This window comes from Paenibacillus sp. J31P13, from assembly GCF_056269295.1.
In genome coordinates this window covers 287477-402819 of record NZ_JBWDNR010000002.1, presented here as the reverse complement: position 1 = coordinate 402819, position 115343 = coordinate 287477, and the positions used below count along the sequence as shown (strand labels likewise).

The following is a 115343-nucleotide window of genomic DNA, read 5'->3' as shown; positions in this document are numbered from 1 at the left end:
AATAATGTCAGGAAGAAGGGATAAGCCATAACCATCCTCATAATAGGTTTGCAGCACTTCGTCGCTATACATATACGCTAAGAACTGCCAAGCTTCTTTTTTGTTTTTTGTCTGACTGCTAATCGAAAGCCAAGGACCTGTCTTCCAATAACCCGCTACTCCTTTAATCTCACCGCTAATCGTTGGCGGCAGCGCTGCGGCCCAGTTGATCTTCGCAGGGAACTGTTCTAAATATACATTCGTCTCAGCGGAAATAGAGAGGTACATGCCAATCTTTCCTTCGGCAAACTGAGCACGAAGCGGATCAATATCCATTGCCTCAACACCCGGCAGCATGCTGCCATCGTCCTTAATTTGTTTGAATGCTGTCATTATGTCTGCAAATCCAGAAAAATCATATTTGCCTGTTTTAAAATCGTATCCATAGCCACCAATACCGCTGAGTTCAGCGATCGAACGCGGAGCTTTCTCAAAAGAGTTATCTGCACCTTTAAAGTTAATTGCAAAGCCGTAAGCCCCGGTTTCTTTGCCAGCCTCAGTAAGTTTCTTAGCAACCTCTACCATTTCACTCAAAGTCTTAGGAGGGCTAGCAATGCCAGCTTTCTCAAATAAATCTACATTGTAAATGAGTCTGCTTGAATACCCGTAGTTTGGAAGAGAATAGATTTGTCCATCCATCATATTTGACTTGTCGATCAGCGCCCCAGCAAATTTAGCGTCCATTTCCGCATTCATGTAATCATTCAAAGGTTCCAGATACCCTTTTTTGACAAAAGGTATAAAGTTGTTTGGTGTTGTTCTAATAATGTCAGGTGCTTGTTTACTGGCGAATGCAATGTCCACAGACTGATTATAGTTTTCAGAAAGCCCTTTCAATTCTACTTCAATGTTATTTTTATTCGTTTCGTTAAACCTTTGAACAACCTCTTGAATATAGTTCAAATCATGCCGATCCTCTGTCCAATAGTTAAGCTTAACATTCGGTGCATCACTTGTTCCCTCGTTAGTTGCTGCACTGGAGGACTTTGGCGATGTCTCGTTTGTCCCCTTAGGTGAATTCGTCGTATTTCCTCCACCTGAAGAACATGCGCTCAAAGTCAGAGCAAGAATCATGCCTACAGTCAACATACTTATTTTGTTTATTTTATTAATCATGAATGCTTCAACCCCTTCGGCGTTTGAATAGCTGGTTATAAGAGTAATTATAATTAACATGCGCCAAAGACATAATGGGATAAACCTATTGAGAAGGGGGGGATTCCGATTATCTTTCTTTCTATTTTTGATAGAACTGCTAAAATTATGAAGGTGTCCAGTCGGTGTTTTTCTTGCATATTTCACTAAAGTATCGAGATGTATTCACAAACTTATTCAATTGAATAGCCCCCCTTACGAATGGAAACAGCCACTGAAAAAGTCCCGTTTATTGAGAACAATAGAACATTCAAAGAAAAACGAGCCTCTAGGATCGCTTCTAGGGCTCGTTTTGCGTTCAGGGAGACATATATGCATCCCTAAAATCATTGGATTTTATTAAATCAACAGTTTTTCAGTGCCCTCCTACGAATGTAGGAGGAGCTTAGTTTTAAATAAAAAACGTACCGGGATCCCTTTGCTTCACATTTATTCGATTAATTGTGCAACAGTGGAGAGATCGGAAATATCAATTTTTCCATCCGTATTTACATCCGCTGCCTTATAGTCAGCCCAGTCGGAACTTTTGTCTGTCTTACCGAATGCTACGGCAACTATGCCTAGGTCACCAATGGACACTTTACCATCGCCATTCAGGTCGCCTTTAATGTAACCAATGTTTATACTTTTGGAAGCGTCAGCAAGCGGTGTTTCAACACCTTTTCCATCAGCCAAAATAACATTAGTTAGCTTAACATCAGTAGTAGCTATCTGTGCATTCGATTTTGCTTTAAACTGGAAGCTTAATAGATCGCCATCCGAATTAATCACATTCCCTGCCCCCAGGCTCGCGAATATAATTCTTACTTTCCCTGGCGCCTTCACCTCTTTACTGATGACTTCCAGGCCTGTTTTCAAAGAAGTTACATCGACAAAGTCCAATTTAGCCGGATCTAAATTAAGAGTAAGCTCTTGCGCATACACATTTTGAGCTACTTTATTCAGACCAAAGTTCAAGTTAAAGGCTTTGTCAGCCGTTACAGATGATTCTCCGGTTAGCGTAGCACTAATGTCAGAAGTGTTTGCTGCATAAGATAATCCAAAACCAAATGTGTAGTCGTCACCAACTGCATTCGTATAAGTATAGTCGAACGTTTCGGCGTAGCCTGGTACGTCCGGTGCGTTTTTCTCTACTGCCTCTTGGCTAGCTGGGACGGTGATCGGCAGCTTACCTGTAGGGTTAAAGCGCCCGCGCAGTACGTCGAGCAGAGCTTCTCCCTTGACGCTGTAGGTTGCTACGACAGCTGCAGCACCGGGCTCAACCTCGTTGATAACCCAAGGATTGGTCATGTTGATTACGAGAGCAGTTGGAACAGCCGCCTCGATCTGTTTGACACGAGCAACGTCGATACCAGTGTTTGTGCCTAACCGGATCTCCACTGTGGAGAGGTCAGGGTATTCGTATGGTTTCGGACGTAACACCACGAGGGCTGCGTTTGCCTCCTCGAGCGTATTGACAATTTTCACCGACGGATCCTCTTTAGTGATGAGTTCCTTCATTAAAACAGTCTGAGCGGCACTGTTTGTACCGTTGAAAACCTCGACGTACAGCTTCGTAGTGGCGAGTTTTGCATCCGTCAGAGGCAGAAGTCCTTTATCGTTGCGCAGGAGCGTAACCGACTGGCGGTGAGCCTCGTCGGCCCGTGCCTGGTTTACAGATGAGTCTGCGATCGCCTGAGCCGCAGCCGGGTCAACGTATGGATTCTCGAACAGTCCAAGATCGAATATCTCCGTAAGAAGAAGCGTCAAATGAGGCGTGAGCTCCTCTTCATTGAGCACACCCGTGTTAACCGCTGAGATGAGTCCGCTCGGGTTGTTGCTGTCAGAGAATATGCTCGTCCCGGCGCGGACCGCCTTAGCGAACTTTTCCTCGATCGACAGGCTCTCCACACCATAAGCCATGCCGGCCAGCACGCCGCTATCACTGTTCACGTAACCTTTGAAGCCCATCGTGTTCCGCAATAGGTCGTTGATGATGCCCTTGTTGTAGGCACCTGCCACCTGTTCGAACTGCTCGGTTTCAGAGTACCAAAGCGCTTTCGGGAGTTGATCGGCACTCTCGTTGCTAGGAACGTTGTAGAAGGACATGATCGAGCTCGCCCCTGCGTCAATTGCTGCCTGGAAAGGCGGAAGTTGGTACTTGAGTAAGCTTCCAGGCGTCGGGTATAGCGTATACTTACCGTGCGGTAAGTGCGGGTCCAAACCTCTTACTACAGGCCCGTCACCAGGGAAATGCTTGATGGTATGGACAACAGACTCACTGTTGATTTTTTCCCCTTGGAAGCCTTTAACAACCTCAGTGGCTATCATCGAGTTTAGCTCTGTGCTCTCGCCGAAAGTTTCGCTGATACGGCGCCAACGCGGCTCAGTCGCGACCTCAACCTGGGTGCCATAGATCTTCCGGATACCGGACGCGCGCCACTCTTCGCGGGCGATCTCTGCGAAGTCGCGGATAAGGGCTTGGTCTTGTGTTGCCGCCATACCCAAGGGTCCTGGCCAAGAGGAGAACTGTCCAGAGGCCTCTTGGAAGCCGAACTGGAGAGATTCTGCAATGTTGTTCCGCGGGTTGGAGGTAAATACGATCGGGATACCCAGCGGTGTGGCCTCCGCGATCTCCTGATATGTGTTGTTCCGTGTAGCTATATCAAAGGCAGTAGGGTTGTCGCGTAGGATGAAGTAACGTAGGTTACGATTCTGGACGAAATCGTTGACGGTGGTAGCACTAGGATTAGAGGTGATATTCATGAGGCCTGCTTTCTCAGCCACGCTCATGCGCGAAATGAGGTCGGTCACGCGCTCCGCTGTAGATTTCTCCCAGTTTTCATAAATGTCCAGTTCACCGTTACCGTTTAAATCTTTGTATTTCTTGCCATCAATCGTGAGTATATTCTTCACATGATTAGAAATTACAGGCTGTGTTACGCCATCAGCCGCATTTGCGTTTGGTAAACCAAGCGAAGATAACAACATCGAGCCAAGTACAAGCAACGCAACTGGTTTAGATTTTTTCGAGATCGAATTCATATTTTTCCCCTCACTTTAATTATATTTTATACGGTTTGTCATTACATTTTAGGCTTTCATTGTTGAGATTTTCTTTACAAGTCCATTGTTAAGTACCCTCAAAACGAATAGTAAAAATAGTAACCTATTAATGACGCATACCAAAAATCTTGATAACCTTCGTTTACTTAAGGTGGATTTATCATTTTATTATTATCACCTCCTTTATTACTAGCAAAATTGTAAAATGGAATAATTTTTAAGCATTTGTATAACTCTTGGTACCTTACCAGCTGCTGATAAACGCAAATATAGTAAGTGAAAGTCCGAAAAAAATATGCTCTTCCGATACAATCTAATCTTTTTCGTTATAGAACTAGAGTCGAAAGATTAAAAGAAGTGATCTTATCCCTACTTATACAAATTTGTATATATGTTATACATCAGAACAGCTGCTTGAGCCCGATTCGTTGTTCCTTTTGGATCGATCATGTCGTGAGCCCCTTGAACAAGCCCCATTTTGACCATTACAGCAACGCTTCGAACAGCATAATCTGCTATTTTGGCATGATCCTTAAATTGGCTTAATTGTTCCTCATTCGAGTCGGTTGTCATATGTTTAACCACTCGCAGCGTGCGTTCTGTTAATACGATCATATCCTCCCTTGTAATTGGTTCGTGAGGCAGGAACATATTGTTACCTACACCTTCTGTAATGCCGAGGCCTCTAGCGATTTTCACAGCATCATGGTAATAATCACTTTCTTTCACATCCGCAAATTCGCTTCCAGCTCCCTTACTAACGTCAACCTCTAAAGTTCGTACTAACAAGACTAAAAAGTCGGCGCGTGTGACGGACTGACGAGGGGCAAACGCCTTGTCGGAGATACCGTTGATAATCCCTTTGGAGGCCAGGACCTCAATCTGGTTTTTTGCCCAATCCAAAGCAGCAATATCGCCAAATGTTTTTTGAACAAATGCTACTGCGTACTTGCTTAAATGTGTAGTCGAGAAAATGACTGCGCCCGTAGTGGCATCATACCTGCCGTTAGGAACGGGAACCACTTTCCCCTCTTCGTTTAAATACCATACAACGATGTGCTCAGAGTTCTTTAATTCCTCTGTGTTCGGTGTATAGGGCACGACTACCGTTACGGGGGCATCCGGGTTATTCCAAGATATTTTTTTGTCACCGCTATATAGGCTTATGTCTCTAACAGGTCGATCTCCAATTTGCTTCCCTACAGCTTGGTTTAGTTCACTGGTATCGAATTTTCCGATCCTCAACCGTATGCTATTAGAAGTTATTTCACCTACTTTAAACATTTTATTGGTTATTAAAATAGTCCCCAGCGGCGAAGTTACCTTTATTTGGACCAAACCTCCATTAGCTGCGAAAGCGGACGTCGGTAATTCCAATTCATATGCTGTTGCACCAAGTACTTCTTTAATGACAATCTCTATATTTTTTACTCCTTTTTCATTGGCTGCTATCTGCTCGAGTGCCTTATCCCAGGCTGTCTGGGTTACAATTGCAGTTGCCGTTTTCGTTGCAGAATTCATCTTCACATCCGGGTTTAGTATTCCAGGTGTTGACTGATCAATTGGAGGATTTACAACAGTTCCCGTACCTCCAGAACCTGAATCTCCTGAATTGCCGCTAGCAATCGACGCTCTCACCTTCGCATCTGGAAGATATATATGACCGGTCAACTGGCTATCCACCGTTTGAACAGATTTCAACTCAAGTGTAGTGCTTCCTTGTCGAATCGTTTTGAACGTAATAGTCGCTAGATTTAAGGAGCCGCTCTCACCCGCTACTTTGTGTAACTTAGTACTTGCAAATCGCAATTGATTACCTTCAATCATGGGTTTGATTGAGAATCCACTGGATATGCCGCCTTGAACTCCCTTATATTCCAGCATGGTTTGATCAAATTCGAGACTAAATTCATATCCATACACATCACGTAAATCATTACCGGTAACGGTAATCTGTAGCTCATTGCCTAACGCTACCTGGCTGTTAGTCACGTTTAAAGTAAAGGAAGGCGCGGCATCCGCATACGTAACCAGAGGAGGCACATATACGAAGCACATGAATAAAATTAAGCTGAGCAAATACGATTTTTGTCTCACGATGAAGGTTCCTCCCTTAATAGAGACAGGAGGAACGGCTTCGCGCTCCCCTGCTTCTCAATTACAAATTTAATTAGCCATTGTTGAAAGATCGAAAATATCAATTCTTAGTAGAACGCCGTCCGTATTTATCGCATAGCTTGCATTCCAATTAATATACCGGACTCTTGATTTCTCTTGGTTCTCATAAGTATCGAGAGTACCTTTGCCGTTTAAATCTCTGTATTTCTTTCCATCGATATTAATTTCACTTTTCTACTCTGTTTAAGTTTTCAATGTTCAAACACCCATATTTGTTCTTTATTAAGCGCATACATAAATATTAAAAATGACTTAATGATTCAGGTGGATATCTCAGCAATTCACCTCCATCTAATTGCTTAGTCATGTGGTGGCTATGTCTTACTACCCTGGTTGCAATGCTTTTTCTGTCTTGAGAAAACATGGTGCCATTCCGTTATCCAATACATTAGCCATCGCTATGTAAGAGATTAGGTTAATCATAATAGAGCTGTATCTGAAACATAACGGGACAAATCTATTGTGAAGGGAGACATTCCTATGCAATGTATTTAATAGAATTCACAGTGTTAATTTATTGGGGAATAGAAAAAAGAGCTCCCTGTGGAAGCTCATTTATAATATAATAATAGTCTCTCATTACGAATTTTTCTTTTCACTATCCCAAAACAACAAAAAGACTAAACCGTATCACTAGGGAATGGATTTGATTCCCACATTAATGTAAATGTAACCAAGACGCCTTATGTAGGGCCTTACTGATTATAAATCAGGCATTAATTCAAAAAAAGTTAAATACGACAAAATGAGAGTCTAAGCTAACGATGTTAAAAGTTGCTAATCGATAAAGTATCCGCTTAACAAAGCAAAAAAAACACCCCGAAGGGTGTTGATTTATTCTCCACATATGCTCGTGCTCTAGTTTCCTCTGATTCAACATATCATTGACCATCAAACTAAATTATTCATTTTTCAAAAGAAAATGCCGATTGTTTTCACAACATCGGCATTTTCTTATTCACTGGCTGTAATAACGTTGGTATAATCTCTGTTGAAACCCCAAGCATTTGAGATTGTAATTAATGACCATTAATTTCTTTCGTACCAATATCCTGGGATCCCTTTTTCCAAACGCAGAAGCGCTTCCAGATAAAAATAATCTCCCCAGATCATATAGCCGTCTAAACCATAATTTCCACTAACAGAATACGACCCATGATCAATCAAACCATCCACTTCTTCCCCTTTCGTTGAACACCATTCCACAAGCGCATTCATCGTTGTTTGAATTGCGCTAGACAGCTTCGCGCGAAACTCATCACTTGCTTCAAGGTGGTCAAGCAGTTCCATCATGCCACATACAGCTATCGCAGAGGCAGAGCTGTCACGGCTCGTTGTTTCCGTAACGGGAACATCAAAATCCCAATATACGATTCCGTCTTCCGGAATTCTATCTATAAAATAATTGGCCAGCCGTTTCGCCGTTTCCAAAAAATCGTTGTTGCCCGTGTATTTATACGAAAGGGCAAATCCATATATGCCCCAAGCCTGTCCACGAGTCCAAGTTGAGCCGTCGCGATATCCTTGCGCCGTTCCGCCTCTTATTGCATCTCCGTTACTTGGGTCAAAATAAAACGTATGGTAGGAGGAGTCATCTCCTCTGACCAGAAATCGCCTTGAAAGCTCTGCATGCTTTATGGCGATTTCTGCATAAAGCTGATTTCCCGTTACCTCCGACGCCCAGAAAAGCAGCGGTAAGTTCATCAGACAATCAATGATAATACGACCGCCGTTATTGGGATCGCCCTCTGGTCCCCAAGCCTGAATGAGTCCCGCATTCTCCCGCCACCTTCCTACAAGGTGATTTGCAGCCCGAAGCGTAAGTTCTTTGTGCTTCTCGTCCCTCTCGACAACCCATCCTGCAAAAGCGGACAAGCCGTATAGAAAGCCGATATCGTGGTGGTCTATGCAATGCTTCTCATGCAAACGCCCGTCAAAGCTCTCGATTTGCGATTTTGCTTGATGGCGAAAAAATTCATCCTTACTGAATTCATAACACAGCCAGGCCATGCCCGTATAAAAACCCTCAATCCAATCGTTATTATCCGACCAGTTATAATTCTTTTCATTCGTAATATGAGGAAATTTACTCCCATATTTATTCAAGTTATTCTTTGTTTTAAGGACCGCATCCTCAATAGCTTCTTGCCATTTCGTTGTTGTTTTTAATGTATTTGACATTTCGATTCATCCTCTCGCTTTTTCCAGATCCCTTTAATAAGCTAAAATCAAGATCTAATTTGCTAGCTCATCATCTATTCTGCTCTTTCTAAATTGGCCTGGGGTAACACCCTCATACTTCTTAAATACCCGCAATAGCGACTGACTATTAGCAAATCCACATTGCTCTGCTATCATATGAATGGCCTCTTCACTGTCTAGTAAAAACTGCTTCGCTCGCTCAACCCTGCGTTGATTAATAAAATCGATAAAGTTCTCGCCCGTCTGCTCCTTGAAAAAACGCGATAAATAAGTCGGATTAATATCGAACACGAGTCCAATGCTAGTTAAGCTAATATTTAGATCACTAATATTGTTCAAAACATGTTCAACAATACGACTTTTCAAATCGGTATTATGACTTTTTTTCTTTTGTTGCAAATAATCACATATTGTTTTCAAGAAAGTAAGAATCGCTTCCTCCATCTCGGCCATTGTCTCACAATGCGAAATATGTGTGACAAGCTCAGATTTGACGTCTGCGATTTCTCGCGTGCCAAGCTGATATTGCTCAACTGCTTTAAGCATCGTGCCGAGCAATTCAAACATAAGCAACTTACCCATCTGAAGTGATAATGTTCCCTCAGCAAAATTAGCAATGAGCACCTTTTGCAATGTTTCGGCAGCTTCTTCATACTCACCAGTACCGATATAATTAATAATTTGTCGTTCCAAATCTAGTGGATAGTAATATTCATTTTTCGGATGCTTAATTGATTCGAACGCTATAATTTGATTTGAGCCTAGTACCAGCTTGTATTCAAGCGATTCCGAAGCCTCTTCATAGCATTTAGCTATTGAGGACCACAGCGGATGAATAGAACTTACGCCAGCTGTGAAACGCACAAAAAATCTTTCCTCTATAAAGCTTTTAGCCTCGGCAACCATTTGAAGCAGTTGCTTTTTAACATCCTTCTTACTAATGTCAGTATTAATTAAACAAGCAATCATGCCATCAATTTCAGTAAAATAAACATCATGAGAGCTAGCTAGCAGCTCCTCCAATATATTCGTAATAATCAAATACACAAATTGATATTTCTTCTCCCGGTCCAAACCATGATTCGCCTGAAACAATGGTGAAAAATCTTCGATTTGTACAAGTAGCACCGCAAAATGATCTGTCTTAAACCGCAAATTATGTGCTTCAATCGCATGGAAAAGTGCAGAGGCAGTATCCACTCTACCCTTGAGCAGACGAGTAAGAAATTGATTGCGCAGCACGATTCGCTGCTCCTCTAACTGTTTATTGGCCTCATCCTGAATAGCCGCACTTTCTGTCATAAACGATTGCAATATCGCAAACTCATTCGGCATGGACTTCAGATTTATTTTCACTTTGGTTGAAACAAAATTCATCATATTCTGAATGGGCGCATAGTTTTTTCTAGTCATCCAAAAGGCGATAAAGCCGCCAAGCCCTAGACATAGCAATATGGATACATAGATTAAAGTCTTTAGCATTGATACTTTGGCCAAATATACCTGCTTAGGCATGACCGAAATATAAGTCCACTCGGTATCATCAGATTTCACATAGGAAATAGCCACATTATCACCTTGAATCGACTCAAGTAAGAAACCTCTTGATCCAACCATTCGATCCAGAGGCAACGCAGCTAATTTTGACTTCGTTCCTGTTTTCATTACAATATTGCCGTCGCGATCCAAAACATATACAATGCTATTGTTAGCTAGGCCAATTTGAGAAATAGCTGTAAAAAATCGTTCCTCATTAAGTATGACTGCTAACGTACCGGGAGACTTATTATACTCCTGTAGCGGCAAGGACTGCATATAGACTAAGGAATTTTGGTACTGCTCCTCAGCTTCATTCAATGCTAGAAAAGTACCATGATCCGCTTGCCTAATCCTCTCTAGCCATCGCTCATAGCTCACTCCAGAGTTTTTGTGCAACCGATCAAATAAATCATCTGCCGACAAATAAGTCCCGGTTGTAATAGCATGATCGTTCGCATTTAGATAAATATAGGTATCTGTAATATTACCATTAGCAAATGTAAACGATCTTAATGTAGATATAATATTTATATTAGCTAATCTAGCTTCTGCCGTATTAAAGGTATCTCGATTCAAATGGCTAATGATAGTCGGCTCAAATGAAAGCTGAGTACCCAGACGCCTAATATCGGTCACTTGATTATCAATAAATTGCTGTACCTGATTAAGCAGTACATCATTCGATTTACGCACTTCCTTGATCAACATGCTTTGTGATTGCAACAAAACGATCAAGGTAATTAGTATTGGAATACATAATACAAATAAGTATGAATATAACCAAAACTTAAAAACCTTTCGTTTCATAGTAATCCTCCATCACCTGAGCCTAGCTCGTTATATTAGCAAGCAGTTATTCTTTTACCGCGCCAATCATAACTCCCTTTGCAAAAAAACGTTGCAGGAATGGATAGACTAGAAGAATTGGAAGCGTTGCCACGATTATTGTAGCATACTTTATGCTTTCTCGGACACCCTCCTGATCGGACGTGGCACCTCCTAATTGCATCGAATTCGTGTCATTCAAGACAAGAATCTCGCGCAATATAAGTTGCAAAGGAAAAAGCTCACGATCGCGAATGAACAACATTGCATTAAACCATGAATTCCAGTGCGCCACACCATAATACAATATCATTACCGCAATAACCGGCATAGATAACGGCACTACTATACGGAATAGAATACCAAACTCACCCGATCCATCAATTTTTGCAGATTCAATTAAACTTTCTGGCAGCGCCTCAAAGGATGTACGCATAATAATCAGATTCCAAGTACTCACTGCTGCAGGAACAATAAGCGCGAGCAGACTATTCCCCATATGCAGCCAGTTATTAATTAATAGATAAGTAGGAATTAGACCGCCGCTAAAATACATCGTAAAAATAATTGCGAGCATAATTGGTTTGCGCAGCATAAACCTTCTGGATAAGCCGTAAGCACCCAATGCTGTAAAGAGCAGGTTAATAAAGGTTCCCGCGATCAGTATGATAAACGTATTCAAATACCCACTAAAAATATTAGGATTTTTCAAAACCCGTATATAAGCATCCCAGTTAAAGCCCAGCGGAGCCAAAAGCGGCCCCTGATGAGCAATCAATCGATTGGAGTCACTGACGGATGCCATAACCACATGATAAATCGGATATAAAGTAGCAACAACAAGCAATAGCATTAGAATGGTATTGAAAATTGTGAAAATCCGGTCCGCAGTAGATGTTTCTTTCATCGTATAAATCCTCCTCTACCAAAGCTTGCTCCCAGATACACGACGAGAGAACCAGTTGGCACTAATAAGTAATACTAGGTTAATAACCGCTTGGAACAAGCCAACCGCGGATGTAAAGCTATAATCCTGTCCTTCTGCAATACCTTTACGATATACAAAGGAAGAGATAATATCTGCAGTTTCATACGTATTCGCGTTATACAATAGGATAACTTTTTCGAAGCCGATATCCATTAAGCCACCGATGCGCAGAATGAGCAAAATCATTATAATCGGAATTAGGCTTGGTAACGTAATACTCCACATTTGCCTAAATTTACCTGATCCATCCACTTTAGCTGCCTCATACAATTCAGGATTAATTCCACTTATCGCCGCTAAGAAAATAATTGACGACCAGCCTAGCTCCTGCCATATCCCTGAGGCTACATAGATCGTTCGGAAATTTGCAGCATCCGATAATAATGTAGTTCGTTGGCCACCGAAAAACTCAATGATTGCACTAATAACGCCATCACGATTAGTGAAATCAAGAAGAATTCCACAAATAACGACCAATGAAATAAAATGCGGCAAATACGTTACCGTTTGAACGATATTCTTGAAAAACTTCATTCGAACTTCATTCAAAAATATCGCCAAAATGATTGGAGCAGGAAAACCGAATACTAGCGAATATATACTAAGCAATAAAGTGTTACGTAGTACACGCCAAAAATAAATACTATCAAAAAAGGTTTGAAAGTTTTTAAAACCTACCCATTCACTTCCCATAATTCCTTTGGGAATACTAAAATCTTTAAATGCAATGATCGAACCATACATTGGCAAATATTTAAAAATAAAATAATATAATATAACTGGTAATACCATCAAATAAATGGCTTTATTCTGCACTAAGTCTCTTTTTAGTTTTTTTAACATGGGACCTACTCTCACCTCCTGCGGTATCTATAAATAAGAAGAAACGTTTTATCTTAAGAAACTGGCGGAGGGATTCCCCTCCGCCCTTAACCATTAACGGTTTTGGAAACGATCAAAAGCTGCTTGTTGAATTTCTACTGCACGTTCGATTCCCATTTTCTTAAACTGCTCTGCTGCTTGATCATAGCTTTCAATCGTGGATGATCCCATGATTACTTTTGTAACAACTTCATCGCGGTAAGTGTTAACGTCAGCCATAATTTTACCGAATTCAGATGCTTCCTCAGGTGTCATTGCGATTGGAGGCAATAGGACAGATGCAGCATTGTTTGAGTATTGTGCGAATACTTTAACGGCATCCTTCTGTGCATCAAGTGTATAATACTGATCGTTGTAACGGTCATCGTCAGTTCCAGGGAATGGATAGTTGGCAATAAAGTATTTAGCCATTGCTGAACCTACTGCCAATTTGTCAGAGTTATTGAGAATAAGATCAGTGTATACTGGCTGACCATTCTCAAGTGTGTAGGTCTCGCCTTCGATACCGAAGTTTTTCAGCATCGCGCCTTCTTCGCTAATCAAATAATCAAGTGCTTTTATCGCTTCTACAGGGTTTTTAATTTTGCTTGAGAATAGTGCACCTACATTTGTATAATCCCATCTTGTATCTGTAAACTTAGGCTCATCACCCTTATTAAGAACTGGATATTGTACAGCCTTCAGCATAGCTTCAGGATTAGACTCTTGCATTGCCGGCAGCCATGACCCAATGTTTCCACCAATATAGGCATAAGCTGCTGCTGCTTTACCGGAAGTCATTTTAGCATCTTTCGCTTTACCATCGTTAGTAGCATAGTCCGGATCAATCAATCCTTCTTTATACCATTGCTGCATACGAGCTAAATAATCTTTATAGCCAGGCTGAATCGGTCCATATTGAACTTGATTGCCTTCCATATAGAACTCTTTTCCTACACCATAAGCACCCAAAAAGTCTGTGACGCCTAGTCCTTTTTCAGCTGTATAAGGAAATATTCCCTTTGCTTCTTTTATCGAACGAAGCACATGCTCCCACTCGTCAATCGTTTCAGGTACTTCCAAATTAAGCTCTTTTAACCAATCTTCACGAATGACTTGACCAGAAAATGTTCTATACTTACCATATTCTCCAACTTTAAAGTTAGGAAATACATAGATATCGCCATTATCTGCTTTAATTTGCTTTGCGATCAATGGATTTTCATCCAATACTTTTTTCAAGTTAGGTGCATGCTCATCTATTAGATCGTTAAGTCTCATAATAACGCCATCTTGATACAGCTTAGCTGGACCGCCCTGAAAGATGGACATCTCCGAAATAATAAGGTCTGGATAAGCGCCTGAAGCTATCATTACTCCAAATTGCTGCTGTATATCAGCTGCCGTACCTGTCGGATGCTCAAACTTAAATTTCACATTTGATTTCTTTTCCCATTCTTTAACCATCGCTACATCGCTTAAGCTTTGGACAACGGCTTGAGCATTTCCGTTAAGCGGAGTCCATACTGATAAATTAGTCGGTCCTGCTGCTGGCTCTTTGGAAGCATCCTTAGTGCTACTATTGTCAGTAGTTGTACCGCCTTGGTTACTTGAATTGTTTTTCGTCCCTCCGTTGCTGCAAGCAGCAACAAGACTACTAACTAGCAATACTACCATTAATACAGCAATTACCTTCTTTGAAAATAACATCTTCATACTGTATTCCCCCTCATTTTTATCGTTTATGATGCACGCAACCTTTGGCACATCCTAGTTTGAACAATAGTAGATTTGAATAAATCTGTATATTTCGAACTTTTGAAACCGTATACATTTTTACACAATTTACGATTAGCATTTCTTGACTTCATTCACTTATATTGATAATGAATGTCATAAAGCCTGATATTAAGCGAATGATAATCGAATTTCTGATAAACTTACATAATTTCTAATAGTGTTCCTGCAAAACTATTTCGAGCATTTTTTAAAGATAATATTTGTATTCTAATGCCTTCAAATAAAACAATGAAGCCTATTGTTGTAAATGAATTCAGATAGATAGAAGAGGAGAGTATTAGATTTGGCTGTAAAAAATACTCTGGATTATAAAGAAAATTATGAAAAAGAAATCGAGGCAATTGGATACATAAGACAAAGTAACGAGCGTGAAGACAAAGAGGATATTTCAGAATGAACACAAATGGCTAAGAATAAACACTTTTGTGATAAAAAAGTTTTTATTCTTATTCATAAATCATTTTCAAAATTAAATGTGGATATTTGTTCTACTGCTGAACTACTAGACTTTAATTCTCCAACAGGCAGAATGGTTGCAAATATCCTAGTAAATTTAAATGAATACTTTAGATATCAAGTAAAATAATCGATGAAGCAGATAACTCGCTTAGCATTATCCAACAATTACAGAACGAATCTAGAACATAGATCTTTCAATTCAGAATATATATTTGATAATTTCCACATTCACCAAAGATGAAGTGAACAAAATTTTAGTAAACTTATGAAATAAGACGAGATCCTTATCTACAAAAAAAAACCACCCCGAAGGGTGGCAGCGCTCATGTTGAGGGCTATAGTTTTGGATAGGAGTGGAGAGAAACCATACTGTACCTTTATTATATGTATACGCTTCCAATATGTCAATAACTATTTTGTAAACGCTTTATAACATGATTTGAAAAAAACGTACACCTTAAAGGTGTACGTCATATCCATTAGCGGAGAGAACTACGACTGCTTGATCCAAATATTCTTGACTGCGGAACGACAGTCTAAGAATTCCCGGAACATCTTCCCTGCTCTCAATAATGTGAATGTTGCTTAAGTTAATAAGACTTTCCCCAAGCTGACTTGTAATTTTACCAATAATGCCTGGGTGATCCGGTACATCTACATAACAATCATATGCAGAATGAATCATGCCTTTGCGTCTTTCAGGCATCTTGCTGCGGAATTGTCCTGCTTCTTGGAAAGCCTTCACGACGGAATCTCCATCTTCGTTCTCCAGCATGGTGGCGAATTTCTCCGTCTCCTTGCTCCAATCACGAAGCAGCTTAAGCAATACACTTCGATTATTAATCAAGATATCACGCCAAACAATGGGGTCACTTGAAGCGATTCTCGTAATGTCTCGGAAGCCTCCGGCAGCGAGTGACTCATAAAGATCATTTCCTTCATTGTAGCCTCTCACTTGGTTCACAAGAGACACAGCGATCATATGAGGAAGATGACTGATCGCGCCTACAATCTCATCATGCTCCTTCGCGTCAACTTGTACAATATTAGCTTTCGTGTGACTTAGGAGCTCCACTAAACGCGCTACCGCTTCCGGGGGCGTTTTCTCTTCTGTCGTGAGTACATAAAACGCATTCTCATATAAATGCGAGCTAGCCGCTTCGACACCAGAGCGTTCTGAACCAGCCATAGGATGACCGCCGATGAATACGGCATCACCAAAATCAAGTCCGCTTGCGCAAGCCATGATCGAAGCCTTCGTACTGCCTGCATCCGTAATAATACATCCTGGCTTAAGTTCAAAAGTACTTAACTGAATAATATATTCCTCTAAGTTGCCAACAGGAACGCAAACAAATATAAAATCCGCTTGCTCTGCCGCTTCTTTCATAGACGTCGTTGCAAAATCAACGACACCGCGTTGCATGTATTTCTCAACTTGAGAAGGACGATTGGAATGCCCGATTACCTTAATATTCGGCTTGCCCTTCAAACAAAGAGCAATAGATCCTCCAATCAATCCAACTCCAAAAATCGCTACTGTTGTCATAACTTTATCCTTGCACCGCCGCTTCCAGCAAAACTTGCTCTAAAGCAGCAATAAATTTTTCATTTTGCTCGCTTGTACCAATTGAAATTCGAACATAATTTGGATATTTTGTCCAACGCGCTCTTGAAATAATGCCGCGGCGAAGCAAGGCGTCAAATACTTCATGAGATGGACGCTTGGCATCAAACATAATAAAGTTTCCGTAAGCAGGGAAATAGCTTAAGCCCAAGCGATCAAATTGTTCGCTAAGATACGCAATTCCTTGCTTATTTTGATCTTTGCAGAAGTTAATAAAAGCTTTATCTGCCAACGCTTCTTTCGCTGCAGCTTGAGCAGCTCGGGATGTATTAAATGGCTCGCGAACCTGATTAATAAACCCAATAGTTTCAGCAGGTCCAACACCATACCCAATTCTTAGCGAAGCAAGACCATATATTTTGGAGAAAGTACGAAGTACCGTCAAGTTGCTATGTTCTTTCAGCAATTGGACGCCATCCGGAAATTCTGGATCATCAATAAATTCGCCATAAGCTTCATCCAATACGACAAGCACATGAGGCGGCACTTGTTTTAGGAAGGCTGACAATTCAATCTTGGTCACAATTGTGCCCGTTGGATTATTCGGGTTGCAGATCCAAATGATTTTTGTACGGCTGCTTACCTTAGACAGCATCGCTGACAAATCATGCTTGCCTTCGTTCAATGGAACCTCAATGATATGAGCATTCTCAATCTCAGCATTATGCTTGTACTGTGAGAAAGTCTCATCTCCCATAATCGTTTCGTCACCAGGTGCTAGAAATGCCCTGGCAATCATCAAAATAATATCACTTGATCCTGTTCCAAAAATAATTTGGTTGGTCTCAACACCAAGCTCCGCTGCCAATGCAGCCGTCAGCTCAACGCTTGCTCCGTCAGGATAAATATTTGTATTTCCCATTTCTTGAATAGCAGCAGCTTTCGCTTTCTCTGAACATCCATAAGGATTTTCATTAGAAGCAAGCTTAATGATTTCATTTAATCCGAGCTCCCGCTTTACATCTTCAACCGGCTTTCCAGGCTGATAGACGGGAAGGTGGATGATATTACTTTTAGGCTGCATGAGCCGTTCACCTCTTTTTATTTGAGTGGTGTTCTTTCTTCCATACCATTCATTGTCTCATATCTGTATGACGTTTTAAAGTGTTTTTCCAGTGACAGGGAGCTCCTAACAAGAATGAAGCTTTTATGTGATCCCATTTTAAAAAAAGACATGCTGAATCGCTAAATAAAGAAAGGAGGTGCATCTCTGCACCTCCTTTCTTCCATTTAACATCTAGCCTTTCAGCTGAGCAACAAAATCACCAATCTTCTTCAACCCCGCTTCGCGATTTCTCTCGTCATTCAGCAGCGGAATGGCATCCTCTATGGTACGAACAATAGCGCTTCCTACAATGACACCATCACATTGCTTCGCAAATCGAGCAACCTGCTCATGATTCGATATACCAAATCCTACACAGATAGGCAGATCAGTTGCATCGCGCACTGTTGCAAGAAACTCGTCAATGCCTGTATGGAAATCTGCTCTCACACCCGTAACCCCAAGTGAGGAAACGCAATAAACGAAGCCCTTTGCTTTACGTGAGATACGCTCAACACGCTCTTTGGAGGTTGGGGCAACAAGCGGAATGAGATGAACATTAGCCGCATCTGCAAGTGCTCTAACTTCTTCATCCTCTTCCATTGGCAAATCAGGAATAATAAGTCCACTTATGCCTTTGCTGTGGAGCAGATCGAAGAATGCTTCCAAACCAAACTGAAATACCGGATTAAAATAAGTAAATAAAATAAAAGGAAGTTTAACTCCTGAATCACGTGCGTCCTCAGCGACCTGAATACAATCTCTAATCGTAATTTGATTGTGGCGCAGCGCACGTTCCGATGCACGCTGGATGACAGGACCATCTGCGAGAGGATCGGAATAGGGAACGCCAAGCTCAATCATATCAGCGCCAGCCTTCTCAAGTGTTTGGATGATGGCAATTGAAGTTTTAAGATCTGGATCACCCATTGTCACGAAAGGAATTAGCGCTGTACGCCCTTCCGCTTTTAAGCTTGCAAAGGTTTTATCAATGAGATTCATGCTTTTCTACCCCCAAATAACCCATGATTGCTTCTACGTCCTTATCACCGCGTCCGGATAAGCTGACGACGATCACTTTATCTTTTCCTAGTGTTGGTGCAAGCTTCACCGTTTGTGCGATGGCATGCGCGGATTCTAGAGCAGGAATGATTCCTTCTGTTCGCGACAGCAACTGTAGAGCATCCAATGCTTCTGCATCCGTAATCGGCACATAATCCGCACGACCCGAATCTTTTAGGTAAGAATGCTCTGGACCGATACCTGGATAATCTAGTCCAGCTGAGATAGAATGTGCCGGTTGAACTTGACCATGCTCATCCTGCAGCACATAGCTCAGTGAGCCTTGAAAAATACCATGACGTCCCTTTGTCATCGTTGCTGCATGCTCAATCGTATCCACACCGCGGCCAGCTGCTTCAACACCTAGCAATTTTACGCTGTCATCATTAACGAACGGATAGAAAATCCCCATAGCGTTACTGCCGCCGCCTACAGCTGCTACAACATAATCAGGCAATCTGCCTTCTTCTTTCAAGATTTGCTCACGCGACTCATCACCGATAATGCGTTGGAAATCCCGAACAATCATTGGATAAGGATGTGGACCTGTTACTGAACCCAAAATGTAATACGTATCTTCTACGTTGCTCACCCAGTAACGTAGTGTTTCATTACATGCATCCTTAAGTGTTCTCGTACCTGATAGGACAGGCACAACTTCTGAGCCAAGCAATTGCATACGGAATACATTAAGCTGCTGGCGCTTCATATCCTCTTCGCCCATGAACACCTTGCATTCCAATCCTAGTAAAGCAGCAATTGTCGCAGAAGCAACACCATGCTGCCCCGCTCCTGTTTCTGCAATAATTTTCGTTTTACCCATCCGCTTAGCAAGTACGCCTTGCCCAATTGTGTTGTTAATTTTATGTGCGCCGGTGTGATTGAGGTCTTCACGCTTTAAGTAAATTTTCGCTCCGCCCAGCTGTTCGCTAAGACGCTCTGCGTAGTAAAGGGATGTTGGTCTACCCGAATATTTATGCAATAAATAACGAACCTCATCTTGAAAAGCCGCGTCTTTCGAATAATGTGCGTATGCTTCCTCTAGCTCGAGCAATGCATTCATCAATGTTTCAGGTACATATCTGCCGCCAAATTTACCAAAGCGTCCATTTTGATCGGGTACTTGTGTCATATCTCCATCACCTTTCCTACAAATAATCTTATTTTATCTATATCCTTGCGTCCATCGGTCTCTACGCCGCTTGAAACATCTATGCCGCCAGGTGAATACTGGCTTAGCAGCTCCTGTATATTACCCTCATGCAGCCCGCCTGCCACATAAAGAATGATATTTAACGCTTCGGCTGCTTGTTTATAGGCATGGATCGCTTCCCAGTTGAAGGTATGGCCGGTTCCGCCACCTGGCGCATCAATCAGTACCGCATCAACAGCATTCTTATAAGGATAAAGCTGTTCCATTGCGGTCTTACTATCATTTCCCTCGACATAATCTTTCACCGAGAAAACCTTCCATACTGCAACACGAAGCTCCTCACGTACCTTTTTGCAAAAGCCAGCTTCTTCATTGCCATGCATTTGCACGACATCAAGCGGTGCATCTTCTAAAATTGTACGGATATTATCGAAGGATTCGTTAACAAATACGCCTACCGTCTGAGGTCGTACGCCATCAGAAACTTTCAAGCGATGCACAGCGGCGATTAGTTCCTTTGCTGTCAATGCATCGACCTGCCGCTTGCTTGGCGCGAATACGAAGCCAATCTCATGAATCGGCAAACCTTCCATTGCTTCAATTGTTTGAACATCCTTCAATCCGCATATTTTGATACGCGGCGCTTTATTCATCGAACATTCACCGCGCCCATAAGCTCATTAACGGAGGCTTCCACATCATCATGCCGCATAAAGTGCTCGCCGATCAGAACACCATGCGCGCCAATTGACTCTAAATAGTCCATATCAGGCTTTCCAGCAATTCCGCTTTCACTAATGACCGTAACATCCTTAGGCATCATGCCAATCAAGTCCTCTGTAGTCTTAAGATTGGTAACGAAGGATTTCAAGTCGCGATTATTAATGCCAATCAGCTTTGCTTTATCCAGCTGAAGAACGCCTTCGAGTTCCTCTTGATTATGAACCTCAACGAGTACATCAAGACCAATCGATTTCGCCAAATCATGATATTCGCCTAGCTGTGCTGGTGTAAGAATCGCTGCAATTAATAATATCGCATCTGCACCTATTAAGCGTGCTTCATAGATTTGACGTGGATCAATCATAAAATCCTTACGCAGAAGCGGTAATTTCACTGTATCCCGCACGGTTTGCAGGTAAGCATTCGACCCTTGGAAATAATCGCGATCTGTCAGTACAGAAATACAATCAGCCCCTGCAGCTTCATAAGCAGCAGCAAGCGAAGCAGGATTAAAATCTTGGCGAATCAATCCCTTAGAGGGAGAAGCCTTCTTCACCTCAGCAATAAGACCCATATTTCGATTACGACCTGATACCGTTAATGCCCGCTCAAATCCACGACACGGGTCCATTTTAGCGATTTCCTTCTCGACCTCTTCAAGGTTAAAATGGAGGGATAACGCTTCAACCTCAATTTGCTTCGTTGCTACAATTTTATCCAGAAACATGTGCAAACTCTCCCGTCGTTTGAATAAGTCTCTCTAATTTCCGCTGTGCTTTGCCTGAATCAATTATTTCAGCCGCTATCGCCGCGCCCTCGCGAATCGATTCTGCTGCTCCGCCAACATAAATACATGCTCCTGCATTTGCCAATACAATATCTCGATAAGCACCACGCTGCTCTCCAGCGAAAATGGCTCGAATAAGCGCTGCATTCACTTCCGGTTCGCCGCCCATTACATCTTCAATCGGCCAACGAGTGAGTCCTAGCTCCTCTGGCGTCAAATCATACGTACGAACTTTTCCGTCTAGCAGCTCCGATATTTGAGTTGGAGCAGATATGCTAATCTCATCAAGACCATCATGACTGCTGACGACCATTGCACGCTTCAAACCAAGCTCCCCGAGCACCTCTGCGACTGTCGCCGTTTTGGATTTATCATACAAGCCAAGAAGCTGTCTATCAGCGCCTGCTGGGTTTGTAAGCGGTCCAAGCATGTTGAATATAGTTCGAATGCCAAGCTCTTTACGCGGTACTGATGCATGCCGCAAAGAAGGATGATAGAGCTGTGCAAACATGAAGCAAATGCCGATCTCGTTCAAGCACATAGCGGCTTGCTCAGGTGAAATGGTGATCTGTACGCCAAGTGCCTCAAGCACATCTGCACTTCCAGTCTTGCCAGACATAGCCCGATTGCCATGCTTGGCAACTCGAATGCCTCCAGCTGATGCAATAATAGAGGAAGCTGTTGAAATATTGAATTTATGGATACCAGAGCCTCCGGTACCGCAAGTATCCAGCAAGCCCTCCTGCTCGGTATGAACATGGCTGGAGTGAGAGCGCATCGCTTCCGCAAAGCCCGTAATCTCATCCTTCGTCTCGCCTTTCATACGCATTGCAGTAACAACGCCTGCGATTTGTACGCCTGTAGCTTCACCGTTCATAATAATGTTCATGATCGTGTTTGCTTGCTCTCTCGACAGATCCGACCCGCCAATAAGAAGGCTAAGCGCCTGCTGCATGGTGATTGCTGCTCCTGCTACTCCTGCATATGTCATTTTCCGAGCTCCTCTCCAGCCTTAGCGTAATAGTCCGAATTTATGGAATTATAGGCATAAGCTTGGTTTTGAGGCTTTGCGAAGATCGCTTCCGCGGTTCGTATTGCCATCAAGCTTCCTTTTGCCTTGTTCACCGTCTCCATATACTCGCTTTCAGGAACGGAATCCCATACAATACCTGCTCCGGCCTGTACATACGCTCTGCCGTTTTTGAAAATAATCGTACGAATCGTAATACATGTATCCATTGTGCCGCCGAATCCTAGATAACCGATTGCTCCTGCATAGGCTCCGCGCGCTTCGTTTTCCAGCTCCGCTATAATTTCCATCGCTCTTAGCTTTGGCGCTCCTGATACAGTTCCTGCTGGGAGGCATGAAATGAAAGCATCAAAGAAATCCTTGTCCTTATGGAGCTTTCCTGAAACGTTGGATACGATGTGCATCACATGCGAATAACGCTCAATTTCCATGAATGAATCACATTTCACCGAACCAAATTCGGAGACACGGCCAATATCATTGCGTCCAAGATCAACAAGCATAAGATGCTCAGCGCGTTCCTTCTCATCGGCCAGCAGCTCAAGCTCCAGCGCTTTATCCTCTTCCGGTGTTTTGCCGCGCGGCCTTGTACCTGCGATTGGTCTTGTTTCGACGTGATCGCCATCAACCTTCACAAGCGCTTCTGGTGAGGTTCCAACAATAACCTCTTCACCCATTTTCAAATAGTACATATAAGGTGATGGATTCATTGTCCGAAGAACACGATATACATGCAGCGGATCGATGTCCGTTTCAATACTAAAGCGTTGGGACAATACCACTTGGAAAATATCGCCGGCGCGAATGTATTCCTTCGCCTGCTCAATATTCGAGATGAATTGTTCCTTCGTTACGTTGGATTCAATATCTTTTAATTCAAGATCAACCTGCACCGAAGGGCCTGTTGTAACAGGAATTGTCACGGGCTGCTGAAGCCGCTCAATCGTTGCATCCAACTTAGCAACTGCTGCTTCGTACGATTTTGTGATTTCTGAGTCTGTTGCGGCATCAGGAATATGCACGTTTCCTACTATTTGAAGCTGCTGCTTAAAATGATCAAACACGATAACCTGATCACAAAACATAAACTGCATATCATTCATGTTCAGATCATCCACACGATGTGCCGGTAGATTCTCATAATATTGCAATAGATCATATCCAAAAAATCCGATTGCTCCGCCTGTAAACGGCGGCAGATTAGGTATAGACGGACTGCGGAAGGAGCGTAAATGAGCTTTCAAAAGCTCAAGCGGCTTATCATGCAGGGAATGCTTTTGTCCCTTGCGCTCAAGTATCATTTCGCCATTCTTTCCGTAAAGCATCATGAAGGGATCCGTACCGATAAATGAATAACGTGCCCATTTGACGCCGCCCTCTACACTTTCTAACAGAAAAGCATGATTTTCCTTTGCAAAATGTTGAAAAAGTCGAATTGGCGTTTCCGTGTCGGCCATCATATAACGAACAATTGGAATTAAGTTATACTGACCAGCCAAATGTTTAACTTGCTGCAGTTCATTTGTCATTCCGAATAACCTCCTTATGTATTTTTTATCTATATAGGTACAAAAAAAGCTCCTGCCTGAGCAGGAGCGTTGGTTTAGATGATGACGAAAGTGTGTAAGCGGAAAAAGACATAATCGCCTATACGGTGAAGCAGCACTTTTACCATCCCATGCGCATGTACGCAAAAAGATCGTTCAGCTCCTTCTATCAAAACCGCAATAGTCAATTACTCTGCTCTGCTTTGCTCAACTAGTCTCGACTCATCTCAACTCAGCTCAATAACCTGCTCTTCTACTCTCACTTACGCTATTCAATATACAACACCGAACGGACATACGTCAATATAAGCTCTGATTATTTTAGAAGCTGAGTTGCAATAAAGTTAAGATTTGGACAGATCAGGACGCAGTGTTTGTGCGCCATTCAAATAGACATGACGAATTTCAGCTTGCGTTTTGTCTGTATTGATATGAACCATAAGTCTGATGCAACGTTCAAGACTTCCCTTAACAGGCACCTCTAGTGCGCACATTAGCGGTACAAGTTCCCAACCTGCCATTTGGCGGATTGCACGTGCTGGAAAGCTCTCATCAAGATCTCCAGTAACGGTAATAAACACGCTGCAAATATCATCTGGAATGATTGCATTATCGACAACAATCTTATTTAACATTTCGATTGTAGCGTTCAAAATAGTCTGTTCCTCGTTCACATCAACGGTAATCGCACCGCGAACTCCTCTAACACTCATCTTCATTAACCCTCCAGCTTCAATTCCTCTACAATCTCACGTATCCATTGCACAGGAACATCAGATTTGATTTCAACCTTGCCTATTGCAGTGGGAACAACGAATACCATTGTTCCTTCACTAAATTTCTTATCATGCATCATGGCATTCATAATTGCATCAACGTCAAAGTGCGCGGGTAAACGAGTCGGAAGACCGGTCTTCTCAAATACACGCTTCGTTACCGTGTACACCTCTTCAGGCGCTCCATAACGCACCCCAAGCTTAGCCGAACCAATCATGCCGATTGATATAGCTTCACCGTGCAGAAGCTCATTATAGCCTGCTACCGCTTCTAAGGCATGACCAATCGTATGACCCAGATTCAATATAGCCCGCAGACCGTTTTCTCGCTCATCCTGTGATACAACAGTTGCCTTTACGCTGCTGCCTTTGAATAACGCATAACCCAATGCTTCAGGATCGAGCGCAAGCAAGCGTTCCGCATTCTCCTCGCACCAATCCACAAAGCTTTCATCCCAAATAAGTCCATGTTTGATTACTTCAGACAAGCCAGCCTTGACTTCTCTTATAGGCAAAGTTTGTAGCGTATTCAAATCATACAATACGAGCTCCGGCTGATGAAAGGCTCCGATAATATTTTTGGCAAGCGGATGGTTGACTGCTACTTTGCCGCCAACACTGCTGTCATGCGCCAAAATCGTTGTCGGAACTTGAACGAATTTGATTCCTCTCATATATGAGGCTGCGACATAGCCGGCAAGATCACCAACTACTCCTCCGCCTAAAGCAACGATGGTAGACTTGCGATCAAGTCCTGCCTCTAATGCTTTCGTCACGAGATGCTCCAGCATGCTGAGTGACTTCGATTTCTCACCTGAGGGAACAACGACGCTAACCGTTTGAAAGCCTCCTTTTGCAAGCTCAGCTTCGAGCACCTGCAAATGTGACTCCGATAAATTAGTGTCTGTAATAATCATAAGCGGTGATTTAGTACTAATTCCGTTCTTTATGAAATAGGCAGAAGCCTCTTGCAAGAGACCTTCACCGAAATAAATGGGATAAGAGCGGTCACCTAGATCGACTGTGAGCTCACGCATACTTAGTACCGTCCCAACTGATCAAGATAATTGTTCAAGTTAGCACGGATTTCTTCAATGGAGTCTCCTCCAAACTTCTCAAGAAACGCCTTGGCAACTTCCCAAGCGACAACATGCTCCATAACTACACTTGCAGCCGGTACTGCGCAGCTGTCAGAGCGTTCTACTTGAGCAGTAAACGGTTCCTTCGTATCAATATCCACGCTGCGCAAAGGCTTATACAGCGTTGGGATAGGCTTCATAACACCGCGAACAACAATCTGCTCACCATTGGTCATACCGCCCTCGAAGCCGCCAAGACGATTGGTTGCACGATGATAGCCACGCTCTGCTTCATACATGATTTCATCATGCACCTGCGAGCCGCGAAGCTTAGCAGCTTCAAAGCCAATGCCGATTTCACAGCCTTTGAAAGCATTGATTGAAACAACGGCTTGCGCAATGCGGCCATCCAGCTTGCGGTCCCACTGCACATGGCTGCCAAGACCGATAGGAACGCCTTCAATGATACATTCCACGATACCGCCGATGGAATCACCTTCGGCTTTAATTTGATCGATGTAATCCATCATCTTCTGTTCCGTTTCCTTGTCCACAACTCGAACAGAGGATTCCTCCGTCAGACGGATCAAATCATCAACAGGCAATTGATTAGCAGGCGCTTCGATTTCTCCAATGCGAATAACTTGTCCAGCTACTTTAATGCCGAACTCAGCAAGAAATTGACGAGCTACTGCACCAACTGCAACACGCGCAGCCGTTTCACGAGCGCTTGAACGCTCCAGAACGTTACGCAAATCCTTCAAATCATATTTCAAACCACCGTTCAGATCGGCATGACCTGGACGAGGACGATTCACACGACGCTTCTCTTCATCGCTGCCTTCAATAGGCTCAATATTCATGACCGACGTCCAATGCTTCCAGTCATTATTAGCGACAATAACAGCTACTGGCGCACCTGTCGTTCTACCATGACGCACGCCTCCAACGATGTTCGCTGTATCTTTCTCGATCTGCATGCGACGGCCACGACCATGACCCTTCTGGCGACGATGCAGCTGGAAATTCAATTCTTCAAAATCAATTGTCAAATTGCTTGGCAAGCCTTCAATTATAGCTGTTAATTGGGGACCATGTGTTTCTCCCGCTGTCAAATACCTTAAACTCAATCAAAGCTCCTCCTTCAAGCAAGTCTATAAGCGCCTGCTATGCTTTACTGCACTAAACATCTTTGCTCATTATAGTACAGCGCTTCAGGTTTGACAACAATTTGCAATGTCTTCCCGAGGCTTCTTGCTCACAAAAAGAAGCCAGCTTAACTGCCTTCAAAAAGAAGACAATCAAGCCGGCTTCGGCTATCTGCACCTAATTAACTGCTTACTGACTTTTTCTCAAGCAGCTTTGTGCTATCGATCATTAACGATGGGTCATTAACAAGCCTTGTCATCTGTCCGCTGTCCACACCAATAATTTGCGCGCATTCTTGAATGGAAATAAAACCACACCTATAGGCCGCAATTACTTTACGCTTATCCATCTGCTGCTTCATCCTCCAAGTCGTTTGCATTATGACTAGTATTGGAGAAGAAAGAAATCCATATACATTACATCCCGATTCGTCTGTAAAAAAAAGTATCAGCAGTCTCAAAGCCATACTGCGCAGGAGAGAAGATTTGTTCCGTACTGCCAACGAATAGAAGTCCGCCGGGTTTTAATGCCTTAGCAAACTTATGATAAAGCAGGTGCTTCGCTTCTTCGGTAAAATAAATCATAACATTGCGGCAAACGATTAAATCGAATGAACTATCGAATGTATCATGCAATAGATTTTGCTGCTTAAATGATATAAATTGCTTTAAAGAATCTGAAATAAGGAATGCCCCGTCAGCCTGTTTAAAATACTTTTGACGACTAGTTGGGGGAACATCTCGGAGCGAACGCTCCAAATAGCTGCCTGTCATTGCCTTTTGAAGCACATTCATGTCTAAATCAGTCGCTAACAACGAGGATCGCTGCAGCGCGCCAAGCTCCGACAGTATCATCGCAAGAGTGTAAGGCTCCTCACCCGTCGAGCATGCGGCACTCCAAATCTTAAGACGTGAGCTTGCGCTCATCATCTCAGGCAAAAACCGATTTTGAAGCACCTCCCACCGGGAAGGGTTTCTCCAAAACTCGGATACATTGATCGTCATCCGGTCCAAAAACTCATTCAATAAGCTTTTGCTCTGCTCAATAGCCTTCCAGTATGCTTCAAATGTATCAAACCCATGCTTGGATCTCAGCGTCGTTAGTCTGCGTTTCATTTGAGCTTCCTTGTACTGAGACAAATCGATGTCGGTCTTTTGCTTTATCCGAACTATAAATTGTGCAAAATCACGATCCTCTGGCATTGTTTCCTCCATTGCTGACAAGTTATGTTTTAAATCCAGCGTTGAATCGTATGTTCATAATCGATAAGCTCGTTTGGCGAGAAGAAAATACCGATTTCTCTTTCTGCATTCTCTGCCGAATCCGAGCCATGAATTAAATTGAAGTTGGTATGCACAGCAAAATCAGAACGAATCGTTCCAGGGAATGCTTCAACCGCATCCGTCTTACCGATAAGCGCTCGAGTCAGAGCGATGACATTGTCTCCCTGCCACACCATTGCAAACACAGGACCTGATGTAACAAACTCAAGCAATGGCTCATAGAACCCCTTGCCTTTATGCTCAGCATAATGCGTTTCAGCAAGCTCTTTGCTGATCATCATAAATTTAGCTGCGGATAGCTGTAGTCCCTTTCTCTCAAACCTCGATACAATCTCACCTATTAATCCCCGTTGTATACCGTCTGGTTTAATCATCAGAAACGTTCTTTCCATCCATAACCATTCCTTTCTAATTTCAACTATTAATAATTGCGTTTTCCAACAAAATGCGCGATATCAATCAGATTCTTCTTCGCTGTTATATTAGGTAATCCCTCTAATGCAAGCAGTGATTTTTTGATGTAGCGATTAGCAAGCTGATCTGCTAAGTCTCCACCCTTGCTTTTACGGATAATATCAATGGCCCGGCTGGCATCCTTTTGTCCGCCATACTCTTGAATAAGAGCAATTTCTTTGAGAAGCGATTCTCGAATGTTAAGATCCTTTAATGCTAAAATAACCGGTAATGTAATATTGCCTTGTCGCATATCGGAGCCAGGCGGCTTACCGATCTGCTTCTCAGTTCCGTAAAGATCCAATAAATCATCGCGTATTTGAAAAGCCATACCCAAGTTATAACCAAAACGGTAAAGCTGATTAGCCGTCTTCTGATCTGCACTAGCTGCAACAGCACCAAGCTGACAGCTTATTGCAATGAGAAGCGCTGTTTTACGTCTTATTCGAAGCAAATAATTTCGAATGGTTTGATCCGTATTGAAGAAATCGCGAATTTGTTCCATTTCTCCAATACACATTTGAACAAGCGCATTCGATAAAATTTGATGGATTTGCGGATTCGGTAGACCAGCCGCGATCGATAGTGCTTTGCCATGAATATAATCTCCTGTATACATGGCAATACGGTTATCCCACTTCGATTTTACAGTCAGCTGTCCACGTCTTGTTTCAGCATCATCAATGACATCATCATGAACCAGAGATGCCATATGTATCAGCTCAAGAGGCACAGCAATCTGCTTCATCACATCAAGCTGATAGTCGCCAAACTTACCCGAAAGCAAAACAACAACGGGTCTGATCCTTTTCCCGCCCGCTTTGAGCAAGTGTAAGGAGGCTTCACTCAAGAGCACATGGTCATCTGACACGCTGCGCTCTAGCTCATGCTCTATTTGATTGAGATCACCTTTCATCTTTGCATACAAGTCAAGTAGTTTCATTCTTTCACCTATTGGGCAGATTGGTCTTCAAAAAAAGTAAGCTCCACATCGTTCGTAAGCAAGTTCAACTGCTTCGAATAGTTAAAATACAACTTTAATCCCTCTTGCAGCTTGCTCCCAAAATCATATTGAAGCGATTTAAAATACCCCTGCCAGTATGTCGATTTCCCACCAAGCTGTGAACAAGCATTTTCAATTAACGGATTTAAATGATCTTTATTATATTGTTTGCTCGCAATTAGTGACTTATATACAGCATGTACATCTTCGGGAGCTTGCATGACAATTTCTTTGCGTGCTGCAACCACAGCATATGTCATACCGAGCCCTGTCCACTCATTCCATAATTGACCCAAATCTATGACATGCAGACCATGGTTACGCCATGAAGCTTCAATAGCTGGATCTCCAATGATGAGAGCGGCATCCGAATTCTCTAACATCTTGTCAAGAGAAGGCTCAGCACGAACATATTCCGGATTGCATTCAAAATACATACTCATAATAATTTTCAATAAATGAGTAGACGTTGCAGACGCCGTAGTGACTGCAATGCTTTGAGGTCTTTTTTCTTCTATCGGTCGTTTCAAAAATAAAAGGATGGAATTCACCTTGCCAATTGAACCCACTGACAACTCTGGCAAGAGTACATAATTTTCTGCATTTTGTCCATAAGAGAAGGACGAAATCGCTGATATATCCAGTTCGCCTACCTGAAGCATTCGATTTAATTCAGAAGGCACACGTGAAATTACCTCATAGTTGCTCGAAATCATTCGCTCTTCTAAACCATGAAAGAGTGGCCATGCATTTGCGTAATCAATTCTTCCGATGGTGATCGGGCGATTCATGCCCATTCTGTTCATCTCCCCATCTTCTGTATAAATGATGATCAATGCCCATGTTGTCTAATACTTTACCAACTAGAAAATCAATCATTTCCGCCATCGATTGTGGCTTATAATAAAAAGCGGGCATAGCTGGAATCATTTTCACACCTAAACGAGAAAGCTTAAGCATATTCTCCAAATGGATCGCATGCAGCGGTGTTTCCCGAGGTACAAGCAAAAGATTCCTGTTTTCCTTAAGCATTACATCTGCTGCTCTTGTCAGCAAATTATTTGAACTGCCCTGAGCAATAGAAGCGAGCGTACCCATCGAGCAAGGAATAATTGCCATTCCTTGTACTCGAAAAGAGCCGCTCGCGATGCTTGCACCTATGTCTGCGTTAGGATGAAAAATAAGTGTGCCATTCGCAATTGCCTCACTAAAATGCTGCTCAATCGCAGCTTGACGGCGGCTGGTTTCCCAGCCTAATTCTTCTTTCAGTACTCTCCAGCCAGCCTCAGTAATAACAAGATGAACCTCGTAGCTTAACCGAAGCAGCTCTTGAATGAGTCTGATGCCATAAATAGAGCCGCTTGCACCGGTAATGCCTACAACCCAGCGCTGCGTCCAGTTTGCTTTTCCTGCGCTCACGCTCTCCATTACCATTTGTTAAACACCAGTAAATCGGCAATCGTAAATAGAAACAGTACAACGCTTAGTGTCCCATTCATTCCGAAAAAGGCGGTTTGAACTCGGGAAAGATCATTAGGCTTCACTAACCAGTGTTGGTAGAACAATAAAGCAATTGAGATTAGCGTGCCCAAAAGATACATCCAGCTAAGCTCCGTTAACCAAAACAGTGAAATAAATCCGATTGCTGTCACGACATGCAAGGAGCGAGCGATCCAAAGGGCGCCCTTAATCCCAAATCGTGCAGGAATGGAATGCAAGCCTGCATTACGGTCATATTCGAAATCTTGTGTCGCATAGATAATATCAAAGCCAGCAATCCATAATGCTACTGTAATATAAAGCAGCCACGCTGCAAGATCAAACTGCCCAGTAACCGCAACCCAGCCCCCAAGAGGAGATAATCCAATTGTAAAACCGAGTACGATATGACATAGCCAAGTAAATCTTTTTGTATACGAATATAAAACCAGAAGTGCGACAGCGATTGGCATCAATTTGAGCGCAATTGGCGCCAAGTTAGCCGTTGCTACAAACAACAAAACGAATGAAACAATAATAAATAGCAAAACCTCAGCGGATTTAAGCAATCCTGCTGGAAGAGCACGCTTCTCCGTTCGAGGGTTACGAAGGTCAATTGCTTTATCAATCAGACGATTCAAGCTCATTGCTGCGCTTCGTGCACCAAACATAGCAAGCGTAATCCAACCAATCTCTGCCCATGTTGGGAGCCGTTGTTCCATGACTACAGTGCCTAAAATAGCACCCATAAAAGCGAATGGCAATGCGAAAACAGTATGTTCAAACTTTATCATTTCAAAAATAATGCCGATTTTGCGAATCATTGCTGCTTCTACTCCTTTGTTCCCATATGTAGCGCCGCTACTCCACCTGTAAGCGGGTACGCCTTAACCTGCTGCAGCCCAGCCTCTTCGAACAGCTCAGCAAGCTCCCTTCTACCTGGGAACATTTTGAGTGATTCCGGCAGCCACTTGTATTCCTTAAAGTTTTTGGCTACAAACTTGCCTATAAGCGGCAATATCCGTCCAAAATAAAAGTTGTACATACCTTTAAACGGTTGCCAGGTAGGCTTGGACACCTCAAGACAAACCACTTTGCCGCCAGGTTTAACCACGCGTCGCATTTCTTTTAAAACCTGCAAATAATCCGGCACATTCCGAAGCCCAAAGCCAATTGTAACGTAATCAAAAGTATTATCTTCGAAAGGCAGGCTCATTGCATTTCCCTGCACCAGTGATATCTGATCAGTCAAGCCCAGCTTTTTGATCTTTGCAGCACCAACATCCAGCATGTTTTGACTGAAATCCAGTCCAATGATGTTGCCTGTCACACTTGCGTCAGCAAGTCCAATTGCCCAGTCACAAGTGCCGCAGCACAGGTCCAAGGCAGTTTGTCCAGGCTTTACATTCATCTTTTTCATCGTGAATTTGCGCCATGCTTTATGTCTGCGAAAACTAATCAAGTCGTTCATCAAGTCATACTTCGGTGCTATCGTTTCAAAAACGCTATGCACATGGCTTTTTGAATTCGAATCCATCGTTCTAGTCACCTCGTCTCGTTGAGTGCAGGCGTAAAACCGTTTCGCTTGCTCATCAAATCATTGATAATTTGCGAACACTCGCTTATCAAATGATCCGATCCCAGCTCCACAGCAGCAGCCTTCACAGCAGCAGTTGAATATTCCAGCTTCTCTGTGAGTTGAATCCGCACCTTATATTTGTCTACCAAGCTTTCAATTAGAACCGGGTCATTGGCACGCTGAGCAAGCTGCTCGCGTTCCTCGTCTGAACCCATCTGCATGACATGCCAGTAAGCCCAGCTTTTATTAAACCGGGCAGGACCTTCGCTTCGAACTATTTCATCAAGTAAAACTTCACAGCGGCTAACTTCTGCAAGCACGTCTGGCCAAACTCGGGACCATTTACCTTCCAGCAGGTCTGTGAAAATGTAAAACAACGTGCTGCGCAGTTGAACGGATGCATGTAAGTAATCCTCTGCATTCACTTTCATTTGTCTCATACGAACATAAAGGTTCACTTTCAGCCTATTAACCTCGCTTACGGCATTGCTAATCCGTGAGACCATATTAATTTGACTGGCTTCTGAGAGCAATTGATAAAATCTAGCACTTAAATAGTCTCCGGCAAGCACCTTGAGCTGTCTAGAGCGCATCTTGGATCCAAGACGGTTCTCCTCATCCGTGTCGATAAGATCATGCGTATCCATGCCTAATTGAACAAGTGATATGACGAGTGTATAAAGTTCACTATGCTTAGCTAAATCATTCTGTTGACTAAGAAAAGCATAAAGTAAACGAAGTCTGGCATCCGAAAGATCGGGAAGCTCCGTATGTTTTTGGATCATGTCATATTCTACGTACTTTCGAGCTAATTCTGGTATACGGTATGGTTTCATAGGGTAAGCCTCCGAACAGAGAAGCGCAAATCGCCGCTCAATAATCTAAACTATTATAGCACAACTTATTCTAAAGAACATACGGTTCAAGCTTCTTGTTCAACAAATTGCAACATGCAGCATACTAAAAACTACGAAATGGAGGAAGGCTTTACAGTATATCCCGATATCGGACCAATTCTGTCTTCCCATGCATTCGTAAAGCTAACTCTTAATCGCTTCCGCCAGAGCTCGTCATGAATCGCATCCGCATGTGAAAGCAAATTCATTTCACTTTCGAGCCAGGTATCTGTTTTTCTGACATCAACCGCTGCCAATAACTCCCTATTATTCGAACGATCCTCAACAATACGGATAAGCACACGTTTAACATTATCCAGCTGCAGAAAGGAGACACGAAGCAGCTTCTCCACATCGTCAAACCAGACTGATGGTCTACCCTTGTCTGCATCCACCCTCATCGTAAGAGACAATATCCCATTGTTCCACTCCACTTTACTCAATCGTTCATTAAGCCCCGCGGTGAGCAGTACGTCAACTAGATTATCGTTAGTCAAACGTACGACTGGCGTTGCTTTAAACACAGCTATATCGTTATTATGCAACGTTTGCTCACGTGCAGCCTTTGGCAGCCATGTAAGCAACAATGTAACCGCTAGCGCTGCCATGCAGGCGGTAAGCAATGGTTTTATAATTTTCACCCGGCACCTCCAAATAATAAATACACCTGACATTACTCTTATAAAGTTTCGTCATCGCGAAAACAACTCATACAACATTGTACGAGCGTTGCGTAGTGATTATTCGGATCGTTAACGGGCAAAAAAAAAGCAGGCATCGCCTGCCTTGCATTTTCTCTGTTACTGATCGGTTTCCATCGTCCCATACTTCGTCATGACTACGGCTTTACCGCGAATTTTTATCGCAGAGGTATGATCCGTAAATTGACAAATTAAAATTTCATTCTTGTCCAGCTTTTCCGTATGATGAAATTTTGTATCCTGTCCGCGTGTTAAACCGATGACTTGCACACCTTGATCCTTTGCTTTTACGATAATATACTCGCCAGTTGTAGGCTCCATCATGATCCCTCCGCATCCGATATTCCAAACTATCCATGTGAATTATAGAGGAAGTCGAAGTTTTGTGCAATCTCTTCTCCATCATTCTATACAAAAGACGCTCGAACGGCAGTCCGTTCGAGCGTCTTTTCCAAAGGTATGCTTAATTGGATACGAGGTCCTTAAGTGATTTTCCTGGTTTAAAAGCAGGCGTTTTGCTTGCTGCAATATCGATAGGATCTCCTGTTTGCGGGTTGCGGCCTTTACGGGCTTGACGTTCGCGAACTTCGAAGTTACCAAATCCAACCAATTGCACTTTATCTCCGCTTTGCAGCGCATCGGAAATCGCATCAAAAACGGCATCAACCGCTTTCGTTGCATCTTTCTTCGACAGATCAGTCAATTCAGCTACTTTGGTAATCAAATCAGTTTTGTTCATTGTTTCACCTCCTTAAAAGTTTTGCGAAGCAAAACTTGCTTCGTAAGCATTGACCTAAAGTTTTGCGAAGCAAAACTTGCTTCGTAAGCATATAAAAACTCATCATATCCCTCTTATTAACGGAAAACTTACTAAATATACCTTCGACCGAACAAACCTATAGTAATACAGCCGTTTAGCAATTTCAAGTATAAACCTATATTTCCGCTAAAACAAATAAACCGCTTCAAAAATCGAAGCGATTTATTGCTCTATTGCCTTTATTTTGTTAGAGAATGATTGCGATCAAGCCACCAGATCCTTCGTTAATAATACGCCCAAGCGTCTCTTGAAGCTTATAGCGCGCATTATCCGGCATCATTGCAATTTTGCCTTGAATGCCTTCCCTAACGATGGAATGCAGAGAGCGACCAAAAATATCAGACTCCCAAATTTTAATCGGGTCATTCTCAAAGTCCTGCATTAAGTATCTGACTAATTCTTCACTTTGCTTCTCCGTACCGATAATCGGAGCGAACTCCGATTCTACATCGACGCGGATCATATGGATAGATGGTGCTGTTGCCTTCAATCGAACGCCAAATCTTGAGCCTTGTCGAATTAGCTCAGGCTCGTCGAGCGCCATTTCTGCGAGTGATGGTGCCGCAATGCCGTAACCCGTTGTTTTGACCATCTCAAGCGCTTCAGCAAAGCGATCATATTCCCGTTTGGCATGGGAGAAATCCTGCATCAGCTGAAGCAAATGATCTTTGCCTCGAATCTCGACACCGACTACCTCCATCAAAATGCGATCATAAAGCTCATCGGGCGCATACAGATCAATTTCTGCTACACCTTGCCCCATGTTCATGCCGCTCAATCCTGCGCGAGCAATGAAATCATATTCCATGAACTGCGTTACAACACGATCAACATCACGCAAGCGACGGATATCCTTCACAGTATCGCGAACGGAGCTCTCGTAGTTGCTTCTCAGCCAGTGATTGTCATTGAGTACCATGACCCAGCTTGGCAGGTTAACGTTAACCTCATGAACAGGGAACTCGTAGAGCACCTCACGCAGAACGGATACGACCTCTTCTTCACCCATCGTGGCTACGCTTAACGTCATGACCGGAATATCGTATTTGGCTTGCAGCTCATTTCGAAGCTGCAAAGCTTCTTCGCCCTTCGGTCTTGTAGAGTTAATGATAAGCACGAATGGCTTTCCGACTTCCTTCAGCTCGTTAATGACACGCTCTTCGGCAACAACATAGGAGCTGCGCGGAATTTCTGCAATAGTTCCGTCTGTTGTTACAACAACACCTAACGTAGAGTGCTCTTGAATAACTTTACGCGTTCCAATCTCTGCTGCTTCTTGAAATGGGATCGGCTCATCAAACCAAGGAGTTGTAATCATCCGCGGACCATTTTCATCCTCATAGCCTTTTGCGCCCTCTACGGCATATCCGACGCAATCAACCAATCTCACATTTACCTCAAGTCCATCGGTAACCTTGAGCTGCACTGCTTGATTAGGAACAAATTTAGGCTCAGTTGTCATAATCGTTTTACCCGCAGCGCTTTGAGGAAGTTCGTCCACAGCTCTTACACGGTCTGATTCGTTAGCAATGTTCGGAAGCACAACCGTCTCCATAAATCTTTTAATAAATGTTGATTTGCCCGTACGGACAGCCCCGACAACTCCGAGGTAAATATCCCCACCAGTTCGTTCGGCTATGTCCTTGAAAATGTCTACTTTCTCCACTGAATATCCCCTCCCAATTGATTTTCCGGTTCGCCGCCATCCACCGGTCAATAGGGCAGGCCAGCGACGCAACTCGTACATGCTTTTTTGGACTAGTAACATCTTATGTGCAAGCTCTCCGATTATGACGATTCCTTCTACGAAATCTTTTTTTCATCTCAGTTAACTTCCCTTCCAAGATTGAATTATATGAACAATAGGACATTGCTAGAACAGAAACAAACAAAAAAACCTCCTCGTGACATAACGTCACGAAGAGGTTGATTGTTACTATATAATTTGTAAAACTGTAAATGATGAGCTTGTCCGTTACTTGGCAGCTTGGGGCTCATTATTTATCCAATGATAGACAGGAGCTTTGACCGGAACGAATTCCGAACCGTCAACCAACAGTTGCCGAAGATCCAGCTTCGCGTCAAAATCTGTTTTACCGCTCTTCTGAATTAATTGCATAATATCAATGCCATAATCCGTGTACACGACTCCGTTGTCGTCTACAAGCGCTTGCAGCGCTTGCCCTGAAAATACACTGCGAATCATTGGTGACGTTTTCTTCATACTTTTAAAATCTATTTGATAGTAGCCGGGATACATTAGCTCACCTTTGGGAAGCTCACCTTTACTCTGAATAAAGGCTGTTACCCATGTTTGGATATCATTGATTTGTTGAAAGGTTACGATATCCATCAGCTTGATTCGTGGATTCGACTCTTCATCAATAACGATAAAATAATAATTGCCGCCCTTTTCAAAAGCAGCAGTAGGAATATCGCTTAAATATCCCGTTCTTTGCAGCTTCGTAAAGTCTACATTGAATTTCTCATAGATTGGCGTGTCCACGCTGCTATTTTTGATAGGGAGCATGCCCGTTTCAGCCTGATATTGCTTTATTGCCTCTTGTACATTACGTACCGCTTCTTTTGGAGCGACGAGATTTTGCTTCTTCTGATCCTCTGGATATAAGCAGCCTGACAATGATAATACCATCATCACTGAAGCAATCATTACCGCCAAAGGCCGAGCAAAGCGGAGCGAACGTCCCATTTTAAATAAACTCATTTTATCCTCCTAAAGGTTTTCGTAGAAAACCTGCTTCGTAAGCATGATCTAAAGGTTTGCTTAGCAAACCTACTCGTAAGCAATCGCTTACCATAAATCGTCGCTTTCCTCGGCCTGTCTGGCGAGCTGACGTGCTACAGCTGCTCGAAGAGGATCCAAAGGAATCTCTACATCCACCTTGCCTGCGACTCTTGCTTGACATGCCAGCCTAAAATGTTCACCATCTAAGCCGGAAAGCTTGCGTCTTTCCATATCACCGATTGGCTGCAGCTCGCTTTCAGGACGAACAGCGACCTTACACATGAAGCAGGCCGCTTTGCCTCCACAACGCGTACGTATGGATACGTTAGCGCGTCTGGCGGCGTCTAGCAGCGTTGTACCTGGCTTAACCTTTATAGACCGGCCTGATGGCCAAAATGTTACCTCTCCATTCATCTTAAGCCACCTGCCTCTTTCTCTCTAAACAACCATTCGTGTAGGTTGCGCTTTGCTTCCTCTGTGAACGTATTGTTTAATTCGATGGCTTTAAGCGCATTTTCATGCGATGCAGGCAATTCGGCAAATGCTTTTAAAATGACTTGAACGCGATCCATACGATCCCGTAGGTAATTAAACCATAGTTCATGCGCAAGCGGCACAACAATGGTCTCAAGAGCATTTCCATCCCAAGTTACTCGCTTGCCTAAAGGCAGTAACAGCTCTCTGACAGCTGTTTCATAACGACTGCCTTGAGCTGATACGACAAATCCGCCAACAAGCTCTACTTGCACATCTTCAATAACAAAATGGCAGAGGATAGAACGATACATACCCGTTATGCTTAACTCTGGCTCATCAATAGCATACTCATTTAGCAATTCATAAATAGTATGAACGTCATCATCATCACAATAAATATCTAAATCACGCGGCTCTGCTTCCAATGGAATTCCGCGTAGCAGCAGGCCTGCACTGCCTCCGACAATCCATTTAACAGGACTTGACTCTGTGGCTCGTATAATGACGGCCAGCGCTTTCTGAATGCGTTCATATTCTGTCATCGCCGGCACTTCCTTTTTTAAAAATACGTTTTATTAACAGCTTTTATTTGAGCATCCGCTGTTTTCACGATAGCTTGACAGCCGAGTCGATAACCTTCCTCAAACTCCTCTGGCTCCAGACGATCCCACTCTGCATCTGTAATTTCTTCAAGATGTTCTCCGCCTTCCGTAACCAAACAACGGCAACGGGCGCATGTTCCTCTTGTACATGAGAAGCCCCAATCAACTTCATGCTTAAGCGCATGATCCAAAATCGTTAATCCTTCTTCCGCTTCAACTACTGCTGTCTTCGTTCTACCTTTTAATTCGATCATAACAGGACGATGTCTCCTTTTTGTGTATGTAATTGGCGCTTGTTATGTACTTCTAATTAAATAATGGAAATGATGCCGCAAATAAATCCAATGACTAGTACCAAAAAAGCGATCAATGAAATGGTGAATTTAACGACACCTTTCGTCTTTAAACGAGCAAAGGTTATTAATAGAGCAGCGATCGCCATCATCCCTATTCCGAATAGCGACACCCACATTTTTGTCATAGCATCCATAGTAGTTCCATTCTCCTAATCTTTATCATAAATGAATTTACAACTATTATAGCATCGGATAAGCCGAAGGGCTATGCTTGTCAACCTGATTCCCCTTACATTCCATCTAGAAGCTGCAGTTAAAAAAAAGGACAAAAGCTGACAGGGTATCGCATTGAATATGACTATTCAGTGCGTTCCCTCGCTTTTGCCGCAGAGCTTTATTTTTTCATCATCATTTTCATGATTGCTTCCATGCTGCCCGCGTTCATCCCGCTTGCTTTGACGGCCTTTACGATTTCATTGACTGTTGAATCAGCAACCTTAATCTTAGCCATATCCGAAACCTGCTTGATTAGCTTACGCAGCTCGGCTTCGTCTTGCATCGTTTCTGCTGTTACTCCGCTTGCAATTTTTTTAACCGAATTTTCGGAAATGCCTTTTCCGGTTTTTTTATTGATCGCATTAAGAATATCTTTAGAAAAATCTTTCGCCATACCTACACCTCCAGGATGCGATTGAATCTTGCTCCTTGCATCATATGAGGAGGCTGTAGGTTTGGTGTAGGCGCTTGTATTAGCCTATTTCTTCGTTTTCATGCTTTTTCAAACGCCCCATTAGATGCTCTACAGCAACTCTTGGCGCTTTATTCTCGAAGAGCACTTCATAAAGCTGGAATGTGATTGGCATTTCAACATCATATTGTTTAGCAAGCACATAAGCGGCTCTTGTTGTCCGAACACCTTCAACTACCATACCCATCCGTGCAAGCACTTCATCTAGTGGTGTACCGTCAGCAAGCATGAATCCAGCTCTCCAGTTACGGCTATGCTTACTTGTGCATGTCACAATAAGATCTCCAACCCCAGCAAGGCCGGCAAATGTAAGCGGGTTAGCACCCATTGCAGCACCCAAGCGGCCAATTTCAGCTAATCCGCGAGTCAATAAAGCTGCCTTCGCATTGTCACCGAAATTCAACCCGTCGGTTAGTCCTGCACCAAGCGCAATTATATTTTTGACCGCACCCGCAACCTCGACTCCCACGACATCAGGATTCGTATAGACACGGAAATGGTTATTCATCAGCGCATCCTGCGCTTGCTCCGCAGCTTCTAGCTTGCCAGAGGCTACAACAACAGTGGTAGGCTGCTTGCGAATAACCTCTTCCGCATGACTAGGGCCGGATAAAACAACTAACTCCTCCAGAGGGCGGTTAAGCTCTTCCGAGAGGACCGTCGTCATCCGTTTCAACGTTTCCGCTTCAAAGCCCTTCGTTGCATGCACAATTAGTGTATCTGGTGACAGATAGGAAGCGGCTTGCCTTGCTACCTCTCGCATGGCACCCGATGGCGCAACAAATAAAGCAAGCTCTACATCCTCTAGCGCTTGCTTCAGATCTGTCGTTGCAAAAATATTTTCAGGTAGCTTTACATCGGGTAAATACTTACTGTTTTCGTGCTTTTCATTAATACTTGCAACTTGCTCTTCGTTGCGAGTCCAAAGCTTAACCGCATAACCGTTATTCGCAAGGACAGATGCCAAGGCAGTACCCCAGCTCCCAGCTACTAGAACGGCTGCGCGCTTTGATACTGAATCGTTATGACTGTTCATTCAAAGCTCACTATCCTTTCTTTGCGCCAAGCTTGTTTTCCGTCCCTTGGAGCAGTTTCACAATATTTGTCCGATGACGCACGAATGCAAAAATACATATGACTAGGCTAGCGGACAATAAAGGTACCGAGAAATGAAAGAAGGAAATAAATAATGGCGTCAAAGCAGCAAATAATAATGAACCCAGTGAAACATATCTCGTTAGTGCAATTACAGCAATCGCTATAAGACCGGCATAAAGTGCAGGGAAAAAAGCAAGGGTTGCTATGACTCCAACGGTCGTAGCAATACCCTTGCCGCCCTTAAAGCGGAACCAAATAGGCCAGTTATGTCCAATGATTGCAGCAAGACCGCAAAAAACTGGAATCCAAGCATTTTCACCTAGAACATGTCCAATCGAAACCGCTGCGACACCCTTTGCGATATCCAGCAAAAACACGAGTATTCCCGGTCCTTTGCCGAGTACACGAAGTGTATTTGTGGCTCCTGCGTTGCCGCTGCCATGCTGACGGATATCGATACCCTTTACCCACTTGGCAATAACGATGCTGAAAGAAACAGACCCTAATAAATAGCTTAAAACAACCGCGACTATCCCGTATAACAAGTTCGTTCTCCCCTAATCTTCTTCGGACTTCCGACGTGAGAATATTCGAATTGGCGTTCCTTCAAAGTCAAACGCAGCTCGAATTTTATTTTCCAAATAGCGCTCATAAGAGAAATGCATAATCTCCGGATCATTAACAAATACAACAATAGTCGGAGGCTTCGTAGCAACCTGTGTAACATAGTTAATGCGCAATCTCTTCCCTTTGTCAGACGGCGGCGGATTAATGGCAACCGCATCAGAAATGACATCATTAAGGAGATGCGTTTGAATACGCATCGCGTGCTGCTCAGAAACATGTTTAACGACAGGAAGCAGCTTTTGTAAGCGCTGTTTCGTCAAAGCGGATAGGTAGACAATTGGAGCATAGGACATAAACAAGAAGTGATCGCGAATCGTTGTCGTGAATGATTGCATCGTTTTCTCATCTTTCTCGACAACATCCCATTTGTTTACAACAAATATAGATGCTTTGCCTGCTTCATGAGCATAGCCTGCAATATGCTTGTCCTGCTCAATAATGCCTTCTTCTCCGTTAATCAAGACCAGAACAACATCTGCACGCTCGATTGCTTTCATCGCACGCATAACGCTATATTTCTCTGTTGATTCATACACTTTGCCGCGTTTGCGCATACCAGCTGTATCAATCAATACATAACGTTGACCATCACGCTCGAACGGCGTATCAATGGCATCACGAGTAGTTCCTGCGACATTACTTACAATGACGCGGTCTTCGCCAAGCAATGCATTGACCAAAGATGATTTACCGACATTCGGGCGTCCGATAAGAGCAACACGAATGACATCTTCATCGTAGCCGTCATCTGTAATTTCGGGCAATAGCTCTACAACAGAATCAAGCAAGTCTCCAATACCGAGACCATGCGAGCCTGAAATAGGCATAACTTGTCCAAAACCTAGACCATAAAACTCGTATACCTCATCCATACGTCCTGCATTATCAACCTTATTAACAGCAAGTACAACAGGTTTGCGGGAACGGAATAGCATTTGCGCTACTTCATCATCTGCATGTGTCAAGCCAGTTTTGGCATCGACCATAAAAATGATAACATCCGCTTCTTCTATCGCAAGCTCAGCCTGCATGCGAACAGATTTTAAAATTTCATCTTCACCATCAATTTCAATACCGCCAGTATCAATAATGCTGAATTGTTTGCCATTCCACTCTCCGGTGCCATATAACCGATCACGGGTGACTCCCGGTTTATCCTCAACAATTGCTAGACGGTCGCCAATGACGCGATTGAATATGGTGGATTTACCCACATTCGGACGCCCGACGATAGCTATAACGGGTCTTGCCATAGTTTGTTTTCCACTCCTTCAAAAATACTCACGTTAACCATCATAGCAAAAAAGTGCGGTCTTGGCTAACTTTTCATATTAATGGTGATTAACGAGTATAATTATTCCATTTTTCAAATCATGAGCATTGGCATCCAAAATCTTTTCCAGCAGAAAAGAAGTTTGCTGCAGCTTCTCCTCATTTTCGACAATAAATATCGGAACTCCTCCCCCAACCGCCTTTTCATTCATGGATACAACAGCAATAATTTCAGCCATTTTCGTCCGCTCCTTTCTTATTTACCGAAGCTTCCGTAGGCATTCGAACGGCTGACTCCAAGATAGGCACACGTAAAATAACTTCCTTCCCTTTTTCTTCATCCTGTTCTTGAGGAAGCAAAAAAACTGCCAAGTTTCCATTTGTCATATCAAGCTTTGCCATAGGAATCAATGCAGGCTCACCATCATCACGATAAACGCCTAAAATAGTTGCCAAATCATATAGAATGGCTTGTCGTTGACCCAAATTACTAAGCGTAACCTTACCGTTCGGGTTATATGGCTTTAGAATAAACCCCATACCCCTTTTATCAATAATTTCTTGATTAGCCTTTAAGCCAACATTCATGATATAAACATCATCTACAAATAAATCCGGACCATCCACTCTTACCCTTGCTGGCTGAACTGAAGCAATATGCTTGATGGACTTACCTGATTTCAGCTTTTCAACGAGTAATAGAGTGATAATCCCAGCACCAACACCAAACCAAACATTGATCATAATGGCGAATAAACTGGTAAGAAGCGCTGACATGATGACCAAATAATTTCGCCCTTCAAAAACCATAGCTATGCCTTCTATGTATGTCGCGCCTCGGCCCACAAGCTCTAAGCTGTCTATTTTCGTAAGCGTATCTCTCTCCATTTTTCGAACATCCCTGAATTGCTGAGCTGCTAATGTTAGAAAGGTAATAGCCGTGTAGTCTTTGTTGTAAAGGGCGGGCACAGCCACCGCCCCTAGTGCTGATGCAATGACACCTAGTGCAATATGGATAATCCTACCATGCGGATATGTCGGATACTGTCGATAGTCCGTTCTTAGCATGAGCAGTCGAGAAATAATTCCAAATACAATGCCCAGCATCACACCAATGATTAGCTTATTTTGTACAAGATACTGCTGCATTAGGACGATCTTCCCCCTTTTAAATGCCAAAATAATAATTGAAGCTTGCTCAGCCCAAATTGCATCCACTTCAAAAGCATGCTGAACAATCGAGCTGATGCAAAGGCTATCCAAAAGCTATCCCACCAGGCTAATGACCCGATCATAGCTGTATAGCGATGGGATTGAAGTACGGCATTCAACAGTTCACCTAGCACCGCCCCCCAAACAATCATCCCAAATTGATGCTTAGCTTGAGAAGCAAAGGCGCCGCAAAGAACGCCACCGAGCAAAGGGGCATCCCAGATTGGATCTATCCAATAAAAGACAGGATCAAAGCTGTACATTTTACGTAGTAATCCCCAAATACCAGCAATTAATAGCGCACATAATATTAAATAGCCTTTATAGCTTCGCTCTTCATCACCTCTCAAAGTCAAGAAGGCCGCAAGTATTAGCAGTCCAGCAGTAGCATGAATTTGGACCTTTAAATATTGTATTTCAGGAGACCACCAAAGCGGAAGAAACTGAATAACGAGAATAAGAGTTCCAAAGAAAACCATCGTTCGTTTATTCAAATCCTGTGCAAAATAAGGCTTCCATCCTGTTGCGGTTAATATGCTAAAAATAATGATGATCCAAAGGGATAAATAACCAGGATTCACAAAATCTCACCTCACGTATCCCCTATTATGCGCAAAAAAAAAGGAGCTATTCCTGCGAAAACTCGCAAGGAATAGCTCCTTTGTATAAAGTCGATATTATTTAAGGTTTTTCAATTTGTCGCCAAAACGCTCTGCAAGGGAGTAGCTCATGCTCTCGTTGCTCAAGCTAACGTTAGGGTTGTCAATTTTTTCAATCTTCGGTGAACGTGGAGCACGTTCAGGTCTAGCGCTAGGAGCAGCTTGCTCAGGCGCTTCTTCTGTTTCTTTAATGCTTAGGCTAACGCGTTTCTCAGCAGGGTTGAAGTCAAGTACTTTTGCTTGAACTTCTTGGCCTTCTGTAAGAACTTCGTTAGGAGTAGCAATATGACGATGAGCAATTTGTGAAATATGAACAAGACCTTCAACACCAGGAGCGATTTCAACAAAAGCTCCGAAAGGAACGATGCGGCGAACAGTACCTGTTACGATATCACCAATTGCAAATTGCTCGCCTGCAGAATCCCAAGGACCTGGTTGAGCAGCTTTCAAGCTAAGGCTGATTTTGCCAGCAGCAGGATCTACTTTAAGTACTTTAACACGAACCGCTTGACCTTCAGCAACAACATCTTTCGGATGTGCTACATGCTGCCATGAAAGCTCAGATACGTGCACAAGACCGTCAACGCCACCGATATCAACAAAAGCACCGAATGGTGTCAAACGTTGAACCGTACCGTCAAGCTCTTGACCTACTTGAAGGGAACCCATAACTTCTTTTTTGCTTTGCTCGAATTCAGCGTCAAGCACTTCTTTTTGGGAAAGAATAACTTTGTTGTTTTCACGATCGATTTCTTTAACCTTCACGCGAAGCGTGCGGCCTTTGTAATCGGAGAAATCTTCAACAAAGTGACGCTCAACCATAGAAGCCGGAATGAATCCGCGTACGCCAACGTCAGCAACAAGACCGCCTTTTACAACATCAGCGACAGCAACTTCAAATACTTCGCCGCTTTCAAAGCGTTGCTCAAGAACGTCCCAAGCTTTTTCGCCGTCAACTGCACGTTTAGAAAGAACAAGCTTTTCTTTCTCATCGTCAATGCTGACTACTTTAAGCTCAACCTCTTGGCCGATTGTAACAGCATCCGTAGCGTTATCGATCTGCACTGCAGAAAGCTCACGAATAGGAATAACACCGTCATATTTATATCCAAGGCTTACATAAGCTTGGTTATCTTCGATTTTGACGATTGTACCCTTTACGGAATCGCCTTTTTTCAAAGACACAAAATTATCCAAAGCGTCTTGGCTTACCTCTTCAACTGCTGATTCTTGCACATTAGTTTCTTCTGACATTTGAAATAACCTCCTCAATTCATACCCCAACTTTATTTAAATCCGCTAGCGCCTAGAGCGAAAGCAGCATTTAAAACAACAATTAACGATTTTGTGCAGCAATCTCGCGAATGCGAGTCATAATGGCATCTGTTACTTTTTCAAGCATATCAGGAGCTGCTTCTTCAATTAGTTCGCTTAAATCCAGTGGTTCACCGTAACAAACAATCATTTTCCCAAAAGGTCGATATTTGCCGATTATAGCAACTGGAACAACAGCTGCACCGCTTCGAACAGCAATCATAGCTGCACCTTTTTTGGCCATACCTGATTGATTATGCCTTGAACCCTCTGGGAAAATCCCCATTACATTGCCTTCTTTAAGAAGTGTAATAGACGATTTAATGGCATCCTTGCTCACGCCGCCGCGTTTGACCGGAAATGCGCCAAAAGAACGGATTAGCGGACCAAAGACCGGGACTTTAAACAGTTCTTCTTTCGCCATAAAATGCACTTTCCGCCTTATCTTGACACCGACCGTTGGCGGATCAAAATTGCTTATGTGATTAGAAGCGAGGACGACAGCGCCTGTCGCTGGAATGTTCTCCGTGCCTCTTGCCTCCAAGCGGAATAAAAACGTGTAAATAACACGTAGAAGAAAACGAAAAAATAGGTATGACATAGTTTACTTCGCCTCCGCCAATTTGGTTCGGCTTAATTCCACAATTGCATCAATTACTTCTTCAATTGTCATGCGTGTGCTGTCGAGTACAACAGCATCTGACGCACAGATTAGCGGAGAAATATCACGTTGCTCGTCCAAACGATCGCGCTCTGCAATTTCAATTTCCAACTGCTGAAGCGTTATAGCCTGGCTAATCCCTATTTCACGGAAACGGCGGAGTGCTCGTTCCTGAACGGTCGCAGTTAGAAAAATTTTCAATTCTGCATTTGGCAGTACATGTGAGCCGATATCTCGGCCATCCATGACAACGCCCTTGCGCGCGGCAAGATCACGTTGTAAGGTACCCAGCACTTCACGTACAGTCTCATTAGCAGCAAAATGTGATACTTGAAGCGTTACCTCGCGTGAGCGAATCAACGAAGTTACGTTTTCTCCATTAATAAAAACACATTGTCCTTGCTCGCTTGGTTCTAACTCAATCTTTAATGATCTTGCTAATTCAGCTAGTTTCTCTTGTTGTTCTACCATTACTTCTGCGCGCTGCGCGCTTAATGTAACAGCACGATACATAGCTCCCGTATCGATGTACACATACCCCAGCTGCTCGGCAACCTTTCGCGCAACCGTGCTTTTGCCCGCACCTGCTGGTCCGTCAATTGCAATGTTTATGCGATCGCTGTCACCTTCGTGATGGATCACGTACGGTCAACCCCCTTTAGTAGAGATGGTTGGCCGAATGCATGTGAGAATGCGACACAAACCTCTCAAGAAAAAAGCAGGCTTTGCCTGCGAACGTGAAAATTATACCACACTATAAACTTAGATGCAAAAGCAGGCTGTTAGTTCAAGCGGGTTCCTTCCCACTGATCAACACCTGTCACCCAATGCCGCACCTTTGCATTTTGTAGTAATATTTGAGAACAAACAACAAAAATAAGCAAGCCTACTACGATTTTACGTAGAATACGACTTACCTTATCTGTTATTTGAAGCAGCTGCTCCCGTTTTCTTTTCTTAAAAAAAAAGCGAGTCATTCGGAACCACCCTTTCCTCATTTTGGGTAGTCTTCCAATAACTTCGCTTTATTATTCAACGATTCCGATATTCAAGTTGCTTCTCAAAACAATAGCGAATAACCTTTTGCCGCTCCGAATCAATGATGCTTACATATTTAATCATGACTTGTTTCCGACCTGATTCTAGCTCAACAACACGCACAACAACTGCTTTAAAGGACGCATGCTCAATTGATCCATTACGAAATGGTACAAGAAGCCAGCAATCTAGATCTTGCTCTGCGCTAATCGGCCATTTCCCTTCGCAAATGAAAGAAATACCGCCACCGCCAACATCATCGGTCAAGCAAACAAATCGAGCATGATTAGGCATTTTAACTGCAATCTCCAGCTCCGCTGGAACACGTAAAAAACTGCGTCGCTGTACTTTGGTAATTCGTTCTGGATCAGGCTTGCGAATTTTAACCAGCTTCACTCGGTCTTCCTTAAATCCCGTTACATGCGAATCAAAATAATTTTTAATGCCATCTTCTGAAACAAAGTAAACAGAGAGTTCGTCGCCTAAAAACAGTCTTTTGTAACGGCCTGTTTTTTCATTGATCGGAATCTCAATAAGCAATCCGTCCTCTTGTTCATCAGCAATTCTGGATTTATGCTCGATGGCTGCTTCTTCTTCGTCTGAGGAAGCGATCTGATAATAAAGTATTTGGTTCAATTTAGGCAACAAATTGGCTCCCCTCCCATGTACATGCCATTATAACACGTTGATTTGAGGGGAGCTATATCGTTATTTGTCAGATGCTGCCTTTTTGTCGTATGGTGACATTTCTTCGATGGATTCTTCCATTCCTGTCTCAGCGTTAATATAGACTCTATACAGCGAACCATTAATTTTCCCTGTGTATTCGTAACATAAAACTTCTTCACCAATATCGTTTTTGATGAGAGCTAGTTGCTCCCCGTTTACCTTCATATCCGAATTCAAAGCTTTTTTTGCATCAGCTTTCGTTATAGTTGGACTGCCGAGCTTACGATCATGATGCGAATACACATAATCATTCGCTTGAAGGCCTACTGTTTCGCCCGTATCCAGAGCTACCTTGACCGTTAATTTGTCTGGGTAAATCAGAACGCCATCTTGTTCACTAACATAAGTAAATGTTCCTGTATTTCCGTATGGATCGTAGCTGATCGCTCTCATACCCGTGAATCCGTGCTTCTCCAAAAAGGAATCTGATGAGGCTTTCGCTTTAGCCATATCTACCTTCTTAGTACTGATATCACGCGGATTCATAAACAAAATCAGCTGTCCGCCTTTTTGAGTGAAATCCATTTGGAGCTTATGGTCTTTCTTTGATTCCTTTACAGTTGCAGAGAAAGAAGCGTACTCCGTGCCTTTGGCGTTCTCAATAACATGAATTTCTTTTGTTTGAGCATTTGTGAATTTAGCCGCTTCCTTCTTGATATCCTCTGCCGTTACCATTTTTCCGCTGAGCATCTTCATATTGCGTTTGGTATACATGCTGCTTACAGAAGGACCCCAATCAATCTCTGGGTATTCCCCTACTTTTTTGTCCACTGTTTTGAAGCCGTCAATAATTACGTTTCCTTCTTTCATTTGTTTTGCAGCTAAGGCAGTCTCAACATCCATCCAGCGCAGACGATTATTCAATACATTTTCCTGCATGCCAGTCAGCTGCTTAGAGATTTCCTCTGAATTCGCGTAGAGCGTCTTGAGCATCTTGAATTCATCCGTTGACAATGGCTGCTTCGTCAAATCGCGCACCGATGTTTTGTAAGCGAAATTAGCGATGCGCGACAAGAAATCATCTGCTTCGCTAATCGGTATCATGGATACCGGCAGCTGACTGATTTCATTCTGAGCTTGACTCGTTAAACGCCAAACATTGACGAGCCCTTTGCGATGAAAGCCCTGAGACTTTGAGTTCACTGCAAGCGTATTGCCTAATTGCTGATGCAGCTGTTCAACATGGTACGTTAAATCATGGAACGCCCTTTGGTATTGATTCTCAGCTTTTATCAGTATCGTGTTTTTCTCTTGCTGCTCCTGGTAGCCCCAGTAAGCCGCACCGATAAAAAGCAGGGTCATAAATGGAAATAGGATTGAGCTGAGTCGACGGTACATAATACAAAAGCTCCTTTCTTGTGCAAAACCTGGTTTTAGTTTGGTTTGCCGTAGGGAGCTTTATACATTTTTATATTCAATTATAGTAGCCTAGCTTAAGTTCGATCAGAAGCCGCCGTGCTCTTCAATTTCTAGATCATTAGCGTTACTGCAGATACACTGCTTAAAGCCTGTATCTACAGTCCCCTTGTCTCTAATGCCACGTAGTACAAATTTTTCGCCGCAGACATTACAGCGAATTGTTACTTTGATTCTTAACGCTTCCATAGTTCCCTCCATAACATGATTAATGAAATGCTGTCTTCGCAGTCATTTCTATCTAATCCAAGTATGGACGAATACATTACAGTTTAATCTCATCCTCGCGTACAAGAAATCGAAATGGTGAACGCGCATCGGCAAGATTCATTTTGCGCAAGCCCCATATCCAAAGTAAAATCATAAATGGAACCATAAACCACATCCAATTGGTTCTAAGCGTAATCAAAATCCAATCATACGTCCCATGTAAGAGTACGGGAAGGGCTAACGAGATAGCAAGAAAGATATAACTTTGTTTCTTCGGCGCAAACTTTGCTTTCCCTAAGTAATAGCCCATCATGATTCCAAACAAAGCATGTCCGGAAACAGGAAGCAGTGCACGCATTAACAGTGTACCGAAGGTAGCCGGTGAATAAATGGCGTATAAAACATTTTCAAGTGTTGCAAACCCAAGTGAAATGGAAGCCGCGTACACTATGCCATCATAGGGTTCATCAAATTCTGTATGGTTATAGATAATGTGATAAAGAACAAACCATTTAAGAAATTCTTCTACACCAGCAGACTCTACATAAGCAAACAGCACGGAATGATCTCCCAGCCATAGCTCCAGACCGCGCTGGATAACCATAATAGGTACGACCACAAGCATGCCAAGTACGAACATTCTAACTACCATGTGAATGGGCTCCGCATCATAGCGGTCCCGTAAATATAAATAAGTAAGCAGCGCGATGCCTGGAGCAACCGATGCCGTCAAAACGGAAAACAAAACCATTCAGTCCCAACTTTCTTTCACCCGTCCGCAAAATTAAACAGCTGCAGCCTTGCTGCAAGTGCCAGCTAAAGCAATGGCAAATCATAAGCGGCAATCGGGTGCGGTCTATTAAGATCTATTTTATTATACAACGCCCAGACCACATTCGATATACCTATTCTCTTTCCAAGCCACATATGTATGTAATTAACAAGAGTGCTTTCTATGTCCTGCTTTTCATTTGTTCTCCTAATCAAAAACAAGAAGAGCATCACGCAGGTCATACTTAGCCTGGGATGCTCCTTCACGGTGCCGATGCTTAAAATTTAAAATGATTACATATTTCCCGTACTGCCGATTCGGGCATAATCACTTTGCCGTACTCTTCAAGCATGGCATAAGTAACGGATGTGGCTTCTCCATATTCCGCAAGCAAAGCAATAACTGCATTATGCCTGGTTGTTTCAATTAAAGCAGGCTCAAGCGCTAGTATATACTTGCCGTTGTAGGAATATAAACGTCCATCTTCCGTTAAGGAGGAGGTTTGCAATTGCTTACAAACTGAAATAACATCCTCAAACTCACGGAAGGCATACATAACTACATCGCTTTGTTCAAGTGTTACTTCCATTTCGTATATTTCATCATCCGAGTCCTCGTCTTCCGGCAAACGATCGCTATCATGAGCATTCATCTTACCACGAGTGACAATCACAACCATTCCTTGGGCAGGGAGGGCAAATACTTCGACCGCTAAGGGGCCGCTGGCATCGAATCCAAGTTCACTATATGCTTGATCCATCATTTCACTGAATAGTTCGTGTACTTTTGGAATTTCGCGCCACATGTCGTCCTTCTGGATCCCTCGTTCCAGCAGGTCGTCGAACGTCAGGAAAATTCGTATCTTGTCCTGACTCAGTCGTTCGATTTTCATGACAGGATCCTCCTCTGCAGCATCTGTCGTAACAGCGTATGAAATTTTTAGTAAGATGTGATCAATTCGATCAAATCGTGCTATGTAACTACTTTATCATGTCTGTTCATTGAATGCACTAATATTGGACGAAAAAAAGAATCGCTGAAACGCTTCGCATCTCTGCCAATCGTCCCTGCGATTCCCATTTTTGGTAACTCTCTATTAATGTGTAAATGAAGACGATTCCGCTTTGATCTTATCCGCTTCCTGCTTTAAGGCTGGATCGCTATTGACGATAGACTCAATTTGAGCCCATGCAGCTTCTGATTTTCCGGCGGTATCGTCTGAGGGCTTTGGGGTTAGCGTCGACGCCCCCATGTCCATACCTTTGCTCATGATTTTGGAAACCGATTTTCGAGCTACCGAAGAACAGACGTCCGAAGCAGCGCTTGCCGCCCAAGCAACCAGTCCCGGCTTTCTTCGAGATACGTAAACAGTCGCAGCTGCACCAATAATTCCTCCGAGTAATAACCCGCGTAATCTCATGGTTGTACACCTCTTTCCTATTCGTATTCATGAATTAGTTTGACCTTCAGCACTAGCCCTCATTCTATATAAAATAAGGAAATCATCCTTGCCCCGTTATTGGGCAAATATGATACAATGATTTCGATTTAATAAAGGTCGCATAATGAATAATATCAACAATGGAGGCATATCTGAATGAGACGAATAGCATGTGGAGCAGCCATATTGCTGCTTGGCGCTCAGCTCACAGCTTGCAGTATGCATACACAAAGCAATGAGAATACCATTCCTGTAACCGCCACTCAAGCCCCTATAGCCGTTCCTGAAGCAACGAGTAATGAAACCATCTCTGAGCAATCTACACCAACGGCAGAGCCTGCAATCGAACAGCCAATACCAGCTTCTCCACTATACAAAATGAGCAATGTCTATCGCTTTGTCCCTATTCAAGAAGAAACGACAGACAAAGTAGTACTGCTTACTTTCGATGATGGACCCAAAGATGAATTGGTACTGACCAGCCTGCTTGATTCACTGGATAAGCATAAGGCAAAGGCGATTTTCTTCGTAAATGGTTATCGCGTCAAACAAAATCCTGATCTGCTTAAGCTGATTCATGAAAGAGGTCAGACTATCGGGAACCACTCGTGGGATCATATTAATTTAAAAAATGAAAAAGATGAGGTTATTGAGCAGCAGCTTGCTGATGTGCAAACTGAAGTCAATTCTCTGATTGGACAAAAACCTTTATTTTTCCGACCTCCATACGGCTCAGGTGGAGATTCCGTTAAAAAAATAGCAAAAAACCACGGCATGTTGTTCATGACGTGGTCGAATGGGTCTCTTGACTGGGATAAATCTACCAAAGACAAGCCGGATGAGGTCATCCGCAATGTGCTCGAGCAGCTTCATCCAGGGGCTAACATTTTAATGCATGAGGTACAATGGACTGCCGATGCTCTTGATGAACTATTAACTAAGCTAGAAGACAAGGGCTATGGATTCATTGACCCCTCCACCATTGATGTTACTCACTAAATTTCTTGCCATACCAAAATAAGCCTATGACTAAAAACAGAAATAAAAAAATAATTAGATTATAATACCATTTTGTTACTTTTTGAGCACTTGAAGGATACTTTTTTCTGCGCGGCGGCAGTGATCCTCCATCGGAAATCGTTTCTATGCTGGACGGCTCTGCCGTCCTATCATGGTGTCTTGTTGCTGACGATCTTCCAAACTTTTCTTTCCTGCTCATGACTCCCTCCTAAAGCGAATAATTAATCCCATAATCAAGTCAATCAAGAAGTGAGCGATAATAGGTGCCCAAATCGACCCTGTGTGAATATAAATCCATCCTAAAGCATAGCTAATCGAAAAGACCAAGCCTGTAGGAATCCAATGTTTTAAATAACGGACATGAATCGTAGCAAAAATAATGCTTGTCCAGTAAGGACCTATTGCATGCTGCAAGGCTCCACGAAATAGAAGTTCCTCACAAATAGCAACAACCAATGATAATACTGCAATATGCCAAACCGGGCGAGTACGGAAAATACGCTCATTTACACCGCCGTCATCGCTCGCTTCTTCTGGTATAAATCTGGATATTAACAAATCAACTACAACAACAGCTGCTGCTAACCCTACCCCCCACCAAAGAAATTGCAATGTTTCTGGCGGTATAAATAATTTAATTACATTTTGATGCTGAAATAATACCCATATCAAACCGATAATAAAAGTAAGTGCTTGTGTGGTGTAAAGATTAATAAGGAGCATGCGATCGTCCAGCTCATCAACCGACACCTTGCGAACGCGGATATTTCGAATATCAAACTTTTTCATAGCTTCCCGCCTGTCTGGAACGTACGTATTTTCTTTTTCTACCTTTTCACCTATACTGATGAAACAAATTCACTACATACTTTTTTACATAGAAGGAGAATAATGATGGAAAAGCGTTTAACAACCACTGCAATGTTATTTAGTATCGGATTTGTATTCCTGCTCGTGTGCACAGTAGGTGCCTTCTTCTACGGCATTAAGCTTGGCACGGAAAAGATTGAAGCCAAGTATAAGGTTGATACAGAAGGAACTGCTGCTATTGTTGTAAATCCTTATCAACAACAAGATTTGGTCTCATTCTATCATACCGTATTTTTACCTTATCGTGAATTTCAAAACGAATGGTTCGCAGCTATGAACAAATTATCGCAAGGAAAATCAAATGAAGCAACCTCGATGTTTAAAGATTTGTCCAAACTTGCCGAAACAAAGGCCAAGGAAGCAAGTTCCAATGATATGAAGGCATCTCCTTTGCTAGGAGAAGCGCAAGTTAGCTACATAAGAAGCTTGAAGCTTTTTAAAGAGGCAGCTGATAAAGCAGCAAAGAGCGCGAAGACTCTTTCCTTTAACGAATTAAAGAAGAGTGTTGAGAAAGAGAATGCCTATCTCTCTGCTACTAAGTTTTCATTAACTGCTCAACAAGCTTATTATTCTTCCATGCTCAAATGGGCAGCAACTGTTAATCTTGAGATTCCTTCTGAATATAAAGCGCCTGATCGATTAGAACTTGGTCAGTGGAAGAAGCTTCCTATAATGGTTAAGAATAAATTAATGGCTGATCAGCTTATGACTCGCAATCGTCTTACCTCCTATTATCCACAGGATTTGACTAGTCGAGTTGATGAATTTGTTCTATCAGGAGAAGCAACAAATATGAAGCTTCAAACGATCTCGGAAGTTGTCAATCTGCTCATTAATACGAAAGCGATTCGGACTGGCGACTTTACAGAAAGCAAATCTTCTCTTTATCAAGGTGCAACGCTTCCTCAGCTTCCTTTCTTCTTCACTGAAGCAGGTTAATCATTCGTTATTATCAATCATATTGAAATCCTTTTAATGAGGCTATAGCTGCCATACCGCCTGTAACATTGCGGAGGTCGCTGTAGCCTTGTTCTTCTAAATAGTCACATACCGCTCTGCTTCTGACGCCATGAGCGCAAATAATAAAGGTTGTTTTATTCTCATCGAGCTCGCCAAGGCGATTCGGAATCGAGTTCATTGGTATTAATTCTGCTGGCTCTATATGGTAATAATCCCATTCAAAAGACTCTCTCACATCTATCAATTGAATCGAATCAGACTGTCCATTTTCCAATAATTCTAATAAGTACTGAGGTGTCACATCTTGCCATTTTCTCATGAATAAAGACCTCCACTGTCGCATTATGTTGCTTATGATGCTTGAATCATAACTAAATTTACGAATATGTTCAAGTTTGAGCATTGCTTTTGTGCACTGCCTTGCTATAAAATAGAAAGGTCTAAGTTTGGAGATCAAACTCTCGTCCCGCTGCTGCACAACGGTTCCGGGTCGAGGGTTTTTCTGTACATATTAAGCGAAGCCATTATGCTTCGACCCACTTTAGGAGGCAAATTTCTCATGTTTAAAGTGTTAGTTTCGGATCCAATTAGCGATTTGGGCATCCAACAGCTTGTTGATGCAACAGATGTCTTAGTCGACAAAAAACCTGGTCTTAGTGAAGATGAGCTAGTAGCTATTATTGGCGAATATGATGCTCTTCTCGTTCGCAGTCAAACTCGTGTTACTGCAAGAATTATGGAAGCAGGCAAACAACTAAAGGTTGTTGGTCGTGCTGGCGTAGGCGTTGACAACATTGATCTAAACGCGGCTACACAACGCGGTATTATCGTTATTAATGCTCCTGACGGTAACACGATTACAACATGTGAACATACTTTTGCTATGATGATGGCTGTTGCTCGCCACATCCCGCAAGCGTATATGAAAACAGTAAGCGGGACTTGGGATCGCAAATCATTCCTAGGTGTTGAACTTCGCAACAAAACGCTAGGCGTACTTGGTATGGGACGTATCGGAAGTGAAGTTGCCAAACGTGCAAAAGCTTTCGGCATGGAAATTATGGGTTATGATCCGTTCATGACAGAAGAAAGAGCAGAGAAAATCGGTGTGAAGCTTGCAAGTGTTGATGATATCGTACGCAATGCTGACTTCATGACTGTTCACACTCCTCTTACTCCAGAAACTCGTCATATGATCGGCAAAGCGCAATTTGGCGTTATGAAGCCTGGCATGCGTATCGTTAACTGCGCACGCGGTGGAATTATTGATGAAATCGCACTTGTAGATGCAGTCAATGAAGGAATAGTAGCCGGAGCAGCGTTTGACGTATTCGAGGTTGAGCCGCCAGCTGAAGACCATCCATTCCTGACTCATCCAAAAATTATCGTTACACCTCACCTTGGCGCATCAACAGTTGAAGCACAAGAAAATGTAGCGATTGATGTATCGGAGCAAGTTCTTCATATTCTTCGGAATGAGCCGTTCATTAACGCAGTTAACATGCCTCCGATTCCTGCTAACCTGCAAAACATTCTTCAACCGTACTTTACGCTTGGCGAGAAGCTTGGAAGCTTCATCGCGCAATCAACAGAAGGTGCTGTAACAGAAATCGTTGTAGGCTATGCTGGAGAGCTTGCTGAGGTGGATACACAACCGTTGACACGTCATATTGTTCGCGGAGTACTTGCCCATCACCTTGGTTCCGATCAAGTAAATGTGGTTAACTCTCTGCATCTTGCGAAGGTTCGTGATGTGAATATTGTTATCCAAAAATCACATGCTTCCAAAGACTTCACAAACCTTGTTACGGTTGCTCTTCGTACGAAGAAGGAAGAACGTGTCGTTTCCGGTACTCTATTGACGGGTTATGGTCAACGTATTGTACAAATCGACAAGTTCCCTGTTGATGTAACACCAGAAGGAAACCTCATTCTTATCTCGCATAACGATAAACCAGGTATTATCGGCCGTGTCGGAACGCTTCTTGGTACTAATGATGTCAACATTGCTACAATGCAAGTAGGTCGCCAACTTGAAGGCGGTTCTGCAATCATGGTGCTGCGCGTAGACAAAGAAACACCTAAGCACGTTCTAGAGCAGCTTACAAGCTTGCCTGAGCTTAACACAGCTCAAGAAATCACTCTTTAATACCTACTCTTAACTATATGAATCAAGAGCCAGCCGGTCTACCGGCTGGCTCTTGATGTTTCACGAACAACAAGAATTATCTGCTGTTTTCTACAAAAAAAACGCTCCATAAGGAGCGCTTTGACAACTATTGATGTGCTTCGACAGGCAATAGCAATGTAAATGAAGTACCTTTACCCGATGAGCTTTCGACAACAATTCTTCCATTATGGAGGTCAATTAAATTTTTCACGATAGCAAGACCCAGTCCTGTACCAATTGTTGATCCTCGTTTCCTTGCCTTGTCTGCCTTATAGAATCGTTCGAATATATAAGGCACGTCCTCTTTCGGTATGCCTTGTCCTTCATCTTTAACACTTAAATGAACATAATCCACTGCATTCACTGATTCCTGCTTACCTGCTACAATAATCGTTTTGCCAGATGGTGTATGACGCAAGGCATTATCAAGCAAGTTCGTCAGTACCTGCTCCAATCTATCCTCATCCGCTTCCTTCACGACGAGCGGCGTGTCAGGCAGTTCTGCAAGAAGTGTAACCTCACGTTCCTTTGCGTAAACCTGAAATTTTCGATGGACCCTTTTCACAACATTACTCAGATCGACCTCTTGGAAATTCATGTCCACATGGCCGGCTTCCATTCGAGCGATATCGAGAAAGTCATTTACCAGACGCCCCATGCGCAGAGATTCATCGTGAATAACTTGAACAAGATCTTTACGATCCTCCGGTGATACGACGATATCATCTAGAAGCGCTTCACTATAACCTTGCAGCATCGAAAGAGGCGTTCTAATCTCATGTGATATATTAGCAACAAAATCTCTTCTCAGCTTCTCAAGCTTATGCTCCTCCGTTACATTACGCATAACGGCAACCGCACCACGAACAACACCATTTGTTTGCAGAGGGGCCATAACAACTGACCAAACACTATTCAGTACATTTATTTTCTCCTGAACATCCAGGCCCTCTTCCATCACCTTCATATACAAATCTCTAAGCGGCATCGGAACCTCAGAGCAGGAATTCTCGTTATCCAACAAATCCTCCTGCCAGGCAAGCTCTAGTCCAGACCATTCATTGATGAGTATTTGACCGCTTGGGTTCGTAAGAATAACCTTACCTTCCGCACTAAATGTCATGACACAATCGCCCATACTCCGTAAAATGCTGGACAACTGGTTTTTCTCATGATTCAAATCATGAATCAGCTTGTCCAATTGCTCGGTCATATGGTTAAACGTATTAGCCAATTCGCCAATCTCATCCGTAGAACGAATATTTACTCTTGTGCTGTAATCGCCCTGAGATACGGAATCCGCAGCCTCCTTAAGCTGGAGGAGCGGTTGCTGTATTTTCTTTGATAAGAAAAAGGCAAAGAAGGTCGATAATAAAAATCCTATTACAGCTGTGATAACAAATAGCATTTTCACTTTATATGCATCATCAAATGAAATAATGTCCACGTATTGAAGCAGAAACATTCCTACAATAAGCAATACAACCGCAACAAGCAGCATGATCGTTGCCCAAAGCTTGCCTACTACGCTGCGCAACAGCTTACCTAAAGATCGTTGCCACACGTTCATTTACTTTGGCACCTCAAGTTTATATCCAACGCCCCATACGGTTGTGATCATCGACGCAGCGTCAGGCGATACTTTATTAAGCTTCTCACGAAGTCGCTTCACATGCGTATCAACGGTTCGTAAATCACCGAAAAATTCATAGTTCCATACATCTTTGAGCAGTTCCTCACGTGAGAACACTTTATCTGGCGATACCGCCAAGTAATGAAGCAATTCGTATTCTTTCGGTGTTAGGCTGACCTCTTGTCCGCCAGCTGTTACCCGGTGCGCATCATGCTCAATAACAAGATGTGGAAATACGATATTGTTGCTTGAGTTAATCTCTTTCGTAAGGAATGCGGTTGCTGACGACCGACGCAAAATAGCTTTTACCCGATAGATAACTTCACGCGGACTAAACGGCTTAACGACATAATCATCTGCTCCTACTTCAAAACCTTGCACACGATTCATCTCTTCGCCCTTCGCAGTGAGCATGATTACGGGTGTAGCCTTTACTTGCCGTAAACGTGAACATACCTCTACTCCGTCTATACCCGGAAGCATCACGTCAAGCAGGATGAGCGCATAATCTGTACTCGACGCTAGTCTAAGCGCAGTTTCGCCATCCTCTGCCTCATCAATCGTGTAGCCTTCCTTCTCTAAATACATTTTGAGAAGTCGACGAATTCTTTCTTCATCATCTACAACCAGTATACGATTTGAATAATCTGACATTCGACATTACTCCTCTGCATTCAAGAAACCTAGGTCCCTGAATATGAATGTAAACCAGCAATAACAAGGTTAACCCCTACTAGGGTAAACAATACAACAACAAAACCGATTACTGCAAGCCAAGCCGAGCGGTTGCCTTGCCAGCCGCGCGACAAGCGGAAATGTAAATAAGCACTGTAATACAACCAAGTGATAAGAGCCCATACTTCCTTCGGATCCCATCCCCAGAAGCGGCCCCACGCAATATTCGCCCAAATCATAGCAAAGATTAGCGCACCTAGCGTGAAGATTGGATAGCCTATCGCGATAGCACGATAACTGATTTCATCCAGATCTTCGGGATCAATGCCCTCCATCATAGGATGAATAACAGCTCCAAGTGGTTTACGGAACACAAGTCTCAGCAGTCCATACAAAATGGAACCTGCAATAATAGACCAAATCACAGTGTTCAGCTTGCGTCCTGAGTTTACCCCAGTCATCCAGCCTGGCGCTTCCATTAGCGGTTTGCTCATGCCAAGGAAAGATTCATATTCAACAATTTCACTATTATAAGGTTTAACAATTGGAGGCAAGTTATAAACGACTGACTCCGTTGCAGTTGATTCAATACCTTTAGCATCGATTTTTGAAGTTTCTTGAATAAACTCTGCCTCGTATCCCATGCCGCGGAAAGCGAAAACGGCGATAATAAAGCCAACAAGAATGATAATCGTGTAAAGTGAAAATTCAACCCAAAATTGTTGTTTACGCGCTTCCTTACTTTTACCTTTGAAATCAACAACTCTCAACAAGTACATCAGTCCAGCTGCAAACCCGACAGCAAAGAATGCTTCTCCAAGTGCTGCAGTCGTTACATGAACCTTTAGCCAAACCGAGCTAAGAGCTGGTATTAGAGGCTGTACTTCTTGAGGGAAAACAGAAGCATAAGCAACAATAAGAACAGTAAGGGGCAGCGTGAACATTCCCAGTAAAGCTTTTCTGTAAATAGCATATACAATTGTGAATGCAATCATAATTGCCATACCTAAAAAGGTCATAAATTCATACATATTACTAGTTGGGATTTGTCCGCTTCCTGCCCAGCGAGTAAAGAAGAACGTAAGATGTGCGGCTAGTCCCAAACTTGATGTAACAAAAGATATTGTTCCCCAGCGCTTTTCATGCTTTACAGGATCACGGTTGCTCCAATTCTTACCCGCAATCGTGATGACATAGAATAGAAATGCAAAACAATAAAGAAAAAATGCGGCTATAAACGCATCGCTGCTAAAATCAACTAAACTCACGCGTTGTTCCCTCCGTTATCGAGCGACTTCGAATCTACAGTAATACCTACTTTTTTGAGAGCCCATGCAACATCAGATCGTATGCCAAACCAGTTTTTATTCGTATGTGCTCCTAGAGAAAGCTTGCCTTCATCTACACGCAGCCATATTCTGCGATGCTGCCAATACGAGCCCATTAGCAGACCTATCATGGAGAACGTGGCTCCAACCCATACATAGGGCAGTGCAGTATCTCTTCGTACATTCAAGTATGTAGAAGCTTCCGAGAAATTAACATTTTCCATTCCGTCAACTCGGATTTCAATCTTATCTGCAATCGCAGCATTAATGACATCCTGTGAAAACTTCACCTTATCCTTCTGCATAGGGAAGTACATATAAGGCTCACCTGCGGGATCAAGTCCTGGTCCCTTCACAGTAAAGATAAATGCCGGTGCGATCGGATCACGAGATAGTGTTGTAGGCTTTCCGTCAGTCCCAATTGCAAATTCCATGTAATTCGCATATAAATCAAGCGTGTAAGGCCCTACCTTATGCTGCAAAGCGGAATCCTTCATTGGCAAATCGAAAGGACCATACTTTTCACCTGTTTCTTTGTTCACTACAATCGGATGAACAGCTTTCAAACGAGGCGTTGTATCGAAATCAAATTGATAGAGCTTTAAACCCTTGTATTTGAGTGGAGAGTTCACAACAATGTCATGACGCTTCACTTCTTCTAACACTGGTTCTTGCTTACTATCATTACAATTGCTCACACATTCGTAGAGCACTGCTTTTGTTTCGAACATTTTAGCCCGTGCCTTGCCCTTCAACTTCTCAGGCAATTCTTCATCGGTGTAATACTCAACCGTAAACTTCTCATTTTTCACGTAATAATTGGAGTCCGCAATTTGAACCGTATCGCCGTCTGGAACCGTAATATAACTATCCACTTGCCAGCCTGGAATACTGCGCGCCAATATCGCAAGTAAAAACAAGATGAGACCAATATGATTAATATAAGGTCCCCATCGGCTAAAACGGTTTTTCTCAGCGAGAAGTGCAGAACCGTCACGATGAACGCGATAGCCCTTCCGTTTCAATTGATCGCCAAACGTCTCAACCCATTGCTCTGGATTACCTTCGATCGTATATTTGAATACGGTTTTCTGACGATGAAGGAATTGCAAGTGCTTGCGAATTTGTTGTTTGTTAAGTGCTCTGTAAAGAGGTAAAATCCGGTCAAGACTGCAAATAACCAGCGAAGTTCCAATCATAACGAGCAAACCAATGAACCACCAGGATTCATAGGTATGTGACAGCCCAAGCAAATAATATATTTTCCCAGGCAAGCCATAAGAATCCTCATAATAAAACGACGGATCGAAGCTGTTAATAAACGTGTTCTCTTGCGGGAAAATCGTACCGAGCATGGCTGTCAAAAAAGTAATAACGATCAAATAGATCGCAATTTTGACAGAGGAGAAAAAGTTCCATATTCGATCAATGATGTTCGGATTGCTTTTTTGCGAACGACGGGCAACACCGTCATAGCGCATTTCTAATGGCAAATCCGAATTATCATTATTTTCGAGCGGCTTGCCGCAGCTCTCACATAATACCGTACCAACCGAGTTTTGATGGCCACACTCGCATTTTGTGTTTTCAACCACTAACACTGTAAAACCTCCTACAGCTTAACCAGCCGTTCAATCCGTTCATCAATTTCTGCTTCCGTCATGCCGCCTACCTTAATTTCCATCATCGTACCATCCGGCTTGATGAAGAACGTAGTTGGGTATGACTTCAACCCATATTTACGCTCCGTATTCCGATTCACATCTCGTAAGATCGGATAATGTAAATTAAAGTTTCGAACGAAATTATTCACCGTTAACGTATCCTCACTTAAGTTAATAGCAAGAACGACGAGCCCCTGATCCTTCCATTTCGAATACTGCAGCTCAAACTCAGGCATTTCCTTCACACACGGCGGACAGAAAGTACCCCAAAAGTTAACGACTACTGGTTTCCCCTTATAATTCGACAACTGCTGCTCGTTGCCGTCTAAATCATAAAGCTTAAAATCAGGTGCTTTGCTTCCTGTTTTTAGAAGTGCATTATCGTCCGCGCCAAATAAGGTAGATCCAATAGCATACCCACCTATAATCAAGACGGCAATTAATATGATAATCTGCACCGTCTTACGCGACTTTCCCATTCTCAAAATCACCACCAGCTCTGTGTATGCAGACTCACGATTATATCCATTATAACGAAAATTCGACGGCAATTACTGCCGCCGTCGATTACTTTTTATGAACTTTATGTGTCTTGTTTGCTATGTCTAGCAGTTCTTTCACTTCAACTGGCGTAAGATGACGATACTTGCCTCTGCCTAGGTTTTCAAGTCCAAGCTCACCAAATCGAATACGCTTCAGCCTTATTACTTTATGACCAATGGCTTCGAACATACGACGCACTTGACGGTTACGACCTTCGAAAATCGTAATCGTAATGGTAGCTTCATTGCCTTCTGTGTCCACATCGTGATATTCCACAGATGCTGGTGCAGTCATGCCATCCTCCAGCTTAATTCCCTTTTCGAGCTTTTCCAAATCCGTTCCGTGAGGAACGCCTTTGACTGTTGCGCGATAGGTTTTTGGAACATGATGGCTCGGATGCGTCAACAAATTGGCGAATTCGCCATCATTTGTTAATATAAGCAATCCTTCCGTATCGTAATCCAATCGACCGACCGGATATACACGCTCTTTAATACCTGGCAGAAAGTCAGAAACAACCTTGCGCCCTTGCGGATCTTTAGCGCTTGTTATAACGCCCTTCGATTTATTGAGCATGAGATATAGTTTCTTCTCGCTTCTGATGGGCTTTCCATTAACCGAAATCGTATCGACTGCAGGATCAGCTTTCACTCCAAGCGTAGTAACCTTCTCACCATTTACCTCAATCATTCCTGCTAAAATCATTTCTTCACATTTGCGACGGGATGCGATACCCGCAGCGGCTAATATTTTCTGTAATCGTTCCAATGCTTTCACCTCAATCTCCATCATAACGATATGGAGCACAAAGTACAAGCTTCTCTAACCGAATATGTATAAGCAAATGAATATTGCAGCCAAAAAACCGACTAAATCTGAAAATAAACCAACTTTTAGTGCATAACGTGTTCTTCGAATGCCGATTGCTCCAAAATAAACGGTTAATACATAAAGTGTTGTGTCCGTACTTCCTTGAATCGTGGAGGCCATTCTGCCGATCATAGAATCCGGGCCGAAATTTTGAATAAGATCAGTAGTGAATGCAAGTGAGCCAGCTCCCGTTAAGGGACGCAAAATACCTAGCGGCAATACCTCACTAGGTATGCCTATCCAGTCAAATAAGGGACGTACAGCAGAGAGCAGCAGCTCTAGTGCACCAGACGCTCGGAACATACTAATAGCAACCATCATGCCCACCAAATGTGGAATGATATTAATAGCTGTACCAAAACCATCCTTAGCTCCTTCTACAAAAGTTTCATATACGGGTACTTTACGTCTTAAAGCTGCATAAAGAGGAATAAATACAATGATTGCTGGAATCATCCATGCAGAAAGATTGGAGAATATATTATACAACCGTCTCACCTCCACCAGAAACGGTTACTGGAGTGGCCTTACTATTTTTAGAGTTATTTGTTTTTGAAGGATTTATTGGCGGTCGTGATTTCCGCCTGTACCAGCGATCAGCGAGTATGGCAGCGGAGGTTGCAACAAAGGTAGCGGCAAGGGTTGTTCCGATAATTTCAGCCGGATTAGCAGAACCGTAATTCATTCTTATGGCAATAAGCGTTGTTGGAATAACAGTAATACTTGAAGTATTAAGAGCAAGCAGTGTACACATTGCCGGTGTAGCTGTGATTTCATCTGGATTAAGCTTTTGCAGCTCTTGCATAGCTTTAATTCCCATTGGCGTTGCAGCATTGCCGAGACCGAATAAGTTGGCACTCAAATTGCTCATTATGTAGCCGATAGCAGGGTGATTGCGGGGCACATCCGGAAATAACATTCTAACCACTGGTCCCAACATACGCGCAAGCTTCTGTAGCAGACCTGCATCTTCCGCTATTCGCATCATTCCGAGCCAAAATACCATGATACTGATTAAACCGAAACTTACGGTGACGCCTGATTTTGCCCCCTCGAAGGCAGCTTGCGTCACCGCATCCATCTTACCGGTTACTGCAGCTACTACGACACTTGCAACAATAAAAAACAACCAAATCCAATTTACCATCAAAGCCGCCTCCCCCATTTAAAACTTGCCTTTGGTTATATCCAATACGGCAATTCTATAATGAATAAGCGTCTCCCGCGCTATTCCATTATTTGAGCATTAGAATAAAGCTTCCAGTACCTTGTCCAATAATCGATGTATTTTACCTATTTCATTATTTTTAGTCGCTTTTTCAAAGTCATTTAATGATTGCATGGACTTTGGCGACACCGTCGATTGCTTTAATCTGTTGCTTGTCGAATCGAATACGGGAACTTTTCCAATTTGCTCGTCATTTAAATACCATTCCACTACTCCCCGTTCACCAAGAGAGAAACGAGTCGTATTTTGATCAATCAGGACCAAACGAGATTGAATAAGCTCTGCTTCTTCTTTAGCTAATGGATATTTAAAGGTTTGTCCAACTGCATAGGGATACCCTACAATTTCTTCACCTCTTTGAACAAGCTGTTGGAGCGGATAAAAATGAAAGCCCCAATCAAGCATTTTACGATGATCCATCCAATCATCACTATCATTTATCGTAACGGCTACAAGCTGCTGCCCTTCTCTAGTAGCGGAACTAACCAAGCAGCGAAGAGCTTTTTTGGTATAGCCTGTTTTTACACCGTCAGCGCCCTCATACATACCAAGCATTTTATTTTTGTTGATATACTTGTAATCCCAATTATCATGTGGGTTGGGAACTTTCTTCTCTTTCGTACTTACAATCTCTGCAAAAACTTTATTTTTCAGTGCGTAAGCGGTCAATTTGGCTAGATCATTAGCTGAGGAATAATGTCCTTCTTCATCTAAACCATGTGGATTTTTGAACTGAGAATGCGTTAAACCGAGAAATACTGCTTTTTCATTCATGAGATGAACAAAGCCATCCTCAGAGCCCCCGACATGCTCTGCAATAGCAGTAGCTGCATCATTGCCCGATCTCAGCATAAGACCATAAAGCATATTGGATAAACTCATTTCTTCACCCAGTTGAAGATAAATCGAAGAGCCTTCTCTACCCGCTGCCCGCTTACTCACCTTCACCATATCCGTTAGTTTGCCATGTTCAATCGCTACGATCGCTGTCATTATTTTTGTCAAACTGGCTATTCGCATCGATGTATCACCATTATTGCTATACAATAATCGTCCTGACTCCACATCCACAAGTGCGGATGCTTTTGCATTTGTATGCATCGAACTAGGAGAAGCACTCGCTGTCGAATGGAAGCTTGTCCCCGTCATTAATGCCAAAAACAAGCCAAGCGCAACGACCCGCCGCAGCTTTTTGAAAACCATATTCATACTTGCCCCTCTCGCCCTGTTTGTATTGTTGCTTCTGCATGCGTGATTTAGTATATGCCTGTACACCATGCTCTAGACGAAAAATGTCTAACAAAAAATGAAAAACTGCCCTTGCGGGCAGTTATGTCACAAGAGTTCATTATTTGAGGTAGGTGGATTTATTAACGATTGAAGCTTATCGAACACAAATGGTGCGGAATCAATGACACGCTCAAGTAAATGTGTTTGATTATCCAGCGGTAAAATTTTCACTCCATGTGTTCCAACAACTAGAAATGCGATTGGCGTAATCGATACACCGCCGCCGCTTCCTCCACCGAAAGGCATCGATACCGAAGCATTATGAGCATCCGATTGCGACCCATTTTTTTGCTCAGAATCATCAAGTCTGATATCACTGCCCCCTGCAACAAAACCAAAGCCCACTTTCGAGATAGGCAAAATAATACTTCCATCTGGCGTTTGAACGGGGCTGCCGACGATTGTGTCTACATCCACCATTTCCTTGATATTCTCCATTGCTGTTTGCATTAAGCCTTGGATAGGATGCTCTGCCATAGTTATTCCTCCTGAAATGTTTTGTGAAGCGAAGCTCCAATACATAATCATAATCATCACAGCAAAACTGATGGAACATATTCTGAGTGCGATATAGATAAGGACTTACCCACGCTTCCTGTATTGTGCGCACTTTGTGGCAGGAGTATGTATGTCGGATAGACGAGAAAAATACATTCTATGCAAAAAAACAGTTGAAAAGGAGTACTCCTTTTCAACTGTTTCATCCGTATTATTTGCAACTATTATTTACACTAAGCTTTAAATAAAAGCTTTTTCCAAATTTTTATTTCACCTTTGCTTTTTTTCATTCGAATATATAGGTGAATGGCAGCAAGAATAGCTTGACCATAGCTTAGTTTAGCTTTGCATGACCATTCAGTCGTAAATACATTGTGCTGGTAAATCGGTTGAACACTCATCATTGGCTCACCCTTTAATTTAACCATCTGTGAAAAGAATCCTAAAACCGATGTTTTTACAGACCAAACAACACCTGTAGCCATAGCCGTCCACATCGCGTCTCCTGTTCCGATTGTGGTCATCCATTTCCATTCTAAAATTTCCACCTTCATCAATGTCTGTTTGACCCAGCGTTTTAAATTTTTTGTTATTTGCAAAATGTGTTTGAATTTTTCGATTCCGTTAGCGACCTTATCTGCATCTATTTCCTCGTTGTATTGCTTCCACGTATTTACGCCTGGATTTTTTGTGGAAACCTCCTCTTTCACCAACAACGATGAACCGGTAAATTTAATAATCGGAATCTTATGATGGTATTTTAACAAACCAAATATGGCCTTTATGTCGATTTCCGCATCATCATTATGTCCATTTCGCCGGAAATGTGCATGAATTGTTACAGGAGAGAGAATGACCGTAATGGCTAAAATGACCAAAAAAAAGAGACCTGCCGCCGTTATCCAACCGAAAGGGTGACTCAGCATTACAATGCTTCCTCCGTTTCCCTAATATGGGTTGAATATAGTATGACCCGGCGGTCAAATCTCATTCTTTAATTTCATCAATTGTCATTTGTTGATTTTCTAATCTTTCGAACAAGAGCTGCGTTTGTTCCTCCAACGCATCTTCCATATCAACATTTCCTGGTTCTGGAAGCTCTTTAATAGATGGTAAACCGAAATAATCCAAAAATGATTTCGTTGTTCCGTACAAAATAGGTCTTCCGATTGCTTCAGCTCGTCCTACTTCTTCAATCAAATCCTTAGAAACCAAGGATTGAATCGCTCTGTCGCTCTTCACACCTCGTATTTCTTCGATAATAATTCTAGTAATAGGCTGGCGATAGGCGACAATGGACAATGTTTCTATCGCAGCTTGAGAAAGCTGCGAACGAGTAGGCGTGTAAGCCATACGTTCAAAATAAGGCGCATGCTCAGGATGTGTTGTAAGTCTGTAAGAAGCAGCAACCTCCGAAATTTGTACGCCTCGTCCCTCTCGTTCCAAATCACGCTGCAAATCATACACTAAATCTGAGGCAAGGTCAGCATCCAGCTCCAAAATGTCTGCTAGCTGTCGCTTCGTTAAACCTTCATCACCCGCCATGAACAGCAGGCCCTCAATAATCGTCTTCAATTTCTGATAGTCCACTTTCCGAAGAATCCCCTTTCCAATGAATGACGATGTCTTCAAACAAATGATGCTGGAAGCAACGAATATGCTTCATTTTCATAAGCTCTAATATCGCCAGAAATGTAACGACAATCTCTTGCCGATCCATATTCTCACCGATTAATCGTGAAAACCTAACCGTATCAAATTGTTTCAGCACTACTATAATATCACGTATCCGATCCTTCACCGATATTTCATCACGCTGAACGGTTGCAACCACATTCCGTCTAGATGCACGACGGAGTGCTTTTTGAAAAGCGGTAATGAGATCAGCTAGATGTAATCCTTCTACAGGATTTACGATCTCTTCCTTCATGAATGGAGACATATCCTCAGGCTCGCGAGAATAGATCAGACTGCGCTCGAATTCCTTCTCGCGCAGCTGATCTGCAATTTGCTTGAATTTACGATACTCCATCAATTTTTGAATAAGCTCATCTCGCGGGTCTAAACCATCATCTGGCCAATCCTCATACTCTTCTTCAAATACGGGGGGCTTCGGAAGCAGCTGCTTGCTCTTAATCGCCAGTAAGGTAGCCGCCATAACTAAAAACTCACTTGTTACCTCAAGCTCCAACACCTTCATCGCATGCAAGTATTCCATATATTGAATCGTTATCTCGCTGATAGATACTTCATGGATATCAATTTCGGATTTGTCGATCAAGTGAAGCAATAGATCAAGGGGTCCCTCAAAAGAATCCAGCTTGTAAAGCACCGACACACCTATTTCCTCCCGCCTAACTGTAACTGTAGCTTACTTGCTTAACCTTGCAATTGTTTGGTCAAATTGGCCATTTCAATTGCACTGGTCGCTGCTTCGTAGCCTTTATTTCCTGCTTTTGTTCCAGCACGCTCAATGGCTTGCTCGATGGAATCAACAGTTAGAACACCGAAAATAGTTGGAATTCCTGTTTTTAGCGCAATAGCTGCTACACCTTTAGCTGCTTCATTGCACACGAAATCAAAATGCGGTGTTGACCCTCTAATAACTGCGCCTAGTGTTATAACAGCATCATACTTGCCGCTCTCCGCCATTTTTTGCGCGATTAATGGAATTTCAAATGCACCTGGAACCCAAGCTACTTCTACATCCTCTTCTTGCGCACCATGACGTTTAAAAGCGTCAAGCGCTCCTCCTAGAAGCTTGCTGGAAATAAATTCGTTGAAACGACCGACAACTACTCCATATTTTAAACCTTCCGAAACTAAATGTCCCTCATATATACGTGTCATTTGTTTTCTTCCTCTCAACTCTTAAATTTTATAGTCTGTTTCCTCAAAACGCAATAAGTGTCCTAATTTTGTTTTTTTGGTGTGCAAATAATTATTATTATCTTCATTCGCATCCATCTGTATCGGAACCCGTTCAACAATCTCTAGGCCGTAACCTTCCAGACCTTTAATTTTACGGGGATTATTCGTTAATAGTCGCATTTTGCGGATGCCAAGATCCTTCAAAATTTGTGCACCTATACCATAATCGCGTAAATCTGCCGGAAAGCCAAGCTTTAAATTTGCATCGACTGTATCGAAGCCCTCTTCTTGCAGCACATACGCTTTTAATTTATTAATCAAACCGATGCCTCTGCCCTCTTGGCGCATGTAGAGAAGTACGCCGCTGCCTGCCTCATTGATTTGTCTAAGTGCAGCTTCTAGTTGAGGTCCGCAATCGCAACGATGTGAATGGAAGACGTCGCCAGTCAAGCATTCTGAATGCACCCGAACTAACAATGTGCTCTCAGGATCAATGTCTCCTTTAACAAGCGCGACATGCTCTTTATCATCGACCAAATTAGTATAAGCAATAGCACGGAATGTACCAAAATCAGTTGGAAGCTTCACTTCAACCGCACGTTCTACAAGCTTTTCCTTATCATTTCGATATTTAATCATATCTTGAATTGTGATCAGCTTCAAATTATGCTTCTCTTTAAAAGTGATCAAATCTGGCAAACGCGCCATCGTTCCGTCTTCGTTAATAATTTCGCAAATAGCGCCAGCAGGCTCGGAACCGCACATAATTGCGAGATCAATGGCTGCCTCGGTATGGCCAGCACGACGAAGGACACCGCCTGATTTGGCAATTAGCGGGAAGATATGGCCAGGTCTGCGGAAATCGGACGCTTTTGTTGATGGATCAATTAAGGCTTTCACGGTTTGCGAACGTTCGGCTGCTGAAATCCCCGTCGTCGTATCTATATAATCGACTGAGACCGTAAAGGCTGTGCCATGATTGTCGGTATTGTTTGCGACCATCGGCGGCAACTCCAGTTCCTCTGCACGCTCCTGCGTAATGGGAACACATACCAATCCGCGCGCCTCCGAAATCATAAAGTTTATCACTTCTGGCGTTGTTTTGTCGGCAAGCGCAATGAGATCTCCCTCATTCTCGCGATCCTCATCATCCACAACGATAATCGGCTTCCCTAGCTTCAAATCATTTAATGCATCTTCAATTGAATCAAATACGTTTTTATCTGTATTGTGCATATGGGAATTCCCTCCTTTGTGCTACCCAGCTCCCTGTTAAGGGATTCCTACTTATCCTTCAAAGGCATTTACCCATACTCTTTAAGGTTTTTTCTACCATTCCTTTTAAGGTCTCTTTTCATACCATTCAAGGATCTTAACCATGACTTCAAAGGTATTTTTTAAATCTTCTTTGGTTAACCAAGCTTTCCAAGCTTCAAAAACATTTCGAACCCACCCAAACCCTCCCTTCCAAGGGAGGGCTCCGAGGACTGCGTCCTCTGGACACCTGCAATTGGACTAACGTGGCGCACACAGGGATTGTTTTGAGTAATGTTATGCGTTAGCTCGCTTTCGTCCCTGCGGGACACGCTAACTTTGGGTTTTATTACTTTTGGTGATATTGGTGCTATGTTTGTGCGATTGATGCTTTTCATGCTACTGGTGCTGTATTGTACGTTTGATGCTTATCGTTCTATCTGTGCTGTATTGTACGTTTGATGCTTATCGTGCTATTGGTGCTGTATTGTACGTTTGATGCTTATCGTGCTATTGGTGCTGTATTGTACGTTTGATGCTTATCGTGCTATTGGTGCTGTATTGTACGTTTGATGCTTATCGTGCTATCGGTGCTGTATTGTACGTATGATGCTTATCGTTCTATCGGTGCTGTATTGTACGTTTGATGCTTATCGTGCTATTGGTGCTGTATTGGTGCTAGTGATACGATTGAGGCAAATTTATAACTTTTGGTCTACTACACACCAATCACTAACTTCACTTAACCTAACCTTTTGCTCATTTAGTTTCATAATTTGCACTTATAGATAGTTTGAAGATGAAATAGAACACTTTAGTGTCATATGTTGAAATTAAGTGGCGTGTTAGTAATCCGATAAGTGTGATTTTAAGGCTTTTACTTCAAATTATGACACTAATAACGCAAAACAACAGACAAGACTAGCATTAGTTTCAGAATTTGATGCTATCACTACGTCGCATGTTCTGCAGGAACAAGTGAAAGCAGCATTTGAAGATAATATTTAATTTATAAAAATCCATTTTCCATTAAAAATGAAGTAGTTAGTTTAGATTTAGAATCAACAGCTTCGGGTTGCTTGAAATGAAGCAGATGATCAACATATTTGCCTATGACATCACATTCGATATTGACCTTTTCACCCGCATGCTTGTGCTGAAGGGCAGTTTGACTTAGTGTGTGCGGAATGATGGATACAGTAAAATCATTTGTTGATGTGTCAACTACTGTGAGGCTTATCCCGTCAATCGTAATGGAACCTTTGGGAATGACATATCTCAGCATGCTCGGATCATTTATTTTTACCCGATAGACAACTGCGTTAGCATCTGTCTCGCGATTAATAATTTGCCCAGTCCCATCGATATGTCCTTGAACGATATGCCCACCGAAGCGAGCACCCGCTTGCATAGCGCGTTCTAAGTTCACGCGATCACCGGGACGAAGCTCGTGAAGACTTGATTTCCGATAGGTTTCCGGCATAACATCTGCTGCAAAGGAAGCTCGATCAAATGATGTTACAGTTAAGCAAACACCGTTAACCGATATGCTATCGCCGAGCATAACACCCTCTGTTACATGAGTTGCTCCAATAACGAGCCGCATCGCCTCACCTTGCTTGGTTATCCCTTTCATCTGTCCCATTTCTTCAACCAATCCAGTAAACATGGCTTCCTCCTAAAGGGTTTGCGAATGCAAACCCACTTCGTAAGCATAAGCTAAGGTTTGTCACTTCGTAAGCATAAGCTAGGGCTTGCGGTCGCAAACCCACCTCATAAACTCTATTTCTTATAAATAGGATAACCAGATACGCAGATATCAGCACCTGCCATTTCTACTTTTACGCGATCCAGTTCAATGGCATCTGCCATTTTCTCGATGCCGGCAAAGGTAAAGGTGCCTGGTGCATCTGCTCCACCAATTATTTTTGTTGCATAGTAGAGTATGATTTTATCGATGAGTCCCGCTTCCAGCATAGCTCCATTTAATTGACCGCCGCCTTCAAGCAAGATCGAGCCGATCTCAAGCTCTCCAAGCTTCTTCATCGCTTCGTGGAGATCAACCTTTGCACCTGCACCGCAAGCAATAACTTCGATGCCTGCGTCTTTCAAAGCAATGTGTTTATTGGAATCCGCTTGACTTGATGTCAGTACGATCGTCCGTATAGTACGATCGGTTACAACCCGCGCATCCAAAGGCAGTCGAAGTGAAGAATCAACAATGATACGGACTGGATCAATTGCAGGGACACTAGCCCGTGTATTTAACAATGGATCATCTGCCAAAACAGTTCCAATACCAACCATGATGGCATCATGCTGATGACGAAGGGTGTGCACCTGCTCGCGAGCTTCTGCTCCGGTAACCCAGCGGCTGTCACCAGTGTGTGACGCGATTTTGCCATCCAACGTGCTGGCTGTTTTTAAAGTGACGAATGGAAGCTTGGTCGTAATATATTTATTAAATTTTTCGTTCATTTGCTGTGATTTTTGTTCCAATACACCTACTGTTACATCGATACCCTCTTCACGCAGTCTAGCTATTCCTCTGCCAGAAACCTGCGGATTAGGGTCCTCGCTTGCCACGACTACTCTCGCTGCTTTCGCATCAATAATTCTTTCGCAACACGGCGGTGTTTTGCCAAAATGACTGCATGGCTCCAGTGTTACATATACGGTAGCACCTTCTGCTTCTTCACCAGCCATCGCCAAGGCGTGTACCTCAGCATGACCTGTTCCGCGCTTCAAGTGAGCTCCCATTCCGACAATGCGTCCATCTTTCACAACCACACAACCAACGACTGGATTGATATCGGTTTGGCCAGATGCTTTTGACGCCATGTCTAAGGCAAGCTGCATGTAATATTCATCGTTTAATATGTCCAAAAACAAAAACACCCCTATCGGCATGCTGACCGAAAGGGGTGATGAGAGAATGAATTTGAGAACTACGACAAAACCGATAAACGTAGTGGGCATTAATTGCCGTCCACTTAGACATCGTTGAAAAAACGATCTCGGTTCGTAAAATACGCTAAATAAACAAGCCTATTGTGTATGTGAAAATAAACACATACAAATAAGCATGAATAAATTAGCTGTCGAAGCTGCTCCTTCTCCCATCCAGACTGTACTGTCGGTCCCGGAGTTACACCAGGTCCACCGTTCCAAATGATTTCTATTAGCTCATGCCATAAGAAAAACATTTAGACCGGGTCACGGACTGACAAGAAATGCAAGGAAAATGGAATCCCATCCCCCTTGCACCACTTGATCACCGCCGGTTAGGAATTTCACCTACCCCGAAGGAAAGCTGCACTTACATATTTATAGTTAGTATCTTAACATTAAATCGTTTCTACTTCAACCTTTTCCATTTTGTCTCCGCCTTTGAAAGCATCAACAAACTCCATACCTTTTGTTACTTTACCAAAAACAGTATGTCCGCCATCCAAATGCGGTTGTGGAGCATAGCCAATGTAGAACTGGCTGCCGCCTGTGTTGCGACCAGCATGTGCCATAGCTAGAGAGCCGCGCTCATGCTTGTTAGGGTTGATTTCACAATCGATTTGGTAGCCAGGGCCGCCAGTACCTGTACCATTCGGGCAGCCGCCTTGAGCGACGAAGCCTGGAATAACACGGTGGAATGTTAGGCCGTTATAAAAACCTTCTGAAGCAAGCTTCTCAAAGTTTGCTACTGTGTTTGGCGCGTCTTGATCAAATAGATCGATTACGACTTCTCCGCCGTTTGCTAGTGTGATTTTTGCTTGTTTTGCCATTGCTGCATCTACCTTTCTTTTATCCGAATAAGACTACGTTACCAATATCGCCCTTATTTCGCAAGGGGAGATTTTTGAAGTCTTGCCGGAATTACGTCATTACATACGATATTTTCAAGCGATTCACGCTTAACTGCAAGGTCGGCTTGACCATCTTTAACAAAAACGACAGCCGGACGACGAATGCGGTTATAGTTGCTCGCCATTGCATAATTATAAGCACCTGTACAGAAAACAGCAAGTAAATCGCCATTTTTCGCCTTAGGCAATTCCAAATCCCAAATGAGCATATCTCCGCTCTCGCAGCATTTACCAGCAATGGATACCGTTTCTTCAATCGGATCATTGGCACGGTTTGCGAGTACTGCCTCATATTGTGATTGGTAAAGAGCTGGGCGAGGGTTGTCCGTCATACCACCGTCAACAGCAATATATTTGCGTACACCTGGGATATCTTTGCTTGTACCAACCGTATACAAAGTAGTACCGGCATCTCCAACCATACTGCGGCCTGGCTCAACCCAAATCTCTGGAAGCGGAAATTCTGCTTTCGTGAAGTTTGTAATAATTGCGCCCGTAATTGCAGCAACATACTCGCTAATTGGAAGTGGAGTATCGCCTTCAACGTAGCGAATACCAAAACCGCCGCCAAGGTTAATAACTTTGAACGTAAGACCAAGCTCGTTACGAACAGCTACTGCAAAGTCAGCAACTTTATCAACAGCCATACGGAAGCCTTCTACTTCAAAGATTTGTGAGCCAATATGGGAATGAACACCCAGAACAATCAGGTTAGTCAAAGTCATAGCTTCTTGAATGGCTTTCTTTGCAGCACCATTACCAAGATCAAAACCAAACTTGGAATCCGTTTGACCTGTTGAAATATAATCATGTGTATGTGCTTCAACGCCCGGAGTAATACGAAGAAGTATGTTTACTTTCTTGCCTTTCTCACCAGCAAGTGCATTCAAAAGCTGCAATTCCATAAAATTATCAACAACAAAACATCCGATGCCAGCATCAAGCGCCATGTTGATTTCATCTGGCGTTTTGTTGTTCCCATGGAAATGGATCCGTTCAACTGGGAATCCAGCTTGCATAGCTGTATATAGTTCACCGTCAGATACAACGTCCAACGATAGTCCCTCTTGTTCAGCAATCGCACACATCGCCATTACACTGAATGCTTTACTTGCATAAGCCACTTGAAACTTAAGTCCAGATGCTTTGAAAGCCTCAACATACTCGCTTGCGCGCTTACGTACAAGAGCCTCGTCCACAATATATAGCGGAGTGCCAAACTGATTAGCCAAATCAGCTACATCACAGCCTCCAATTTCTAAATGGCCATTCTTGTTTATTTCACTAGTTCCATGCAGGTACATATAATTTTCCCTCAGCTTTCTTCTAACTGTACACATATACAGATAGAATGGATAGAATTTGCATCAATAGCAACAGTATAACGCAATCTATCCTCTTGAGAAATGGATAAATCCACATTTCATTTGCATTTTTGTGAATCTAATCCGTTTGAGGCATTCTATCGCTCTGCTGCGGCTTCAAAATGGTCGGTCGAGACCGGTTATGGAGAACCGGTTTGCGAATTAACAATCCAACCACAGCGTTGAAGTCAAATGGAATAAGCGGCCAAAAATACGGACGATTGAAAGAACGCTCGCAAATAAGCAAAAGCAAGATTGCCGTCGTTGCCACGACAAATCCTGGAGGCCCAAATGCTGACACCGCAACGATGAGAACCAGCCTTACAATTCTGTTTGCTAACCCCAGCTCATAGCTTGGCGTAGCAAACATCCCGATAGCAGCTATAGCCATATACAAAATAACTTCATTGACAAAAACCCCCGTTTGAACGGCAATATCTCCAATCAATATGGCAGCAACGAGTGACATGGCTGTAGCAAGAGAGGTAGGCGTATGAACGGATGCCATTCGGAGTAAATCTACCCCAATCTCTGCCAGCAAAAACTGAACAACCAAAGGAAGCTTTCCCGTTTTTGTCGGTCCTAGAAATTCAAGCATAGGTGGCTTTAACTCTGGATGCATGACGAAGAGCAGCCATAGAGGAAGCATGAACAGCGAAGCAAAAATACCGATAAATCGAACCCAGCGCAAATACGTTCCGATAAACGGTGTTTGACGATTTTCCTCAGCATGCTGAACGAGATCAGTATACGTCGTCGGCATTGTCATAACGCTTGGCGAAGTATCTACGAATACTGCAATGCAGCCTTCTAGCAAATGAGCTGCAACTGTATCCGGCCTCTCGGAATAGCGCACTTGGGGGAATGGATTCCAGCCTCGCTTAACCGTAGCCTCCTCCAGTTGCTTATCCGCAAGCGGTAAGCCGTCAATCTTCACCATGCTGATCTTATCCCTTACTGATTTAAGCAGCTCTTTATCAACAATATCATCAATATAAGCGATACATACATCTGTTTGGGTACGGTCTCCTACTTGAATGATTTCGTATCTCAGCTGCGGATCACGCAGTCTTCTTCTTACAAGTGAAATGTTGACCATCAATGTTTCTACAAATCCATCACGGCTTCCTCGTACTACTTTTTCCAGAGAAGGCTCCTCGAGGCCGCGTGTTGGGAAATTTTTTGCATCAATTAACAGAACATTCTCTTCACCCTCAATAAATAACGCGGTGCCGCCCGCCAATACGTTCGTCAGCATTTTGTTCCAATCCTTCTCTGTCTCCACCTGCGCCGCAGGCACGTAAAGATCAAGGAAAGAATGAAGGGCATGTCCAGAAATTTGATCAGGCTGCAAGTATGTTAATCGCGTGAGAAGATCGGTCAGCAGCTTGCCGTCAACTAATCCATTCAAACAGAGCATTGCCGTCCGTTTATCACCAAAGGTCATCTCTCTTACGACAACGTCTAAGCTCTTCTTATATCCAATTTCATTCTCTAATCGCAATAAAATTTCTTCGATATCAGTTGGAATCTTTTCTGAATGCCCCTTACTGTCAGATTCAGAGGAATCCTCTTCCTTACTCCCGCTCGCACTTTTTCTCTTACTCTTAGACTTACGCTTCTGATATACGAACTTCGCTGCAGATCCCGATTCCTCCTGATCCTGTTGCTGCTGCTCATCCGACATACCTATAGAAGGAGGCGCGGCTTCTTTTCCATCTTCCTGTCCTTCTCCTGTTTGTTGATCCTTCATCCGTTTTCACCCCAATTAAATTGTTTCACCACTGATAAATGATCCAATCAAATAACGAACCGATTATTTTCCCAAAAACCATTGCCATAACGAGTGAAACCATATAGTTAGATAGATTCATTCTTTTCGCTAAAATCGGAAGAACATTCATGACTTCAGTCAATGCTGCTGCAAGCATGCCGACAAAGATACCATCGAGCAAACCTACGACACTCAGCAAAGCCTGAGAGGGCATGAACAAATTCCAATCCAAAAAATCAGCAAATGTCCAGAACAAGGAGCCGAATATGACTGCTGTCTCGAACCAAATAGACAGGCGATATGCATTCGCCATTTGAGCGAGTCTCGGAATCAAGTCCAGCACAATAAGCAGAGCGACTAGACCACTACCTACAGCAAGTCCCCCTGCTACTCCGATTAAGGCAACAAAAACATTAGCGAGCGCACTAACCATTCCGGTTGTCGCGCGTTTGATCGTAATCCGATTTTTTGCGCATCTCATCAGCAATAACATAAGCATTTACATTTTCTTGATACATATAGAGTTCTACCTCAAGCGGATTTGGCTCTTCATTGAATCGTTTGCGAAACAGATGGTTAAAGAAAAGCACCATACCGATTCCAATTCCAAAAGAGTAAGGGATTTGAAACCACAAGGGATGCTCAGTTTGTTTTCCGGTAATGATCTCAACAATCCGGATATGTACCTCCTTCATACTGACATCTGTGTGAAAATTCATAATAGCGAGCCCCGCTCCGAAAAATAACAGCAGCCACGATAGAATGAGTATGGAAATACGCGGTTTAACCGGCTTCTCCGCGATCATAACCAGCACTTGAGGGTCACCATATGCTTCAACCGTTAGAGCGGGCTCACGCTCGCGTATCGCTTTAACGATCTGCAACAAATCAATTACTACACGATTGCCATCCGCTTTTTTGTGCTCATAAAGAACAAGTCCCTTTAATTGCTGCTCCTGTTGATCATTTGCTCCAAGCATCCTGGCCGCCTGTCCTAAAGTTACGCGATGGTTCGGCTTAATATAGATTCTTTTTTTGAGTCGCAGATATAGGATTGATTGATCGGAGGTTCCCATCTGTCAGCTTCCCTTCTGCTTATGCTTTGGTGTATGTTTCCCTTTTAGTATGATAAAAGGACGCAAAGGATACTCATGCATTTGAAGGTAAAAAACGGAAAAAAACCAAACCGCCCTAAAGGGCAATTTGGTCTTTGATGGATTGCAATATTTTTTTCTCCAACCGCGATACCTGAACTTGTGAAATCCCCAGCCTGCTCGCTACTTCAGATTGCGTTTTATCACGATAATAGCGCAAGTATACAATGAGACGCTCGCGTTCACTTAATCCTTCAATTGCTTCTACAAGCGCAAGTTTATCAAACCATTTCTCCTGCGATTCATCGGCGATCTGGTCCATGAGCGTAATGGGATCGCCATCATTCTCGAACACAGTCTCGTGAATCGAAGTGGGAGGCTTATTCGCTTCTTGTGCGAAGACGACATCCTCCGGTGTGATACCAAGACGCTCGGCAACTTCGCTGATTGTAGGCAATCGACCTAATGTTTTCGAGAGCTCATCCTTCATTTTACGCACCTTGTTGGCTGTTTCTTTCAGCGATCTGCTTACTTTCAGCGTACCATCATCTCGCAAAAACCGTTGAATTTCTCCAATGATCATCGGGACTGCATACGTTGAAAATTTCACATCATATGACAAATCGAATTTGTCTACAGACTTAAGCAATCCGATACAGCCGATTTGAAATAGATCTTCCGGTTCATAACCCCGGTTAATGAATCGCTGTACGACAGACCAAACAAGTCTAATATTACAATGAACGAGAGTATCCCTTGCAAGCGTATCCCCTGATTGACTTAACGCTATGAGCCGCTTTACTTCCGCATCCTCTAAATAAGGCTGGGCCGTTTGTTTCAGATTGACATCCATGAGGTTCAACCCCTATGCGCTAATTGTAGAGCGCTTTTTTCGATTCGATTCGTTTCATCATGGATACACGGGTTCCGCCGTCTATCATGCTTGAAACCTCGAAACGGTCCATAAAATTTTCCATAATCGTAAAGCCCATCCCTGAACGCTCAAGCTCCGGCTTGGAAGTAAAGAGCGGCTGACGCGCAAGTTCCAGATCCTCTATTCCGAGGCCCGTATCTGACACTGCAATGGTGACAGAATCCCCTTCAATTGTTGCCTCAATCGTTACCTTGCAAGATGAATCACTCTCATAACCGTGTATAATCGCATTTGTAACGGCCTCAGAGACAGCTGTCTTCAAATCATTCAGCTCCTCCAGCGTCGGATCAAGCTGAGACACAAATGCAGCGACCGCAATTCGTGCGAAAGCTTCGTTTTCCGAGCGGGCGCTGAAGGAAAGCGTCATTTCATTCGATCCATTCATGACACCACCTCCAAACTGGAAATTGCGCTACGTTCATTTTCGTGAATCGTCAAAATTTTAAACAAACCCGAAAGCTCGAACAAGCGATGTACACTTGGATTGACGTCGCAGACGACCATTTTCCCGCCTTTGCTCTTCACTTGCTTATATCTGCCCAGAATTACGCCGAGACCGGAACTGTCCATGAATTGCAGTTCCTTTAAACTGAGAATGATATGGTCGCTATTACCGCGAAGGAGCGCTTCCTCCATCTTGTAACGCACCACATCAGCCGTATGATGATCTAGCTCGCCGCGAAGGCGGACGATCAACACATTGCGATATTGCTCCAGTTCTGCTTGCAGACTCATTAAGCTGTTCATCTCCTCTAGGTTTTTTTCCTGATGATAGAACTAGCAATTCTCCAAAATGAAGACCAATTCCTGCATGCCGACAAAACTAGAAGCATACCGCTATCAACTGACAAAATGCGTGCCTCCAAGGGGAGGGTATTTTAAGCAAATAAGCCTGAGAAAGACCGCTTAAGCAATTTCCACCAGCCTGCACGTTCAATGGAAAGCGGTGCATCCACATCAAATTCCTTGAGTACAGTGTTTCCTTGATACACAACAAGCTTGCCAATTGGCTGACCAATTTGGATAGGCGCTTTTAGCGGACCATCAATTTTAAGCTCATAACGAATATCCTTTGTACCGCTTCCTTTTTTGAGAAGTACGCTATAAGCATGCTTCGCAACTAGTGGCAGCACTGGCGCTGTACCCTTCTCAATTTGGAGGTTACCCATAGATTCGCCTTCTTTTATGATGGAATGGTTCATGTATTGTGAGAACGTATAATCAAACATTTGAGATACTTCGGCATTTCTTGTTTTCGTATCCGGTTCACCCATAACGACACCGATCACGCGCATATTATCACGCTTTGCCGTAGCAGAGAGACAATATTTCGCCTCGCTCGTAAACCCTGTTTTCAAACCGTCTGCTCCGCTATAGAAACGAACCAGCTTGTTCGTATTAACTAGCCAAAACGGCTTTTCAGACGATTTACGCAAATAATCCTGATAGAGTCCCGTATATTTCGTTACCTCGGAATGCTTTAGCAGCTCCCGCGACATAACGGCAATATCATGGGCTGATGTAAAATGATTCGCGACTGGCAAGCCGTTCGGATTTGCAAATTGCGTATCATTCATTCCTAGCTGCTGTGCTCGTTCATTCATCATGGCTACGAATTGCTGCTCCGTTCCTGCCAGCTTCTCTGCCATTGCTACAGAGGCATCATTGCCTGAAGCAAGTGCAATTCCTTTCAGCATATCGTCAACACTCATTTCCTCTCCCGGCTCTAAAAAGATTTGAGAGCCTCCCATTGAAGCGGCATATTCACTAGTTCGCACCATATCTGAGAGCTTTATTTTGCCATCATCAAGAGCTTCCATAATAAGGAGAAGCGTCATGACCTTCGTAATGCTTGCAGGTGGAAGTTTATCATGACTATTTTTTTCATAGATAATGGTTCCACTATCTGCATCCATTAGAATTGCAGAGCGAGCTGAAGGTGCTAGATTGACCGTTGGAGCTAGATTAGCAGGTGCAGGCGTCTTGCTTGGCGCTGGCTCTTCTGCTGCAAATACAGCCGCTGGAAGAGCAATCGCGAATGCAAGAATTAATATACAGAGCCTGAAAATACGATTTTTCAACAGAAACTCCTCCTAAATATGAATGATGGCTCTATTGCAGTCTATTAAACTGGATCACAAGCCATCATTTGAGTTGGTCATGCCATCTTCCATAACGGCACATAACGGTTATATATTCCTTTTTAGTGTTGACGTTAAAGAAGTAAATTATTCCAACAAATCAACAAATTGTTTTTTTGATGTGAATCAAACACAAAAAATCCGTCCCGATGATTCGGAACGGATCTATTTATTTTGATAAAGAGTATTAAATATAGCGAGTAATCCCTTGTGCCGTTACAACTGAGAGCAGTAATGCTCTTTTCTCTGGCTGATCCAAGCTAATCGTATAAGCTTGTCGAACACGCGCAATTACCTCATTGACTTTCTCATCATGCTCACGCACATGTAGAATCGCTAACGTATCTCCCGCATCAACAGATTGACCAACCTTCTTGCGAAGCGTGACACCAACAGCATAATCAATTGTTGCGTCCTTCGTTGCTCTGCCTGCTCCAAGAATCATGGCCGCCAGACCCAGCTGCTCCGCTTCAATTGCATTAACATAGCCCGCTTCCTCTGCCTTAACTTCCAATAGAATTGGCGCTTGAGGCAATCTTGCAGGATCGTCTACTATCGATGCATCTCCACCCTGCGCTGCAATAAAGGCTCTGAATTTAGCTAAAGCCGCTCCATTATTAAGTTGATTACGAAGAAGCTGTTTTGCCGATTCAAAGCTATCAGACTTGCCGCCCAAAACAACCATATGAGCGCCTAGTGTTAAGCAAAGCTCCGTTAGATCGTCTGGTCCATTGCCTTTTAATGTTTCTATGGATTCCTGCACCTCAAGGGCATTGCCAATTGCGAAGCCTAGAGGCTGATCCATATCGCTGATAACAGCTGCTGTATGCCTGCCTACTTCGGTTCCGATATCAACCATAGCTTTAGCCAGCTTCTCTGAATCCTCAAGCGTCTTCATAAAAGCGCCGCTGCCCGTCTTCACGTCCAGCACGATGGCATCTGCACCAGCAGCAATCTTCTTGCTCATGACCGAACTTGCAATAAGCGGGATAGACTCTACGGTAGCTGTTACATCGCGCAGCGCATAGAGCTTCTTATCCGCCGGAGCTAAATTCCCGCTCTGACCAATAACCGACAGTCCAATATCATTCACTTGTGTCATAAAACGTTCTCTAGACAGTTCCGTCCGAAAACCTTCTATAGACTCCAGCTTATCAATCGTTCCGCCTGTATGACCGAGACCGCGCCCCGACATTTTCGCGACAGGAATGCCAACAGAAGCGACAAGTGGTCCTATAATTAATGTGGTTTTATCGCCAACTCCGCCTGTACTATGCTTATCCACTTTTATACCGCTGATCGGACCAAGATCGACCTGGTCACCGGAATTCGCCATTGCCAGTGTAAGAGCTGCCGTTTCCTTTGGAGTCATTCCTCGAAAGAATACAGCCATTGCCCATGCTGAAAGCTGATAATCCGGAATATCACCGCGAGAATAACCGTCAATTAAAAAAGTTAATTCCGAAGGGGTCAGCTCGCCGCCATCTCTTTTCTTCTGAATGATATCTACCGACCGCATATACTCCTCCTTTACACCTAACCCTTTTTCCGCGCGCTACAAAGAACCACGCTTTCTTTGCACCTGAATAATAATCTCATCCAGTGATTGGCTGATTGAGATTACGTCAAGATGCTGAAGGCTTTCTTTTACTAGAGCAGTTTCTATCATCTTTTTACGCAACTGCTCCATTTGCGTCAGTATTTGCTTGTCCATAGTATTGTCCACTCCATCATTCTTTGATCATGGACATTATACGACGGAACCTAAAAAAAACACTGTCACAATGCGTCGACGCAATTATTACAATTGTGTTACAAAAATGTTTAAATAGCAGAGATTAAGGCGTGAACCAGCGCTAAAAATTGTGATTTTACGCGTTCAGTCGTTTCTATAACCTCAGCATGTGACAGCGGTTGATCCAAAATTCCCGCAGCCATGTTGGTAATACAAGAAATACCGACAACTTCGATACCCGAATGACGCGCCGCAATGACTTCGGCAACAGTCGACATTCCGACAGCATCAGCGCCTAGAATGCGAAGCATACGAATTTCTGCTGGCGTTTCATAAGTCGGTCCAAGCAGTCCTGCATAAACCCCTTCACGGAGCGTGAAACCTTGGCTTGCAGCGATATCACGAGCAATTGTACGCAGACGCTTGCTATATGCCTCCGACATGTCAGGGAAGCGTACGCCCAGCTTATCATCGTTTGGTCCGATTAGCGGATTTTTACCCGTTAGATTAATATGGTCTGAAATAAGCATCAGATTTCCAGATTCAAACTCCAAATCAATACCGCCAGCTGCATTCGTAACTAGCAGCGTTTTGACGCCAAGCGCCTTCATTACACGAACGGGAAACGCCGTTAGCTCAGGGCCATAGCCCTCGTACATGTGGAAACGTCCTCTCATCAAAATAACGGTTCTGCCTGACAATGTGCCGACTAGTAGTTCTCCTGCATGACCTTCCACTGTTGACACCGGAAAGTGTGGGATATCATGATATTGAATCGTTACTGGATTTTCGATATCATCACCAAGAACACCGAGCCCTGAGCCCATAATGAGCCCAATTTCCGGTTTTTGAGAAATAAGTTTTTCAATATAAGAAGCTGCTTCTTCGATATGTGCGGACGTTAGTCCAGTTGTTGTTGTCATAAAATAAACCCTCCCAAAGTTTTACGAAGTAAAACTGACTTCGTAAGCATGTGCTATTCGTTTTACGAAGTAAAACTGACTTCGTAAGCGTGTGCTATTCGTTTTACGAAGTGAAACTGACTTCGTAAGCAATTCTAACCCTATGATGTGACGAGGAGAGACAAGAAGCTCTCTCCATTGGATGGAGCTTTTACTCCGAAATTTTCTGCAATGGTTGCACCTAAATCTGAGAAGGTCGAACGAACAGCAAGCTCCGCTGGCTGTTTGAACGCCGGACTGAATAATAGAATAGGCACATATTCACGTGTATGATCAGTACCTGGATGAACAGGATCATTGCCATGATCGGCTGTAATGATAAGCAAGTCTCTCTCACCGATCTGCTGCTCAAGCTCTGGGAGCGCGCGATCAAATTCCTCAAGCGCCGCCGCATAGCCGATGGGATCACGACGATGACCATATAGGGAATCGAATTCAACCAAATTGGTGAACACGAGACCTTTGAAAGGCTGCTTAAGCTGTGCTATCGTAGCTTCTATCCCATCTCCATTGCTTTTGGTTGATCGTGATGACGTAATGCCTTCTCCGTCAAAAATGTCATTAATTTTGCCTATGGCAATAGAATCAAATCCACCAGACTTCAGCGCGTCCAATACGGTCGGCTCAGGAGGTTTAACAGCATAGTCATGACATTTGGCGTACGCTTAAAGCTGCCTGGCTTACCATTATAAGGCCTTGCAATGACACGCCCAACCGTAAAGCGTTCATCCATCGTAAGCTCTCTCGCGATCTGACAAGCGCGGTAAAGCTCATCAAGCGGAATAATGTCCTCATGGGCAGCAATTTGAAATACACTATCTGCAGATGTATATACAATCCACGAACCGGTTTCCATTTGCTCTGCGCCTAGTTCATCAAGAATCTCAGTGCCGCTAGCCGGCTTATTGCCAATCACTTTACGCCCAGTACGTTCCTCGAAGGGACCGATCAACTCAGGTGGAAAGCCTTCCGGAAATGTCTGAAATGGCACGGTTAATTCAAGGCCCATCAGCTCCCAATGCCCTGTCATCGTGTCCTTCCCCACTGATACCTCAGCCATCTTGCCATAATAAGCAGTTGGTTTCTGTGAGGAAGTCCAATCGCTTATTGGAGCAATAAGATCAAGACCCATTTTCCTTAAATTTGGAAGCTCAATATTAGGCACATGATCTACGATATGTCCAAGCGTATGCGCTCCTGTATCACCAAAGCTCTTTGCATCAGGCAGCTCGCCGATTCCAACACTATCCAATACAATAACTGCAATACGATCAAATTTCATATGTATGACTCCCTTCTATGCCTTATTCGATCTCCTGCCTGCTCTTTAAGCTCTCGGATGTGCACGGCTGTATGTATCCTTCATACGTGTCTTGGATACTTCCGTATACTTCATTGTAGTCGATACATCTGCATGCCCCAGCATTTCCTGAACTGCATATATATCTGCCCCATTTTCAAGCAAATGAGCTGCAACGGAATGTCTGAGCGTATGAGGCGTGATATCCTCCTGTATGCCAGCTTCCTTTGCATACTTCTTAATCGTCTTCCAAAAACCTTGTCTTGTCAAACGTGTACCCAAATGGTTCAAAAAAAGTGCGGATTCCGCATCTCTATGTGTTAGCAATGCATCTCTTCCATTTTGCAAATAATCGGTAATAGCTTCTGCAGCTAATTTTCCGAATGGAATAATTCTTTCCTTTAACCCCGTCCCGATACAGGTAACGAAGCCTAATTGCAAATGGATATGCTCCACATTGAGTGACACGAGCTCCGAAACACGAATGCCAGTTGCATATATCAGCTCAAGCATGGCTTTGTCTCGCTTGCCTGCTGAACTCATACTGCTAGGTGCTTCCAGAAGTGAAGTCGTAACCGCAACGCTCAAAATGCTAGGCGGCTTCTTCTCCTGCTTTGGCGCTTCCATAAATACTGCAGGATTTTGCACAATAACATCTTCCACAATCAAATAATGAAAAAAAGCGCGGACCGAAACAATATGACGTGATAGGGTCGCTGCTTTTCTGCCTTGCTCTTTCAAATGATGCATATACATGGATATATGGAACCGTTGTACACTCGTAATTTCCGTTAATCCTTTTTCTTCTAAATAGGAAATAAACCCAATTAAATCTCGTTCATAGGATGCTAAGGTATTTGCGGACAGTCTTCTTTCGACCTGTAGATACTGAATATAACGAATTAAATGAGCTTTCATCGGACTTCCTTTCGCTTTTGGCAGGGGACTGATTAGCTTTTTCTACAAAATAATTCAACATTCAACATGATAAATCCTGCTTGAAAGGACATTCTGCGCAAGTTGTTGCACAACCCGCTATTCGCCGTACCAATAAAACCAACGAAGTCGATCAGCTGCATTTTTGCTATCAGGTGATTCCGGATCATGCACAAATACTTTCAATGCGGCCCCTTTGGGCTCCCGGTATGGATGAATAGGAGAGATGGCATCAGAGATCCAGCGATACCCTCCTGTAACAGCTAACAATAATACCGTAAATAAGAGCACAAAGATGACGCGGCTCGTCCATTTTCGAATCGAAAAAACCATTCCCATCAGCCTCCTTATAATGCTGATACCTTCGTCCATCCGTATCACCATATGAGAAGGCCGATGCGAATATGCCCCATTACGGCTGCAATCGATCGTAAGGAGCAATATTTAAGCATTTTTCAATTGAGGTATACGGTAAATCAATAGCTAGAGCAACAGGCTCATAGGTTAATTTACCCGCATGTGTATTGACGCCTTTTTGGAGAGGAATGCTTTGTACAATAGCGTGGAGTCCACCATTTGCCAATTTTAAGGCATAGTCCATCGTTACGTTCGTAAGTGCAAATGTCGAGGTCCGAGGTACCGCGCCTGGTATATTAGCAACTGCATAATGCACAACACCGTGCTTGATATAAATGGGGTCTTTATGCGTTGTAGGCCGATCTACCGTGGCGATCGATCCACCTTGATCTACGGCTACATCGACGATAACTGCCCCTTTCTTCATACTCTGCACCATTTGCTCTGTCACTAAATGAGGAGCTCGCGCTCCTGGGATAAGAACCGCACCAATGAGTAAATCCGCTCGTGCAACTGCCTCAGCAATCTGGTAGGGACTAGACATAAGCGTCTGGATTCGTCCGCCAAATACATCATCTATATAGCGAATGCGATCAGCGCTTTTCTCCAAAATAACAACGCTCGCTCCCATTCCAAGCGCAATTTTGGCTGCATTAGTACCCACGATTCCGCCGCCAATAATGACAACTTCTGCTGGAGCGACGCCAGGGACACCACCTAATAGCATTCCTCTGCCTCCGTTAAACGCTTCAAGGAACTGAGCGCCTACCTGAACGGACATTCGTCCAGCTACCTCGCTCATCGGCGTAAGAAGCGGCAGACTCCCATTCGGAAGCTGAACCGTCTCATAGGCTATCGCTGTTACACCTTTATCGACTAACGCTTTCGTCAATTCAGGGGCAGCCGCTAGATGCAAATAGGTGAACAGGATCAACCCTTCGCGAAAATAATCAAATTCTTCAGCGAGCGGCTCTTTCACCTTCATAATCATCTCTGAGCGCGTCCATACTTCTGACGCCGTATTCAACAGCTGTGCGCCTTCTCGCTCGTAGTCGCTGTCTTCAAATCCACTGCCTGTTCCCGCTCCTGATTCTACTAACACCTGATGACCTGCTGTCGTTAATAAAGTTACACCTGCTGGAGTCAAGGCAACGCGATATTCACTTTGCTTGATTTCTTTTGGAACGCCAACAATCATGACCCATTCCTCCTTTAAATGCCAAATAACTTCACTTCAATTAGCATCTACTATGTTGTATGAACGAAGAGATTGAAATGATCGTCCTCCGCTGCTGTTTTAATATGAGATGGGCATCATTATGTATCGTTTGTTAGATTTCTTTCTTCCATACATGTGTACTGCTTAATGTTTTATGAAATTCTTTATATGCCGAGAAAAGGAAAAAACGGCTTCGCTGTCCAGACATGCTGGTCAGCAAAACCGTTTAGGTTTGATTTTCATTTGGATTAGGATTTGCAAGGTCATTCTTTGCCTTGCAACGATGGCATACACCTTGGAAATCAAGACGATGGTCAATGACAAAAAAGCCATATTCCTGCTCAAGCCGTTCTTCTAAAGGCAAAAGCCAGTCTTCTTTAATTTCATCCATCGTTCCGCATTGCACGCATATTAAATGATGATGATGATGCTTGTTGCTGTCCGTTCGCAGGTCGTAGCGGGCAACTCCGTCGCCAAAGTTTAACTTTTCGACAACATGCATTTCGCTGAGCAATTCTAATGTCCGATACACGGTTGCTAAGCCAATTTCCGGAGCCTTATCCTTAACCAGCATAAACACATCTTCAGCACTCAAGTGATCATCTTCATTCTCCAATAACACACGTACTGTTGCTTCGCGCTGCGGGGTTAATTTGTAGCCCTGCGACTGCAACTGTTGTTTGATCTTCTCAATCCGGGCTTCCATGATTTCCCCCCTACCACATGTCTGCGCCAATTTCAGTAAACGTTCCCTTCATTATAGGTGCTAACCTCTAATAAAGTCAAACATTTTGGTGTCAGATTGTGGCGTTAGCGGACGAGAGAAAGGGCGAAACCCAGCTGATCAACGCGGGAGAAACGTAAGCTTCAAATAGCGCTGCACCAGCAAAAAGAATGAGCATGAGCATAGCTGTGGAGGTTAATGAACCTAATTGCGGAACAAGCTCTCCTTTTTGTTGAAGTAGTCTATTTTTGACGACAAACATCGAGAATGATAAGGCTGCAACACTTGTTATAATCATCGCCGGTACTACTATAATATTTTGCGGGGCAATGGAAACAAGCGAGAAGAGCACACCCTTCCATGCATATTGGTTAATCAGCGTCCCTACTGAAAAGCCTACTAACGCCCCTTTCAAAAAATTGAGCGCCAGCACACCCGGGATACCAACAACCGTGATACCTAGCAGCCACAGCACAACCAGCCATTTGCCGTGGAACATGAACCGTTCCCAGAATGTCTGCGACTCCTCTGCTCCGATCCCCGCATTCATCATCCGCACGTACTGGTCCATGTCCTCCGCAAGCTTTTGCTGCTGCTCAAGAGTCAGAGCATGAACCATTAACGCGCCAAAAATAACGCCTACTACAAACAGTACGGAAACGAATACGTAAAGTGGTAATTGGTTTTTCATCGTAAGCACCAAGCCCTTCAAAGACTTTTCAGAGTCAACACCCAGCATTGCAAGAGGTTGTCTCTCTAGTCTATGAGGCTCCTTATCGTGCTATGACGAGGGATTAGTACTCAATTAGTTAATGTAAGCACGGTTGACTGGATCTTAGATTCGGCCTGTTAAAATATATAGTTTCCATGCATAAACAGCGAGGATCGTCTTCGCATCACTTATTCGACCTTCACTTATGTAAGCCTCAGCTTGCTCAATCGTGATTGCCTCAACTTTGAGATCTTCGTCCTCATCTGGATTTTGAACCCCTAGTTCGACTTTATCAGTGAAATAGACATAGAGCTTCTCATCGGCAAACCCTGGCGAAGTGAAAAAAGCACTCATGAGCTTCAAATCATCAGAGCGATAACCGGTCTCTTCCTCTAGCTCTCGCGCGGCGGCAGTCATTGGATCTTCACCGGGATCAAGCTTGCCAGCAGGTATTTCAATTTGAAACTTCTCAAGAGGCTTTCTGAACTGCTCTACCACGAGCAGCTTGCCATCCAATAATGCCATTACAGCTGCGGCTCCTGGGTGTCTTACAATTTCTCTCGTTGCCGTCCTGCCGTCTGACAATGATACCGTGTCTACCTGCAAGGTGATCATTTTCCCTTCAAAAATTGCTTCTGTCTTTATCGTTTCTTCACGCCATAAAGCAGTTGCTCCCTGTTCTTCCATAATAAATCCACTCCTTTATTTTCATAGGTATTATTCGCATAACTTGTCCTATCCCTGCATAACTATCATTATATCAAAACGACAGGGGCGGTTAATATGAAACAATATGTTTCTTTAAATCATTTACGGTTAGTTGGAAAAGGATGGGAAATTCGTCATCAGCTGCGCAAATTATCGGCATCCTCCTTATCAAAAAGTCCGTTGTCTGAATACACAGGCGTAATAAGTGTGCGCCGCGTTCAAAACGAAAAATTAAATTAAAAGGCTTTTGCCAATTTGGCATACAAAAACCCTCCGTCCTTGTTCAGGTTATACTGAGCATTGGGATCGAAGGGCTTTCGTGTTTAATTATTCAGCATTAGCTGCGTGTTTAATAATTTCTACCACAAGCTCCGTTACTTTGACCAAATCCTCGACTTTAATTTGTTCCTTTGTCGTATGAATATGCTCATAGCCAACAGCCAGATTTACGGTTGGCACGCCTAAACCATTGAAAATATTAGCGTCACTGCCGCCTCCGGAATGAAACGTTCTTGGCGTACGTCCGATTGCGGTAATCGCTTTTTTGGCAAGTTGAACAACCGGATCCTCATCATCATACTGGTAAGCAGGATAGATAACTTGGCTCTCCAGCTCTCCTCGTGCGCCAAATTCCTCAGCTGCACTTTCCACTGCTTTGCGCATTGCAGCAATTTGAGTATCAAGCTTATGTTGAACAATACTGCGCGCCTCTGCTTCCAGCTTCACATAATCGCAAACGATATTCGTAGCGCCGCCGCCCTCAAATCGACCAATATTCGCTGTTGTTTCGTTATCAATTCGACCTAGCGGCATTCTTGCAATGGCTTTAGCAGCGACTTGAATAGCGCTTATTCCATCCTCCGGATTAACGCCAGCATGTGCTGAACGACCATACATTTTAATCGTAACCTTTGCCTGAGTTGGCGCTGCTACGGCAATATCGCCAATCGAGCCATTTGAATCAAGGGCATAGCCAAACTTCGCTTCCAGTCTTGATGCATCAAGAGAGCGTGCACCTAGCAAACCTGATTCTTCACCTACTGTAATGACGAATTGAATTCGACCATGTGATATGGATTGCTCCTTCAAGACTCGAATCGCTTCAAAGATAGCAGCAATACCCGCTTTATCATCAGCGCCAAGAATCGTAGTGCCATCACTGCGAATATAACCATCCGCATCAATCTGGGGCTTTATATCGACCCCTGGTGTCACTGTATCCATATGGCAAGTAAAGAAAATCGTCGGCGCAGATGCACGATCCTCGGTTGCTTCCAAAATGACGAAAAGGTTCCCAGCTCCATGACCTGTTTTCGCCGCTGCATCGTCCTCGCTTATCTGCAATCCTAGCGCTTCAAACTTTTGCTTCAGCACCTTGCTTATTTCCTGCTCATGTTTTGTCTCACTATTTACACGTACTAATTCCATAAATTCATCAACTAATCGATCTTTTGCAATCATTAACGTTTCCTCCGTCCGCCATTTTCGTATACAATAGAGTAAAAGACAAGCTCATACTTCAGTAGAAGCTGTTCCCATTTGAAAGGAGTTTTCTCTATGCGTAGACAAAAAATGATTCGTTTAATTGCTATTCTTCTTGTTGCCGCAATGTTATTATCCAGCTTGGTCGCAGGCTTAGGTTCATTATTTTATTAATGTTTCGATTACCGCTTTAAACTCTTTCACAAAATGAGGGAGCAACTGATTCGCCGCTTCCTCAACCGTCAGGTTAAGACCCGTCAGATCATTAAATGAAGTCACTCCGAATTGCTGTATACCGCATGGTACAATCCCACTAAATCCTTCTGATGCAATTCCTGCCTTTATATTCAAAGCAAATCCATGACTTGTAATAAAACCTTTACGCTGACGGGCTTTATTAAATTTCACTCCAATAGCAGCAATCTTCTGATCGCCTACCCATACACCCGTATATTCTGGTTTTCTACCCGCTTCTATACCATACTCAGCGAGCCAATTAATAATGACTTGCTCAAGACTGCGCAGATAAGCATGTAAATCAAGACCGGCCGCTTCCAAATAAAGCAGCGGATAGCCGACTAGCTGTCCTGGACCATGATAAGTAATGTCTCCGCCTCGATCAATTTGAAACAGCGTAATTCCGCGTTCTTTAAGCTCAGATTCCTGTAAAAGTAAATGCTCCGGATGCTTATCCGAACCCATCGTATAGGTCGGCGGATGCTGAAGAAGGAGCAGCGTCTGCTGACGCTCCCCCCCATCAATTTGTTTGACATAGGTTTTTTGCAGTTCCCACGCCTCAGCGTATTCCAGCATCCCTATGTAGCGGGCATCCAACCGTCTTAAGCTATTTGCGTTATCCGCTTCAGCCATGTCGGTTCCCCCTCTTTTTTAATACAGTTTGCTTTCTAGATTAAAGCTCTCTAAATTATCTTTCACACGCTGCAGGAATCTGCCGCAAATGACGCCATCCAAAATACGATGATCAAGCGACAAGCAAATGTTCGCCATCGAACGTACAGCCAGCATATCATTAATAACTACTGGGCGCTTCACGATGGATTCAAATGTCAAAATAGCAGCTTGCGGGTAGTTAATGATTGGATAAGACAGAATTGACCCGAATGAACCGGTATTGTTTACCGTAAAGGTGCCGCCCTGCATATCTGCCAGTGTCAGCTTGCCTTCTCGCGTTTTGCGAGCCAGCTCTTCGATTTCCTTCGCCAATCCTGCTACATTTTTGTGATCGGCATTTTTTATGACAGGTGTTAATACCGAATCCTCTGTTCCTACCGCAAGTGAAATATTAATATCCCGCTTTACGATAATTTTGTCAACAGCCCACATCGAGTTCATGATTGGGAAGTCTTTGATCGCATTAACAACCGCTTTTAGCAAAAAGGCCAAGTATGTTAAATTGATACCTTCACGCTTCATGAAATCATCTTTGAGCTTATTACGAAGTAGAACCAAATTCGTAACATCCACCTCAATCATCGTCCAAGCATGAGGAATTTCAGTTACGCTCTGTCTCATATTACGAGCAATGGTATTCCGTAAAGGTGTGACGTCAATAAAACTATCGCCGCGACCTGCACCAGATGCTCCTTCAACTTCAATTTTCGGAAGTCTTGGTGTTTCTGAGAAATGCAAACCAGATGAACGGACCTGCGCGTTAGGATCAACACCGCGACTTGCAGCCGTCACATCGACGCTGCTAGCGGCATTAGGGGCTTGACCACCGCCAGAAGCAACATACGCAAGCACATCCTTGCGAGTAATGCGTCCCCCTAAACCAGTGCCAGGCACATCGGTTAGACGAATAGCGTGTTCAGCAGCGAGCTGCTGCACAGCAGGAGAGTACCGATTGCGCATAGGAGCATCCTCTTCATTCGTTTGAATGGCTGCTGTCGGCGAAGCCGATCCAGAGCCTGTACTCTGAGCTGCTGACTCTGCAGGAGAGCTTCCCTCATCTCCAGCACCCTCAACCTCAATGATACAAATAGGTGTTCCTACTGGTACGTTCTCACCCTTGCCTACTAAAATTTTCACGAGTTTGCCGGCAACGGTTGATGGCAATTCTGCATTTACTTTGTCTGTCAAAATTTCACAGACTGGTTCATATATGTCCACCCAATCACCCGGTTGCTTCAACCATTTATCAATAGTGGCCGATACGAGTGACTCCGCAAGCTGCGGCACGACGATTTCCGTCAGCGATTTCATCTATCCCATCTCCTAACTGGCGCAAGTCTTAACTTCTCTTGCTTGTCTTCTCTAGCACATTACACCAAAGCTTCTAACTTCGCACATGGCATTATGCCGTTATTCTTTAATAAAGTGCCAAATTCCGCATAGCCTCTTTTACTTTTTCTTTATTCAGCAAGAAAAACTTCTCGCCTGGCGGATTGATTGGCATTGCAGGAACATCCGGTCCGCATAATCGCATAATTGGCGCATCAAGCTCGTAAATAAGCTCTTCCGCGATAATCGCTGATACCTCAGCGCCTACACCGCCTGTTTTGTTATCCTCATGGATAATAAGAACCTTGCCTGTTTTGCGAACCGCTTCAAGAATACCTTCTTTATCTAGTGGTTGAAGTGTACGCAAATCAAGGATATGGGTTTGAATGCCTTCTTCTGCAAGCTCTTCAGCAGCTTGCTCCACAAAGTGAAGCGGCATACTGTAGGCTATAACCGTCAGATCATCACCCTCGCGAAGGACATTAGCCTTCCCAATCGGAACGGTATAATCGGTATCAGGCACTTCGCCTTTAACGAGCTTGTAGCATTTTTTGTTTTCAAAATATAAGACCGGATCGGGATCACGCACAGCGGCCTTCAGCAAGCCTTTCGCGTCATAAGGTCGGTATGGTGCGACTATTTTCAAGCCTGGTGTTCCAAAGAAAACAGACTCTGGACATTGTGAATGATAGAGACCTCCAAAAACACCGCCGCCGATTGGCGCGCGAATGACGAGCGGACAAGTCCAGTCATTATTGGAACGATACCGTATCTTAGCAGCTTCGCTAATAATTTGATTCGTTGCAGGAAACATGAAATCAGAATACTGCATTTCTGCAATAGGCTTCATGCCATACATCGCAGCTCCAATCGCTACACCAGCTATTGCTGACTCTGCTAGCGGCGTATCCATGACACGCTGTTCGCCGAACTGCTCAATGAGCCCTTTAGTCGTCGTGAAGACGCCGCCCTTGAGACCAACATCTTCCCCAAGCACAAACACATCTTCATCTCGTTCCATCTCTTCTTTCATAGCAAGACGGATTGCTTCGATATATTCTATAACAGCCATTAATTGTCCCCTCCTTGATCAGCATCATCCGCATATACATGCAGCAATGTAGATTCTGGTGTTGGGAATGGCGCTTTATCACCATATTCTGTAGCCTCGTCGAGCATTTTTTTGATTCCAGCTAGAAGCTCTGTCTCATGCTCTTCAGACCAAATCCCGCAATTCATCAAATATTGCTTGAATTTCGGTATGCCATCCTTATCACGATTTTGATCAACCTCTTCTTTCGTCCGATAAGCAAGATCGTTATCCGACGTAGAGTGAGGCGATATACGGTACATCATGGCTTCAATCAAGGTAGGACCTTCGCCCGCAACAGCACGCTCCCTAGCTTCCTTAACAACTCTGAATACTTCCAGCGCATCATTTCCATCAACCTGCATGCCAGGGAAACCATATCCGAGGGCACGATCTGCTACTTTACCTGCTAATTGCTTATGAATAGGAACCGAAATAGCGTATTGGTTGTTTTCACACATGAAAATAACAGGCAGCTTATGCACGCCCGCAAAATTACAGCCTTCATGAAAGTCCCCTTGATTGCTGGAACCTTCACCAAACGTTACGAAGCTGACAAACGGCTTCTTCTTCATTTTTGCAGCTAAAGCTATGCCTACTGCATGTGGAACCTGTGTCGTAACGGGACTAGAGCCTGTTACTATACGCAGTTTCTTGGAGCCAAAATGGCCTGGCATTTGTCTGCCACCGCTATTAGGATCCTCTGCCTTAGCAAATACAGACAGTAGCAATTCACGGAGCGTCATACCTACCGATAATACAAAACCATAATCACGATAATACGGGAGAAAATAATCATTTTCTCGATCTAAAGCGTAAGCCGCCGCAACCTGTGCAACCTCTTGGCCGACACCGGAAACGTGGAAGTTGATTTTACCTGCACGCTGAAGCAAGAGCATCCGCTCATCAAACTTGCGCGCTGTAACCATCGTTGCATACATATCAATTGCTTGCTCATCGCTAAGCCCTAATTCCAAATGACGAACATTTTGCCCAGTAGAAGCAGTTTGGGTCACAAGGTGTTCCTCCTTTTACCTACTATTATAACCTGGTACTAAGACTTGGTCATATATATTATAACTCCATTTGCAGCAAAAAGAAAACCGTCTAAATTAGAACGAAATTGCTTTGCCATCTACAGCCAGCATCGCTTCACCCATAGCCTCTGATAGAGTTGGATGCGGATGGATCATTTGACCCACTTCCCATGGCGTTGCATTAAGTATGCCAGCTAACGCCGCTTCCGATATTAAGTCAGTTGCATGTGCTCCGATGATATGAACACCTACAATATCATTGGTCTTCCGGTCAGCAATCACTTTGACAAAGCCATCCTTTTCCCCCAGCACAATTGCTTTTCCTATTGCCTGAAACGGAATTTTCCCTGTTTTAATATCATGTCCCTTGCTGCGAGCACCGTCCTCCGTCAAACCGTAAGAAGCAATTTCCGGTCTGGAATAGATACAACGCGGGATCAAATGATGCTCGATTGCAGCTGTTTTCATGCCGCTTATATGTTCTGCAGCAAGCAAACCTTCGTGAGCTGCAGCATGTGCAAGCTGAACACCACCAATTACATCACCAATAGCATAAATATGTGGTTCAGTCGTTTGACCAAAACCGTTGACTTCAATCATACCGTTTTTTGTACGAACATCCGTATTTTCAAGGCCTATGCCTTCTGAATTCGGCAGACGACCCACAGATATAAGCAGCTTCTCTGCTGTCAGGATGACATCTCCATCCGGCGTCACCGCAGAAATGGTTACTTCGCCGTTTTCACCTCTATAGGTTTCTGTCTGCAACTGTACGCCAGTCAATATGCGAACGCCTCGACGAGTTAACAACCTAGTCAGCTCAGCTGAAACTTCTGTATCCTCACCAGGCAGCAGACGAGATCCCGCTTCAATTAGTGTGACCTCAACGCCAAAGTCTTGAAGAAGTGACGCCCATTCCACACCAATAACGCCCCCGCCAACTATTAGGATAGATGCAGGCAGCTTCTCCATTATTAATGCTTCATCACTCGTTAAAATATATTCACCGTCAGGAGCAAGACCATCCAGTAATCGTGGTCTAGAGCCTGTTGCAATAATTAAATTAGTTGATACAACAGATTCCATTTCTCCATCCGCGAGCTCAACTGCAAGCGATCCGCTGCGAGGAGAAAATATGGAAGGTCCGATTACTCTGCCCTTGCCTTGAATAATCTGTATACCGTTCTTCTTCATCAGGCTTTGAAGCCCGCGATAGAGCTGTTCCACTGTCTGCTCCTTGCGAACTTGAACCTTGTTATAATCAAGTGAGATTGCACCTTCTGCAACATTTATGCCGTATGTACTAGCCTCAAGCAACGTTGAATAAACCTCCGCACTGCGAAGCAAGGACTTGCTTGGTATACATCCTTTATGTAAGCAGGTTCCACCCAGCTTGTCCATTTCAATAATTGCTACTTTCTTACCAAGCTGAGCAGCTCGAATCGCTGCTGTATAACCGCCTGGTCCCCCGCCTAAAACAGCTACATCTACCTCAATAGCCATAAAACTCATTCCCTTCTCTAAAAAACAGGCTATAAGCAAACTAACCAACTAATCATCATTTATTTTAGCGTACATTAACAAGCCATGCATCTATACGTCGATCACTCTATTGTAACTGTTTTTATTCCTATTTACATCGTCCTTTTACGAAATAGACACTCTTAGCCTAAAAAGGTATGATAGAAGTAACTGTATATTTTGTTTAACAAGGAGACGCTGTATTTATGAAATTAGTAACAGCCCGTTTTATTGCTATCCTATTGCTAGTCATTCCCGGCTTGCTGGCATGCTTCGGTTTTCTCAAAATGAAAGACTCCGTATTTTATTATTTCTCTGATTTCGGAAATGATCTCGTCACACCTGACTTTCAGTGGCTGAAATTTCTGCTTGGATTCGTCATGTTTGCCGCTGGCGCTGGTTTTATAGCTGGCTGGACATTCTTCCGTGATCGCAAACGTAATTATGTAGCTCCAAGGTTCAAACAAAAGAGACCTCGTCCGCCAAAGCCGCAAAGTAAATAGCATTTCATTTATTCTACATCTACATATTCGAGCATCCTCAAATATGCTTTTGGTACCATGTAATTAGCAGCAAGCTCGGTTTTATCAGACATCAGAAACATGCGAACGAGCGAGCTGCTTGTTTGCATGTAATGTGTATAGGGTGATAGATAGATAGTATCCGCCATCGTCGTATTTCGAATATATTGTTCCAGCTGCAGCTCGTATTCAAGATCAGTCGCATTTCGAATGCCACGAATGACAACATTGATGTCATTAGCATTAATATAATCAGCTACGATGCCCTCATAAGGAATGATTTTGATTTTGACATCCTGATTAATAGATAATGCAACAAGCTCCGTTCTTTGATCTATTGTAAAATGATGCTGTTTCGAGCGATTATTAGCGACAATAATATGCACCTCACTAAATAAATGGAATGCCCTCTCAATTACCGACACATGTCCGAGTGTTATAGGGTCAAAACTCCCTGCATAGACGGCCCTCATTGCATCACCTCAAGTTACATTTTATCATTTCAATTAACAAATAAGCCTAAAAGAAATTATATTTATATAAAAACAGAATCGCTCGCTATAATCAAGGCATATCTCGATTCATAAGAAAGAACTCCACGCTGGCAGCTTGGAGTTCTTTTTATTCTCTATGAGAGTTGATGGATTGCATCTGTATCTAGTCTTAAAATATATATTTCTTTCAAAAGATGGTTTTTCCATGTTGATAATCATAACCATGTTTCAGACCAAAACTCAATCGTCTGAAGTGCGGCTCCTAAATCTTCCCCTTTTGGAGTTAAATAATAATAAATTTTAACGGGACGTGTTGAAATAACACTTCTTATGACAATACCGCTGTCTTCAAGCTCTTTCATTCGTTCATTTAGCATTCGTTTGCTTAAATCAGGTATAGACGCGTGAATTTCGCTAAATCTCTTTGACTTTCCCATCAAAGTATGTACAATAATGGCCATCCATTTTTTTCCGATTATATGATAGCCTTCCTCCACTTTATTGCGAATGACTTCATTATTTTTATCTTCTGTCATTACTAACACTTCCTCACGAAAAAGTTGCTCATTTATGATTTTCAAACATTAATCATACTGGAATATTGTATATATCTTTGATGTTATCATACATGTTTTCATGAATAAAGCTTTGTACATAATAATGATTATTTTTCTTCACATTATTGACACAAAAAAATAAAAGAGTTACCATGGGGATGCGAAGTAACTGAAAGTAACCAATTATATATAAGTTACCTAGTAAATATTCCTTCAGGTGGTGAATTCAGGAAGTAAAATATGCGAATTATAAGCTGAATAATCAGCATTATAGGATATCTTCCTTGGAGAATATAAATAGAACCCAAGGTAAAAGATAGTTCAAATGGGAGTTTCTCCAAAACTTAATTTAGGCTTTTGGATACTTATAAATAATTTTCTAATAAGGGAGATAGAATGATGAAAAAGCTTGAAGGAAAAGTAGCTATTATTTCTGGCGCAGCCGGTGGAATTGGTAAAGGCATGGCAACTGCTTTCGTTAAAGAAGGCGCAACTGTGGTCATTATTGACTTAAACGAAGAAGCCGGTAAACAAACCATAAAAGAATTACAAGAATATCAACCGGAATCCATTTTCATTCAAGCAAATCTTGCTGAGCATGATAAATTAGCGGCTATTGTTAAACAAGTTGCTGATAAATTCGGTAAAATTGATATCCTAGTAAATAATGCACATGCATCAAGAATGAATTCTTTTGGCGAAACAACACAACAAGATTTTGATCTATCCTTTAACACTGGTTTTTATCCTACATTCTATTTCATGCAAGCAGCATTGCCGTACTTAAAAGAAACAAAAGGTAAAATTATTAACTTTGCATCCGGCGCTGGCATTAACGGTGATGTGAATCAAGTTTCTTATGCAGCAGCAAAAGAAGCCATTCGCGCAGTTACTCGCGTAGCGGCGAATGAATTTGGTCCTTTTGGTATCAATGTCAACATTATCGCTCCTATCGCCAAATCACCTGGATTGATTCAATGGGCAGAAGAGAACCCAGAATATTATCAAGGTATGCTTGCTAAGATCCCAATGAGAAGACTTGGTGAACTTGAAAGTGATATCGGTCGTGTAGCCGTATTTTTAGCTAGTGAAGATTCTGATTACATTACAGGTCAAACGATTATGGTTGATGGCGGTTCGATTAAATTACGCTAATTTCTAATTCATAAATTTGAATACTTAACGGTGTGGATGCCCTTTAAAACTAAGGGCATTCATCTTCTGATGCAAAAAATAGATGACTTTCAAATGATTTTCACAGAAATAATAACTTTTTTCTTAAAAACAACTAGTTTTCTAATAATAAACATGGCAGCAAGATATTCAGGAAGACGAGGGATACATCATGAATCAGCAGAAGAAAAAAATCCACTACGCATGGTGGGTATTGCTAGGAATAGCAATTATGGTCGGTATAGCAAAAGGCGGTATTATGACAGCAGGTGGTTTGTTCTTAACTCCTGTTACCGAAGATTTAGGAATTGGAATGGGAAGCTTAACTTTATACTTTAGTATCTCATCCATTGTTACAATGATTTTCCTACCAATTGCAGGTAAACTGATGGGGAAATATAATATCCGAGTCGTTTTAATTACAGGGGTTATTTTACAAGCAGGATCATTCGCTATGTTTGGTCTTATGAACTCAGTTTGGGGTTGGTACTTGTTCTGTATGCCTATGTCCATTGGTTCCATCTTTGTTTGTCAAATGGCTGGACCGGTTCTCATAAACAATTGGTTTAAAAAACACAATGGTTTGGCAATGGGTATTATGGTTGCATCAGGCGGCTTATTCGGTGCAATCCTTCAACCAATGGCAGGTAACTTGATTGCCAGCGAAGGCTGGAGATATACGTATATTTTCTTGGGCGTGCTAGTAATGGTTGTCGTTATTCCAACCGTGCTTCTTACAATCAGAATGGCACCACAGCAAAAAGGACTACAACCTCTAGGTATGGATGAACAAAAAAATGATGCCTCAACCACGCCTAAAGCTGTAGTTGCTAAAGGTGTTACAGCTTCTGTTGCGCTGAAATCCTCTGCATTTTATTTCTTGCTCATCTTTTTCTTCTGTGTGACTTCAATCGGAAGCTTCGGCCAATTTGTAGCACCATTTGCAATGAGCTTAGGTTATGATGTTGCATTTGCAGGCTCTGCAATGGGCGGCTGGCAGATTGGCACTCTAATTGGCGCTCTAGCATTTGGCTTACTTACAGATAAAATTGGTGCTAAAAACACAGCAATCTTTGCGATGCTTTTGGGATTAGTTCCAATTATAATATTAGTAACCGTAGCAGATAACACGACAATGTTTACAGTTGCAATCAGTATCTTTGGTTTCATCGTTGCATCTATCGGAACACTTGGACCCCTGCTTACAACAGCATTATTCGGCAATAAAGAGTATGGTCAGATCTATTCCACTGCAGTTATGGGACTCGCTATCGCGGGTATGGTTGCTTTGCCGGCATACGGTTTCATAGCTCAAATTACAGGTACTTATTCAGCCATTCTTTATGCAATCGCAATTATGATGATCGTAAACATCTTTGCCGTAACCTTCGCTTTTAAAGGTAAAAAGAAACTTGAAAAAGCAGGCTTGTGGAACTAATCCTATGAAAAAAAGAAAGAGATTTTCTTTAGAGAAAGTCTCTTTCTTTTTTGGATTTTCGCTTCTCCATTATACAAATCGCCCAATTCTATGCTTTACCTTTTCTAGCAATGGAATAGCTATAGCTCTTGCCTTTTGTGCCCCTTCAGAAAGAATGGCATCAATTTGTTGTGGATTGGAAATCAGCTCGTTGTACTTATTGCGTGGCTGCTCTAAGAATGAATTCATCACCTGATATAATTCATCCTTTGCATCTCCCCAGCTAATCCCACTATGGAATCTATCCCTCATATCAGTAATTTGTTTTTCACTAGCAAACTCCGAATACAGTGTGAAAATACTTGAAGTATCCGGATTCTTCGGTTCCGTCGGAGGAATCGAATCCGTTTTTATCTTTTTGATAAGCTTCAACAAAGAATCCGGGGATTCGAATATAGGAATCGTATTATTGTAACTTTTGCTCATTTTCCTTCCATCGAGACCAGGGATCACTGCGGTATGATCATCAACTAAATAATTCGGAAGTGTAAATGTCTCTCCAAAAGCGCTATTAAAGCTTTCAGCAATATCACGTGCTATTTCAACATGCTGGATTTGATCTTTTCCGACTGGTACGAGATTAGATTGGAATAGTAGGATGTCTGCTGCCATGAGTATTGGATATGTGAACAGTCCCATATTTACCCCTGTATCAAGATCAATGCCAGTTTGGTCGTTTGAATCTCGAATAGCCTTATAAGCATGAGCGCGATTCATGAGCCCTTTGGAGGTTACACAAGATAGAATCCAGTTTAATTCAAAAATCTCTGGCACATCCGATTGTCTGTAGAAGATAACCTTCGCAGGATCTAAGCCTAATGCTAACCAAGTGGCCGCGATACCATAGGATAACTGATTAAATTCATTACGATCCTGAATAAACGTTAATCCGTGGTAATCTGCAATAAAATACATAGAGGTGTATTTAGCGTCTTCAGAAAGTTGCAGTGCTGGCTTTATTGCTCCAATATAGTTGCCGATGTGCACTTTTCCTGTTGGTTTGATACCGGTTAATACAATGTTCTCAGCCATCTCAAACACTCCTCATTTATAAAATAAAAAAGAGGCCTCTCGTCCTATACAAGGACGGGAAACCCCGTGGTACCACCTTAATTAGCCCGCTTCTGGCGGACTCACTTTAACGTATCTAAGCGACTATGGGATGCTTTAATACGCGTCTCTTGTAACGACGAGACTTTCGCCAGAGCCTACTCAATATTTTTCGGTCTGGATGCTCAGAAGCCCAATTCAACATAAGCTCTACACTGATTCGCACCAACCATCAGCTCTCTGAGTATCCCTTATGTTTACTCTCTTCATCATCGCAATAATGTTATTAACTAACAGATTATTACATATAGAGGTAGGATGTCAAATGAATTCCATATTATATTAAATAATTTCTATTAACTCAATAAGAAAATCCCCTTGAGGAATACACATTTGACTCTTTTCTTGATTGTAATCCCAACCGTTATCGATAGCATATAGAATCAAAATGGAACAAGTCCTCGGTAAATTGAGATTAAAGAACCAAGAACCTTGCCAAGTAAAATGCACTTCAAAAAAAGATGTTTTGATGTTGTGAGGATATACTCGAAAAGAAACCGTCTCATTTTTAAAAAACTCATTAATTACGCAATGAAATTGAAATCCATTGACTATTATTTTCTTACAGCGTTTTCTAAATGGCTTCATTCTTACACTCTTTCACTATGAAATTCATGCTTCGATGTCAATTTATTTCTTGAATCTAGCTTTGATTATAACGATTAAAGCACCAATACATAATCCAATTACAGCCCACGTTCCAATAAACAATATAGAATCCATGATGTTCACCCCTTATTTGTTTCTATTCTGTATATTGAAATCCAAATTTCATACGAACCCATAATACCCATGCTATCAGATATATCTGGCTGTTTCAAATCCATATATATTAATCATCTTTCATACAAAAATACCGCCAATTATTGGTTTTTGAGTAAACCAATAATTAACGGTATTAGTTGATTGGATAGATAAGAAATCAATGTAATGGTAACGCTGTAATGATAGAAACGGTGATGCCACCTAGTTCGTAATATCAATTTTCCAGCTACGGTAGAGTAACTGAAATCCATAATCACTACTACGTTCAGCTAACCTTATGCTCAATACGCAGCTTGTCTGCTACCATCGCGATGAATTCGCTGTTAGTAGGCTTAGACTTGCTGATATTGATTGTGTAGCCAAACAAGTGACTGATGCTGTCGATGTTGCCGCGAGTCCATGCAACCTCGATGGCGTGGCGGATAGCGCGTTCAACGCGAGATGGCGTTGTTTTGAACTTTTCCGCAATTGCTGGGTAAAGTGTTTTTGTGATCGCACCCAAGATTTCGATATTGTTGTATACCATCGTAATCGCTTCACGCAAGTATTGATAGCCTTTAATATGCGCCGGCACACCAATCTCATGAATGATGCTTGTTATATTCGCATCTAGATTTTTGCTCTTTGCAATGGGTACTACATTGGATTTATGCGAAGATGAACTTGTCGTAAAGCTGCCCGACGATGAATAAGTTGGACTTCCTACAAGCTGACGAATCCGATTCGCTAAAATGTCCATATCAAATGGTTTCAAAATATAATAAGACGCACCAAGCTGTACTGCTTTTTGCGTAATATTTTCTTGTCCAAATGCTGTTAACATAATAATTTTCGGCATAGGCGACAGGTTAATTTCTTTTAAGCGTTCAAGAACACCAAGGCCATCCAAATGCGGCATAATAATATCAAGGATAAGTACATCTGGAACTTTTCTTGTTTCCTCTAAATGCCTTAAAACCTCTTCTCCATTATACGCGACTCCACTCACACTCATATCACTTTGTTCGGATATGTATTCCGATAACAGGTTAGTAAATTCCCGGTTGTCGTCTGCTAATAATACTTCGATCTTATGCAAGTTGTGGTCCTCCTCTAAATGATATTGATGGTTTCGCTCACTAGTTGTCTGTGTTAAAGTTTTCGACATGAGAGGTTGAATTCCTTCTGTCGAAAATTATTTTTCTTTATTTTTTCTCATCAATTCGTTATAATTAATAATTTATTACATATCCCGATAATGTTCGTATCGATTCGACAAAATTTACTGTATTTTGAAGCGTTTGTTGCAAATTTTAATATTCAATCAGTACATATAAAAACGTCTCCCTTCGCTCAATTGACTGAGCTAGGGCAGACGTTTCTTTTCTTTCTTCTTATATTAAGCCGTTAAGCTGCTTCACCTTTTTGATTATTCGCTGATTTTAGCAATACACCTGCATCTTGAAGCATCCATTCGATAAAACAACCATAACCCGAAGTCGGATCATTCACAAATACATGCGTTACCGCACCAACTAACTTGCCATCTTGAATAATAGGGCTGCCAGACATGCCTTGTACAATGCCGCCTGTTTTACTTAATAGCTGCTTATCTGTAATCTTAATGACCATGCCTTTTGTGGCGGGTCCAGATTGCTTTGATACATGTGCAATTTCAATATTGAAGCGTTCAACCTTCTGTCCATTTACAACAGTCAAAATTTGCGCTGGTCCCTCTTTAACATCTTCGGCGAAGGCTACAGGCAGCGTTTTCTCGCTGTAGCTGTGTGTAGGAACCTCGTTCATCTTGCCGAAAATGCCAAACGGGGTATTGCGCTCGACGTTGCCTAATATTTTGCTTTCTTTCACAAAATGTGCTCTTTTTTCACCGGGCTCGCCGTTTTGGCTTTTGTTAATGGAAGTAACGCTGGATTGTAAAATTTGTCCTTCACCGACTTCAATTGGTGTTTGTGTATCCATATCCGTTATTACATGGCCTAGTGCGCCATATACGCCTTGATCAGGTGCATAAAAAGTCAATGTACCAACGCCTGCTGCTGAATCACGAATATAAAGCCCCAATCTCCAAGCTTTATCTTCAGCATCAAATACTGGACTTAACTTTGTATGACCTAATTGACCACTTCGCTTATAAGTGACATCAAGCGGTTTTTTCTCATTGCCCGATTGCTCACTTAGCTTTGCAATTTTTTGAACCTCATTAATCTTCGAACCGTTAATCTTAACAATTAAATCACCTAATTGCAGACCTGCAGCTTCACCTGGCGATTGCTTCATTCCGTCACTGCCAGTTACCTGATGATGACCTACAACTAAAATTCCTGATGATTTAACCTTTACTCCGATCGTCTGACCACCTGGGATCACACGTAAATCAGGAACAACATTTACCTTTACCGTCTTGAAAGGAATTTTACCAAATAATTTCACTTTCATCTTTGTTTGACCGCTTTGATTCGACTGCAGCGACAATGGCTCATTCAAATTGACCGATAGAGAATTGCTGTTAGATCCGTTGATTTGAAGCATTTGTGGGTCGACCGTTAATTCAGCATGAACGGGCACTCCATAATGCAAACGTTTCAGTTGCCCGGAGAATAAACGAAGTTCATTCGGGATTGAGGCAAAGTGTTGAAACGGAGCAGAGGTCCCGATCAAGCAAATGAATATAACGAGAACTAGGCCAAACCATCGCTTCCGTTGACTGGAGTTCAATGATTTCACGCTCCCTGTATTTCCATCGCATGACGGTAAAGGATATGTCGCCAGTGGCGTACCTTTAAGTTACCCTCGCCCGTTTGTTTTATGTTAGCAAAATCATTCCCTGAATGGGTTCCATTACGCGCCCTTTTGTCTGTGAGCCAAATCAAGCATTTCTTGAGCATGATGCCTTGTTTTTTCCGTAACTTCCACACCGCCAAGCATACGAGCCAGCTCCTCAATGCGAACCGTACCGATTAATTCAGCTACAGATGTTGATGTACGCGCTCCGATTACTTGTTTGCTTATTTCATAATGGTGATCCGCCATACAAGCTACCTGAGGCAAATGTGTAATGGAGAATACTTGGCATTTCAGCGCAAGCTGGGACATCTTCTCTGCGATCGCTTGTGCAGCACGTCCACTTACTCCAGTATCAACCTCATCAAAAATCAAGACTGGAACCTGATCGATTTCAGCGAAAATGCTTTTCAGTGCGAGCATAATTCGTGACATCTCACCACCAGAGGCTATTTTGCTAAGCGGCTTCAAAGGTTCACCAGGGTTGGTGGATAGCATAAAGATTGCTTCATCCATACCGTTATTATGTAAGCGAATTTGTTTCTTCTCATCCGTTCCTGAATACGTCGTATCCAATTGCACTCTAAATTTGGCTGCAGGCATTAGCAATTGTCCCAATTGCATCTCAATTGACGCAGACAGCCTTGTAGCTGCATGCTCACGCAGTTGAGACAGCTCTTGGGCAAGTTCTAACGCTTGATCGTAAAGTCTCTTCTCTTCGAGGCTCAGCTCATCCAAGAGCTGATCACGATTTTCGATTTTGTCACGATCTATAGTTGTACGCTCCAAATAGCTTAGAATTTCTGGAATGGTTTCGCCGTATTTTCGTTTCAAACCATTGATGAGATCAAGTCTGTCTTCCACTTGCGAAAGCAATTCAGGATCCGATTCAATGCCGTCTCGATAATCACGTAATTGGAAAGCAGCATCCTCAGCTTGATAGAAGGCAGATTGAAGCTGTTCCAATAAAGGATTAAGCTTTGCAGCATCATAGGTTTGGATATCAATAAGCTTAGCCACAGCTTTACTCACAGCATCTAATCCTTTGCCGCCGTAAAGCAGCGAATAGGCTTCCGAAACTGCATCCATTCTTTTTCCTGCATACATTAGCTTGCGCTTCTGTTCTACAAGTAATTCATCCTCGTCAACCTTTAACTGAGCATTCGTAATCTCTTCTATTTGAAAACGATACAGATCAAGCATTTGCACATTATGTCTGGCAGAGCTTTCGAGCTCGCGTAAAGCTGCTCTTGCCTGCTGAAGCTGTCCAAATACAGCGAGGTAATTTTGCTTGCGCTCGATTAATAAATCACCTGCGAATAAATCAAGCCACTCTAAATGCTGCTCCGTGCGCAGAAGTGATTGATGCTCATGTTGACCATGAATATTAACAAGGCATTCCCCAATCTCTCTAAGCATTGTCATTGTGACAAGCTGTCCATTTACTCTGCTGCTGCTCTTGCCATGAGAGGACAGCTCACGTCTAATAACAAGCATTTCGTCAGCTGAGGCTTGTACACCAAGCTTGTGCAGCACATGCCAAACAGGATGCCCCTGCGGCAAATCAAACATGGCTTCCATTTCTGCTTTATCACAACCGTACCTTACCATATCTGCGGAGCCTCGTCCGCCAACAACTAAGCTCAGAGCATCAATTAATATTGATTTCCCTGCTCCTGTCTCTCCTGTCAACACATGAAATCCATGATGAAAAGTAACGTTCACTTCTTCAATTACCGCTAAATTCCGAATCGATAGCTCACGCAGCATGGTTTAATACCCTCCTAGTTCAATAACTCAAGTAATCGTTCTACAACTTCACCGCTTTGCGTCTTGGAACGGCATATCATTAAGATCGTGTCGTCACCGCAAATCGTGCCCATTACCTCAGACCATTCTATATTATCGATTATGGCTCCAATTGCATTTGCCGTTCCCGGGGAGCATTTCATTACTACTAAATTGTCTGTATAGTCAATGTGAACAAAATGATCAAGAAGCGCCCTCTTAAGTTTATGGATTGGATTAGGCCGCTGTGTTTCTTGAGGGATGGAATATTTGTATTTCCCTTCCGATGCTGGTACCTTAATTAGCATTAATTCCTTCATATCACGAGATACTGTAGCTTGTGTAACTTGCATACCTGATTCGCGTAATGCCTCAACAAGTTCCTCTTGTGTCTCAATCACTTTTTTCGTAATAATCTCTTTTATTTTAAACTGTCGCATCCCTTTCATAAAAACCCTCCATAAAATGTTATTCTGCAATATCAAATGTTATTTTCCGTATGACCTTCTCTTTCGCATCTACAAACAATACACCTCTGCATTGGGGCAGGAGTAAGGAATAGACAAGCAGCCGATCACGCACCCCGCTTGCCGTCCAATCCATTGGCATACGATCACGAGCTGTTTTTACAATGTAAATACTATTATTTTTTTCCGCAATATAATCAATATATAACCGGCTTCCCTTTCCAAGCGGCACACCGTCAAGTTCTATATAAATGGGGACCAAATGCTTTGACGATTTGACCTCATACCCTGCTCGCTCAAGTAAAATAATATTCTCGTCATCAGGTAAAAGCTCTGCGCCTTTGCCCAGCTTCAGACGGTTCACACTAGCAGGCTCGTGCAGCCACCGATAAAATGCTCGTAATAGCCATATCACCAGCACGCCGCCTGCAATAAACATAATAATCCAATCACCGTAAGTACCCACCAGCATCCCCCGCTCGCAAATGGTTTCTTCACTTAATCGTTCGCTAAGATGGGGGCATTTTCCTGTCTGGGTTATCAACCGAACGTTTGTTTGCTTTTCTATAGTCTATCAAAACATATAGGTCTCTGTAAAGAAAAAAGATGCCCGTGCAGTTATATACCTGCTTGGCATCCTTCCCGGTGCTTCATTTTATTTATTCACAGTAAAAGTCTCATTCGCTTGTTTCACTAGCTCAATTAGTGCTTGTTCATCAGGAACATCACTATTCGGCTCTGCTGACCATTTCCAATAAGCTAAAAATTCAATGTTTCCTTCGCCGCCCGTGATCGGTGAGAACGTAACATCCTGTAAGGCATATCCGAGCTCAGCGGCAGTAGTCAAAACGGTTCGCAATACATCCTTATGAACATTAGAATCACGTACTACGCCTGATTTACCTACTTTCTCGCGCCCTGCTTCGAACTGCGGCTTGATAAGCGCAACAATACCCGAATCTACAGAAAGCAATCCAGCTAAGGCAGGTAATATAAGTTTCAAAGAGATAAATGAAACATCAATTGTAGCAAAGGTTGGAGATGGACCGATTAAATCTGCGGGCTGTGTGTAGCGAAAATTTGTACGCTCCATCACATGAACGCGCTCATCCTGTCGAAGTGACCAGTCGAGCTGATTATAACCAACGTCAATTGCATACACATATGCCGCCCCATTTTGAAGAGCACAGTCCGTAAAACCTCCAGTTGATGCTCCAATATCAAGCATCACACGATCCTTCAAATCAATATCGAATTTCCGAATCGCTTTTTCCAGCTTAAGACCGCCGCGACTTACATACGGATGTAAGGCACCTTTTACTTTAATGTCTGCAGTACGGGCCACTTTCATTCCGCTTTTGTCGACTGGCTCGTCATTTACAAGCACAAGTCCTGCCATCAGAGCTGCTTTCGCTTTTACTCTGCTCTCATAAAAACCGCGCTCCACCAGCAGCACATCTATTCTTTCTTTCGCTGAAGCTGTCGTTGTCATCTTTCTCCTTCGAACGTTACTGTTGTCCAGTAACTCGCTTAATACGGCGTGGCAGCATCGCTTTCATCTCTGTTGCAACACGCTCCGCTGTCAGGCCAACTTCGCGTCTCTGCTCTTTGATCGAACCATGCTCCACAAAAATATCAGGAACACCGATAATCCGAACAGCGACTCCGTAAATGCCTTTCAGCGAATAAAACTCAAGAATGGAGCTCCCTAAACCGCCTAGCTCTGAACCTTCCTCGAGTACAATCATATTCTTGCCTTCCGCTGCAAGCGATAATAGCATTTGTTCATCAAGCGGTTTTATGAAACGTGCATTGACGATTCGAACATTCATGCCTTCGCGTTTTAGAAGCTCAGCAGCTTCTTCCGCGACCTGAAGCATTGGACCGATAGCCACAATGACACTTGAATCGCCTTCGCGAACCGTTTCCCAAGAACCAATCGGAAGAGCTTGTGGATTAGCATCCATTTGAACACCTAAGCCAGCTATCCGCGGATAACGAACGGCTATCGGGCCGTCATCATAATCAACCGCAGTCTTGAGCATCTGTCTTAGTTCATTCTCATCCTTCGGCATCATGATAACCAAGTTCGGTATATGTCTAAGGAATGCTATATCATACACACCGTGATGGGTCTCCCCGTCTGGTCCGACAAAGCCGGCACGGTCGATTGCAAATATAACGTTAAGGTTTTGACGGCAAATATCATGTACGACTTGGTCGTAAGCACGTTGCAAGAATGTAGAGTAGACAGCAAATACTGGCTTCATACCTTCCATTGCTAAAGCGCCTGACATGGTAGCGGCATGCTGCTCTGCAATACCTACATCGATCATGCGATTTGGGAATTTCTCAGCGAATTTGAGCAACCCTGAGCCTCCTGGCATTGCAGGTGTAACAGCTACAATTCGTTCATCCTTCTCAGCAAGCTGTATTAACATTTCACTGAAAACATCTGTATAAACAGGTGGTCCCACCGCTTTAACAACTTGACCTGATTCGATCTTATATGGCGTAATACCATGCCATTTGAAAGAATCCGCTTCAGCAGGTGAATATCCTTTGCCTTTGACAGTCAATACATGCACGAGAACTGGTCCTGGCATGGAATCTGCTTGACGCATAATATCGATGACTTGCTCAACATCATGTCCGTCTACCGGTCCCAAATAAGTAAGGCCAAACTGTTCAAACAAGATTCCGCTGACAAGCAAATATTTCAAGCTATCTTTGAAACGTTCTGCTGTTTTAGCAAGTTTACCGCCAATAGCAGGTACTTTATTCAAAAGCTGCTGTAGCTCATCTTTAGCTTTATGATAATGACGATCTGTACGGATTTTGCCTAAATAATGATGAAGCGCTCCTACATTGGGGGCAATGGACATCTCATTATCATTTAATACGACAATCAGATTTTTCTTCTCATGACCGATATGATTGAGTGCCTCTAATGCCATACCGCCAGTTAAGGCTCCATCACCAATTACGGCAACCACTCGATTTTTCTCGCCTTTCAAATCGCGGGCAAGAGCCATACCCATAGCGGCAGATAAGGAAGTACTGCTATGTCCTGCTTCCCAAACATCATGTTCGCTTTCGTCACGTTTAATGAACCCGCATAAGCCTTTATATTGACGCAACGTATCAAACCGATCCATACGGCCTGTTAAAATTTTGTGAACATAGGACTGATGTCCAACATCAAAAATAAACTTATCAGTAGGACTATTGAATAAATAATGCATGACAAGCGTCAACTCTACAACCCCAAGGTTGGGAGCAAGATGACCACCTGTAACGGAAAGCTTCTCAATTAGAAATTGTCGAATTTCATCAGCCAAAGTCTCTAGCTGTGCGATTGTCAAAGTTTTCAAGTCTTGAGGTCCGTTAATCTGTTCAAGCAGCACGTGACTTTCCTCGCTTTCGTGGACAGCTTATATTTAGTTAATTGCTGTCCCATGGGCATCTACATTTTTCCTATTATAGCATAGAGCTGTAATATTCCCAACAGCTTTGAAGCTTTGGTCTTGATCTAATGGTCTCGTTTAACCAGATAATCTGCGATTTCCAGTAAACGATCAGGAGCTTCAAAACCAGCTTCAAGCACAGCTGACTTCGCTTCTTGTGTCAGTTTTTCAACCTGTGCCTTGCTTTCTTCTAGTCCGATGAGAAAAGGATAGGTAACCTTATTCTGCTCGACATCACTATTTGTCTTCTTGCCTAGCTTCTGTTCATCGCCGATCAAATCTAAGATATCATCCTGGATTTGGAAGGCCAATCCTATATTGCGGCCATATTGTGCTAACAGCTCAAGCTGCTTCTCAGTAGCCCCACCAATGCGTCCGCCTGCTGTTACAGAAAAAATAATTAAATCACTTGTTTTATGAAGATGAATGTATTCAAGTTCATTAATCGAAGTAATGCCTTGCTCACCCAGCATATCAGCTACTTGACCGCCAACCATGCCAGGAGCTCCAGCAAGCTTCGCTAAATCTTCAACAATAGCAAGTGCTACATCAGAACTAATCGCGCCTTGACGAGCAGCTTGAGGGATCAAATGAAAAGCGTGCGTAAGAAGTGCATCACCAGCTAAGATAGCCATAGCTTCTCCGAATACCTTATGATTGGTTGGCTTTCCTCTGCGAAAATCATCATTATCCATAGCAGGCAGATCATCATGAATTAATGAATAGGTGTGAATAAACTCAACTGCGCAAGCTACAGGCAACGCTGCATTTTTTGCTTCCTGCTTCCCTAATACAGCTTCGGCAGACGCTAGCACAAGTGCTGGACGAAGCCGTTTGCCGCCTGCTTCAAGTGAATAAAGCATCGCTTCCTTAAGACGCTCCGGCACATCCCATCCTTTTGGAAGAGATTGACGAAGCGCGTCCCCCGTAAGCTTTGAACATTGTTCTAAATATGCTGTAATTGCTTCCCTCTCGCTCAAGCTTATTCCCCTTTATCATCGTTTACAGCAGCAAACGGTTTTTTCTGGAATCCTTGTTCCGTCTCGATGAGAACTTCAATTTTACGTTCAACCTGCTCCAGCTTGTTTCCACAAAGCTGAGAGAGCTTCATTCCCTCTTGAAACAATTCAATTGCCGCCTCCAGAGGAACATCGCCGTTCTCAAGCTCCGTCACGATTGTATCTAACCGCTCCATTGCCTGCTCAAAAGTAAGCTCGCTATTATTCGTTGCTTCCATTGATTTGATCTCCTCTCAATGACCTGATATGGCAATCTAGCTGACCATCAGCAACCTTCACCTTAATGATATCACCTAGCTGCACATCACCGATCGACTTAATTAATCGTTGCTCACTCTCGTCATATACGAGCCCATAACCGCGAGACATTACTTTAAGCGGACTTAATGCGTCTAGTTGTCTAATCGCACTATGCAGCCTTGCCTTCTTCTCTATAACGGTTGCGGACATTGCTTGCTCTAGACCCTTAGTTGCACTTTGCCAGCGCTTAGCAGCAAATGCGATACGCTCATTAGGATTATGGCCAGCCAATCGCGTTTGAAGCCGTGCAAGCTTTGAAAATCCACGTTCTGCTGTTCGCTTCGTTCGTTGCTCAAGCTGCTCCTTCAGTCGATCGAGCTGTTGGGCTTGCTCTAATAGATATTTGCGCGGATATAAGAAAAATGGCGACCGTCGTATACGCTGGAGCTGCTCTTTATCATCTTGGACACGATATTTTATCGCTTGTACAAGTCTCTGCTGCTGACGCTTTAATTGTTGCTGCAGTTCATTAATGTGTGGAACTGCCAGCTCAGCTGCTGCGGTTGGTGTAGCCGCGCGCAGATCTGCTACAAAATCAGATATCGTAAAGTCAGTCTCATGTCCAACCGCGCTTATGATAGGGATTACGGATTCCGCTATGCTTCTAGCAACAATTTCTTCGTTGAAAGCCCAGAGTTCCTCGAGGGAGCCTCCTCCGCGTCCTACAATTAATACGTCTGCCTCGCCAAAACGATTCATTGATTCAATAGCATTAACAATTGCTGGAGCAGCTTGCTTTCCTTGGACGAGAACAGGGT

Annotated in this window: 121 protein-coding genes, 1 pseudogene, 1 riboswitch and 1 other annotated feature (2 of these 124 running past the window's edge); of the genes and pseudogenes, 9 read left to right on the top strand and 113 right to left on the bottom strand. The window is 43.0% G+C overall.

What is annotated here, in order from left to right; all coding sequences use genetic code 11:
• From AC0YOD_RS08050 to AC0YOD_RS08015, 8 genes are all read right to left on the bottom strand, one after another.
• Positions 1 to 1155, bottom strand: partial view of an ABC transporter substrate-binding protein gene (locus tag AC0YOD_RS08050; protein ID WP_475798755.1) — the 5' portion only. The gene continues 282 nt to the left of window position 1, outside the view; the window shows 1155 of its 1437 coding nt (coding positions 1-1155); it begins with the start codon at positions 1153 to 1155; the stop codon falls past the left edge of the window.
• Positions 1156 to 1623: 468 nt separating this feature from the next.
• Positions 1624 to 4218 carry a glycoside hydrolase family 3 N-terminal domain-containing protein gene (locus AC0YOD_RS08045; RefSeq protein WP_475798754.1) on the bottom strand — a complete coding sequence of 865 codons (2595 nt, stop codon included), beginning with the start codon at positions 4216 to 4218 and terminating at the stop codon, positions 1624 to 1626.
• A 390-nt stretch (positions 4219 to 4608) separates the two neighbouring features.
• A complete protein-coding gene (locus AC0YOD_RS08040) occupies positions 4609 to 6336 on the bottom strand; it encodes an S-layer homology domain-containing protein (protein WP_475798753.1) in 1728 nt (575 codons plus the stop codon).
• A gap of 1110 nt (positions 6337 to 7446) precedes the next feature.
• Positions 7447 to 8598, bottom strand: coding sequence for a glycoside hydrolase family 88 protein (locus AC0YOD_RS08035; protein WP_475798752.1), 1152 nt, complete (start codon positions 8596 to 8598; stop codon positions 7447 to 7449).
• A 54-nt stretch (positions 8599 to 8652) separates the two neighbouring features.
• Positions 8653 to 10965 carry a helix-turn-helix domain-containing protein gene (locus AC0YOD_RS08030; protein ID WP_475798751.1) on the bottom strand — a complete coding sequence of 771 codons (2313 nt, stop codon included), beginning with the start codon at positions 10963 to 10965 and terminating at the stop codon, positions 8653 to 8655.
• A gap of 46 nt (positions 10966 to 11011) precedes the next feature.
• Positions 11012 to 11890, bottom strand: coding sequence for a carbohydrate ABC transporter permease (locus tag AC0YOD_RS08025; RefSeq protein ID WP_475798750.1), 879 nt, complete (start codon positions 11888 to 11890; stop codon positions 11012 to 11014).
• A 15-nt stretch (positions 11891 to 11905) separates the two neighbouring features.
• Positions 11906 to 12814, bottom strand: a complete 909-nt coding sequence (locus tag AC0YOD_RS08020; protein ID WP_475798749.1) for an ABC transporter permease — start codon at positions 12812 to 12814, stop codon at positions 11906 to 11908.
• Positions 12815 to 12907: 93 nt separating this feature from the next.
• Positions 12908 to 14548, bottom strand: coding sequence for a type 2 periplasmic-binding domain-containing protein (locus AC0YOD_RS08015; RefSeq protein WP_475798748.1), 1641 nt, complete (start codon positions 14546 to 14548; stop codon positions 12908 to 12910).
• A 487-nt stretch (positions 14549 to 15035) separates the two neighbouring features.
• Here AC0YOD_RS08015 and AC0YOD_RS08010 point away from each other — a divergent pair, with 487 nt between their 5' ends.
• On the top strand, positions 15036 to 15218 hold the full coding sequence (locus AC0YOD_RS08010; RefSeq protein WP_475798747.1) for a hypothetical protein: 183 nt from the start codon (positions 15036 to 15038) through the stop codon (positions 15216 to 15218).
• A gap of 330 nt (positions 15219 to 15548) precedes the next feature.
• Here the strand turns inward: AC0YOD_RS08010 and AC0YOD_RS08005 are convergent, their stop codons facing one another.
• The 46 genes from AC0YOD_RS08005 to AC0YOD_RS07780 form a co-directional block, all read right to left on the bottom strand.
• Positions 15549 to 16640: a prephenate dehydrogenase gene (locus AC0YOD_RS08005; RefSeq protein ID WP_475798746.1), complete on the bottom strand. Its 1092-nt coding sequence runs from the start codon at positions 16638 to 16640 to the stop codon at positions 15549 to 15551.
• Positions 16641 to 16644: 4 nt separating this feature from the next.
• Positions 16645 to 17742 carry a histidinol-phosphate transaminase gene (gene hisC / locus AC0YOD_RS08000; protein ID WP_475798745.1) on the bottom strand — a complete coding sequence of 366 codons (1098 nt, stop codon included), beginning with the start codon at positions 17740 to 17742 and terminating at the stop codon, positions 16645 to 16647.
• Between the two features lie 213 nt (positions 17743 to 17955).
• Positions 17956 to 18765, bottom strand: a complete 810-nt coding sequence (gene trpA / locus AC0YOD_RS07995) for a tryptophan synthase subunit alpha (RefSeq protein WP_475798744.1) — start codon at positions 18763 to 18765, stop codon at positions 17956 to 17958.
• A complete protein-coding gene (gene trpB, locus AC0YOD_RS07990; RefSeq protein WP_475798743.1) occupies positions 18752 to 19957 on the bottom strand; it encodes a tryptophan synthase subunit beta in 1206 nt (401 codons plus the stop codon). The genes trpA and trpB overlap by 14 nt, the downstream gene beginning before the upstream one ends.
• Positions 19954 to 20631, bottom strand: a complete 678-nt coding sequence (locus AC0YOD_RS07985; RefSeq protein ID WP_475798742.1) for a phosphoribosylanthranilate isomerase — start codon at positions 20629 to 20631, stop codon at positions 19954 to 19956. Before AC0YOD_RS07985 ends, trpB begins: the two co-directional genes overlap by 4 nt.
• The gene (gene trpC / locus AC0YOD_RS07980; protein ID WP_475798741.1) at positions 20628 to 21428 is read right to left on the bottom strand and encodes an indole-3-glycerol phosphate synthase TrpC; all 801 of its coding nucleotides are present in this window, start codon (positions 21426 to 21428) and stop codon (positions 20628 to 20630) included. The genes AC0YOD_RS07985 and trpC overlap by 4 nt, the downstream gene beginning before the upstream one ends.
• Positions 21415 to 22479, bottom strand: coding sequence for an anthranilate phosphoribosyltransferase (gene trpD, locus AC0YOD_RS07975; RefSeq protein ID WP_475798740.1), 1065 nt, complete (start codon positions 22477 to 22479; stop codon positions 21415 to 21417). Before trpD ends, trpC begins: the two co-directional genes overlap by 14 nt.
• On the bottom strand, positions 22476 to 24047 hold the full coding sequence (gene trpE / locus AC0YOD_RS07970; protein ID WP_475798739.1) for an anthranilate synthase component I: 1572 nt from the start codon (positions 24045 to 24047) through the stop codon (positions 22476 to 22478). The genes trpD and trpE overlap by 4 nt, the downstream gene beginning before the upstream one ends.
• 362 nt (positions 24048 to 24409) lie before the next feature.
• Positions 24410 to 24778 (bottom strand): chorismate mutase, encoded by a 369-nt coding sequence (gene aroH, locus AC0YOD_RS07965; protein ID WP_475798738.1) that lies wholly within the window; start codon positions 24776 to 24778, stop codon positions 24410 to 24412.
• Between the two features lie 5 nt (positions 24779 to 24783).
• On the bottom strand, positions 24784 to 25878 hold the full coding sequence (gene aroB, locus AC0YOD_RS07960; RefSeq protein ID WP_475798737.1) for a 3-dehydroquinate synthase: 1095 nt from the start codon (positions 25876 to 25878) through the stop codon (positions 24784 to 24786).
• 2 nt (positions 25879 to 25880) lie between these two features.
• Positions 25881 to 27050 (bottom strand): chorismate synthase, encoded by a 1170-nt coding sequence (gene aroC / locus AC0YOD_RS07955; protein WP_475798736.1) that lies wholly within the window; start codon positions 27048 to 27050, stop codon positions 25881 to 25883.
• A gap of 200 nt (positions 27051 to 27250) precedes the next feature.
• Positions 27251 to 27418, bottom strand: a complete 168-nt coding sequence (locus tag AC0YOD_RS07950; protein WP_475798735.1) for a hypothetical protein — start codon at positions 27416 to 27418, stop codon at positions 27251 to 27253.
• A 67-nt stretch (positions 27419 to 27485) separates the two neighbouring features.
• Positions 27486 to 28271 (bottom strand): CheR family methyltransferase, encoded by a 786-nt coding sequence (locus AC0YOD_RS07945; RefSeq protein ID WP_475798734.1) that lies wholly within the window; start codon positions 28269 to 28271, stop codon positions 27486 to 27488.
• 29 nt (positions 28272 to 28300) lie between these two features.
• Positions 28301 to 28744 (bottom strand): nucleoside-diphosphate kinase, encoded by a 444-nt coding sequence (gene ndk, locus AC0YOD_RS07940; RefSeq protein WP_475798733.1) that lies wholly within the window; start codon positions 28742 to 28744, stop codon positions 28301 to 28303.
• Positions 28745 to 28773: 29 nt separating this feature from the next.
• Positions 28774 to 29748 (bottom strand): polyprenyl synthetase family protein, encoded by a 975-nt coding sequence (locus tag AC0YOD_RS07935; protein ID WP_475798732.1) that lies wholly within the window; start codon positions 29746 to 29748, stop codon positions 28774 to 28776.
• An 8-nt stretch (positions 29749 to 29756) separates the two neighbouring features.
• Complete coding sequence (locus tag AC0YOD_RS07930) at positions 29757 to 30605, bottom strand: menaquinone biosynthetic enzyme MqnA/MqnD family protein (RefSeq protein WP_475798731.1); 849 nt, start codon at positions 30603 to 30605, stop codon at positions 29757 to 29759.
• Complete coding sequence (locus AC0YOD_RS07925; protein WP_475798730.1) at positions 30568 to 31242, bottom strand: UbiX family flavin prenyltransferase; 675 nt, start codon at positions 31240 to 31242, stop codon at positions 30568 to 30570. Before AC0YOD_RS07925 ends, AC0YOD_RS07930 begins: the two co-directional genes overlap by 38 nt.
• The gene (locus tag AC0YOD_RS07920; protein ID WP_475798729.1) at positions 31236 to 32111 is read right to left on the bottom strand and encodes a UbiA-like polyprenyltransferase; all 876 of its coding nucleotides are present in this window, start codon (positions 32109 to 32111) and stop codon (positions 31236 to 31238) included. The genes AC0YOD_RS07925 and AC0YOD_RS07920 overlap by 7 nt, the downstream gene beginning before the upstream one ends.
• An 8-nt stretch (positions 32112 to 32119) precedes the next feature.
• Positions 32120 to 32824, bottom strand: a complete 705-nt coding sequence (locus AC0YOD_RS07915; protein ID WP_475798728.1) for a demethylmenaquinone methyltransferase — start codon at positions 32822 to 32824, stop codon at positions 32120 to 32122.
• Between the two features lie 8 nt (positions 32825 to 32832).
• Positions 32833 to 33702, bottom strand: coding sequence for a heptaprenyl diphosphate synthase component 1 (locus AC0YOD_RS07910; protein ID WP_475798727.1), 870 nt, complete (start codon positions 33700 to 33702; stop codon positions 32833 to 32835).
• Positions 33703 to 33833: 131 nt separating this feature from the next.
• Positions 33834 to 34403, bottom strand: coding sequence for a hypothetical protein (locus AC0YOD_RS07905; RefSeq protein WP_475798726.1), 570 nt, complete (start codon positions 34401 to 34403; stop codon positions 33834 to 33836).
• A gap of 159 nt (positions 34404 to 34562) precedes the next feature.
• The gene (gene mtrB, locus AC0YOD_RS07900) at positions 34563 to 34784 is read right to left on the bottom strand and encodes a trp RNA-binding attenuation protein MtrB (protein WP_475798725.1); all 222 of its coding nucleotides are present in this window, start codon (positions 34782 to 34784) and stop codon (positions 34563 to 34565) included.
• A gap of 142 nt (positions 34785 to 34926) precedes the next feature.
• Positions 34927 to 35202 carry an HU family DNA-binding protein gene (locus tag AC0YOD_RS07895; protein WP_076336385.1) on the bottom strand — a complete coding sequence of 92 codons (276 nt, stop codon included), beginning with the start codon at positions 35200 to 35202 and terminating at the stop codon, positions 34927 to 34929.
• A 268-nt stretch (positions 35203 to 35470) separates the two neighbouring features.
• Positions 35471 to 36949 carry a stage IV sporulation protein A gene (gene spoIVA / locus AC0YOD_RS07890; protein ID WP_475798724.1) on the bottom strand — a complete coding sequence of 493 codons (1479 nt, stop codon included), beginning with the start codon at positions 36947 to 36949 and terminating at the stop codon, positions 35471 to 35473.
• Between the two features lie 309 nt (positions 36950 to 37258).
• Positions 37259 to 38008 carry a hypothetical protein gene (locus AC0YOD_RS07885; RefSeq protein ID WP_475798723.1) on the bottom strand — a complete coding sequence of 250 codons (750 nt, stop codon included), beginning with the start codon at positions 38006 to 38008 and terminating at the stop codon, positions 37259 to 37261.
• A gap of 87 nt (positions 38009 to 38095) precedes the next feature.
• Complete coding sequence (locus AC0YOD_RS07880; RefSeq protein ID WP_475798722.1) at positions 38096 to 38443, bottom strand: 2Fe-2S iron-sulfur cluster-binding protein; 348 nt, start codon at positions 38441 to 38443, stop codon at positions 38096 to 38098.
• Entirely contained in the window at positions 38440 to 39048 is a 609-nt protein-coding gene (locus AC0YOD_RS07875) for a nucleotidyltransferase domain-containing protein (RefSeq protein WP_475798721.1), read from the bottom strand. The genes AC0YOD_RS07880 and AC0YOD_RS07875 overlap by 4 nt, the downstream gene beginning before the upstream one ends.
• Positions 39049 to 39065: 17 nt before the next feature.
• Positions 39066 to 39362 (bottom strand): 2Fe-2S iron-sulfur cluster-binding protein, encoded by a 297-nt coding sequence (locus tag AC0YOD_RS07870; protein WP_475798720.1) that lies wholly within the window; start codon positions 39360 to 39362, stop codon positions 39066 to 39068.
• A gap of 56 nt (positions 39363 to 39418) precedes the next feature.
• Positions 39419 to 39598 carry a DUF2768 family protein gene (locus tag AC0YOD_RS07865; protein ID WP_475798719.1) on the bottom strand — a complete coding sequence of 60 codons (180 nt, stop codon included), beginning with the start codon at positions 39596 to 39598 and terminating at the stop codon, positions 39419 to 39421.
• 200 nt (positions 39599 to 39798) lie between these two features.
• Positions 39799 to 40074, bottom strand: coding sequence for a stage VI sporulation protein F (locus AC0YOD_RS07860; RefSeq protein ID WP_475798718.1), 276 nt, complete (start codon positions 40072 to 40074; stop codon positions 39799 to 39801).
• 79 nt (positions 40075 to 40153) lie between these two features.
• On the bottom strand, positions 40154 to 41188 hold the full coding sequence (locus AC0YOD_RS07855) for an NAD(P)H-dependent glycerol-3-phosphate dehydrogenase (protein ID WP_475798717.1): 1035 nt from the start codon (positions 41186 to 41188) through the stop codon (positions 40154 to 40156).
• Between the two features lie 10 nt (positions 41189 to 41198).
• A complete protein-coding gene (plsY, locus tag AC0YOD_RS07850) occupies positions 41199 to 41795 on the bottom strand; it encodes a glycerol-3-phosphate 1-O-acyltransferase PlsY (RefSeq protein WP_475798716.1) in 597 nt (198 codons plus the stop codon).
• 12 nt (positions 41796 to 41807) lie between these two features.
• Positions 41808 to 43130: a ribosome biogenesis GTPase Der gene (gene der / locus AC0YOD_RS07845; RefSeq protein ID WP_475798715.1), complete on the bottom strand. Its 1323-nt coding sequence runs from the start codon at positions 43128 to 43130 to the stop codon at positions 41808 to 41810.
• Between the two features lie 78 nt (positions 43131 to 43208).
• Positions 43209 to 43388 carry a capping complex subunit for YIEGIA gene (locus AC0YOD_RS07840; protein ID WP_475798714.1) on the bottom strand — a complete coding sequence of 60 codons (180 nt, stop codon included), beginning with the start codon at positions 43386 to 43388 and terminating at the stop codon, positions 43209 to 43211.
• A complete protein-coding gene (locus tag AC0YOD_RS07835) occupies positions 43381 to 44298 on the bottom strand; it encodes a YIEGIA family protein (RefSeq protein ID WP_475798713.1) in 918 nt (305 codons plus the stop codon). The genes AC0YOD_RS07840 and AC0YOD_RS07835 overlap by 8 nt, the downstream gene beginning before the upstream one ends.
• On the bottom strand, positions 44298 to 44942 hold the full coding sequence (locus AC0YOD_RS07830) for a YphA family membrane protein (protein ID WP_475798712.1): 645 nt from the start codon (positions 44940 to 44942) through the stop codon (positions 44298 to 44300). Before AC0YOD_RS07830 ends, AC0YOD_RS07835 begins: the two co-directional genes overlap by 1 nt.
• A 96-nt stretch (positions 44943 to 45038) precedes the next feature.
• The gene (gene rpsA / locus AC0YOD_RS07825) at positions 45039 to 46274 is read right to left on the bottom strand and encodes a 30S ribosomal protein S1 (protein WP_475798711.1); all 1236 of its coding nucleotides are present in this window, start codon (positions 46272 to 46274) and stop codon (positions 45039 to 45041) included.
• Positions 46275 to 46356: 82 nt separating this feature from the next.
• Positions 46357 to 46935 carry a lysophospholipid acyltransferase family protein gene (locus AC0YOD_RS07820; protein WP_475798710.1) on the bottom strand — a complete coding sequence of 193 codons (579 nt, stop codon included), beginning with the start codon at positions 46933 to 46935 and terminating at the stop codon, positions 46357 to 46359.
• 3 nt (positions 46936 to 46938) lie between these two features.
• Entirely contained in the window at positions 46939 to 47637 is a 699-nt protein-coding gene (cmk, locus tag AC0YOD_RS07815) for a (d)CMP kinase (RefSeq protein ID WP_475798709.1), read from the bottom strand.
• Positions 47638 to 47777: 140 nt separating this feature from the next.
• A complete protein-coding gene (locus tag AC0YOD_RS07810; protein ID WP_475798708.1) occupies positions 47778 to 47972 on the bottom strand; it encodes a hypothetical protein in 195 nt (64 codons plus the stop codon).
• A 55-nt stretch (positions 47973 to 48027) separates the two neighbouring features.
• Positions 48028 to 48681 carry a flagellar brake protein gene (locus AC0YOD_RS07805; protein WP_475798707.1) on the bottom strand — a complete coding sequence of 218 codons (654 nt, stop codon included), beginning with the start codon at positions 48679 to 48681 and terminating at the stop codon, positions 48028 to 48030.
• Between the two features lie 60 nt (positions 48682 to 48741).
• Positions 48742 to 50100: a germination protein YpeB gene (gene ypeB / locus AC0YOD_RS07800; RefSeq protein ID WP_475798706.1), complete on the bottom strand. Its 1359-nt coding sequence runs from the start codon at positions 50098 to 50100 to the stop codon at positions 48742 to 48744.
• Between the two features lie 105 nt (positions 50101 to 50205).
• On the bottom strand, positions 50206 to 50367 hold the full coding sequence (locus tag AC0YOD_RS07795; protein ID WP_475798705.1) for a hypothetical protein: 162 nt from the start codon (positions 50365 to 50367) through the stop codon (positions 50206 to 50208).
• Positions 50368 to 50443: 76 nt separating this feature from the next.
• Positions 50444 to 51139 carry a glutamic-type intramembrane protease PrsW gene (prsW, locus tag AC0YOD_RS07790; protein ID WP_475798704.1) on the bottom strand — a complete coding sequence of 232 codons (696 nt, stop codon included), beginning with the start codon at positions 51137 to 51139 and terminating at the stop codon, positions 50444 to 50446.
• 298 nt (positions 51140 to 51437) lie between these two features.
• Positions 51438 to 52052, bottom strand: coding sequence for a genetic competence negative regulator (locus AC0YOD_RS07785; protein WP_475798703.1), 615 nt, complete (start codon positions 52050 to 52052; stop codon positions 51438 to 51440).
• 204 nt (positions 52053 to 52256) lie between these two features.
• The gene (locus AC0YOD_RS07780) at positions 52257 to 52580 is read right to left on the bottom strand and encodes a hypothetical protein (protein WP_475798702.1); all 324 of its coding nucleotides are present in this window, start codon (positions 52578 to 52580) and stop codon (positions 52257 to 52259) included.
• Between the two features lie 177 nt (positions 52581 to 52757).
• Here AC0YOD_RS07780 and AC0YOD_RS07775 point away from each other — a divergent pair, with 177 nt between their 5' ends.
• Positions 52758 to 53600, top strand: coding sequence for a polysaccharide deacetylase family protein (locus AC0YOD_RS07775; RefSeq protein ID WP_475798701.1), 843 nt, complete (start codon positions 52758 to 52760; stop codon positions 53598 to 53600).
• Here the strand turns inward: AC0YOD_RS07775 and AC0YOD_RS07770 are convergent.
• Positions 53590 to 53820, bottom strand: a complete 231-nt coding sequence (locus AC0YOD_RS07770; protein WP_475798700.1) for a hypothetical protein — start codon at positions 53818 to 53820, stop codon at positions 53590 to 53592. The two genes, AC0YOD_RS07775 and AC0YOD_RS07770, sit on opposite strands and share 11 nt — an antisense overlap.
• A complete protein-coding gene (locus tag AC0YOD_RS07765) occupies positions 53817 to 54410 on the bottom strand; it encodes a lysostaphin resistance A-like protein (RefSeq protein ID WP_475798699.1) in 594 nt (197 codons plus the stop codon). The genes AC0YOD_RS07770 and AC0YOD_RS07765 overlap by 4 nt, the downstream gene beginning before the upstream one ends.
• Positions 54411 to 54515: 105 nt before the next feature.
• Here AC0YOD_RS07765 and AC0YOD_RS07760 point away from each other — a divergent pair, with 105 nt between their 5' ends.
• Positions 54516 to 55430: a hypothetical protein gene (locus AC0YOD_RS07760; RefSeq protein ID WP_475798698.1), complete on the top strand. Its 915-nt coding sequence runs from the start codon at positions 54516 to 54518 to the stop codon at positions 55428 to 55430.
• A gap of 13 nt (positions 55431 to 55443) precedes the next feature.
• On the opposite strand, the gene AC0YOD_RS07755 is transcribed toward AC0YOD_RS07760, so the two are convergent.
• Positions 55444 to 55770: a rhodanese-like domain-containing protein gene (locus AC0YOD_RS07755; protein WP_475798697.1), complete on the bottom strand. Its 327-nt coding sequence runs from the start codon at positions 55768 to 55770 to the stop codon at positions 55444 to 55446.
• Positions 55771 to 56010: 240 nt separating this feature from the next.
• Between AC0YOD_RS07755 and serA the strand changes: the two genes are divergently transcribed.
• On the top strand, positions 56011 to 57600 hold the full coding sequence (gene serA / locus AC0YOD_RS07750; protein ID WP_475798696.1) for a phosphoglycerate dehydrogenase: 1590 nt from the start codon (positions 56011 to 56013) through the stop codon (positions 57598 to 57600).
• A gap of 127 nt (positions 57601 to 57727) precedes the next feature.
• Here serA and AC0YOD_RS07745 read toward each other — a convergent pair whose 3' ends face one another.
• From AC0YOD_RS07745 to AC0YOD_RS07570, 36 genes and pseudogenes are all read right to left on the bottom strand, one after another.
• A complete protein-coding gene (locus tag AC0YOD_RS07745) occupies positions 57728 to 59191 on the bottom strand; it encodes a HAMP domain-containing sensor histidine kinase (RefSeq protein ID WP_475798695.1) in 1464 nt (487 codons plus the stop codon).
• A complete protein-coding gene (locus AC0YOD_RS07740; RefSeq protein WP_475798694.1) occupies positions 59192 to 59908 on the bottom strand; it encodes a response regulator transcription factor in 717 nt (238 codons plus the stop codon).
• Between the two features lie 29 nt (positions 59909 to 59937).
• Positions 59938 to 61197 carry a cytochrome c biogenesis protein CcsA gene (ccsA, locus tag AC0YOD_RS07735; RefSeq protein ID WP_475798693.1) on the bottom strand — a complete coding sequence of 420 codons (1260 nt, stop codon included), beginning with the start codon at positions 61195 to 61197 and terminating at the stop codon, positions 59938 to 59940.
• Entirely contained in the window at positions 61194 to 62852 is a 1659-nt protein-coding gene (gene resB / locus AC0YOD_RS07730; RefSeq protein WP_475799325.1) for a cytochrome c biogenesis protein ResB, read from the bottom strand. The genes ccsA and resB overlap by 4 nt, the downstream gene beginning before the upstream one ends.
• A gap of 17 nt (positions 62853 to 62869) precedes the next feature.
• Positions 62870 to 63400 (bottom strand): redoxin domain-containing protein, encoded by a 531-nt coding sequence (locus tag AC0YOD_RS07725; RefSeq protein ID WP_475798692.1) that lies wholly within the window; start codon positions 63398 to 63400, stop codon positions 62870 to 62872.
• 88 nt (positions 63401 to 63488) lie between these two features.
• Positions 63489 to 64232, bottom strand: a complete 744-nt coding sequence (locus AC0YOD_RS07720; protein WP_475799324.1) for a pseudouridine synthase — start codon at positions 64230 to 64232, stop codon at positions 63489 to 63491.
• Positions 64233 to 64286: 54 nt separating this feature from the next.
• Positions 64287 to 64790: a spore maturation protein gene (locus tag AC0YOD_RS07715; RefSeq protein WP_475799323.1), complete on the bottom strand. Its 504-nt coding sequence runs from the start codon at positions 64788 to 64790 to the stop codon at positions 64287 to 64289.
• Positions 64791 to 64815: 25 nt separating this feature from the next.
• The gene (locus AC0YOD_RS07710) at positions 64816 to 65481 is read right to left on the bottom strand and encodes a nucleoside recognition domain-containing protein (protein WP_475798691.1); all 666 of its coding nucleotides are present in this window, start codon (positions 65479 to 65481) and stop codon (positions 64816 to 64818) included.
• Positions 65482 to 65580: 99 nt separating this feature from the next.
• The gene (locus AC0YOD_RS07705) at positions 65581 to 66765 is read right to left on the bottom strand and encodes a D-alanyl-D-alanine carboxypeptidase family protein (protein ID WP_475799322.1); all 1185 of its coding nucleotides are present in this window, start codon (positions 66763 to 66765) and stop codon (positions 65581 to 65583) included.
• A 132-nt stretch (positions 66766 to 66897) separates the two neighbouring features.
• Positions 66898 to 67329, bottom strand: a complete 432-nt coding sequence (ytfJ, locus tag AC0YOD_RS07700; protein ID WP_475798690.1) for a GerW family sporulation protein — start codon at positions 67327 to 67329, stop codon at positions 66898 to 66900.
• Positions 67330 to 67583: 254 nt separating this feature from the next.
• Positions 67584 to 68276 carry a DUF2953 domain-containing protein gene (locus tag AC0YOD_RS07695; protein ID WP_475798689.1) on the bottom strand — a complete coding sequence of 231 codons (693 nt, stop codon included), beginning with the start codon at positions 68274 to 68276 and terminating at the stop codon, positions 67584 to 67586.
• 61 nt (positions 68277 to 68337) lie between these two features.
• On the bottom strand, positions 68338 to 68940 hold the full coding sequence (scpB, locus tag AC0YOD_RS07690) for an SMC-Scp complex subunit ScpB (RefSeq protein ID WP_475798688.1): 603 nt from the start codon (positions 68938 to 68940) through the stop codon (positions 68338 to 68340).
• A complete protein-coding gene (locus tag AC0YOD_RS07685) occupies positions 68909 to 69688 on the bottom strand; it encodes a segregation and condensation protein A (protein WP_475798687.1) in 780 nt (259 codons plus the stop codon). Before AC0YOD_RS07685 ends, scpB begins: the two co-directional genes overlap by 32 nt.
• 41 nt (positions 69689 to 69729) lie before the next feature.
• Positions 69730 to 70200: a 6,7-dimethyl-8-ribityllumazine synthase gene (ribH, locus tag AC0YOD_RS07680; protein WP_475798686.1), complete on the bottom strand. Its 471-nt coding sequence runs from the start codon at positions 70198 to 70200 to the stop codon at positions 69730 to 69732.
• 21 nt (positions 70201 to 70221) lie between these two features.
• Positions 70222 to 71457: a bifunctional 3,4-dihydroxy-2-butanone-4-phosphate synthase/GTP cyclohydrolase II gene (locus tag AC0YOD_RS07675; protein WP_475798685.1), complete on the bottom strand. Its 1236-nt coding sequence runs from the start codon at positions 71455 to 71457 to the stop codon at positions 70222 to 70224.
• A gap of 1027 nt (positions 71458 to 72484) precedes the next feature.
• Entirely contained in the window at positions 72485 to 73144 is a 660-nt protein-coding gene (gene ribE / locus AC0YOD_RS07670) for a riboflavin synthase (RefSeq protein ID WP_475798684.1), read from the bottom strand.
• A gap of 113 nt (positions 73145 to 73257) precedes the next feature.
• A complete protein-coding gene (ribD, locus tag AC0YOD_RS07665) occupies positions 73258 to 74361 on the bottom strand; it encodes a bifunctional diaminohydroxyphosphoribosylaminopyrimidine deaminase/5-amino-6-(5-phosphoribosylamino)uracil reductase RibD (RefSeq protein WP_475798683.1) in 1104 nt (367 codons plus the stop codon).
• A 221-nt stretch (positions 74362 to 74582) separates the two neighbouring features.
• A riboswitch (FMN riboswitch) is annotated at positions 74583 to 74789 on the bottom strand.
• Between the two features lie 33 nt (positions 74790 to 74822).
• On the bottom strand, positions 74823 to 75254 hold the full coding sequence (locus AC0YOD_RS07660; protein ID WP_475798682.1) for a peptidylprolyl isomerase: 432 nt from the start codon (positions 75252 to 75254) through the stop codon (positions 74823 to 74825).
• A gap of 53 nt (positions 75255 to 75307) precedes the next feature.
• Positions 75308 to 76639, bottom strand: a complete 1332-nt coding sequence (gene lysA / locus AC0YOD_RS07655) for a diaminopimelate decarboxylase (protein ID WP_475798681.1) — start codon at positions 76637 to 76639, stop codon at positions 75308 to 75310.
• Between the two features lie 139 nt (positions 76640 to 76778).
• Positions 76779 to 78452, bottom strand: coding sequence for a spore germination protein (locus tag AC0YOD_RS07650; protein WP_475798680.1), 1674 nt, complete (start codon positions 78450 to 78452; stop codon positions 76779 to 76781).
• A gap of 25 nt (positions 78453 to 78477) precedes the next feature.
• On the bottom strand, positions 78478 to 78906 hold the full coding sequence (locus AC0YOD_RS07645) for a stage V sporulation protein AB (RefSeq protein ID WP_475798679.1): 429 nt from the start codon (positions 78904 to 78906) through the stop codon (positions 78478 to 78480).
• On the bottom strand, positions 78899 to 79549 hold the full coding sequence (locus AC0YOD_RS07640) for a stage V sporulation protein AA (RefSeq protein ID WP_475798678.1): 651 nt from the start codon (positions 79547 to 79549) through the stop codon (positions 78899 to 78901). Before AC0YOD_RS07640 ends, AC0YOD_RS07645 begins: the two co-directional genes overlap by 8 nt.
• 115 nt (positions 79550 to 79664) lie before the next feature.
• Positions 79665 to 80420: an RNA polymerase sporulation sigma factor SigF gene (gene sigF / locus AC0YOD_RS07635; RefSeq protein ID WP_475798677.1), complete on the bottom strand. Its 756-nt coding sequence runs from the start codon at positions 80418 to 80420 to the stop codon at positions 79665 to 79667.
• A gap of 19 nt (positions 80421 to 80439) precedes the next feature.
• Entirely contained in the window at positions 80440 to 80886 is a 447-nt protein-coding gene (spoIIAB, locus tag AC0YOD_RS07630; RefSeq protein ID WP_475798676.1) for an anti-sigma F factor, read from the bottom strand.
• Positions 80883 to 81236, bottom strand: coding sequence for an anti-sigma F factor antagonist (spoIIAA, locus tag AC0YOD_RS07625; RefSeq protein ID WP_475798675.1), 354 nt, complete (start codon positions 81234 to 81236; stop codon positions 80883 to 80885). Before spoIIAA ends, spoIIAB begins: the two co-directional genes overlap by 4 nt.
• A gap of 143 nt (positions 81237 to 81379) precedes the next feature.
• The gene (locus AC0YOD_RS07620; protein WP_475798674.1) at positions 81380 to 82582 is read right to left on the bottom strand and encodes a D-alanyl-D-alanine carboxypeptidase family protein; all 1203 of its coding nucleotides are present in this window, start codon (positions 82580 to 82582) and stop codon (positions 81380 to 81382) included.
• 247 nt (positions 82583 to 82829) lie between these two features.
• Positions 82830 to 84161 carry a pyrimidine-nucleoside phosphorylase gene (locus AC0YOD_RS07615; RefSeq protein ID WP_475798673.1) on the bottom strand — a complete coding sequence of 444 codons (1332 nt, stop codon included), beginning with the start codon at positions 84159 to 84161 and terminating at the stop codon, positions 82830 to 82832.
• A gap of 36 nt (positions 84162 to 84197) precedes the next feature.
• On the bottom strand, positions 84198 to 84356 hold the full coding sequence (locus tag AC0YOD_RS07610) for an aspartyl-phosphate phosphatase Spo0E family protein (protein ID WP_475798672.1): 159 nt from the start codon (positions 84354 to 84356) through the stop codon (positions 84198 to 84200).
• Positions 84357 to 84466: 110 nt separating this feature from the next.
• Entirely contained in the window at positions 84467 to 85300 is an 834-nt protein-coding gene (locus AC0YOD_RS07605; protein WP_475798671.1) for a purine-nucleoside phosphorylase, read from the bottom strand.
• Between the two features lie 140 nt (positions 85301 to 85440).
• Positions 85441 to 86621 (bottom strand): annotated as a pseudogene (gene deoB / locus AC0YOD_RS07600) (phosphopentomutase).
• Positions 86622 to 86666: 45 nt separating this feature from the next.
• On the bottom strand, positions 86667 to 87557 hold the full coding sequence (gene xerD / locus AC0YOD_RS07595; protein ID WP_475798670.1) for a site-specific tyrosine recombinase XerD: 891 nt from the start codon (positions 87555 to 87557) through the stop codon (positions 86667 to 86669).
• Between the two features lie 117 nt (positions 87558 to 87674).
• On the bottom strand, positions 87675 to 87908 hold the full coding sequence (locus tag AC0YOD_RS07590) for a DUF4227 family protein (RefSeq protein ID WP_475798669.1): 234 nt from the start codon (positions 87906 to 87908) through the stop codon (positions 87675 to 87677).
• Between the two features lie 79 nt (positions 87909 to 87987).
• A complete protein-coding gene (ald, locus tag AC0YOD_RS07585) occupies positions 87988 to 89130 on the bottom strand; it encodes an alanine dehydrogenase (RefSeq protein WP_475798668.1) in 1143 nt (380 codons plus the stop codon).
• Between the two features lie 247 nt (positions 89131 to 89377).
• Complete coding sequence (gene fur / locus AC0YOD_RS07580) at positions 89378 to 89857, bottom strand: ferric iron uptake transcriptional regulator (RefSeq protein ID WP_475798667.1); 480 nt, start codon at positions 89855 to 89857, stop codon at positions 89378 to 89380.
• A gap of 91 nt (positions 89858 to 89948) precedes the next feature.
• Entirely contained in the window at positions 89949 to 90614 is a 666-nt protein-coding gene (gene spoIIM, locus AC0YOD_RS07575) for a stage II sporulation protein M (RefSeq protein ID WP_475798666.1), read from the bottom strand.
• A gap of 96 nt (positions 90615 to 90710) precedes the next feature.
• On the bottom strand, positions 90711 to 91274 hold the full coding sequence (locus AC0YOD_RS07570) for an NUDIX hydrolase (protein ID WP_475798665.1): 564 nt from the start codon (positions 91272 to 91274) through the stop codon (positions 90711 to 90713).
• Positions 91275 to 91370: 96 nt separating this feature from the next.
• Between AC0YOD_RS07570 and mciZ the strand changes: the two genes are divergently transcribed.
• The gene (gene mciZ, locus AC0YOD_RS07565; RefSeq protein WP_475798664.1) at positions 91371 to 91535 is read left to right on the top strand and encodes a Z-ring formation inhibitor MciZ; all 165 of its coding nucleotides are present in this window, start codon (positions 91371 to 91373) and stop codon (positions 91533 to 91535) included.
• A gap of 87 nt (positions 91536 to 91622) precedes the next feature.
• Here the strand turns inward: mciZ and AC0YOD_RS07560 are convergent, their stop codons facing one another.
• Complete coding sequence (locus AC0YOD_RS07560) at positions 91623 to 92756, bottom strand: M20/M25/M40 family metallo-hydrolase (protein WP_475798663.1); 1134 nt, start codon at positions 92754 to 92756, stop codon at positions 91623 to 91625.
• A 96-nt stretch (positions 92757 to 92852) separates the two neighbouring features.
• Here AC0YOD_RS07560 and prli42 point away from each other — a divergent pair, with 96 nt between their 5' ends.
• Positions 92853 to 92951: a stressosome-associated protein Prli42 gene (gene prli42, locus AC0YOD_RS07555; protein WP_475798662.1), complete on the top strand. Its 99-nt coding sequence runs from the start codon at positions 92853 to 92855 to the stop codon at positions 92949 to 92951.
• Here prli42 and lipB read toward each other — a convergent pair.
• The 5 genes from lipB to lpdA all read right to left on the bottom strand — a co-directional run bounded on the left by lipB (position 92940) and on the right by lpdA (position 98648).
• Positions 92940 to 93647: a lipoyl(octanoyl) transferase LipB gene (lipB, locus tag AC0YOD_RS07550; RefSeq protein WP_475798661.1), complete on the bottom strand. Its 708-nt coding sequence runs from the start codon at positions 93645 to 93647 to the stop codon at positions 92940 to 92942. The genes prli42 and lipB overlap by 12 nt on opposite strands.
• An 18-nt stretch (positions 93648 to 93665) precedes the next feature.
• Positions 93666 to 95000, bottom strand: a complete 1335-nt coding sequence (locus tag AC0YOD_RS07545) for a dihydrolipoamide acetyltransferase family protein (RefSeq protein ID WP_475798660.1) — start codon at positions 94998 to 95000, stop codon at positions 93666 to 93668.
• A gap of 106 nt (positions 95001 to 95106) precedes the next feature.
• Entirely contained in the window at positions 95107 to 96090 is a 984-nt protein-coding gene (locus tag AC0YOD_RS07540) for an alpha-ketoacid dehydrogenase subunit beta (RefSeq protein WP_475798659.1), read from the bottom strand.
• Complete coding sequence (locus tag AC0YOD_RS07535; RefSeq protein WP_475798658.1) at positions 96090 to 97124, bottom strand: thiamine pyrophosphate-dependent dehydrogenase E1 component subunit alpha; 1035 nt, start codon at positions 97122 to 97124, stop codon at positions 96090 to 96092. Before AC0YOD_RS07535 ends, AC0YOD_RS07540 begins: the two co-directional genes overlap by 1 nt.
• A 96-nt stretch (positions 97125 to 97220) precedes the next feature.
• Positions 97221 to 98648, bottom strand: a complete 1428-nt coding sequence (gene lpdA, locus AC0YOD_RS07530; RefSeq protein ID WP_475798657.1) for a dihydrolipoyl dehydrogenase — start codon at positions 98646 to 98648, stop codon at positions 97221 to 97223.
• 224 nt (positions 98649 to 98872) lie between these two features.
• Here lpdA and AC0YOD_RS07525 point away from each other — a divergent pair, with 224 nt between their 5' ends.
• Positions 98873 to 99169 (top strand): DUF2627 domain-containing protein, encoded by a 297-nt coding sequence (locus AC0YOD_RS07525; protein ID WP_475798656.1) that lies wholly within the window; start codon positions 98873 to 98875, stop codon positions 99167 to 99169.
• 8 nt (positions 99170 to 99177) lie between these two features.
• On the opposite strand, the gene coaD is transcribed toward AC0YOD_RS07525, so the two are convergent.
• Positions 99178 to 99660, bottom strand: a complete 483-nt coding sequence (gene coaD, locus AC0YOD_RS07520) for a pantetheine-phosphate adenylyltransferase (protein ID WP_475798655.1) — start codon at positions 99658 to 99660, stop codon at positions 99178 to 99180.
• A gap of 236 nt (positions 99661 to 99896) precedes the next feature.
• A complete protein-coding gene (locus AC0YOD_RS07515) occupies positions 99897 to 100217 on the bottom strand; it encodes a winged helix-turn-helix transcriptional regulator (protein ID WP_475798654.1) in 321 nt (106 codons plus the stop codon).
• 420 nt (positions 100218 to 100637) lie between these two features.
• Between AC0YOD_RS07515 and AC0YOD_RS07510 the strand changes: the two genes are divergently transcribed.
• Positions 100638 to 101393, top strand: a complete 756-nt coding sequence (locus AC0YOD_RS07510; protein WP_475798653.1) for an SDR family NAD(P)-dependent oxidoreductase — start codon at positions 100638 to 100640, stop codon at positions 101391 to 101393.
• Between the two features lie 190 nt (positions 101394 to 101583).
• Positions 101584 to 102849, top strand: a complete 1266-nt coding sequence (locus AC0YOD_RS07505) for an MFS transporter (RefSeq protein ID WP_475798652.1) — start codon at positions 101584 to 101586, stop codon at positions 102847 to 102849.
• Positions 102850 to 102918: 69 nt separating this feature from the next.
• Here AC0YOD_RS07505 and AC0YOD_RS07500 read toward each other — a convergent pair whose 3' ends face one another.
• From AC0YOD_RS07500 to xseA, 12 genes are all read right to left on the bottom strand, one after another.
• Complete coding sequence (locus AC0YOD_RS07500) at positions 102919 to 103920, bottom strand: tryptophan--tRNA ligase (protein WP_475798651.1); 1002 nt, start codon at positions 103918 to 103920, stop codon at positions 102919 to 102921.
• Positions 103921 to 103967: 47 nt separating this feature from the next.
• Positions 103968 to 104220 (bottom strand) — a binding site (T-box leader).
• Between the two features lie 60 nt (positions 104221 to 104280).
• On the bottom strand, positions 104281 to 104586 hold the full coding sequence (locus tag AC0YOD_RS07495; protein WP_475798650.1) for a hypothetical protein: 306 nt from the start codon (positions 104584 to 104586) through the stop codon (positions 104281 to 104283).
• A 442-nt stretch (positions 104587 to 105028) separates the two neighbouring features.
• Positions 105029 to 105841, bottom strand: a complete 813-nt coding sequence (gene spo0A / locus AC0YOD_RS07490) for a sporulation transcription factor Spo0A (protein ID WP_475798649.1) — start codon at positions 105839 to 105841, stop codon at positions 105029 to 105031.
• A gap of 308 nt (positions 105842 to 106149) precedes the next feature.
• On the bottom strand, positions 106150 to 107478 hold the full coding sequence (gene spoIVB / locus AC0YOD_RS07485; protein ID WP_475798648.1) for a SpoIVB peptidase: 1329 nt from the start codon (positions 107476 to 107478) through the stop codon (positions 106150 to 106152).
• Between the two features lie 123 nt (positions 107479 to 107601).
• Entirely contained in the window at positions 107602 to 109314 is a 1713-nt protein-coding gene (recN, locus tag AC0YOD_RS07480) for a DNA repair protein RecN (RefSeq protein WP_475798647.1), read from the bottom strand.
• A 14-nt stretch (positions 109315 to 109328) separates the two neighbouring features.
• Positions 109329 to 109781, bottom strand: a complete 453-nt coding sequence (gene ahrC, locus AC0YOD_RS07475) for a transcriptional regulator AhrC/ArgR (RefSeq protein WP_475798646.1) — start codon at positions 109779 to 109781, stop codon at positions 109329 to 109331.
• Between the two features lie 19 nt (positions 109782 to 109800).
• Positions 109801 to 110343, bottom strand: coding sequence for a hypothetical protein (locus AC0YOD_RS07470; RefSeq protein ID WP_475798645.1), 543 nt, complete (start codon positions 110341 to 110343; stop codon positions 109801 to 109803).
• Positions 110344 to 110454: 111 nt separating this feature from the next.
• Entirely contained in the window at positions 110455 to 111291 is an 837-nt protein-coding gene (locus AC0YOD_RS07465; protein ID WP_475798644.1) for a TlyA family RNA methyltransferase, read from the bottom strand.
• Positions 111292 to 111307: 16 nt separating this feature from the next.
• Positions 111308 to 113206: a 1-deoxy-D-xylulose-5-phosphate synthase gene (dxs, locus tag AC0YOD_RS07460; protein ID WP_475798643.1), complete on the bottom strand. Its 1899-nt coding sequence runs from the start codon at positions 113204 to 113206 to the stop codon at positions 111308 to 111310.
• A gap of 125 nt (positions 113207 to 113331) precedes the next feature.
• Positions 113332 to 114246 carry a polyprenyl synthetase family protein gene (locus AC0YOD_RS07455; RefSeq protein WP_475798642.1) on the bottom strand — a complete coding sequence of 305 codons (915 nt, stop codon included), beginning with the start codon at positions 114244 to 114246 and terminating at the stop codon, positions 113332 to 113334.
• 2 nt (positions 114247 to 114248) lie between these two features.
• Entirely contained in the window at positions 114249 to 114503 is a 255-nt protein-coding gene (xseB, locus tag AC0YOD_RS07450; protein ID WP_475798641.1) for an exodeoxyribonuclease VII small subunit, read from the bottom strand.
• Positions 114487 to 115343, bottom strand: partial view of an exodeoxyribonuclease VII large subunit gene (gene xseA / locus AC0YOD_RS07445; RefSeq protein ID WP_475798640.1) — the 3' portion only. Its footprint extends 514 nt past the window's final position; the window shows 857 of its 1371 coding nt (coding positions 515-1371); the start codon falls outside the window, past its right edge — the gene reads right to left on this strand; it ends in the stop codon at positions 114487 to 114489. Before xseA ends, xseB begins: the two co-directional genes overlap by 17 nt.

Coding starts and splice junctions, on each gene's coding strand:
- AC0YOD_RS08045 (WP_475798754.1), bottom strand. CDS start 4,218: ATGAATTCGATCTCGAAAAAATCTAAACCAGTTGCGTTGCTTGTACTT.
- AC0YOD_RS08035 (WP_475798752.1), bottom strand. CDS start 8,598: ATGTCAAATACATTAAAAACAACAACGAAATGGCAAGAAGCTATTGAG.
- AC0YOD_RS08030 (WP_475798751.1), bottom strand. CDS start 10,965: ATGAAACGAAAGGTTTTTAAGTTTTGGTTATATTCATACTTATTTGTA.
- AC0YOD_RS08025 (WP_475798750.1), bottom strand. CDS start 11,890: ATGAAAGAAACATCTACTGCGGACCGGATTTTCACAATTTTCAATACC.
- AC0YOD_RS08020 (WP_475798749.1), bottom strand. CDS start 12,814: ATGTTAAAAAAACTAAAAAGAGACTTAGTGCAGAATAAAGCCATTTAT.
- AC0YOD_RS08015 (WP_475798748.1), bottom strand. CDS start 14,548: ATGAAGATGTTATTTTCAAAGAAGGTAATTGCTGTATTAATGGTAGTA.
- AC0YOD_RS08010 (WP_475798747.1), top strand. CDS start 15,036: ATGGCTAAGAATAAACACTTTTGTGATAAAAAAGTTTTTATTCTTATT.
- AC0YOD_RS08005 (WP_475798746.1), bottom strand. CDS start 16,640: ATGACAACAGTAGCGATTTTTGGAGTTGGATTGATTGGAGGATCTATT.
- hisC (WP_475798745.1), bottom strand. CDS start 17,742: ATGCAGCCTAAAAGTAATATCATCCACCTTCCCGTCTATCAGCCTGGA.
- trpA (WP_475798744.1), bottom strand. CDS start 18,765: ATGAATCTCATTGATAAAACCTTTGCAAGCTTAAAAGCGGAAGGGCGT.
- trpB (WP_475798743.1), bottom strand. CDS start 19,957: ATGACACAAGTACCCGATCAAAATGGACGCTTTGGTAAATTTGGCGGC.
- AC0YOD_RS07985 (WP_475798742.1), bottom strand. CDS start 20,631: ATGAATAAAGCGCCGCGTATCAAAATATGCGGATTGAAGGATGTTCAA.
- trpC (WP_475798741.1), bottom strand. CDS start 21,428: ATGTTTCTGGATAAAATTGTAGCAACGAAGCAAATTGAGGTTGAAGCG.
- trpD (WP_475798740.1), bottom strand. CDS start 22,479: ATGACATATGCAGGAGTAGCAGGAGCAGCAATCACCATGCAGCAGGCG.
- trpE (WP_475798739.1), bottom strand. CDS start 24,047: ATGACAAATGAACTGCAGCAAGTTAAACATTTGGCTGGTCAGTATAAC.
- aroH (WP_475798738.1), bottom strand. CDS start 24,778: ATGAGTGTTAGAGGAGTTCGCGGTGCGATTACCGTTGATGTGAACGAG.
- aroB (WP_475798737.1), bottom strand. CDS start 25,878: ATGCGTGAGCTCACAGTCGATCTAGGTGACCGCTCTTATCCCATTTAT.
- AC0YOD_RS07950 (WP_475798735.1), bottom strand. CDS start 27,418: ATGGATAAGCGTAAAGTAATTGCGGCCTATAGGTGTGGTTTTATTTCC.
- AC0YOD_RS07945 (WP_475798734.1), bottom strand. CDS start 28,271: ATGCCAGAGGATCGTGATTTTGCACAATTTATAGTTCGGATAAAGCAA.
- ndk (WP_475798733.1), bottom strand. CDS start 28,744: ATGGAAAGAACGTTTCTGATGATTAAACCAGACGGTATACAACGGGGA.
- AC0YOD_RS07935 (WP_475798732.1), bottom strand. CDS start 29,748: ATGAAACTACTTGACTTGTATGCAAAGATGAAAGGTGATCTCAATCAA.
- AC0YOD_RS07930 (WP_475798731.1), bottom strand. CDS start 30,605: ATGGGCATGAATCGCCCGATCACCATCGGAAGAATTGATTACGCAAAT.
- AC0YOD_RS07925 (WP_475798730.1), bottom strand. CDS start 31,242: ATGGTAATGGAGAGCGTGAGCGCAGGAAAAGCAAACTGGACGCAGCGC.
- AC0YOD_RS07920 (WP_475798729.1), bottom strand. CDS start 32,111: ATGATTCGCAAAATCGGCATTATTTTTGAAATGATAAAGTTTGAACAT.
- AC0YOD_RS07915 (WP_475798728.1), bottom strand. CDS start 32,824: ATGGATTCGAATTCAAAAAGCCATGTGCATAGCGTTTTTGAAACGATA.
- AC0YOD_RS07910 (WP_475798727.1), bottom strand. CDS start 33,702: ATGAAACCATACCGTATACCAGAATTAGCTCGAAAGTACGTAGAATAT.
- mtrB (WP_475798725.1), bottom strand. CDS start 34,784: ATGGAGCCTACAACTGGCGAGTATATTATCGTAAAAGCAAAGGATCAA.
- AC0YOD_RS07895 (WP_076336385.1), bottom strand. CDS start 35,202: ATGAACAAAACTGATTTGATTACCAAAGTAGCTGAATTGACTGATCTG.
- AC0YOD_RS07885 (WP_475798723.1), bottom strand. CDS start 38,008: ATGAGTTTATTTAAAATGGGACGTTCGCTCCGCTTTGCTCGGCCTTTG.
- AC0YOD_RS07880 (WP_475798722.1), bottom strand. CDS start 38,443: ATGAATGGAGAGGTAACATTTTGGCCATCAGGCCGGTCTATAAAGGTT.
- AC0YOD_RS07875 (WP_475798721.1), bottom strand. CDS start 39,048: ATGACAGAATATGAACGCATTCAGAAAGCGCTGGCCGTCATTATACGA.
- AC0YOD_RS07870 (WP_475798720.1), bottom strand. CDS start 39,362: ATGATCGAATTAAAAGGTAGAACGAAGACAGCAGTAGTTGAAGCGGAA.
- AC0YOD_RS07865 (WP_475798719.1), bottom strand. CDS start 39,598: ATGGATGCTATGACAAAAATGTGGGTGTCGCTATTCGGAATAGGGATG.
- AC0YOD_RS07860 (WP_475798718.1), bottom strand. CDS start 40,074: ATGGCGAAAGATTTTTCTAAAGATATTCTTAATGCGATCAATAAAAAA.
- AC0YOD_RS07855 (WP_475798717.1), bottom strand. CDS start 41,188: ATGAACAGTCATAACGATTCAGTATCAAAGCGCGCAGCCGTTCTAGTA.
- der (WP_475798715.1), bottom strand. CDS start 43,130: ATGGCAAGACCCGTTATAGCTATCGTCGGGCGTCCGAATGTGGGTAAA.
- AC0YOD_RS07840 (WP_475798714.1), bottom strand. CDS start 43,388: ATGGCTGAAATTATTGCTGTTGTATCCATGAATGAAAAGGCGGTTGGG.
- AC0YOD_RS07835 (WP_475798713.1), bottom strand. CDS start 44,298: ATGCAGCAGTATCTTGTACAAAATAAGCTAATCATTGGTGTGATGCTG.
- rpsA (WP_475798711.1), bottom strand. CDS start 46,274: ATGTCAGAAGAAACTAATGTGCAAGAATCAGCAGTTGAAGAGGTAAGC.
- AC0YOD_RS07820 (WP_475798710.1), bottom strand. CDS start 46,935: ATGTCATACCTATTTTTTCGTTTTCTTCTACGTGTTATTTACACGTTT.
- AC0YOD_RS07810 (WP_475798708.1), bottom strand. CDS start 47,972: ATGACTCGCTTTTTTTTTAAGAAAAGAAAACGGGAGCAGCTGCTTCAA.
- ypeB (WP_475798706.1), bottom strand. CDS start 50,100: ATGTACCGTCGACTCAGCTCAATCCTATTTCCATTTATGACCCTGCTT.
- AC0YOD_RS07795 (WP_475798705.1), bottom strand. CDS start 50,367: ATGGAAGCGTTAAGAATCAAAGTAACAATTCGCTGTAATGTCTGCGGC.
- prsW (WP_475798704.1), bottom strand. CDS start 51,139: ATGGTTTTGTTTTCCGTTTTGACGGCATCGGTTGCTCCAGGCATCGCG.
- AC0YOD_RS07785 (WP_475798703.1), bottom strand. CDS start 52,052: ATGAAAATCGAACGACTGAGTCAGGACAAGATACGAATTTTCCTGACG.
- AC0YOD_RS07780 (WP_475798702.1), bottom strand. CDS start 52,580: ATGAGATTACGCGGGTTATTACTCGGAGGAATTATTGGTGCAGCTGCG.
- AC0YOD_RS07775 (WP_475798701.1), top strand. CDS start 52,758: ATGAGACGAATAGCATGTGGAGCAGCCATATTGCTGCTTGGCGCTCAG.
- AC0YOD_RS07770 (WP_475798700.1), bottom strand. CDS start 53,820: ATGAGCAGGAAAGAAAAGTTTGGAAGATCGTCAGCAACAAGACACCAT.
- AC0YOD_RS07765 (WP_475798699.1), bottom strand. CDS start 54,410: ATGAAAAAGTTTGATATTCGAAATATCCGCGTTCGCAAGGTGTCGGTT.
- AC0YOD_RS07760 (WP_475798698.1), top strand. CDS start 54,516: ATGGAAAAGCGTTTAACAACCACTGCAATGTTATTTAGTATCGGATTT.
- AC0YOD_RS07755 (WP_475798697.1), bottom strand. CDS start 55,770: ATGAGAAAATGGCAAGATGTGACACCTCAGTACTTATTAGAATTATTG.
- serA (WP_475798696.1), top strand. CDS start 56,011: ATGTTTAAAGTGTTAGTTTCGGATCCAATTAGCGATTTGGGCATCCAA.
- AC0YOD_RS07745 (WP_475798695.1), bottom strand. CDS start 59,191: ATGAACGTGTGGCAACGATCTTTAGGTAAGCTGTTGCGCAGCGTAGTA.
- AC0YOD_RS07740 (WP_475798694.1), bottom strand. CDS start 59,908: ATGTCAGATTATTCAAATCGTATACTGGTTGTAGATGATGAAGAAAGA.
- AC0YOD_RS07725 (WP_475798692.1), bottom strand. CDS start 63,400: ATGGGAAAGTCGCGTAAGACGGTGCAGATTATCATATTAATTGCCGTC.
- AC0YOD_RS07715 (WP_475799323.1), bottom strand. CDS start 64,790: ATGATTCCAGCAATCATTGTATTTATTCCTCTTTATGCAGCTTTAAGA.
- AC0YOD_RS07710 (WP_475798691.1), bottom strand. CDS start 65,481: ATGGTAAATTGGATTTGGTTGTTTTTTATTGTTGCAAGTGTCGTAGTA.
- AC0YOD_RS07705 (WP_475799322.1), bottom strand. CDS start 66,765: ATGGTTTTCAAAAAGCTGCGGCGGGTCGTTGCGCTTGGCTTGTTTTTG.
- ytfJ (WP_475798690.1), bottom strand. CDS start 67,329: ATGGCAGAGCATCCTATCCAAGGCTTAATGCAAACAGCAATGGAGAAT.
- AC0YOD_RS07695 (WP_475798689.1), bottom strand. CDS start 68,276: ATGCTGAGTCACCCTTTCGGTTGGATAACGGCGGCAGGTCTCTTTTTT.
- ribH (WP_475798686.1), bottom strand. CDS start 70,200: ATGACACGTATATATGAGGGACATTTAGTTTCGGAAGGTTTAAAATAT.
- AC0YOD_RS07675 (WP_475798685.1), bottom strand. CDS start 71,457: ATGCACAATACAGATAAAAACGTATTTGATTCAATTGAAGATGCATTA.
- ribE (WP_475798684.1), bottom strand. CDS start 73,144: ATGTTTACTGGATTGGTTGAAGAAATGGGACAGATGAAAGGGATAACC.
- AC0YOD_RS07660 (WP_475798682.1), bottom strand. CDS start 75,254: ATGGCAAAACAAGCAAAAATCACACTAGCAAACGGCGGAGAAGTCGTA.
- lysA (WP_475798681.1), bottom strand. CDS start 76,639: ATGTACCTGCATGGAACTAGTGAAATAAACAAGAATGGCCATTTAGAA.
- AC0YOD_RS07650 (WP_475798680.1), bottom strand. CDS start 78,452: ATGAAGGATCAACAAACAGGAGAAGGACAGGAAGATGGAAAAGAAGCC.
- AC0YOD_RS07645 (WP_475798679.1), bottom strand. CDS start 78,906: ATGGTTAGTGCGCTCGCTAATGTTTTTGTTGCCTTAATCGGAGTAGCA.
- AC0YOD_RS07640 (WP_475798678.1), bottom strand. CDS start 79,549: ATGGGAACCTCCGATCAATCAATCCTATATCTGCGACTCAAAAAAAGA.
- sigF (WP_475798677.1), bottom strand. CDS start 80,420: ATGGATGTCAATCTGAAACAAACGGCCCAGCCTTATTTAGAGGATGCG.
- spoIIAB (WP_475798676.1), bottom strand. CDS start 80,886: ATGAATGGATCGAATGAAATGACGCTTTCCTTCAGCGCCCGCTCGGAA.
- spoIIAA (WP_475798675.1), bottom strand. CDS start 81,236: ATGAGTCTGCAAGCAGAACTGGAGCAATATCGCAATGTGTTGATCGTC.
- AC0YOD_RS07615 (WP_475798673.1), bottom strand. CDS start 84,161: ATGCGGTCGGTAGATATCATTCAGAAGAAAAGAGATGGCGGCGAGCTG.
- AC0YOD_RS07610 (WP_475798672.1), bottom strand. CDS start 84,356: ATGGACAAGCAAATACTGACGCAAATGGAGCAGTTGCGTAAAAAGATG.
- AC0YOD_RS07605 (WP_475798671.1), bottom strand. CDS start 85,300: ATGACAACAACAACTGGACTAACGTCCGCACATATCGAAGAAGCAGCT.
- xerD (WP_475798670.1), bottom strand. CDS start 87,557: ATGAAAGCTCATTTAATTCGTTATATTCAGTATCTACAGGTCGAAAGA.
- AC0YOD_RS07590 (WP_475798669.1), bottom strand. CDS start 87,908: ATGGTTTTTTCGATTCGAAAATGGACGAGCCGCGTCATCTTTGTGCTC.
- ald (WP_475798668.1), bottom strand. CDS start 89,130: ATGATTGTTGGCGTTCCAAAAGAAATCAAGCAAAGTGAATATCGCGTT.
- fur (WP_475798667.1), bottom strand. CDS start 89,857: ATGGAAGCCCGGATTGAGAAGATCAAACAACAGTTGCAGTCGCAGGGC.
- spoIIM (WP_475798666.1), bottom strand. CDS start 90,614: ATGCTGGGTGTTGACTCTGAAAAGTCTTTGAAGGGCTTGGTGCTTACG.
- AC0YOD_RS07570 (WP_475798665.1), bottom strand. CDS start 91,274: ATGGAAGAACAGGGAGCAACTGCTTTATGGCGTGAAGAAACGATAAAG.
- mciZ (WP_475798664.1), top strand. CDS start 91,371: ATGAAACAATATGTTTCTTTAAATCATTTACGGTTAGTTGGAAAAGGA.
- AC0YOD_RS07560 (WP_475798663.1), bottom strand. CDS start 92,756: ATGATTGCAAAAGATCGATTAGTTGATGAATTTATGGAATTAGTACGT.
- prli42 (WP_475798662.1), top strand. CDS start 92,853: ATGCGTAGACAAAAAATGATTCGTTTAATTGCTATTCTTCTTGTTGCC.
- lipB (WP_475798661.1), bottom strand. CDS start 93,647: ATGGCTGAAGCGGATAACGCAAATAGCTTAAGACGGTTGGATGCCCGC.
- AC0YOD_RS07545 (WP_475798660.1), bottom strand. CDS start 95,000: ATGAAATCGCTGACGGAAATCGTCGTGCCGCAGCTTGCGGAGTCACTC.
- AC0YOD_RS07540 (WP_475798659.1), bottom strand. CDS start 96,090: ATGGCTGTTATAGAATATATCGAAGCAATCCGTCTTGCTATGAAAGAA.
- lpdA (WP_475798657.1), bottom strand. CDS start 98,648: ATGGCTATTGAGGTAGATGTAGCTGTTTTAGGCGGGGGACCAGGCGGT.
- AC0YOD_RS07525 (WP_475798656.1), top strand. CDS start 98,873: ATGAAATTAGTAACAGCCCGTTTTATTGCTATCCTATTGCTAGTCATT.
- coaD (WP_475798655.1), bottom strand. CDS start 99,660: ATGAGGGCCGTCTATGCAGGGAGTTTTGACCCTATAACACTCGGACAT.
- AC0YOD_RS07515 (WP_475798654.1), bottom strand. CDS start 100,217: ATGACAGAAGATAAAAATAATGAAGTCATTCGCAATAAAGTGGAGGAA.
- AC0YOD_RS07510 (WP_475798653.1), top strand. CDS start 100,638: ATGAAAAAGCTTGAAGGAAAAGTAGCTATTATTTCTGGCGCAGCCGGT.
- AC0YOD_RS07505 (WP_475798652.1), top strand. CDS start 101,584: ATGAATCAGCAGAAGAAAAAAATCCACTACGCATGGTGGGTATTGCTA.
- AC0YOD_RS07500 (WP_475798651.1), bottom strand. CDS start 103,920: ATGGCTGAGAACATTGTATTAACCGGTATCAAACCAACAGGAAAAGTG.
- AC0YOD_RS07495 (WP_475798650.1), bottom strand. CDS start 104,586: ATGAAGCCATTTAGAAAACGCTGTAAGAAAATAATAGTCAATGGATTT.
- recN (WP_475798647.1), bottom strand. CDS start 109,314: ATGCTGCGTGAGCTATCGATTCGGAATTTAGCGGTAATTGAAGAAGTG.
- ahrC (WP_475798646.1), bottom strand. CDS start 109,781: ATGAAAGGGATGCGACAGTTTAAAATAAAAGAGATTATTACGAAAAAA.
- AC0YOD_RS07465 (WP_475798644.1), bottom strand. CDS start 111,291: ATGACAACGACAGCTTCAGCGAAAGAAAGAATAGATGTGCTGCTGGTG.
- xseB (WP_475798641.1), bottom strand. CDS start 114,503: ATGGAAGCAACGAATAATAGCGAGCTTACTTTTGAGCAGGCAATGGAG.